General features: G+C 55.9%; 97 protein-coding genes, 1 tRNA gene and 1 pseudogene (2 of these 99 cut by a window edge). 41 read left to right on the forward strand and 58 right to left on the reverse strand.

Annotated elements, in window-relative coordinates; genetic code table 11:
- The 6 genes from EU557_RS02320 to EU557_RS02345 all read left to right on the forward strand — a co-directional run.
- Positions 1 to 1,282, forward strand: the 3' portion of a protein-coding gene (locus EU557_RS02320) for a fumarate reductase/succinate dehydrogenase flavoprotein subunit (RefSeq protein WP_135528801.1). 653 nt of this gene lie to the left of the window's left edge; only the last 1,282 of its 1,935 coding nucleotides appear in the window; its start codon lies beyond the left edge, outside the window; its stop codon occupies positions 1,280 to 1,282.
- Between the two features lie 197 nt (positions 1,283 to 1,479).
- Positions 1,480 to 2,235 carry a succinate dehydrogenase/fumarate reductase iron-sulfur subunit gene (locus EU557_RS02325; protein ID WP_135528802.1) on the forward strand — a complete coding sequence of 252 codons (756 nt, stop codon included), beginning with the start codon at positions 1,480 to 1,482 and terminating at the stop codon, positions 2,233 to 2,235.
- 144 nt (positions 2,236 to 2,379) lie between these two features.
- On the forward strand, positions 2,380 to 2,907 hold the full coding sequence (locus EU557_RS02330) for an NADPH-dependent FMN reductase (RefSeq protein ID WP_135528803.1): 528 nt from the start codon (positions 2,380 to 2,382) through the stop codon (positions 2,905 to 2,907).
- A 159-nt stretch (positions 2,908 to 3,066) separates the two neighbouring features.
- Positions 3,067 to 3,843, forward strand: a complete 777-nt coding sequence (locus EU557_RS02335) for an MbnP family protein (RefSeq protein ID WP_135528804.1) — start codon at positions 3,067 to 3,069, stop codon at positions 3,841 to 3,843.
- Between the two features lie 9 nt (positions 3,844 to 3,852).
- Positions 3,853 to 4,983, forward strand: a complete 1,131-nt coding sequence (locus tag EU557_RS02340; protein WP_135528805.1) for a cytochrome-c peroxidase — start codon at positions 3,853 to 3,855, stop codon at positions 4,981 to 4,983.
- A gap of 19 nt (positions 4,984 to 5,002) precedes the next feature.
- On the forward strand, positions 5,003 to 6,127 hold the full coding sequence (locus EU557_RS02345) for a cytochrome-c peroxidase (protein ID WP_135528806.1): 1,125 nt from the start codon (positions 5,003 to 5,005) through the stop codon (positions 6,125 to 6,127).
- Positions 6,128 to 6,532: 405 nt separating this feature from the next.
- On the opposite strand, the gene ftsZ is transcribed toward EU557_RS02345, so the two are convergent.
- The 13 genes from ftsZ to mraZ form a co-directional block, all read right to left on the reverse strand.
- A complete protein-coding gene (ftsZ, locus tag EU557_RS02350) occupies positions 6,533 to 8,050 on the reverse strand; it encodes a cell division protein FtsZ (protein WP_135528807.1) in 1,518 nt (505 codons plus the stop codon).
- Between the two features lie 119 nt (positions 8,051 to 8,169).
- On the reverse strand, positions 8,170 to 9,564 hold the full coding sequence (ftsA, locus tag EU557_RS02355) for a cell division protein FtsA (protein WP_135528808.1): 1,395 nt from the start codon (positions 9,562 to 9,564) through the stop codon (positions 8,170 to 8,172).
- An 84-nt stretch (positions 9,565 to 9,648) separates the two neighbouring features.
- Positions 9,649 to 10,413 (reverse strand): cell division protein FtsQ/DivIB, encoded by a 765-nt coding sequence (locus tag EU557_RS02360; protein ID WP_245326144.1) that lies wholly within the window; start codon positions 10,411 to 10,413, stop codon positions 9,649 to 9,651.
- On the reverse strand, positions 10,397 to 11,866 hold the full coding sequence (gene murC, locus EU557_RS02365; protein ID WP_135528809.1) for a UDP-N-acetylmuramate--L-alanine ligase: 1,470 nt from the start codon (positions 11,864 to 11,866) through the stop codon (positions 10,397 to 10,399). Before murC ends, EU557_RS02360 begins: the two co-directional genes overlap by 17 nt.
- Positions 11,866 to 12,990 carry an undecaprenyldiphospho-muramoylpentapeptide beta-N-acetylglucosaminyltransferase gene (gene murG / locus EU557_RS02370; RefSeq protein ID WP_135528810.1) on the reverse strand — a complete coding sequence of 375 codons (1,125 nt, stop codon included), beginning with the start codon at positions 12,988 to 12,990 and terminating at the stop codon, positions 11,866 to 11,868. Before murG ends, murC begins: the two co-directional genes overlap by 1 nt.
- Positions 12,991 to 13,052: 62 nt before the next feature.
- Positions 13,053 to 14,231, reverse strand: coding sequence for an FtsW/RodA/SpoVE family cell cycle protein (locus EU557_RS02375; protein ID WP_135528811.1), 1,179 nt, complete (start codon positions 14,229 to 14,231; stop codon positions 13,053 to 13,055).
- A 94-nt stretch (positions 14,232 to 14,325) separates the two neighbouring features.
- Entirely contained in the window at positions 14,326 to 15,690 is a 1,365-nt protein-coding gene (gene murD, locus EU557_RS02380) for a UDP-N-acetylmuramoyl-L-alanine--D-glutamate ligase (protein WP_135528812.1), read from the reverse strand.
- A gap of 99 nt (positions 15,691 to 15,789) precedes the next feature.
- On the reverse strand, positions 15,790 to 17,010 hold the full coding sequence (gene mraY / locus EU557_RS02385) for a phospho-N-acetylmuramoyl-pentapeptide-transferase (RefSeq protein WP_135434046.1): 1,221 nt from the start codon (positions 17,008 to 17,010) through the stop codon (positions 15,790 to 15,792).
- A gap of 125 nt (positions 17,011 to 17,135) precedes the next feature.
- Positions 17,136 to 18,611, reverse strand: coding sequence for a UDP-N-acetylmuramoyl-L-alanyl-D-glutamate--2,6-diaminopimelate ligase (locus EU557_RS02390; RefSeq protein WP_281062593.1), 1,476 nt, complete (start codon positions 18,609 to 18,611; stop codon positions 17,136 to 17,138).
- Between the two features lie 64 nt (positions 18,612 to 18,675).
- Complete coding sequence (locus tag EU557_RS02395) at positions 18,676 to 21,012, reverse strand: penicillin-binding protein (RefSeq protein WP_135528813.1); 2,337 nt, start codon at positions 21,010 to 21,012, stop codon at positions 18,676 to 18,678.
- Positions 20,996 to 21,739, reverse strand: a complete 744-nt coding sequence (locus EU557_RS25665) for an FtsL-like putative cell division protein (protein WP_210115966.1) — start codon at positions 21,737 to 21,739, stop codon at positions 20,996 to 20,998. Before EU557_RS25665 ends, EU557_RS02395 begins: the two co-directional genes overlap by 17 nt.
- 60 nt (positions 21,740 to 21,799) lie before the next feature.
- Complete coding sequence (rsmH, locus tag EU557_RS02405; protein ID WP_167855061.1) at positions 21,800 to 22,732, reverse strand: 16S rRNA (cytosine(1402)-N(4))-methyltransferase RsmH; 933 nt, start codon at positions 22,730 to 22,732, stop codon at positions 21,800 to 21,802.
- Positions 22,729 to 23,202, reverse strand: coding sequence for a division/cell wall cluster transcriptional repressor MraZ (gene mraZ / locus EU557_RS02410; RefSeq protein WP_135528814.1), 474 nt, complete (start codon positions 23,200 to 23,202; stop codon positions 22,729 to 22,731). The genes rsmH and mraZ overlap by 4 nt, the downstream gene beginning before the upstream one ends.
- A gap of 572 nt (positions 23,203 to 23,774) precedes the next feature.
- Between mraZ and EU557_RS02415 the strand changes: the two genes are divergently transcribed.
- The 3 genes from EU557_RS02415 to EU557_RS02425 all read left to right on the forward strand — a co-directional run bounded on the left by EU557_RS02415 (position 23,775) and on the right by EU557_RS02425 (position 27,122).
- Positions 23,775 to 24,224 carry a hypothetical protein gene (locus EU557_RS02415; RefSeq protein WP_135528815.1) on the forward strand — a complete coding sequence of 150 codons (450 nt, stop codon included), beginning with the start codon at positions 23,775 to 23,777 and terminating at the stop codon, positions 24,222 to 24,224.
- A 102-nt stretch (positions 24,225 to 24,326) separates the two neighbouring features.
- Positions 24,327 to 26,618 carry a TonB-dependent receptor gene (locus EU557_RS02420; protein ID WP_135528816.1) on the forward strand — a complete coding sequence of 764 codons (2,292 nt, stop codon included), beginning with the start codon at positions 24,327 to 24,329 and terminating at the stop codon, positions 26,616 to 26,618.
- 114 nt (positions 26,619 to 26,732) lie between these two features.
- Positions 26,733 to 27,122: a heavy-metal-associated domain-containing protein gene (locus tag EU557_RS02425; protein ID WP_135528817.1), complete on the forward strand. Its 390-nt coding sequence runs from the start codon at positions 26,733 to 26,735 to the stop codon at positions 27,120 to 27,122.
- A gap of 74 nt (positions 27,123 to 27,196) precedes the next feature.
- On the opposite strand, the gene EU557_RS02430 is transcribed toward EU557_RS02425, so the two are convergent.
- On the reverse strand, positions 27,197 to 27,766 hold the full coding sequence (locus EU557_RS02430; RefSeq protein WP_135528818.1) for a hypothetical protein: 570 nt from the start codon (positions 27,764 to 27,766) through the stop codon (positions 27,197 to 27,199).
- Positions 27,767 to 28,043: 277 nt separating this feature from the next.
- Between EU557_RS02430 and EU557_RS02435 the strand changes: the two genes are divergently transcribed.
- The gene (locus EU557_RS02435) at positions 28,044 to 28,778 is read left to right on the forward strand and encodes a LytR/AlgR family response regulator transcription factor (RefSeq protein WP_135528819.1); all 735 of its coding nucleotides are present in this window, start codon (positions 28,044 to 28,046) and stop codon (positions 28,776 to 28,778) included.
- Here the strand turns inward: EU557_RS02435 and EU557_RS02440 are convergent.
- The 14 genes from EU557_RS02440 to EU557_RS02505 form a co-directional block, all read right to left on the reverse strand.
- A complete protein-coding gene (locus tag EU557_RS02440; RefSeq protein ID WP_135528820.1) occupies positions 28,762 to 30,843 on the reverse strand; it encodes a tetratricopeptide repeat-containing sensor histidine kinase in 2,082 nt (693 codons plus the stop codon). The two genes, EU557_RS02435 and EU557_RS02440, sit on opposite strands and share 17 nt — an antisense overlap.
- 132 nt (positions 30,844 to 30,975) lie before the next feature.
- Entirely contained in the window at positions 30,976 to 31,731 is a 756-nt protein-coding gene (locus tag EU557_RS02445) for a fatty acid desaturase (protein ID WP_135528821.1), read from the reverse strand.
- Between the two features lie 49 nt (positions 31,732 to 31,780).
- The gene (locus EU557_RS02450) at positions 31,781 to 32,629 is read right to left on the reverse strand and encodes a 4-hydroxy-3-methylbut-2-enyl diphosphate reductase (RefSeq protein WP_135528822.1); all 849 of its coding nucleotides are present in this window, start codon (positions 32,627 to 32,629) and stop codon (positions 31,781 to 31,783) included.
- Between the two features lie 170 nt (positions 32,630 to 32,799).
- Entirely contained in the window at positions 32,800 to 33,993 is a 1,194-nt protein-coding gene (locus tag EU557_RS02455) for a carboxypeptidase-like regulatory domain-containing protein (RefSeq protein ID WP_135528823.1), read from the reverse strand.
- Between the two features lie 214 nt (positions 33,994 to 34,207).
- Positions 34,208 to 34,681, reverse strand: coding sequence for a hypothetical protein (locus tag EU557_RS02460; protein ID WP_135528824.1), 474 nt, complete (start codon positions 34,679 to 34,681; stop codon positions 34,208 to 34,210).
- 72 nt (positions 34,682 to 34,753) lie between these two features.
- Complete coding sequence (locus EU557_RS02465; protein WP_135528825.1) at positions 34,754 to 35,596, reverse strand: phytoene/squalene synthase family protein; 843 nt, start codon at positions 35,594 to 35,596, stop codon at positions 34,754 to 34,756.
- Between the two features lie 118 nt (positions 35,597 to 35,714).
- The gene (locus tag EU557_RS02470) at positions 35,715 to 37,187 is read right to left on the reverse strand and encodes a phytoene desaturase family protein (RefSeq protein ID WP_135528826.1); all 1,473 of its coding nucleotides are present in this window, start codon (positions 37,185 to 37,187) and stop codon (positions 35,715 to 35,717) included.
- A gap of 354 nt (positions 37,188 to 37,541) precedes the next feature.
- Positions 37,542 to 38,057 (reverse strand): sigma-70 family RNA polymerase sigma factor, encoded by a 516-nt coding sequence (locus EU557_RS02475; protein WP_088843003.1) that lies wholly within the window; start codon positions 38,055 to 38,057, stop codon positions 37,542 to 37,544.
- Positions 38,058 to 38,336: 279 nt separating this feature from the next.
- The gene (locus tag EU557_RS02480) at positions 38,337 to 39,260 is read right to left on the reverse strand and encodes a MerR family transcriptional regulator (RefSeq protein WP_135528827.1); all 924 of its coding nucleotides are present in this window, start codon (positions 39,258 to 39,260) and stop codon (positions 38,337 to 38,339) included.
- Between the two features lie 19 nt (positions 39,261 to 39,279).
- Positions 39,280 to 39,786 carry a sterol desaturase family protein gene (locus EU557_RS02485; protein WP_135528828.1) on the reverse strand — a complete coding sequence of 169 codons (507 nt, stop codon included), beginning with the start codon at positions 39,784 to 39,786 and terminating at the stop codon, positions 39,280 to 39,282.
- A gap of 199 nt (positions 39,787 to 39,985) precedes the next feature.
- A complete protein-coding gene (locus EU557_RS02490; protein ID WP_425351916.1) occupies positions 39,986 to 40,789 on the reverse strand; it encodes an enoyl-CoA hydratase/isomerase family protein in 804 nt (267 codons plus the stop codon).
- A 190-nt stretch (positions 40,790 to 40,979) separates the two neighbouring features.
- Positions 40,980 to 43,211 carry a ComEC/Rec2 family competence protein gene (locus EU557_RS02495; protein ID WP_135528829.1) on the reverse strand — a complete coding sequence of 744 codons (2,232 nt, stop codon included), beginning with the start codon at positions 43,209 to 43,211 and terminating at the stop codon, positions 40,980 to 40,982.
- Between the two features lie 522 nt (positions 43,212 to 43,733).
- Positions 43,734 to 44,171, reverse strand: coding sequence for a GNAT family N-acetyltransferase (locus tag EU557_RS02500; RefSeq protein WP_135528830.1), 438 nt, complete (start codon positions 44,169 to 44,171; stop codon positions 43,734 to 43,736).
- A 150-nt stretch (positions 44,172 to 44,321) separates the two neighbouring features.
- Positions 44,322 to 45,431 (reverse strand): PhoH family protein, encoded by a 1,110-nt coding sequence (locus tag EU557_RS02505; protein ID WP_135528831.1) that lies wholly within the window; start codon positions 45,429 to 45,431, stop codon positions 44,322 to 44,324.
- Positions 45,432 to 45,627: 196 nt separating this feature from the next.
- Here EU557_RS02505 and EU557_RS02510 point away from each other — a divergent pair, with 196 nt between their 5' ends.
- From EU557_RS02510 to EU557_RS02525, 4 genes are all read left to right on the forward strand, one after another.
- Positions 45,628 to 46,404 carry an SAM hydrolase/SAM-dependent halogenase family protein gene (locus tag EU557_RS02510; RefSeq protein ID WP_135528832.1) on the forward strand — a complete coding sequence of 259 codons (777 nt, stop codon included), beginning with the start codon at positions 45,628 to 45,630 and terminating at the stop codon, positions 46,402 to 46,404.
- Between the two features lie 134 nt (positions 46,405 to 46,538).
- The gene (locus EU557_RS02515) at positions 46,539 to 46,853 is read left to right on the forward strand and encodes a putative quinol monooxygenase (protein ID WP_135528833.1); all 315 of its coding nucleotides are present in this window, start codon (positions 46,539 to 46,541) and stop codon (positions 46,851 to 46,853) included.
- Between the two features lie 443 nt (positions 46,854 to 47,296).
- Entirely contained in the window at positions 47,297 to 47,833 is a 537-nt protein-coding gene (gene hscB / locus EU557_RS02520; protein ID WP_135528834.1) for a Fe-S protein assembly co-chaperone HscB, read from the forward strand.
- Between the two features lie 16 nt (positions 47,834 to 47,849).
- A tRNA-Leu gene (locus EU557_RS02525) sits at positions 47,850 to 47,931 on the forward strand.
- Between the two features lie 109 nt (positions 47,932 to 48,040).
- On the opposite strand, the gene EU557_RS02530 is transcribed toward EU557_RS02525, so the two are convergent.
- Both EU557_RS02530 and EU557_RS02535 read right to left on the reverse strand, forming a co-directional pair.
- Positions 48,041 to 48,391: a nuclear transport factor 2 family protein gene (locus EU557_RS02530; RefSeq protein WP_135528835.1), complete on the reverse strand. Its 351-nt coding sequence runs from the start codon at positions 48,389 to 48,391 to the stop codon at positions 48,041 to 48,043.
- Positions 48,392 to 48,583: 192 nt separating this feature from the next.
- On the reverse strand, positions 48,584 to 49,228 hold the full coding sequence (locus tag EU557_RS02535; RefSeq protein WP_167855062.1) for a porin family protein: 645 nt from the start codon (positions 49,226 to 49,228) through the stop codon (positions 48,584 to 48,586).
- A 415-nt stretch (positions 49,229 to 49,643) separates the two neighbouring features.
- Here EU557_RS02535 and EU557_RS02540 point away from each other — a divergent pair, with 415 nt between their 5' ends.
- Complete coding sequence (locus EU557_RS02540) at positions 49,644 to 50,261, forward strand: hypothetical protein (RefSeq protein WP_135528837.1); 618 nt, start codon at positions 49,644 to 49,646, stop codon at positions 50,259 to 50,261.
- A 132-nt stretch (positions 50,262 to 50,393) separates the two neighbouring features.
- Here the strand turns inward: EU557_RS02540 and EU557_RS02545 are convergent, their stop codons facing one another.
- Entirely contained in the window at positions 50,394 to 50,819 is a 426-nt protein-coding gene (locus tag EU557_RS02545; RefSeq protein ID WP_167855063.1) for a BLUF domain-containing protein, read from the reverse strand.
- A gap of 162 nt (positions 50,820 to 50,981) precedes the next feature.
- On the opposite strand from EU557_RS02545, the gene EU557_RS02550 reads away from it, so the two are divergent.
- On the forward strand, positions 50,982 to 51,707 hold the full coding sequence (locus EU557_RS02550; RefSeq protein ID WP_135528839.1) for a M48 family metallopeptidase: 726 nt from the start codon (positions 50,982 to 50,984) through the stop codon (positions 51,705 to 51,707).
- A 249-nt stretch (positions 51,708 to 51,956) separates the two neighbouring features.
- Here EU557_RS02550 and EU557_RS02555 read toward each other — a convergent pair whose 3' ends face one another.
- From EU557_RS02555 to EU557_RS02585, 7 genes are all read right to left on the reverse strand, one after another.
- The gene (locus EU557_RS02555) at positions 51,957 to 52,241 is read right to left on the reverse strand and encodes a hypothetical protein (protein WP_135528840.1); all 285 of its coding nucleotides are present in this window, start codon (positions 52,239 to 52,241) and stop codon (positions 51,957 to 51,959) included.
- Positions 52,242 to 52,455: 214 nt separating this feature from the next.
- Positions 52,456 to 53,373, reverse strand: coding sequence for a DUF6929 family protein (locus tag EU557_RS02560; protein ID WP_135528841.1), 918 nt, complete (start codon positions 53,371 to 53,373; stop codon positions 52,456 to 52,458).
- 241 nt (positions 53,374 to 53,614) lie between these two features.
- Positions 53,615 to 55,684, reverse strand: coding sequence for an OmpA family protein (locus tag EU557_RS02565; protein WP_135528842.1), 2,070 nt, complete (start codon positions 55,682 to 55,684; stop codon positions 53,615 to 53,617).
- 125 nt (positions 55,685 to 55,809) lie between these two features.
- On the reverse strand, positions 55,810 to 56,007 hold the full coding sequence (locus EU557_RS02570; RefSeq protein ID WP_135528843.1) for a hypothetical protein: 198 nt from the start codon (positions 56,005 to 56,007) through the stop codon (positions 55,810 to 55,812).
- Positions 56,008 to 56,576: 569 nt separating this feature from the next.
- On the reverse strand, positions 56,577 to 57,242 hold the full coding sequence (locus EU557_RS02575) for a response regulator (protein WP_135528844.1): 666 nt from the start codon (positions 57,240 to 57,242) through the stop codon (positions 56,577 to 56,579).
- Between the two features lie 297 nt (positions 57,243 to 57,539).
- Entirely contained in the window at positions 57,540 to 58,850 is a 1,311-nt protein-coding gene (locus EU557_RS02580) for an amidohydrolase family protein (protein WP_135528845.1), read from the reverse strand.
- Between the two features lie 81 nt (positions 58,851 to 58,931).
- A complete protein-coding gene (locus tag EU557_RS02585; protein WP_135528846.1) occupies positions 58,932 to 61,991 on the reverse strand; it encodes an amidohydrolase family protein in 3,060 nt (1,019 codons plus the stop codon).
- Between the two features lie 185 nt (positions 61,992 to 62,176).
- Here EU557_RS02585 and EU557_RS02590 point away from each other — a divergent pair, with 185 nt between their 5' ends.
- A complete protein-coding gene (locus tag EU557_RS02590; RefSeq protein ID WP_135528847.1) occupies positions 62,177 to 62,386 on the forward strand; it encodes a hypervirulence associated TUDOR domain-containing protein in 210 nt (69 codons plus the stop codon).
- 93 nt (positions 62,387 to 62,479) lie between these two features.
- On the opposite strand, the gene EU557_RS02595 is transcribed toward EU557_RS02590, so the two are convergent.
- The gene (locus tag EU557_RS02595) at positions 62,480 to 64,033 is read right to left on the reverse strand and encodes an amino acid permease (protein WP_135528848.1); all 1,554 of its coding nucleotides are present in this window, start codon (positions 64,031 to 64,033) and stop codon (positions 62,480 to 62,482) included.
- Between the two features lie 212 nt (positions 64,034 to 64,245).
- Between EU557_RS02595 and EU557_RS02600 the strand changes: the two genes are divergently transcribed.
- The 3 genes from EU557_RS02600 (at position 64,246) to EU557_RS02610 (ending at position 67,346) form a co-directional block, all read left to right on the forward strand.
- Entirely contained in the window at positions 64,246 to 64,695 is a 450-nt protein-coding gene (locus tag EU557_RS02600) for a hypothetical protein (RefSeq protein WP_135528849.1), read from the forward strand.
- A 292-nt stretch (positions 64,696 to 64,987) separates the two neighbouring features.
- On the forward strand, positions 64,988 to 66,364 hold the full coding sequence (locus EU557_RS02605; protein ID WP_135528850.1) for an MBL fold metallo-hydrolase: 1,377 nt from the start codon (positions 64,988 to 64,990) through the stop codon (positions 66,362 to 66,364).
- A gap of 127 nt (positions 66,365 to 66,491) precedes the next feature.
- Entirely contained in the window at positions 66,492 to 67,346 is an 855-nt protein-coding gene (locus EU557_RS02610) for a polysaccharide deacetylase family protein (RefSeq protein WP_135528851.1), read from the forward strand.
- A gap of 12 nt (positions 67,347 to 67,358) precedes the next feature.
- Here EU557_RS02610 and EU557_RS02615 read toward each other — a convergent pair whose 3' ends face one another.
- Positions 67,359 to 68,180 carry a glycosyltransferase gene (locus EU557_RS02615; protein WP_135528852.1) on the reverse strand — a complete coding sequence of 274 codons (822 nt, stop codon included), beginning with the start codon at positions 68,178 to 68,180 and terminating at the stop codon, positions 67,359 to 67,361.
- A gap of 343 nt (positions 68,181 to 68,523) precedes the next feature.
- Between EU557_RS02615 and sbcD the strand changes: the two genes are divergently transcribed.
- On the forward strand, positions 68,524 to 69,750 hold the full coding sequence (gene sbcD / locus EU557_RS02620; protein ID WP_135528853.1) for an exonuclease subunit SbcD: 1,227 nt from the start codon (positions 68,524 to 68,526) through the stop codon (positions 69,748 to 69,750).
- A 147-nt stretch (positions 69,751 to 69,897) separates the two neighbouring features.
- Here sbcD and EU557_RS02625 read toward each other — a convergent pair whose 3' ends face one another.
- Both EU557_RS02625 and EU557_RS02630 read right to left on the reverse strand, forming a co-directional pair.
- Positions 69,898 to 70,401, reverse strand: a complete 504-nt coding sequence (locus EU557_RS02625; RefSeq protein ID WP_135528854.1) for a GNAT family N-acetyltransferase — start codon at positions 70,399 to 70,401, stop codon at positions 69,898 to 69,900.
- Positions 70,402 to 70,415: 14 nt separating this feature from the next.
- Entirely contained in the window at positions 70,416 to 71,693 is a 1,278-nt protein-coding gene (locus tag EU557_RS02630; RefSeq protein ID WP_135528855.1) for a glycoside hydrolase family 2 TIM barrel-domain containing protein, read from the reverse strand.
- A gap of 257 nt (positions 71,694 to 71,950) precedes the next feature.
- Between EU557_RS02630 and EU557_RS02635 the strand changes: the two genes are divergently transcribed.
- The gene (locus EU557_RS02635; protein ID WP_135528856.1) at positions 71,951 to 72,190 is read left to right on the forward strand and encodes a hypothetical protein; all 240 of its coding nucleotides are present in this window, start codon (positions 71,951 to 71,953) and stop codon (positions 72,188 to 72,190) included.
- A 147-nt stretch (positions 72,191 to 72,337) separates the two neighbouring features.
- Here the strand turns inward: EU557_RS02635 and EU557_RS02640 are convergent, their stop codons facing one another.
- The gene (locus EU557_RS02640) at positions 72,338 to 73,099 is read right to left on the reverse strand and encodes a hypothetical protein (RefSeq protein ID WP_135528857.1); all 762 of its coding nucleotides are present in this window, start codon (positions 73,097 to 73,099) and stop codon (positions 72,338 to 72,340) included.
- Between the two features lie 356 nt (positions 73,100 to 73,455).
- On the opposite strand from EU557_RS02640, the gene EU557_RS02645 reads away from it, so the two are divergent.
- Positions 73,456 to 75,927 (forward strand): TonB-dependent receptor domain-containing protein, encoded by a 2,472-nt coding sequence (locus EU557_RS02645; protein WP_135528858.1) that lies wholly within the window; start codon positions 73,456 to 73,458, stop codon positions 75,925 to 75,927.
- Between the two features lie 251 nt (positions 75,928 to 76,178).
- Here the strand turns inward: EU557_RS02645 and EU557_RS02650 are convergent, their stop codons facing one another.
- On the reverse strand, positions 76,179 to 76,472 hold the full coding sequence (locus EU557_RS02650) for a RodZ family helix-turn-helix domain-containing protein (protein WP_135528859.1): 294 nt from the start codon (positions 76,470 to 76,472) through the stop codon (positions 76,179 to 76,181).
- A gap of 100 nt (positions 76,473 to 76,572) precedes the next feature.
- Positions 76,573 to 77,079, reverse strand: a complete 507-nt coding sequence (locus EU557_RS02655) for a nuclear transport factor 2 family protein (protein ID WP_135528860.1) — start codon at positions 77,077 to 77,079, stop codon at positions 76,573 to 76,575.
- A 272-nt stretch (positions 77,080 to 77,351) separates the two neighbouring features.
- Between EU557_RS02655 and EU557_RS02660 the strand changes: the two genes are divergently transcribed.
- On the forward strand, positions 77,352 to 78,197 hold the full coding sequence (locus EU557_RS02660; protein WP_210115967.1) for a phytanoyl-CoA dioxygenase family protein: 846 nt from the start codon (positions 77,352 to 77,354) through the stop codon (positions 78,195 to 78,197).
- 155 nt (positions 78,198 to 78,352) lie between these two features.
- Positions 78,353 to 79,354: a glycoside hydrolase family 43 protein gene (locus EU557_RS02665; protein WP_135528861.1), complete on the forward strand. Its 1,002-nt coding sequence runs from the start codon at positions 78,353 to 78,355 to the stop codon at positions 79,352 to 79,354.
- 45 nt (positions 79,355 to 79,399) lie between these two features.
- Here the strand turns inward: EU557_RS02665 and EU557_RS02670 are convergent, their stop codons facing one another.
- Positions 79,400 to 79,699 (reverse strand): hypothetical protein, encoded by a 300-nt coding sequence (locus tag EU557_RS02670; protein ID WP_135528862.1) that lies wholly within the window; start codon positions 79,697 to 79,699, stop codon positions 79,400 to 79,402.
- A 225-nt stretch (positions 79,700 to 79,924) separates the two neighbouring features.
- Between EU557_RS02670 and EU557_RS02675 the strand changes: the two genes are divergently transcribed.
- Entirely contained in the window at positions 79,925 to 83,365 is a 3,441-nt protein-coding gene (locus tag EU557_RS02675) for an AAA family ATPase (RefSeq protein ID WP_135528863.1), read from the forward strand.
- A 124-nt stretch (positions 83,366 to 83,489) separates the two neighbouring features.
- Here EU557_RS02675 and EU557_RS02680 read toward each other — a convergent pair whose 3' ends face one another.
- The gene (locus EU557_RS02680; RefSeq protein ID WP_135528864.1) at positions 83,490 to 84,557 is read right to left on the reverse strand and encodes a DUF6687 family protein; all 1,068 of its coding nucleotides are present in this window, start codon (positions 84,555 to 84,557) and stop codon (positions 83,490 to 83,492) included.
- Between the two features lie 143 nt (positions 84,558 to 84,700).
- Positions 84,701 to 85,900: a tetratricopeptide repeat protein gene (locus EU557_RS02685; protein ID WP_167855064.1), complete on the reverse strand. Its 1,200-nt coding sequence runs from the start codon at positions 85,898 to 85,900 to the stop codon at positions 84,701 to 84,703.
- A 903-nt stretch (positions 85,901 to 86,803) separates the two neighbouring features.
- On the opposite strand from EU557_RS02685, the gene EU557_RS02695 reads away from it, so the two are divergent.
- The 5 genes from EU557_RS02695 to EU557_RS02715 all read left to right on the forward strand — a co-directional run bounded on the left by EU557_RS02695 (position 86,804) and on the right by EU557_RS02715 (position 91,745).
- On the forward strand, positions 86,804 to 87,241 hold the full coding sequence (locus EU557_RS02695; protein ID WP_135528867.1) for a hypothetical protein: 438 nt from the start codon (positions 86,804 to 86,806) through the stop codon (positions 87,239 to 87,241).
- A 169-nt stretch (positions 87,242 to 87,410) separates the two neighbouring features.
- Positions 87,411 to 87,743 (forward strand): thioredoxin, encoded by a 333-nt coding sequence (gene trxA, locus EU557_RS02700; protein ID WP_281062594.1) that lies wholly within the window; start codon positions 87,411 to 87,413, stop codon positions 87,741 to 87,743.
- A 254-nt stretch (positions 87,744 to 87,997) separates the two neighbouring features.
- Positions 87,998 to 90,340 carry a TonB-dependent receptor gene (locus EU557_RS02705; protein ID WP_135528869.1) on the forward strand — a complete coding sequence of 781 codons (2,343 nt, stop codon included), beginning with the start codon at positions 87,998 to 88,000 and terminating at the stop codon, positions 90,338 to 90,340.
- 51 nt (positions 90,341 to 90,391) lie between these two features.
- Positions 90,392 to 91,210: a DUF4249 domain-containing protein gene (locus tag EU557_RS02710; RefSeq protein WP_167855065.1), complete on the forward strand. Its 819-nt coding sequence runs from the start codon at positions 90,392 to 90,394 to the stop codon at positions 91,208 to 91,210.
- Between the two features lie 82 nt (positions 91,211 to 91,292).
- A complete protein-coding gene (locus tag EU557_RS02715) occupies positions 91,293 to 91,745 on the forward strand; it encodes a hypothetical protein (RefSeq protein WP_135528871.1) in 453 nt (150 codons plus the stop codon).
- A gap of 101 nt (positions 91,746 to 91,846) precedes the next feature.
- Here EU557_RS02715 and EU557_RS02720 read toward each other — a convergent pair whose 3' ends face one another.
- The 3 genes from EU557_RS02720 to EU557_RS02730 form a co-directional block, all read right to left on the reverse strand.
- Positions 91,847 to 92,665: a purine-nucleoside phosphorylase gene (locus EU557_RS02720; protein WP_135528872.1), complete on the reverse strand. Its 819-nt coding sequence runs from the start codon at positions 92,663 to 92,665 to the stop codon at positions 91,847 to 91,849.
- Between the two features lie 216 nt (positions 92,666 to 92,881).
- Positions 92,882 to 94,639 (reverse strand): signal peptide peptidase SppA, encoded by a 1,758-nt coding sequence (gene sppA, locus EU557_RS02725; RefSeq protein ID WP_135528873.1) that lies wholly within the window; start codon positions 94,637 to 94,639, stop codon positions 92,882 to 92,884.
- 305 nt (positions 94,640 to 94,944) lie between these two features.
- Positions 94,945 to 96,192, reverse strand: a complete 1,248-nt coding sequence (locus tag EU557_RS02730; RefSeq protein WP_245326175.1) for a replication-associated recombination protein A — start codon at positions 96,190 to 96,192, stop codon at positions 94,945 to 94,947.
- Positions 96,193 to 96,395: 203 nt separating this feature from the next.
- On the opposite strand from EU557_RS02730, the gene EU557_RS02735 reads away from it, so the two are divergent.
- The gene (locus EU557_RS02735) at positions 96,396 to 97,334 is read left to right on the forward strand and encodes a DMT family transporter (RefSeq protein WP_135528875.1); all 939 of its coding nucleotides are present in this window, start codon (positions 96,396 to 96,398) and stop codon (positions 97,332 to 97,334) included.
- A gap of 202 nt (positions 97,335 to 97,536) precedes the next feature.
- Positions 97,537 to 99,708: a S9 family peptidase gene (locus EU557_RS02740; RefSeq protein ID WP_245326145.1), complete on the forward strand. Its 2,172-nt coding sequence runs from the start codon at positions 97,537 to 97,539 to the stop codon at positions 99,706 to 99,708.
- A gap of 307 nt (positions 99,709 to 100,015) precedes the next feature.
- Here the strand turns inward: EU557_RS02740 and EU557_RS02745 are convergent, their stop codons facing one another.
- From EU557_RS02745 to lpdA, 4 genes are all read right to left on the reverse strand, one after another.
- Positions 100,016 to 100,825 carry an SDR family NAD(P)-dependent oxidoreductase gene (locus EU557_RS02745; RefSeq protein ID WP_135528876.1) on the reverse strand — a complete coding sequence of 270 codons (810 nt, stop codon included), beginning with the start codon at positions 100,823 to 100,825 and terminating at the stop codon, positions 100,016 to 100,018.
- Positions 100,822 to 102,309 (reverse strand): flavin-containing monooxygenase, encoded by a 1,488-nt coding sequence (locus tag EU557_RS02750; protein WP_135528877.1) that lies wholly within the window; start codon positions 102,307 to 102,309, stop codon positions 100,822 to 100,824. Before EU557_RS02750 ends, EU557_RS02745 begins: the two co-directional genes overlap by 4 nt.
- Before the next feature lie 181 nt (positions 102,310 to 102,490).
- The gene (locus tag EU557_RS02755) at positions 102,491 to 102,685 is read right to left on the reverse strand and encodes a hypothetical protein (protein WP_135528878.1); all 195 of its coding nucleotides are present in this window, start codon (positions 102,683 to 102,685) and stop codon (positions 102,491 to 102,493) included.
- 138 nt (positions 102,686 to 102,823) lie between these two features.
- Positions 102,824 to 104,218 (reverse strand): dihydrolipoyl dehydrogenase, encoded by a 1,395-nt coding sequence (gene lpdA / locus EU557_RS02760; RefSeq protein ID WP_135528879.1) that lies wholly within the window; start codon positions 104,216 to 104,218, stop codon positions 102,824 to 102,826.
- Positions 104,219 to 104,496: 278 nt separating this feature from the next.
- On the opposite strand from lpdA, the gene EU557_RS02765 reads away from it, so the two are divergent.
- Complete coding sequence (locus tag EU557_RS02765; RefSeq protein ID WP_167855066.1) at positions 104,497 to 105,186, forward strand: tetratricopeptide repeat protein; 690 nt, start codon at positions 104,497 to 104,499, stop codon at positions 105,184 to 105,186.
- Between the two features lie 177 nt (positions 105,187 to 105,363).
- On the opposite strand, the gene EU557_RS02770 is transcribed toward EU557_RS02765, so the two are convergent.
- On the reverse strand, positions 105,364 to 106,605 hold the full coding sequence (locus EU557_RS02770) for an NAD(P)/FAD-dependent oxidoreductase (RefSeq protein WP_135528881.1): 1,242 nt from the start codon (positions 106,603 to 106,605) through the stop codon (positions 105,364 to 105,366).
- A gap of 290 nt (positions 106,606 to 106,895) precedes the next feature.
- Between EU557_RS02770 and EU557_RS02775 the strand changes: the two genes are divergently transcribed.
- Together EU557_RS02775 and fabG are read left to right on the forward strand one after the other, a co-directional pair.
- Positions 106,896 to 107,291 (forward strand): hypothetical protein, encoded by a 396-nt coding sequence (locus EU557_RS02775; RefSeq protein WP_135528882.1) that lies wholly within the window; start codon positions 106,896 to 106,898, stop codon positions 107,289 to 107,291.
- A gap of 87 nt (positions 107,292 to 107,378) precedes the next feature.
- Complete coding sequence (fabG, locus tag EU557_RS02780) at positions 107,379 to 108,128, forward strand: 3-oxoacyl-[acyl-carrier-protein] reductase (protein ID WP_135528883.1); 750 nt, start codon at positions 107,379 to 107,381, stop codon at positions 108,126 to 108,128.
- A 79-nt stretch (positions 108,129 to 108,207) separates the two neighbouring features.
- Here fabG and EU557_RS02785 read toward each other — a convergent pair whose 3' ends face one another.
- Positions 108,208 to 108,588 carry a hypothetical protein gene (locus EU557_RS02785; RefSeq protein WP_135528884.1) on the reverse strand — a complete coding sequence of 127 codons (381 nt, stop codon included), beginning with the start codon at positions 108,586 to 108,588 and terminating at the stop codon, positions 108,208 to 108,210.
- A 289-nt stretch (positions 108,589 to 108,877) separates the two neighbouring features.
- Between EU557_RS02785 and EU557_RS25775 the strand changes: the two are divergent.
- Positions 108,878 to 109,435: pseudogene (locus EU557_RS25775) on the forward strand (YiiX family permuted papain-like enzyme).
- Positions 109,436 to 109,457: 22 nt separating this feature from the next.
- Here the strand turns inward: EU557_RS25775 and EU557_RS02795 are convergent.
- Positions 109,458 to 110,732: an energy transducer TonB gene (locus EU557_RS02795; protein WP_135528885.1), complete on the reverse strand. Its 1,275-nt coding sequence runs from the start codon at positions 110,730 to 110,732 to the stop codon at positions 109,458 to 109,460.
- 216 nt (positions 110,733 to 110,948) lie between these two features.
- On the opposite strand from EU557_RS02795, the gene EU557_RS02800 reads away from it, so the two are divergent.
- The 4 genes from EU557_RS02800 to EU557_RS02815 form a co-directional block, all read left to right on the forward strand.
- A complete protein-coding gene (locus tag EU557_RS02800) occupies positions 110,949 to 112,985 on the forward strand; it encodes a VWA domain-containing protein (RefSeq protein ID WP_135528886.1) in 2,037 nt (678 codons plus the stop codon).
- A gap of 97 nt (positions 112,986 to 113,082) precedes the next feature.
- Positions 113,083 to 113,514, forward strand: coding sequence for a hypothetical protein (locus tag EU557_RS02805; protein ID WP_135528887.1), 432 nt, complete (start codon positions 113,083 to 113,085; stop codon positions 113,512 to 113,514).
- A 102-nt stretch (positions 113,515 to 113,616) separates the two neighbouring features.
- Entirely contained in the window at positions 113,617 to 114,534 is a 918-nt protein-coding gene (locus EU557_RS02810) for a pseudouridine synthase (protein WP_135528888.1), read from the forward strand.
- Between the two features lie 87 nt (positions 114,535 to 114,621).
- Positions 114,622 to 115,343 carry the 5' portion of an alpha/beta hydrolase gene (locus EU557_RS02815; RefSeq protein ID WP_135528889.1) on the forward strand. 277 nt of this gene lie beyond the right edge of the window, so 722 of the gene's 999 nt are visible here — the first part of the coding sequence; its start codon is at positions 114,622 to 114,624; its stop codon lies beyond the right edge, outside the window.

Consider the following 115,343-nt stretch of genomic DNA (forward strand, 5'->3'; position numbering starts at 1 on the left):
TGCCCACGCCGTAGTACTAGCAACCGGTGGTTACGGCAACGTGTTCTACCTGAGCACCAATGCCAAGTACTGCAACGCCACCGCCGCATGGCGGGCACACAAGAAGGGAGCCTTCTTCGCCAACCCTTGCTTCACACAGATTCACCCCACCTGTATCCCCGTATCGGGCGACTACCAGTCGAAACTGACGCTGATGTCGGAATCGTTGCGTAATGACGGCCGTGTGTGGGTACCAGCTTCCAAAGAGACTGCCGAGCGTTTGCGCAAAGGTGAGATTCGCGTGAGCGATATCAAGGAAGAGGATCGTGACTACTTCCTGGAGCGTAAGTACCCTGCTTTCGGTAACCTGGTTCCGCGGGACGTAGCTTCGCGTAACGCTAAGCAGATGTGCGATGAGGGTCGCGGTGTAGGCGGATCTGGCCTAGCCGTATTCCTCGACTTTGCCGACGTCATCAAGCGTAATGGTGCCGAGTGGGTAAGCCAGAAGTATGGCAACCTATTCGACATGTACGCTAAGATCACCGGCGAGAACCCCTACGAGCAGCCCATGCGCATTTACCCAGCCGTGCACTACACCATGGGCGGCCTCTGGGTAGATTACAACCTGCAGACCACCATCCCCGGCCTGTACGCAACTGGCGAGTGCAACTTCTCCGACCACGGTGCCAACCGCTTGGGTGCTTCGGCCCTGATGCAGGGTCTTGCCGATGGGTATTTCGTGATTCCTTACACCATTGGAGACTACTTAGCTCAAACGGCTCCCAAACCCGTTACCACCGAGCACCCCGCCTTTAAGGAAGCTGAAGCTGAAGTGCACGCCCGCGTGCAGAAGCTGATGAGCATTAACGGTACGCGCACCCCTGCTGACTTCCACAAGGCTCTAGGCCACATCATGTGGGAGTACTGTGGCATGGCCCGAAACGCCGAAGGCTTGCAGCATGCAAAAGCAGAGATCCAGAAGCTCCGCCGCGAATTCTGGAGCGACCTGAAGCTGACTGGCACCGATCAGGAGATGAACCAGATGCTGGAAAGCGCCGGCCGCGTTGCCGACTTCCTGGAGCTTGGTGAACTCATGATTGACGACGCCTACAACCGTAACGAGAGCTGCGGTGGCCACTTCCGCGAGGAATACCAGACGCCAGAAGGTGAGGCACTGCGCGACGACGAGAACTTCACCTACGTGGCTGCTTGGCAGTTCAACGGCGAAAACCAGCCTGAAATCCTGAATAAGGAGGAGTTGCGCTTCGAAAATGTGAAGCTCACTCAGCGTAGCTACAAATAGAGACAATTACATTTTGGAAGATCGAGACACGCTAGCCGTTCTCAATATTTCAAAATGTAATTGTGCTCAGCTCAGAAGTTTAACTATTTGACAAATCGGGGCCGGATAACGGATGTGGTCAGCGACTAGCCGCCGAAGATTCTAAGCTCCAACACTCCCATAAAGCAATGGCTGGAAGTAACCCCAATGCCAAACCAATGAATCTCACCCTGAAAGTGTGGCGGCAGCGTAACCGCAACACAGCAGGCAGCATTGTGGATTACCAGGTGAAGGACATTTCTCCGGATATGTCGTTCCTGGAAATGCTCGATGTGTTAAACGAAGACTTGCTGCGCCAAGGCGAGGAGCCGGTAGCATTTGACCACGACTGCCGTGAGGGCATCTGTGGTTCTTGCAACCTCTTTATCAATGGCCGTGCGCACGGCCCCGAAGCTGGCACTACTACCTGCCAGTTGCATATGCGCAAATTCTCGGATGGCGATACCATCACCATCGAGCCCTGGCGCTCGGCGGCTTTCCCGGTAAACAAGGACCTGAGCGTAGACCGTTCGGCTTTCGACCGGATTATCCAGGCGGGCGGCTATATCTCCATTAACACCGGCGGTACTCCAGATGCCAACGAGATTCCGATTCCGAAGGATATTGCTGACCGTGCGTTCGAAGCTGCTACCTGCATTGCCTGCGGTGCCTGCGTCGCATCCTGCAAAAACTCTTCAGCCATGCTGTTTGTGTCGGCTAAGGTGAGCCAGCTGGCACTGCTGCCACAAGGCCATGTAGAGCGCAAAACCCGCGTGGAGAACATGGTAGCTCAGATGGATAAAGAAGGTTTTGGCGCCTGCTCTAACATTGGCTCCTGCGCTGCAGAATGCCCGGTAGGCATCTCTCTAGAGAATATTGCCATCATGAACCGTGAATACATCAACGCCAAGGCTACTTCCAATAACCTTGCGTAGGGTTTTCAGTTACTAGCGTAACAAAAGCGAATCGGGTAACCGGTTCGCTTTTTTATTGCACCTTTCATTAGAGTATCAAGTCGCATTATCATATGCTGGCACTAGCGTTTGATAACACGGGATACTCTTTTACTTTTTACTTACATGATAACCATTATTGCTGGTACCAACCGGCCTAACTCCCGCGCCCGTCGCATTGCCGAAGTGTATGGCTCTCTCTTAACTGAGCACAAGGCCGAATTTCAGATCCTTGATTTGACAGAGTTACCAGTTGATTTCACCACTACCGCGCTCTATCATAATACGGGTACCCACGACCACTTCAATAGCATGGTGGCTATGGCAGAAGCGGCAGATAAATTGGTGTTTATTGTTCCGGAGTACAACGCCTCTTTTCCGGGTGTACTGAAAGCATTCATTGATGGTCTCCCCTATCCCGGAGGTATTCGGGGTAAGAAAGCCGCTTTAGTAGGCCTGTCATCAGGTGGGCAAGGCGGGCTGCTTCCCATAAACCACCTGACGGACGTGCTTATGTATCTTGGCACCGCCGTACTTCCTCAGCGGGTCCGGCTACCTTTTATCGACAAGCACCTAACTACTGAAGGTTTGCTGACAGAGCCACTTTATCAGCAGTTACTACAAGAGCAAATTGTTGCACTACTTGCCTTTTGAACAATTGGTCAATACCAAACAGTTATCTTAAAGAGGACTAATGAGCAGATTGAATCATTTTGATGAGCCAGACCTATCATGCTATTCTTTATAATTAGGCGGCATAAGCGGCTTACACTGATTTGAAATGGTTGACACTCCGCTGTAACTATTTGCCTTATGACACTTCTAAAGCTCCCAATGCTTTTGCTGCTCTTGGTCGCCGCCTTAGCGTTTACTAGTTGCAGTGATACGAATAAAGAGGCTGAGCCTAGCAGCAATGCCCTTAACATCGAAGTAAGTCATGTAGTCGGCAGCGCAGCGCTCGTACTCAATTCAGCCACGCCGTACACAACACCGGCTGGAGACAATATTACGGTATCTACCTTCAAGTATTATCTCTCCAACTTCAAGCTGAGAAAACTAGACGGCACTGAGTACGTAGTTCCGGAAAGCTATTTTTTAGTAGATGAAGCGAAGGCAGCTTCTAAAACCATAACGCTAACGGGCATTCCAGCGGGTGATTACTCTGCTTTGACCTTTATGATTGGCGTGGATAGCACCCATAATGTATCGGGAGCTAAAGCTGGCGTTCTAGACCCTATTAACAATATGTTTTGGGACTGGAATACCGGATACATTTTTACAAAGCTGGAAGGCAACTCACCCCAAGCGCCCGGCAATCACGGGCTGCTGCTTCACGTGGGTGGCTTCAAAACTCCTAACAATGCTATCCGGACCGTATCGCCCTCACTCGGAGGTACAACTATTCAGATCCGGAAAGACCGCCTGCCTACTGTTCATATGCAAGCTGATGTACTACGTTTGCTCTCGGGTGCGAATACAATCCGTTTTGCGGAGGTATATAATATCATGGGCGCGGGTGCTAATGCTATGAAATTGGCCGACAATTATGCGGCGGGCATGTTTACGGTACAGCACGTGCAGGAGCGATAACGCTAGGCCATGTGGTACTTCAGCCGCCGAGTGGGCTATTGGCTTCTAGCATTATGTAGTGGCCTAGTGGTAGCCTGTACCGTCAAGAATGCCGGAAGCTATTGGCTAGCCCAGCAGATTCCCGGAACCGAGATACCGGGCAACTTCCCAGTTCCAGTTTATGCAGCCAACCAGAATCCACCTTCTGCGGAAGCATTTACATTGGGCCGCACCTTATTTTACGATGCTCGCCTGTCACGTACGGGTGAAGTGTCTTGCGGCAGCTGCCACCACCAAGCCAATGCTTTTTCAGATGCTGGTCAGCGTTACAGCCAGGGCGTACTAGGCCACATCGGTACGCGAAACACTCCCGCCCTGCAGAACTTGCGCTGGAGACGGGAGCTATTGTGGGATGGAGGCGCCAACCACATCGAAACGATGCCCCTAGCCCCCTTAGCGAACCATCTAGAAATGGGCGAAACACTGGCCAATGTAGTCCGCAAGCTCAATGCTGACCCGGTTTATAAGCAGCTCTTTGCGGACCTTTACGGCCGCCAGCCTATTGATTCATACCAGTTTCTCAGGGCACTAGCGCAGTTCACTGCTGCGCTTACCTCCGCTAATTCCCGATATGACCACTATGTGCGATGTGAAGCGGGAGGCGAGTTGACCAAAAGCGAGCTACATGGCTTGTTAGTGCTACGCAAGAGCTGTTCACCATGTCACTCAGGGGATATGTTCACGGATGAGTCGTACCGCAATAATGGCCTCAACCACACGTTCCCCCTGGACTCGGGCCGAGCGCACATTACGGGTCGAAAGTCAGATGTAGGTCGGTTCAAAGTTCCCAGCCTCCGCAACGTTACCCTCACAGCACCCTACATGCACGATGGCCGTTTTCAAACGCTGGAGGAAGTGCTGAACCATTACGATCAGGGAGTTGTCGTCTCCCCTACTCTCGATCCACTATTTCTGCAACCGACAGGTCGTCCACGGATTAGGCTTTCTGCCCAAGAAAAGACAGACCTGCTAGCATTCCTCAGCGCGCTGACGGACGAATCCTTTTTGCAAGATGAGCGTCTGGCGGACCCAAGCACTACTCACCTTGAAGCTCGGCCATTGGCGGCTGGCATTTCCTCCCACAAATCAGTACCTTACTAATGTTCTAGGCCTTCTCCCTATGCCTTTTTACTTACACCTTCGTTTAACTGCTTTCTGGTGCTTCTGCCTATTACTGGCTAGCTGTGGAGGGAAAGGCGAAACTGAAGAAACTGGTGAGAACCCCTATGTCACTACCCCCTATCAGCTAGTGCTGCCTAGTAATCTGCCTCAAAACGTAGGTATACCGGCTAATAACCCACTTACAGTGGAGGGAGTGGGCTTGGGCCGCATGCTATTTTATGAGCCTCGGTTGTCACGCACGGGTACACAGTCATGCGGTAGTTGTCATCAACAGAGCAAAGCCTTTACCGATGGTTTGACAAAATCCATTGGGGTTGATGGCCTAGCCCACTCGCGCAATACTATGTCGCTGGCCAACGTGCTTTGGGAGACGACACTTAATTGGGATGGGGCAGCCACCAGCTTAGAGCAGCAGGCGCGCATTCCTATTGAAAATCCCGTAGAAATGCATCAGCTCCTTACTGACGGAGTTAGAAAGTTACAGCAGAGCGAGCTGTATCCGCCTCTTTTTCAGAAGGCATTTGGCACAAGCACTATCACTGAGGATAACGTTTTGAAGGCATTAGCGCAGTTTGAGCGCACCCTTATTTCTGCTAATTCTCGCTACGACCTGTATCTGCGCAAGACCGGTTCTCTCACCCCAACAGAGCGACAAGGCGCAGCCTTGTTCAACAACCATCCCGGTGAAGTTGGTGGGGTGTTTATCCGGGGAGGAGCTTGTCACCATTGTCATTTCAGCGAGACTGGACTATTCTCATCGCCTGATTTCTTCAACAATGGCCTCGACGTTAGCTTTCAGGATGCCGGCCGTGGAGGAGTAACCGGCCTAGCCTCCGACCGAGGGAAGTTTAAGGCTCCTACCCTACGTAATATTGCCCTCACAGCACCCTACATGCACGATGGTCGTTTCAAGACGTTGGAAGAAGTGCTGGATCATTACAACGAGCACGTCCAGACTACTAGTGCTTTCGTTGATCCCAACGTGTTGTTATCAAACACTACCAACGGCACCCGTCTCGACCTTACAGTCACTGAAAAGAACCAGCTTCTAGCTTTCCTACGAACCTTGACAGATTCCTCATTCGTCACAGATAAGAGGTTTTCAGATCCCTTCAAACCATAACTGGCAAGGTAGCTTTAGTATAGTTGGTAACTAGTCGGCTATTGTTCGGCTAGCTTGCCCTTAACGGCGTATATTTATCAACTTATGTATAAACGCCAGCTTTTCATTGTTGCTCTTATCTGCCTAGTAATGGCTAGTTGCAATACGGTAGCGCCACACACAGAGTCGCGCGGCCGTACCCTCAGCCCCGACCGCGAATTTGGAGAGCCCGCTCGGTTATCTACCGATTCTACGGAGAGTGTTGTACCTGACTCTTTGCGGGCTCAGCCGTGAAGAAAGTCAGCTGTGTGGGATTGTAAAGCCTCCACCTGATTTAATATAATGTGCTGTAATTCAGCCACAGCTTATAAATAGAAAAGCCCCTGTATTGACTACAGGGGCTTTTTGACTAAGATATCGACTTTTTTAGTCGACGTTGTCGTGGAGGAAGCGGTTGTCGCCTAGTAGCTCGTTATCGTCCGATAGGTTAAATCGGCTGATGTTCTGCTCTGAAGAAGGAACAACGTTTTCAAGTTTTACCTGGCGGCGCAAGTAGGCCGGAGTATCGAGTTGGTCCTTGATGGCATCGTTAGTGAGGCCATTGCTGAGTTCCTGCAGACGACGACGACGCTCTTCAGCCCGTGCATCTAGCGATGGACGGCTCAGAGAGTGCTGTACCGTTGTAGGGGCTGCCGCCTGAGGCGCTGGCTGCTGATACAGTACCGGGTCAGGCGCTGGCGCTGAAGGTGCCGAGACTACGGGTGGAACATAGCCAACTGGAGCTGGCGAAGTTTCTAAATCAAACTTTACCGGCTGAGGCTCAGGCGCAGCTGGTACAGGAGGCATACCGAACGTGGGAATGGCAGGGGCTGTTGGAGCCTCCTGACGATCCTTATCGAACAGGTTGATTTGCGGATCTGGCGCAGAAGGAGCAGCCGACTCTGACCCACGTGGCACTACAGATGTGATATTATGCGCCTCCCGTGCAAAGCCGGTAGCAATAACTGTCACCCGAATGCTCTGACCCAGGGTAGGATCGATACCATGCCCGAAGATTACTTCTGCGTTCTGACCGGCCTTGTCCTGGATGTACTCCGTTATCTCCGTGAGTTCATCCATCTCAAGCTCGGCCTGGTCACCCGACATGATGCTAAGCAGAATTTTCTGTGCACCATGGATGTCCGTATTGTTCAGCAGCGGAGAAGCCAATGCCTCCTCAGCGGCACGCTGAGCGCGGTTCTCACCTTCCGTGATGCTGCTTCCCATTACGGCAGCACCAGAGTCCTTCATAACCGTTTTCACGTCTTCAAAGTCGACGTTTACATCGGCCGTTACAGTAATGATTTCGGCAATGGACTTGGCCGCCGTGCTCAGCACGTTATCCGCCTTGGCGAAGGCTGATCGGATGGGCAGGTTGCCGTAAATCTCGCGCAGCTTGTCGTTGAGGATTACCAGTACCGTGTCGCAGTTGTCGCTCAGCTCCTTGATGCCATGCTCCGCCTGCTGGCGCTTCTTCTTTCCCTCGAACATGAAGGGCGCCGTTACGATGCCCACCGTGAGGATGCCCAATTCCTTAGCCACTTTAGCAATGACCGGAGCAGCACCTGTACCGGTGCCTCCGCCCATGCCGGCCGTGATGAACACCATTTTGGTGCCGTTGCTGAGCAACTCCCGGATTTGCTCGCGGCTTTCAATGGCCGCCTGCTTACCGCGCTCAGGGTTGGCCCCCGCTCCTAGCCCTTCGGTTAGGTCGGCGCCGATCTGGAGGCGATTGGGGACAGTAGAAGAAGCCAGGGCCTGCTTGTCCGTATTACAAATCACGAACTCCACGTCCTTGATGCCTTGGCTGAACATATGGTTGACGGCGTTAGAGCCGCCTCCCCCTACGCCAATCACCTTTATGATGGACCTGGACTGGGCCGGAATATCAAATGTAAAATTCATGAGTTAAGATCTTAGGGTCTTGGGGACTTGAGGTCTTGGCTAATGGGTACTTGCAGCTTGGTCAACTTCATCATTCCAACGAAACAGCCAAGACCCCAAGTCCCTAAGACCCCCATCACCTAATATTGCTTGTCGTCGAAATCATCAATCAGCAAGCCTTTTGTGCGGCTGATGATATCTTGGAAGAATTTGCCAGCTCCCGACGACTTTTTAGGAGCTTCAGGCTGTGCAGGAGTTTGGGCCGGCTGCTGAGCTACTGGCTGAGGCGCTGGCACTGCTGCGGGACGAGGCTCCGGCGCGGCCGGACGGTGGTACACCTGCTGCTCCGGCTCCTCAAAGCCACGCTGAGCCAACCGGTCGTCGAGCGAACGATAGCCTGCCAGCACAAGACCCACCGTAGTAGCGTACATTGGAGACTTCACGGCCTCAATTCGGCTCTTACCCAAGTGCTCATTGGGGTAACCGATACGGGTATCCATGCCGGTTACATATTCGGTAAGCTGCACTAGATTTTGCAGTTGGGAACCGCCACCCGTCAGCACAATGCCAGCGGCTAGCTTATCCTGGAAGCCAAGGCGCTGAATTTCGGCGTATACCAACTCCACAATCTCCTCCATGCGAGCCTCAATGATGTAGGCCAGGTTCTTGAGAGAAATTTCCTTGGGAGCCCGGTCGCGTAGGCCAGGGATGCTTACGATTTCATATTCGCTAGCTTCTTCAGCAATAGCTTTACCAAACTTCACCTTTAACTGCTCAGCTTGGTTTTGCATCACCAAGCAGCCCTGCTTGATATCAGAAGTTACGATGTTGCCACCGAAAGGCAGCACAGCCGCATGACGGATAATACCGTCTTTGAAGATGGCCAGGTCAGTAGTGCCACCGCCAATATCAATGAGGGCTACGCCAGCTTCTTTCTCCTCGTCGCTCAGCACCGACATAGAAGAAGCCAAAGGCTCCAGAATCAGGTTATCGATTTCTAGGCCAGCCTTGGTAACGCACTTATTGATGTTATTGATAGCAGTGCTCTGGGCCGTGATGATGTGGAAGTTGCCCTCCAGGCGTACTCCCGACATCCCCACTGGGTCCATAATACCTTCTTCGTAATCCACCTTGTAGTCCTGGGGCATTACGTGAATGATCTCGGAGCCGGGCGGCGTCACCAAGCGATACATATCGTTGGTCAAGCGGTTCACGTCATCGAGGGTAATCTCGTTGTCGGAAGAGGCACGCGTGATGCTGCCGTTGTGCTGCAGGCTGCGAATATGCTGGCCGGCAATGCCCACGTTCACGACGCCAATGTTGATACCGGACTGCTCTTCTGCCTGGCGGATAGCTTTCTTGATGGCATCAACCGTCTTGTCAATGTTCGACACGATACCGCGCACCACGCCCTCCGACACAGCTTTCCCCATGCCAAGAATTTCTAGCTTGCCAAATTCGTTTTTGCGCCCTACTAGAGCGCAGATTTTGGTGGTGCCGATGTCAAGGCCGACTACAATTTTATCGTTTTGCATGAGAAGGGAGGGCGAGAGTTGGGGTTGCGTGCAGGTAGGTTGTGGCCAAAAAAGTGCGTTTTTCGGCTATTTATGCAGATATAGTTATTCACAAATGATCTGGTCCTTGTACTCCACGTTGACGCGGTGGTACGTGTCCCAGCCAAGAACAGGAGGAATTTGACGGTAAAATACCATCAGTTTCGCAAATTTTTCCGAAATATTCTCAGGAAAGCCAAATTCTACTCGCTGATCTCCCACCTGCTGAGTGAAAGAGAGCTTGCCATTAGGACTAATGAACACTTCGGCTACTTGAGCTCGCCAGAAAGGCTTCTCGTCAATATAGCGTAGAAACTCGAGGTATTGTGCGCCGGTTGAATCCTGGAAAAAAGCCGCGGTGAGAGGCTGCCCCCCTAAGCGCGCAATTGGGACAACGCGAGCAGTAAACAGAGGCGAAAGCGGTAGTTTTTCACCAGCGGCATCCAGATAGAAATCCAGACGTGAGTCGGCGTGTACCAAGCGAGCAATGGGCCGGTTCTGACGAACATCGGCGTGCAGGTTGCCGGACAAGTCGCGGTACACCTGCGCATCTTTCACGAAGCTGTGAGCTTTCAGACGTGCTTCCAGCGCCTTCAAATTCAGCTCCGCCGGATCAGTACCTTCTAGCCGGTCGCGGCCCTGGCGAGTGAGCAGGCTAGTTACCTCCCGCTCACTGATAAAGAAGTTGTTGAACTCATTGCTGATGCGCACAATGACACCTCCTACCGGCCGATGGGCCTGCCGAACGCCAGCAAATACCCCAAGCCCGCCTAGTAGAACCAGGCAAGCAGTGGCAAATAGCAGATGGTTGGCTTTACGCTTCAGCTCCATTCCAGCGAATATTCAAAATATTCCTTAAACGAGGAACAAGTTGATCAATATCTCCTGCTCCTACGGTAGCTAATACGTCAAAATTCGTATCAGTTTCGGCATTTGTCAAAATTTCTTCCCGCGTCTGTATCGATTTTACAGGTGCAGTTATTTGGGACAAAATCAATTCTGAAGTTACCCCAGGCATTGGAAGCTCCCGAGCGGGATAGATATCCATCAGCACTACTTCATCAGCAAGACTCAGACTTTCAGCGAATCCGGGCGCAAAGTCGCGGGTTCGGGAAAACAAGTGAGGCTGAAAAATCACGCGCAATTTCCGGCCCGGATACAGCGCCCGCATGGAACGAAGGAAAGCCTCAATTTCGCGTGGATGATGTGCATAATCATCCACATAAACGCGGTCGGGATGGGTAGCGCCGGCAGTTAGAATAAATTCAAAGCGTCGCTTTACACCCCGATAAGCGGCTACTGCCGCTTGCAGTTGCTCGGGGTTCAGCCCATATAACTGGCCTACGCAGGCGGCCGCCAACATGTTTTCCACATTGTGGTAACCAGGCACGGCCAACTCCAGGCTACTCACGGTACCTTGTGGGCCGTGCATGCTAAATTGAAACTGATGGCCCTGGGCCGTGATGTTGTCAGCGTACAGTTCTGGCCCCTGCTCTGGAGAGAGCCCGTAACGAATGACGCGTACGCCGGCTGGTACCGCCTGTGCTACGCTGGGGTCAGCGGTGTGGTTGAGGATAAGCGTACCCCCGGGCTTGATCTGGCCTACAAACTGGCGGAACGATTCTACCAGCGCTTCCTTATCCCCATAGATATCGAGGTGGTCGGCATCGGTGCTGGTTACAATGGCTACGTCGGGGTAAAGTGTTAGGAAGCTACGGTCGTACTCATCGGCCTCTACTACTACCGGCACCAACTCAGAGGTTAGCGGTGGGTTGCTAGATGCCAGCTCCTGCGCTGTAGGCGGCAGGAGTAAATTGGAGCCTAGGTTCAAGGAAATTCCGCCCAGGAAAGCGGCGCTGGGCACTCCGGCATGATGAAGCAAGTGCGCCACCATGCTGCTGGTAGTAGTTTTACCGTGCGTGCCAGCTACAGCAATAGTGGGTCGGCCTTGGGTAAGCAGGCCTAGCACCTGACTGCGCTTCCGAATATCATAGCCTTGCTCCCGCAGCCACGCCCATTCCTGATGGTCTTTGGGGATAGCGGGTGTGAGTACCACAAGCGTTTGCGCACGGTTTTCCCGCACCTGAGCCGGAATATTGGCTACAGCATCTTGGTAGTGCACAACGATACCTTCGGCGGCCAAGGCCTCGGTTAGCGGCGTGGGTGTTTTGTCGTATCCGCTCACGGCATGGCCGTTGGCTTTGAACCAGCGCGCCAGTGCCGACATGCCGATGCCGCCAATGCCCAAAAAGTAGACGTAGGGAGTTGCTGCGACTGGGTTCATTAGTGTTCCATGAGGGCAAGAAGTTCATCCACGATGGTTGCCGTGGCATCGGGGCGGGCCAGAGCCCGGATATTAGTTGCGAGGCGCTGCTGCTGGGCGGTATCCTGCAAGAGGCCTAGCGCTTCGTTATATAAGCGGGCTCCAGCCTCGGCATCAGGCACGAGCAGCGCTGCTTGCCGCGAGGATAGCGCTAGTGCGTTCTTGGTCTGGTGATCTTCAGCCACATTAGGTGAGGGTACCAGGATGCTGGGCTTGCCCGTGAGGCATAGTTCCGACACCGACAGAGCACCGGCCCGGCTCACTACCACGTCGGCGGCGGCGTAGGCCAGATCCATTCGCCGCACAAACTCCAGTGCGTGTAAGTTATTAGGAGCGTAGGGAGCAGCTTGTTTTTCCGCTTCCGGGAAGTAGAGCTTGCCGGTTTGCCAGAGCAGTTGCACCCCTGCCTCGCGCAAACGCGGTAGCGCGGCGGCGGTGGCCTGATTGAGCGTACGAGCGCCCAAGCTGCCCCCGATTACCAGCAGCACCGGCTTATCTGGCTTTAGACCAAAGAATTGTAAGGCTTCTTCCCGCTGACCGCTGGCAATTTCGCTGCGCACGGGGTTGCCAGTTAGCACCAGCTTATCGGCGGGGAAAAAGCTTTGCATGCCTTCGTAGGCCACACAAATACGCTGTACCCGGCGGGCTAGCAGTTTATTTACTAACCCAGCGTAAGAGTTTTGCTCCTGAATAAGGGCCGGAATACCGCGCGAGGTGGCGGCTAAGAGCACTGGCGCAGAAGCATACCCTCCCACTCCTACCACGGCATCGGGCCGAAATTTCTCAATTAACTTACCTGCTTTCCGCACGGCGCGCATCACCTTAATTGGGAAAAGCAGGTTCTCTGGTGTGAGGCGGCGCTGTAGGCCACTGATATCCAGCCCAACAATTTCGTAGCCCGCTTCGGGTACGCGCGTCATCTCCATGCGGCCATTAGCCCCCACGAACAGAATTTCAGCGTTGGGCTGACGGCGTCGCAGTTCGTTGGCAATGGCTACGGCGGGGAAAATATGTCCGCCGGTGCCGCCACCACTAATGATGATGCGGTAAGGGGCTGGAGCGGATGTAGACTTGGATGTGGGCATTCAGTAGAAAGGACAGTAGTGCGCTACACGCGAGGCGTAGCGCCTTTCGGAAGCAGGTGTAGTTAGGCGTATGACGATACGCGGGGAATCCGGGCGGTATCATCCGGCTCGCCCACCATAGGACGGATTTCCCGCTCCCCACGGCTCACGGCCAGAATAATGCCGATGCTGATACCCGTAAAAATCAGGGAAGTGCCACCCATACTGAGCAATGGCAGCGGTAGGCCAGTAATGGGCCCTAGGCCTACGGCTACTCCCATGTTGACCATCGCCTGTAAGACCAGACTAAAACTCAGCCCCGCCGACAGTAGTCCTCCAAAGGCACCGTAACTGTTCATTACCGTTTTGAGCCCTCGGTACAGGAAGGCCAGGTATAGAAACAGCACGACTACCCCCCCAAACAGGCCGTATTCCTCAATGATGATGGCATAGATAAAGTCGGAGTATGGGTGAGGCATGATGTTGCGCTCTGTGCTCTTGCCTGGCCCTTTGCCAAAAATGCCCCCCGTAGCCTCAGCAATGTAGGCGTGCTCCAGCTGGAACGGCACTGGCTTGCTCTTATCCGTGAAGCTTTCCAAGCGCGAGAGTACTGTTTTATAGCGCTGACCGGCCGTTAGGCCTATTCCGCCAACCAATACCCCAATGGCAACCATTACGGCCATCTGCTTCAGGGGCACGCGGCCAATGAACATAAGCAGCAGGCAAGTAGCAAACAGCAGCAGCGCCGTGGAAGCGTTCGACAGAATAATCAGACCACAGATAATCCCAACCCACAGCATTACCGGCAGCAGCGTCGTTTTGAAGTCATCCACGTGCTGTTGGCGCCGACTTAGCATAGAGGCCAGGTGCGAAATCAGGGCGAGCTTGGCTAAGTCGGATGGCTGAAAAGTTTGGTTGATAACTGGAATCGTTAGCCAGCGCGACGCTCCATTTACCGAAGGGCCCAGCATATAGGTAAACAACAGCAGCGGCACCGATAGCAGCAGAGCATACAATGAAAGCCGCGAGTAGTAACGATAATCGATGCGGTGCGCCAACCACATGAAGGCTAGGCCAAAGAAAATCAGGCCGGTATGTTTCAGGAGGTAGTATTCTGTATTACCTCCTTGCTGTTTGTAGGCCAGGGTACCCGTAGAAGAGTACACTACTGCAATACTGATAAAGGAGAACAGCAATACAATTCCCCACAGAATGGGGTCGCCCTTCAGATTTTGCCGTAGCCAGTTGGTTATCGGTTCCATATCGTCGTACAGAGTAAAAAAGAGGGTGAGTACTGAAACGATTTACTATGCGTGTGAAAGCTAGGGTGCGCGGGAAGTAAGCTAGCGCACTGGCCTAGGCCTCCATTAATTTCTCTACCTGTTCAATGAATTGCTGACCGCGGTCTTCGTAGTTGCGAAACAAATCGAAGCTGGCGCAGGCCGGCGACAACAGCACCACATCACCTTCCGAGGCTAGCTCGGCGGCCCGGCGCACGGCGGCTTCCATGCTCCGGGTTTCTTCCAGATGCGGTACTACGGAACCGAAGGAAGCTTTCAGCTTTTCATTGTCTACCCCCAGGCAAATCAAGGCCTTCACGCGGGCTTGTACCAACGGAACCAAGGTGCCATAGTCATTGCCTTTGTCGGTGCCACCGGCTATCCACACGATAGGCTGCCGAATACCATCCAATGCAAACCAGGCGGCCTCCACGTTAGTGGCTTTGCTATCATTGATGAAACGGGCACCATGCACCTCGCCCACGGGCTGCAAGCGGTGCTCGGCGTTTCGGAAGGTAGCCAAGGCGGCCTCAATCTGTGGCTTGGTGATACCCGCCACCCGGGCAGCCAGCACGGCCGCCATAGTGTTCTGCCGATTGTGCTGCCCAATAAGCGGAGACGCCGAAGTGCTTATCTTTTCTGTCTTGCTATAGTAACCCGGCTCTAGATCTACGCATATTTCCTCTTCAGAGGAATAATAGGCTGCCAACTGGTAATCGGGGCGCTCATGGAGGCTGAACGGCATCTGTTTTACCGTTCGGAATGCGGCCTGGAAATGCCGTTGAATCATTTCATCATCGGCATTATAGATGAAATACCCCGAGCTGTCTTGGTTGCGCATGATGCGGAGCTTGGCCAGGGCATATTGCTCCATAGAGTACCCGTACCGGTCGAGATGATCGGGGGTGATGTTGAGCAGCACCGAAATCCAGGGCCGGAACTCATAAGTATCGTCCAGCTGAAAGCTGCTCAGCTCCACTACGTAGTAGTCGTGCTTGTCTTCAATAACCTGCTCGGCTAGGCTAAACCCTACGTTACCGGCTAGGCCTACTTTGAACCCGGCTTCTTTCAGCAGGTGGTAAGTAAGCAGCGTGGTAGTGGTTTTGCCGTTGGTGCCCGTAATGCAGATACACTTGGCTTTGGTATAGCGGCCCGCTAGCTCTATCTCAGAGATAATGGGAATGTTTCGCTCCCGAAGGGCCTGAATAACGGCTACTTTCTCCGGGATGCCGGGGCTTTTCACTACCTCATCCGCCAGCAGCAATTCGTCCATGCTGTGCTGGTTTTCCTCAAAGCGAATTCCCGCGTCCGTCAGCTTATCCTTGTAGATCTGCTGGATGGGTCCCCGGTCCGAGACGAACACGCTATGCCCTTTAGCCTGGGCCAGTAGCGCAGCCCCTACCCCACTTTCAGCAGCTCCTAGAATTACAATTTTAGCCATAGGAAGAAAACGCTTAGAACTTAGAGGATGATAGGTGCCATGAAGTGCGGAGAGAAGTTGCGTCTAAGTTCTAAGCACTACCTTCTCCAGTTTAGTTGACTAGCGAAGTTTCAAGGTCACCAGGGTAAGTACTGCTAGCATGATGCCCACAATCCAGAAGCGCGACACGATTTTGGACTCGTGGTATCCGAGCTTCTGATAGTGGTGGTGCAGGGGCGACATACGTAGGAGGCGGCGGCCTTCGCCGTACTTGCGCTTGGTGTATTTGAAATAGCTGACCTGTACCATTACCGAGAGATTTTCCACTAGGAACACCCCGCACAGCACCGGAATCAGCAGCTCTTTACGTACAATAATGGCCAGCACGGCAATAATGCCACCGATGGCCAGGGAGCCCGTATCGCCCATGAAAACCTGCGCCGGATACGAGTTGTACCACAGAAAGCCCACGCAAGCCCCCACGAAAGCGGTACAGAAAATTACCAGCTCGCCGGAGTTCGGGATAAACATCACGTCCAAGTAGTCGGCCAGCAGCGCGTTACCACTCACGAAGCAAAAGATAGCCAGCGTGATACCGATGATAGCCGAGGTACCAGCGGCTAGGCCATCTAGCCCATCGGTAATGTTGGCGCCATTGCTAACGGCGGTAATGATGAGGATGACAATGGGAATGTAGAAGAAGGCGTAGTACTCGTTGAAGAAGTCGCCGGCGGTAGCGAACAGGTCACCATAGTTGAGCTCGTTGTTCTTCAGGAAGGGCACTGTGGTAATCATCAGCTTCACATCCTGATACACGCCGCTAGCATCTACCGCCGAGAAGGACCCATTGGCCAATGCGTACTGGCGTACGGTTACGTCGTTGGAGAAGAAAAGCACCCAACCTACCGTGATACCTAGGCCTACCTGGCCTAGCACCTTGAAGCGGCCAGCTAAGCCTTCTTTGTCCTTCTTAACTACTTTGATGTAGTCATCAACGAAGCCGATAATACCGAGCCACACGGTGCTCAACAGCATCAGCACGATGTAGATATTGTCGAGCTTGGCAAACAGCAGCACCGGCACCAGAATCGCCAGCAGAATAATCAGGCCGCCCATGGTGGGAGTGCCCTTTTTCTCCATCTGGCCCTGCAGGCCTAGGTCGCGTACGGTTTCCCCGATTTGCAGCATTTGGAGCTTCCGAATTAGGGGCTTACCAAAGAACTGCGCAATAATGAGGGAGGTAACCACGGCTAGCGCCGCTCGAAACGAAATGTATTGGAATACACCCGCGCCCGGCAGGTGATGAACTTTGTAGAGATAGTTGAAGAGGTAATAGAGCATGGGCGCGAGGGTCAGCAGGTAGGAGTCAGGAGTATTCCAAGCTGCAAAGGTTCGGGTTTTTAGCTTGAGGTCAAATGTTGTGTTTTCGCAGATTTTGGACTATTCAGCGCCAACTAGTATTTCTATCACTTACCCAGCAAGTTGAACATCTCAACCAGTACCCGTTTGTCGTCGAAATCGGAGCGGACGCCCTTGATTTCCTGGTAGGCCTCGTGGCCTTTGCCGGCTACCAGCACAATGTCGCCGGGCTGGGCCAGCGCTACGGCCGTTTTAATGGCTTCGCGGCGGTCTGGAATAGTTAGCACCTTCCCCTGGTCAGTGGCAGGCACCCCGGCCTGCATCTGCTGCAGAATATCGTTGGGGTCCTCAAAGCGGGGATTGTCGGAGGTCAGCACTGCCCGGTTGGAGAGTTGGCTGGCTAGCCGCGCCATGATGGGCCGCTTGGCACCGTCGCGGTTGCCGCCGCAACCTACCACCGTAATTACCTGCTGGCTGGGCTGGCGAATTTCGGCAATGGTTTGCAGGACATTTTCCAGCGCGTCGGGCGTGTGGGCGTAGTCTACGATACCGGTAATGCGGGTCTTCTCGGCCAATACTGGCTCAAAGCGGCCGGGTGCAGAAGTAAGGCCCGAGAGTACCGTCAGTACTTCCGTGGGCTCCTCCCCTAGCAGCACCGCCGCACCATAAATGGCTAGCAGGTTGTAGGCATTAAATACGCCGATCAAACGGAACTGCGCTTCCCGGCCATCTACCTCAAGGTGTAGGCCATGCACGGCGTTTTCGATCAGCTTGCCCCGGAAAGTAGCCGACCCACGCATAGAGTACGACTCCCGGCGGCCCACTACGTTTTGTAGCATCACGGGGCCACGCTTATCGTCGGCGTTGGTTAGGGCAAAAGCCGACTTCGGCAACATATCAAAGAAGCCTTTCTTGGCTTTCAGGTACGCATCGAAAGTGCCGTGGTAGTCGAGGTGGTCGTGGGTGAGGTTGGTAAATACCCCGCCCGCGAACTGTAGGCCAGTCACGCGGTGCTGCACCACGGCATGAGAGCTTACCTCCATAAACACGTGCGTACAGCTAGCCTGCACCATGCGCGCCAGCAGCTCATTCAGCCGAATGGCATCGGGTGTGGTGTGCGTAGCCGGAATTACTTGCTCATCAACCTGATTCTGCACCGTGCTCAGCAGGCCACAGTGGTAGCCCAACTCCCGAAACAGCTTGTGCAACATGGTGGCGCAGGTAGTCTTACCATTCGTCCCCGTGATACCCACCAACTGGAGCTTCCGAGAGGGGTGCCCATAGAACTCAGCGGCCATATAGGCCATAGCTTCGGCACTATCCTTCACCTGCACGTAGGCCGTGGCGGGGTTCAGGTCAGCGGGAAGATCTTCGCAGACAATGACTGCGGCACCCATTTCCACCGCTTTCGGGATAAACTGATGACCATCGTTGGCCGTGCCGCGCAAGGCGAAAAACACCATACCCGGCCCAGCTTGGCGGGAGTCCAGCGTTAGGCCAGTTACCGGCACATCGGTAGGGCCCATTTGCGCCGTTACACTCACAGCCGTGAGAAGAGAAGCAAGAGAAGTTGACTGATTCAAGATGTAGTTCTAAGGGCTAGCGCGATACACGCGGGTATAACAAGTGGCCTACTGTGGCCTAGAGCTAGGCGCGGGGTTTCGGCTTCGTTTTGGCAACAGCCGCCGCCTTGCCAGGGGAAGAAACCTTGGGCTTCGCTGCTGGGGCTACGGGTTTAGGTACTACCGTCGGTTCCTCATCCAGGGCACTGGCATCTGACCTTACCTTACGGCCTTCAGCCAGTGTGGGCATGCCAGTAGTAGGGGGCAGCGCAGGCACTGGTACCATGGGCTGTCCACCAATCGGCTCCATTTGCAGTACTACCATGGTGCCGCGGCGCACAGGGCTCCCGGCAGCAATTGACTGCGCTTTCACCCGACCCGTACCCACTGTCCGGACGCGTAGGCCACGATTCTCGAGTAAGAAGAGAGCATCACGCAAGGTCATGCCCGCTACATTGGGCACCCGGCCGGGGCGCACAGCCATTGGCTTTAAGCTAAGCTTATCGGCGTTAGAGTCGGCTAGCGTCCGCACCCAGTCGTCGGCGTTGGTGGCCCCTTCGTGGGTGACACCCAGTTGGCTAAACACCATAGTCAACTCGTCCTGCATGCCTACCTGCACAAATGGCACCCTCGACTTGGTAGATGAAGGTGCACGAGCCAGCAGAGGCCGCAGGCTTGCGGCATCGCGGGCCATGGCTTTGTCGGCCACTTCGCGGAAAACCGGCGCCGCCACTTCAGCCCCCGACCAGCCACGTCGCTTAGGAGAGTCCACCACTACGATGCAGCTATACTTAGGCTGATCGGCGGGGAAGTAGCCGCAGAAGCTGGTAGAGTACATGCGGGTGTAGGCGCCGTTCTTGAATTTCCAGGCAGTGCCAGTTTTACCCGCAATGCCGTAGTCGTTGGTTCGGATGCCCCGAGCAGTTCCTTCATTTACTACGCCCTCCATCATGGCTCGCACCTTCTCCAGGGTTTCGTCGGAGCAGATTTTGGGATTTAGCACCACGGGCTCAAAACGCTCAACTACGTTATCAGCCTGCTTTACTTCTTTTACGATCATGGGCTGCACTTTCACGCCACCATTGGCCACGGCATTGTAGAAAGCCAAAGTTTGTAAAGGCGCCAGCTTCAGTTCGTAGCCGATGCACATGGTTGTGAGCGAAGTGCGGCTCCAGCTTCGGTCGTGAGGGTCTTTCACGTACGGCCGAGCTTCACCAGCCATCTGGAAGCCCAAGGGCTTATCGAGGCCGAAGCGCTTGAGGTAGTCGGTGTACTTATCGGGGTTTTTGCTGAACTGCCGATCTACGAGCACAGCTACTCCGATGTTGGACGACTTCTCGAATACTTGCTTAATGGTGATCCAGCCATTGGCGTGGGTGTCGGTTTTCACAGCCCCCCCGATACGCATGGCGCCGGTTTTGCCGGTATTCACGGAGTCTTCCAACGTCAGGTCGGGGTTTTCCTCCAACACGGCCATCAACGAAGCCAGCTTGAACGTCGAACCTGGCTCGGTCCGGCCCTGGTCGGCAATAGCGTAGTTATAATCCTCGCGGTACACGCCATCGGCGGCGCGGCCCAGGTTGGCAACGGCCTTGATTTCGCCGGTTTTTACTTCCATTAGAATTACGGTGCCGTACTGGGCATCGTTATCCACCAGCGCCTTATACAAGGCGTTTTCAGCCACGTCCTGGAGATTAATATCCAGGGTAGTTTTGATATCGTAGCCGGGCTGAGGCTTTACTTCGGTACCGTCGTAAATGGGCTTGTTGCCGCCGGGCAGGCGCTCAAACAGGGCTTCCCCATCTTTGCCAGCCAAATGACGGTTGAAGGTAAACTCTAGGCCTGCTCCGTTCTTGTCTTCGTTTACGAAGCCAATGGTGCGCTGCGCCAAACCGCCAAAGGGCCGGAAGCGCTTATCTACTTTCTCGAAGATTACGCCGCCTTTGTTCTTGCCTTCCCGGAAAATGGGCCACTGCGCCAACTCCTTCTTTTCCTGAAAGTTAATCTGACGGGAATTCAGGCGAATGTACCGCACGTGGGCCTTGGGATTCTTAGCGTTTTTGAGCCGACGCAAATATTCCTGCGGGCTTCGGTCGCCGAAGAACCTCGACAGCAGTAAGGCCAGCGAGTCTTTCTTCTCCTTGAAGAGCGCATCGCTCACCACTGAAGGATCCCAAGCTATCCGGTAAAACGGCAGCGAGGTAGCCATGATGCTGCGCCCATCAGAAGCGAAGATGTTGCCCCGGGTGGCGAAAACCGGCTGGTACACAATGCGGCGCTCCTGCTCCAGGGCTTTCCAGCGGGCACCTTCTTTAAACTGAATTTGCGAAACCTTCCAGACGATGGCGCACGAGAACAGGCAAACGCCTAAGAATGCCAGCCGAATGCGGGTAACAATGCTTTTTTTAACGTTTCCTTTCATTACTGCGGGGGGCTGAACGATTGGAAGATGATTCGGTAGTGGGAACGGGGTTGCCGTTTACATCTAGGCCTATTGGCATCGGCGGCGCGGCTTCCGCCACGGAGTCGTCGGCGGGCAGCGTGAGAGCCGCCGCCCGACGGATTGAATCGGCCTTGGCGCGGGCCGACATAGCCGAAACGGAGTCAGCAGTCAGCAGAGGTACTTCCTCCAGCTTGGCCTCATCGAGACGGCCAGCGGGCACAGTAATGCGGAATGGGGGCGACGAGCTTTCTACCAAGCCGTAGGCTGCTACTTTACGAGCCACCTCGCTCTGCTTGCTGGCTTCCATGTAGTCCGAGGACAGGGTGGTGTAATCGGCGCGCAGATCTTCCGTTTCGAGCTTAAGCTTTTGAATGCTGCGGTTCATGCGGGTGGCGTAGTGGGTGTTACCGATGTACACCAGCGTCAGGAACATGATAAACAGCAAGTGCGGCAGGTAGCGTACTGGTAGGCCTTCCTGAAAAAAGCCATCTACGCGGGTCAGGCGCTCTAGCAGCGTAAATACACTCCAGGTACTACGCGACCGGGGAGGCTGCGCAGCAGCAGGCCTAGGCGCCCGAGGGGTGGGCTTCGGCGCGGGGGTCGGCTCAGGCGTGTGCACCGGTTCAGGCACCACCGTTTCCACCGCCTGGCGGGGTGCGTTGGTGCGCGGCTGACTAGCGACGGGTTTGAGTGTATTGGTTGCCACTGGCTTGTTCTATTAGATGGTACCTGCGGAGGAGGCCGAAATGCGCACGCTGCATGTGAGCTATTCTTTCTTTACCGCTACCCTCAGCTTAGCGCTACGGGCTCGTGGGTTTAGGGCTACCTCTTCCGCTGAGGCTTCCACGGGTTTGCGCGTGAGTACCTCAAAGGGAGTGTTGGTGTGGCCGAACAGGTTTTTCTCGGCTTCGCCGAAGAATTTTCCCTTGGCCATAAAATTCTTGACTAGCCGGTCTTCCAGAGAGTGGTAGCTCATCACTACTAGCCGGCCGCCGGGGCGCAATACTTGTGCCGTTTGCATGAGCATTTCCTGCAACGCCGCCATTTCATCGTTGGCTTCGATGCGCAGAGCCTGAAATACCTGGGCCAAATACTTATTCTCTTTACCCCGCGGGGTGCAGCTGGCAATGGCTTTCTTGAGGGCCGCAATAGTGGTAATGCTTTGCCCGCGGCGAGCAGCCACCACTGTAGCCGCCAGCGTGCGGGCATTGGTCACCTCTCCATACATCCCGAAGATGCGGTGCAGCTCGGCCTCCGAATAGTCGGCAATGATATCGGCGGCGGTGGTGCCGTGCTCGGCGTTCATGCGCATGTCCAGCGGCCCATCGAAACGGGTGCTAAAGCCGCGCTCGGGAGTATCAAACTGGTGCGACGACACGCCCAGGTCAGCCAATAGGCCATCCACGGGCAGGGCGCCGTGGCGCTGAAGTTCGGCGTGCAGGTCTCGGAAATTGCTGCGGATAAACGTGAACTGCGGACGCGCTAGGTTTTCGGCTTCACGCTCGGCGTCGGCGTCCTGGTCGAAGCTGTAGAGGTGCCCCGTGGTCAGGTGCTCCAGAATGCGAGCGGAGTGGCCGCCCCCACCGAAGGTTACGTCAACGTAACGGCCAGCGGGCTGCAGGTCGAGAGCTTCCAGGCACTCGCGCAGCATCACGGGGCGGTGGTAGGCGGTATCGTTTTGGTAATTGTTCACGCTCATGCGGCCAGGGGGCCGCCGGGGCCAGGTTCAGTAGTGAGAAATTTCTGGGCGAGCTTAGAGAAGCTCTGTTGGTCTTTGATCAGGAACTCGTCGTAGCGCTCAGGCTCCCAGATTTCGCACCGGTTGCCTAAGCCAACGATAATGGCTTCCTTTTCAATGCCCGAGTAGCGCAGCATGGTGCGAGGCAACATGAAACGCCCGATATTGTCGAGCTCTACTTCCGTCATCCCCCGGAAGAAGTTGCGCTGAAACTGCCGGTACTCCTCGTTGAATTCGTCTAGGGCCATCACTTTCTCATGTATCACGCGCCAAGCGGCCCGAGGATATAACACGAGGCAGGGTTCAAACCCCCGCACCAACACCAGCTGGTTCCCCGAAGCCTCGGGCAGATTCGCCTTCACCTTGGCGGGTAGTACCAGCCGCCCCTTGGGGTCGAGCTTGCACTCATATTCGCCGGAGAGAAGATTCATGGCTGCGCAATAGGCGTGGGAACGGGATATAGCAAAAGTACGCAATGCCCTAGAAAAGGCAACCACGATTTACCATTTTCTACCACCGCTCTAATACGCCCTTTCCAGCAAACAGATGCGGTTTTTATGTAATCTGGTGCTTGCCCGTGGTGAGAAGTGGTAGGAACCAGCGGTGGGTTTGACAGAATGGCAGTGTCGGTTTATGGCTCCTCACATCCTCACGCTCTATCGGCCGAAACATCTGGCCCAACCCTTAAAAAGCGGCAAATATCATCGGATGGCGCGGCACGATGTTGAGACGCATATTGGGGACTCGTCGTGTGCTGGTGCTGTTCACCTAGCATCATTCAACCCCACTGTTGTAGGCCAGTTGTGCGTGCGTTATCGTTCACCGCAGGGAAGGAAGTATGCCTCTTAAGAGCCGGAAATATTCAGGAGGGCACAAAATTCGTGAGCCTCTGCCCCGATCTACCTAGGACTGGTAGCTCAACGGTTAGGGCAAGAATCACGCACCTTCTAGGCCACATCCTGCACTCCTTGTTTTGCGGCTTTCGTTGTATCTTTGTAGCAGAATGAAACGCCCACTCACTCATCGGCTCTTCAGCGCTTGGCTGGCCCTGCTCGTGCTCACCGCTTCGGTGGGCCTGACGGTGCAGCAGCATACCTGCCGGGTGAGTGGCACCCATACGGCGGCCGTAATTTTTACGCCCGCTCACCACGGCTGCCCACCTCCGTTCGCTGAGCAAGCTGGCTCGCACACGGCGCACAAAGCCCAGGTTAAGAGCAGTTGCTGTGAGTTCGGAGCTCATTTTCATAAGCTAGACTCTCCTTCATCGGAGCTAGCTTGGGTCAAGCCCCTGGTGCCGGCAGTACTATCGGCTTGGTTGCCAGCTTCGGAGTGGCCTAGCGCACCGGCTGCCCTATTGCTTAAAGGTGCTGCCCGCTGGCACGCCGGTGATGCTTCGCCCCCACTCCGGGCGGGGCGCACCCTACTTACTTTCGTTTGCACCCTTATCGTCTAGGCCACCTTTCCACCGGCTACTCTATGTGTTAGAGTGGTCCGGAGCCAGCTGGTCTTCGCAGTTGGCTCTTTTCTCTGGAAAGTCGGCTTAACTCTTGACGATATGTATCCTTTTTCCGGGCTCCGGCAGTTGGCGCTGGCCAGCTTCCTGTTATACGCCGCTGCAGCGTCAGCCCAAACTACCGACCCTTCCGTGGCCCCCGTGCGCGGACAGGTGCTCGATGCAGCTTCCAATGCTCCTATTCCGGGCGCCGTAGTGCGCTGGCTGGGCGCGGCCACCGAGGCCACTACTACCGACGACAAGGGTACTTTCTCCCTGGTGCGTCCCGCTCGCCCTACCACTCAACTTATTATCAGCTTCTTGGGCTACAGCCCCGACACCGTACAGGTGAGTGGCAACAGCTACCTGCGCCTGCCTCTTCGCCGCACGGCGGAGCTGGGCGAGGTAACCGTAGAAGGACGAGCCCTCTCCTACTCTGGTATCACGCCCACCAACACCCAGGTTATTACCAGCCGCGACCTAACGAAGTCAGCGTGCTGTAACCTGGCCGAAAGCTTTGAAACCAATGCCTCCGTGGAGGTATCGACTTCTGATGCAGTGTCGGGGGCAAAGCAGATTCAGCTGCTAGGCCTAGACGGTGCTTATTCCCTGCTGACCATTGATAACCTACCGGCGTTACGCGGGCTGGCTACCCCCTACCGCCTGGGCTACCTGGCAGGCCCCTGGATTGAAGGAATCGATATTATCAAGGGTATGGGCTCGGTGGTAAATGGCTACGAGAGTATTTCGGGGCAGGTGAACATCCGGCTGAAAGAGCCCGACACGGCTGAGCGTCTGCTATTCAACGCGTACGGCAACGACCTCGGCAAATTCGACCTCAACTTGAACCTGGCCACGCCCATCAGCAAGAAGGTGAGCACGGCGCTGCTTCTGCACACCGACCACCTGGGCAACCGTGTGGATCGGAACAAAGACGGCTTTCTAGATCTGCCGCTGGCCACGCAGTACAACGTGTTTAACAAGTGGAAGTACAAGTCGGGAACGGGCTTGGTAACCGAGATAGGCCTAGGCGCACTGCGTGAAACGCGCCAGGGCGGGCAAGTGGCCTACCGTGAGGAAAACCCCGGCCGCTACTACGGCACCACCCAAACCACTGACCGCTACAACGGGTACGCCAAAACCAGTTACACCTGGCCCGGCCGCCCGTACCAAAGCTTAGGTCTGCTGCTAACCGGCACCAATCACGACTTCAACTCCACCTACGGGCTGCGCACGTATAATGGTAACCAGCAGACTGGCCTAGCAACGCTGCTTTTCCAGAGCGTGATTGGCACTACGGCCCACACCTACCGGACCGGCCTGAGCTACCTGCACGACGACTACCGCGAAGTGTACCGCTCCGGCTTGCTGTATCCGAACGAAACGGCAGCGCAGCGCTATTCCCGTGAGCATCGTAACCGCTTGGAGCGCGTACCGGGTGCTTTTGCGGAGTACACGTACCAGAACGCGCGTAACCTCACGGTGGTAACTGGCCTACGCCTCGACCGCCACAACCTGTACGGCTGGTTTCTGACGCCGCGCCTCAACGTGAAGTACGATGTGGCCAAGAACACCGTACTGCGTGTAGCCGCCGGCCGAGGCTTCCGGACGGCTAACCCCATTGCCGAGAACAGCGGGATGCTGGTTAGCTCACGGGAGTTTGTAGTTGCGAAGAACCTGCAGCCCGAAAAGGCTTGGAACATGGGGGGTAGCTTCACGCAGTACTTCAATGCCTTTGGCCGGCCGGCCACTTTCATCGCCGACTACTACCACACCGAGTTCCAGAATCAAGTGGTAGCGGACCCGTACACGCTAGCTGACCGGCTACTTATCAGCAACCTAGAGCCGGGTGGCCGCTCCTTTTCCCGCAGTTTCCAGGCAGAGGTGCAAGTAGAACCTGTGAAAGGACTGCAGGCAAAAGCCGCTTACAAGTACCTCGATGTACGGACGACCTACAACGGCGAGTTGCTGCCCAAGCCGCTCACGCCCAAGAACCGCTTGTTCCTGAATGTGGCCTACGCCACCGCTTTCGATAAATGGCGGGCCGACTTCACGGTGCAGGGATTTGGAAAGCGCCCACTGGCCAACTCGCCTGGCAGCATGGGTAATCATGCGGGCATGGCTGATATGGACCTGCCGGAAGCCCCACGCTACGCCCTGCTCAACACGCAGCTGACGCGCGCTTTCAAGCGCTGGGACTTATATGCCGGCGTGGAGAACCTAACCAACTACCGGCAGCCCAACCCAATTGCTGGGGCCTATGCGCCCTTCGGCCCCGACTTTGACGCCGCTATGGTGTGGGGACCAACGTACGGTCGCCTCACGTACCTGGGTGTCCGCTTCAAGCTTGATTAGCCAGCACCAGTGCCCACAGGCGCAACTGGCACAGTTTTTCGATTACCGAACTAGGCCTAGGCCACTCTTGTTTTGCTTACTCCAGGGCTTCGGCCCATTCACTTCTTTTCAGATATGAAACTTCTTTCATCTTTTGTAGCCTCCCTCCTGCTGCTGGTTTCTTCACAGAGCACTTTCGCTCAAGATGCTAAGCCCAAAGCTAAAGGTGGCGCTGCCACCGAGCAGGTGCAGTTCAAGACCTCGGCCGTGTGCGATATGTGCAAAGCGCGCTTAGAAAAGAGCATGGCGTATGAGAAGGGCGTACAAGCTGCCAACCTTGATGTTCCCTCTAAGGTGCTCACCGTTACCTATCGCCCTGAGAAAACCACTCCCGCTGCTTTGCGCACCGCTGTGCAGCGCACGGGCTACGATGCCGACGAGCTATCAGCTGACGCCCGCGCCTATGACAAGCTGCCCGACTGCTGCAAGAAAACCAACTCCGTTCATACTGACAGCAAGCACTAATTGCTGCCAGTCCCAGTTAAAGCCCCATGGTAGGTTAGCTACTATGGGGCTTTCTTTTTTCTTATAATACTACACTAGGCAGAAGCCCCCGGCGCCACCTGTACCTCAAAAGACAGCACCACGCTAAAGTTGAGCGGACGGGCAAGCCGGCGGCGGTTGGTGCCAGATACTTCCAGCGTAAACGTATCGGCGCGCAGAAAATCCAGTAAGTTCAGTTGGCCTTGCTTCTCCATTTCTACATGCGTAGGATGTACCGCCCGCGGCGAGAACGAAGCAATAAGAACTTTACGGTTGTTAGCCATTAAAAAGCAACTTCCACTCTCCAGGGCTCCCAGCGTAGGCGTGCCTCGCCCTATGGGGTGATCTGGCTCCGGAGACCAGGTCAAGCGGGCATCGCGCAGCTTCACTGCCGTCACGTTTGAGCGCGTAATAGCGGCCAGGCACGGCAAGGAACTAGGAATGGTTGTCTCGCAGAGAAAGATTAAGTCCATACCCGGATCAATGCGCAGATTGATAGCTCGGGTACTAACGCCAAAGGCAGATTGCAAGGACCGCCGCAAACCCTCATGGTTGGCAATAGTCAAATCAACCCCTAGCACCACGGGTGGCCCGGCTGAAGGGGGAGGTACGTATGTTCGGTTCATAGCCAAAAGATTTGCAGGGAAGAACAGGCACGAGGGGAGCAGCACTTGAGGATCAGAAGCGTCCTTCTTTACGCAAGAAATACACATTGGACTCATCCACGATATTTCATAATATATGTAAGCATCGACTAACCAATATATTAAAGTAGAGCGAGCGAGCTTATAAGTCGACTAACAGCTCATACAGGGAGCCCAACATTGTTTTCTTCTTATAATGAATAGTATGAATCAGGTTTAAAGTTTTATATTGACTGCGCTATTTAGCTCCTCCCCTCCTATGAAGATTTCGTGTCTACTCCTTGATGATGACCCACTGGTGTTGGATCTGCTGCAGGCATACGTAGCCATGACCGATATCCTGGATGTGAAGGCTGCCTTCACCGATCCACTGGAAGCACATCGGTATTTGATGACCAATCAGGTGCAGGTACTCTTCTCTGATGTGACCATGCCCCACCTGAGTGGTATTGACTTGGTACGCTCCCTACAGCAGCCGCCCATGGTAGTGCTCATGACAGCCTACCCTCAGTACGCCATGGAGGGCTTTAATCTGGATGTGATTGACTTCCTTCTGAAGCCAATTTCTCTCGACCGGTTTCTGAAAGCCGTAAACAAAGTAGCGAGCATCCTGCGCGTAAATTCTGCTGACCAGGAGCTACAAACCGATATCATGACTGGCCTAGGATCGTTTTTCATCCGCACCGACGCGCAGTTCGTGCGGCTGCATTATCGGGAGGTGCTATACATTGAGGCTCTTAAGGATTTCACCAAAATCAACACTTCCGACGGCCGCACGCACGTAACGCTGGTTAACCTGAAAAACTTAGAAGAGCAGCTTCCTGCCGGCTTGTTCGTCCGCACTCACCGCTCCTACTTGGTTAACGCTGCCCACATTGAAACGGTTAGTGCCCTAGAGCTGAAAGTGGGTGGCCATGCCCTCCCACTAGGCCAGACCTACCGGGAGCGGATAACAGAGCGCATTGTGAACCGGTCACTTATCCGGCGACACTAGCCGAGGCTACTGTTTCGTCTGCGTCCTCTGGCGATAGCACCCGCATAGAAACCTTGGGAGCTTTAGACTCCGCAGCGGGTAAAGTAAACCGGAAGATGGATCCTTTGCCCAACGTGCTTTCGAAAGAAAGCTCGCCGCTATTCCGTTCTAAAAACTCTTTGCACAGGCGTAGCCCTAGCCCCACCCCCTTCTCATGATCGGTGCCTGGCGTGGAATAACTCTCGCGCTGCTCCTGAATCTTGTACTGCCCGGTAGGTGAAATTCCTACGCCGGTATCGTGCACAGCTATTTCCCACATCGTGGGCAGTAGCTTGGCCGACACCGTGATAGTGCCCCCAGCGGGAGTAAACTTCAGCGCGTTGCCCAGCAGGTTCCGCAAGATCAGGCGCGTCATGTTTAAGTCGGCGCGCGCCGGGCACGGCTCCTGAACCTCATTAATCAGCCGCACTTGCTTGCGTTCGGCATCGTCAGCCATCAGGTCAAGGGCTTCTGCAATCAGTACATCCAGGCGTAGCCGCTCAGGCTTAGTGCCCCCATCGCCTTGCATCTGCGACGCCGACCAATTGAGCAGGTTATCTAACAGGCGCGATGTGCTGTCGAGGGTTTGGGACAGGCGGGCCGCGTGGGCAGCCAAGCGGGCCGGTGGCAACGTGCCTAAGCTCAGCAATGAGAGCAGGGAGTACAAGGAGCTCAGTGGGCTGCGCAAATCATGCGAAATGACTGAAAAGAGCGTATTTTTCGTCTGATTCAGTCGATCCAGTACCTCCTTCTGCTGGCTAATGGCGGCGTTTTTCCGCTTGAGCATGCGGTTGATGTCTTCCTGCTGCTTGTGGGCGCGATACAAGGCTCCTACTGTCATCAACAAGAGTACCGCACCGGCGGCCAATAGATTACGCAAGAGCTTCTGGCGGCGCAAATTGGCCTGCTGCAGCTGCTGATCTTTAGTTAGCAGCTGAATTTCGCGCTCTTTCTTTTCCGACTCATAACGGAGCTGTAGCTCTGCAATTTGGTTTTCGCGCTGTTCTACTAGGGCACTGTCTTGCAGGGCCACGTACCGCTGCAATGCTTGCAGGGCGGCCGTAGGGTGCCGGTCACGCTGGTGAATGCTAGAGAGGGAGAAGTAAATATTTCGGAGTAACACACTAGAGCCGGCTTGGCGCGCCGCTACTAATGCTTGCTGCAATGAGGCCTGAGCGGGCCCATGCTGATCCAGAGAATCGTGCATGGCTGCCAACACCCACCATGTAGTTGCTCTTACTACCGGCGAAGCCGATTGCGGCAAGTTCTCCAGCGCCTGGGTATAGAAGACGGCCGCAGTTTCGAAATTGCCAAAGTCCTGGTATATCTGTCCGGTACTCCGGAGGGCTTCCCCTATCCTCACACTATCATGCAGGTGCTGGGCAATGGCCTGGCTTTGCTGTAGGTAGTATAAAGCCCGGCTGTTCTGTTGCTGCTGGTGATGGGCTCGGCCAATGTCATGAAGCGAGCCGGCAATTCTAGCCGAGTCATGGGCAGTCCGCCACACTTGCAGGGCCTGCTCATGACAGGTCTGGGCGCGGCGCCATTGATTTTCGCTGCCGTACAGCTCTCCTAGTTGCTGATACACTTCTCCGCTGCCTACGGAATTATGCTGGCGTTGAAAATTTATTAGCGCTCGTTGGTAAACCAGCCGGGCGTTTCCGGTATCGCCCTGGGCATACAGCGCTTTGCCCAACAGCGGCAACGTGGTGGCCTGTAGCTTCGCATCCTTTTGTGCAAGCCGAAGCGCCCGACGGAAGTGATATACCGCCGAAGCATAGCGGCTCAGGCACTGGCTGGCCTTCCCGGCTACCACGTGCGCCTGAATCCACTGCACGGTATCAAGGCGCTGCCGAGCCTGCAAAATTTGCTGAGTGGCCTGCCGTAACGTTTTTAACTGAAAGGTGCGCCGGTACTCTGGTAGCACCTGCGGAGTGGGCTCGTCGGCGTAGGCCACGGTACCGGCACACAGCCACAACCCTACTAGCACCGCCCACCGTGTGGGCTGGTACACCCAGCACAAGAAAGGGCTAATGTAGGCGGGCATTAGGAGGCTAGTTAGCGCTGAGTAACCGCGTCAGCTTACCACTGCCATCGTTACCCCAGTGCCCAATATACAAACATCCTATTACTGCGCTTGCTTGTACTGCCAGTAGTTAACTAACTATTTCCGCAGCATTTACCCCTCCTGCTTAGCCTGCCACAAGCGCCACCACGGCAGATACGGTTGGTCGTGGTGCTCATAGTGGTAGCCGAAAAAATAGCAGCTAATGAAGGCCCAGGCATGGTGGCGAAACTGGCTGCCCGACTTGTGGGGGTTGTCTGGCGCATGCTCGCCACGGTGAGGCAAGTACGTGCCAAAGTAGAAGAGTTGCAGCGTAGCTAACACGGCCGGAATCATCCAAAACGCGATGATATTCTCCATGGGGAATACCAGCTTCAGCAAGTTATACGTCAGGGCCATGAGCAGCACCTGCCACCAGGTCACGTAGTTCCAGGCAAAGCGGGCAAACCAGAACAAAAACCCGGGGTGCTTGCCATCGTGAAAGTCAGGATCGTCCTCAGTGGCCACGTGGCGGTGGTGGGCATGATGCTTGGGCAACATCCGCGGAAACCAGTTGAAGGCAAACAACAAGGCCGTTACTAGGCCTAGGCCATTGTTGAGGCGCTTGTGGGGGCTTACCACACCGTGCATAGCATCGTGGGCGGTAATAAATAGCCCGGTATATAAGTGCGTTTGCACTAGAGCCAGCAGGTAAGGCCACGGCGTCTGCCAGTTGGGCTCGTAATAGGCCAACAGAAACGTGAGCAACCCCGCCCAAGCCGCAATAATTAAGAGCGCCACCACCACTCCTTTGTAGGCCAGGGGCGCAGGCTTTACCCGCCGGGTGGAGTAGCTTGGCTGCGGACTTGCAATGGGATGTACAGACGACATTAGACTCAGTATTAACCTGCGAAACTGCGTGCATTAGGGTCGTAAACGGCTATAGAGCCAATAGCACATCCCGCACCTGTTCCATTAACCACATGGGCGTACTGGTGGCCCCGCAAATCCCCACTGACTGCCCCGGCTGAAACCAATCGGTGGAAATCTCATCCACTTTGGAGATGAAATGCGTAGCGGGATTGGTGTCTTTGCAGACTTGGTACAATACTTTGCCGTTGGAGCTCTTCGTTCCCGACACAAACACAATCTGGTCAAACTGCTGAGCAAACTTCCGCAAGTCTTTGTCGCGGTTACTCACCTGCCGGCAGATGGTGTCGTTGGCATTTACCTGAAAACCACGGGTTTCCAACTCGTTCTTGATGCGGTAGAAAGAGTCAGTGCTCTTGGTGGTCTGGCTGTAGAGCGTGATGTTGGCGGGCAGCTCATGGCCAAGCAACTCGTCAATGTTCTCAAACACCACTGCCTCCCCGCTGGTCTGGCCTAATAGCCCTCGCACTTCGGCGTGCCCGTGCTTGCCGTAAATAAAGATCTTGTCCTTCTTGTCGAAGCTGGTTTTGATGCGGTTTTGCAGCTTCAGTACCACGGGACACGAGGCATCAATCAGCGTTAGGCGGTTTTCTAACGCGGTTTGGTACGTGCTGGGTGGCTCGCCGTGGGCCCGAATGAGCACCGCTTCGTCGCGTAGGGCAGTAAACTGGTCATAATCGATGATGCGCAAGCCACGCTGTTCCAAGCGCTCCACCTCCTCATCGTTGTGCACAATGTCACCTAGGCAATAGAGGTAGCCTTGTTCATCGAGAATGTCTTCGGCCATTTGAATGGCATATATCACGCCGAAGCAAAAGCCGGAGTTAGGGTCAATACGGACGCTCAGGTGGTACGGCATAGCTAACGGAGTAACCACAACAATAACCGGAATGTTGCAATTGGTTAAATATACGCAGCCTTCTACTTTCTATGGATGGGAATGTATAGTGCTATGTATTTGAGCGTAGCATACTTAAACCAAAGCAGACGGCAGAGCTAGGCCACTAGGCACCTAGCTCGCCTGGGTGCTTAGAACGAGCCAAAGGCCTTGCGTTGTTCCATGTCCCGAATCACGCGTTCTTCTACCGGGCTAGCGCGTAGCACCTCCCGGTTGAGCCAGAACGATGAGTCGTAACGTTGCTTCATCACCTGCTTAAGGTCATTGTAATTTACGCCCACGCTCTTATACGCTTTTCCAGTAGGCTTGCCGGTGTACTGGTAAAAAAATAATTGCCCAGCTATCTGGGTAGTATCGGGCTTGTTCTGGTAGCTAAGCACAATAGTCTGCTCTGCGCGTACCGATTGCAGCCGGCTAAGCGAGTCGGCTACGGGCGAAAAGTCCGATACCATGTTGAACGTCTGGGCTTGTAGCGTGGTGCCAGCGCCAAATTGCAGGCTCATCAGGTCGCCGATGGGTACCCGCGTTTCCTGCCGGCGCAGCGTGGCCTTCTCCATATCTATGTAGAGGGTTCCTTCAGTACCGGGCTGGCCTAGGTCGGGACGCGGGGCGTAGTCGATGACGGCCGTCTCCTGGTCTTTGTCCTGCAGTACCTCGCGCAAACGGAAAGTAAACTGCTGGGCAGCCAACGGGCTTAGAGGCACCGCCAGCGTGCGGCGGCTGGGCTTTGGCTCATACACCGGAATAAGGCGGATGGCAGCCGAGAAGTTGGTCATGTCTACGCCAGAGTTGTCGGGCACTAGGCCATACCGAGCCTGCTCTACTTCCCAGCCTACTACCTCTTTGTTGGTGAAGCGCACGTTATAAAAGGCATCCAGAAACTCGCTGTACTTGGCATTATGCCGCTCTTTCTGCCGGTAGAAAGCTTTGCCATACTGCTCTGCTCGGGCATGGCGCTGCAGTTGCGCAAAGGCTCGCTGCACAAGTTCTGTTGCCACCTGATTGGGGTTACGGACGCGCACCTCGGGTAGCGCAACATTGCTGGTAGGCAGCACCACCGTTTGGGCCGCAATGGTGGATACCTCTATGGTGGTAGGCGTGTAGCCCATGCTTACCACGGTTAGCTTTTGCGGTAGGGAGGGCACCCGCAGGCTAAACTCACCGGCCTCGTTAGTAGCAGTACCAGGCTCATTACCCGGTAGGCCTATGTTGGCGTAGGGTACTGGCCGCTGCTGCTCGTCAACTACTTTACCTTTTACAATTACCTGCTGGGCCTGCGCCACCGTGGCGAAGGTGCATAAAACCGGAATAATCAGTTGTTTCATTAGAAGTAGTAAGTGGAGTGGCCAAGCACCGTTGCGGGGCAACAGGTGGCCTAGGTGCTACTGGCCACACCAGTAGTTTTGCTGATGTTGTAAAACGCGCCGTGGGCAACTATGCCTTATGGCGCTTGGCCGGAGAGCTGCCGGGCCTAAACCCAAAGAAGCCCCCAACATGGGAGCTTCCGTACTATATTTTAACCAACAGTCTTTCTGAAGTTTACAGCTGGGTGAGCTTCTGGGCTTCCTCGTCCGAAACGTGGCCGCGGTCTACCATGAAGCTGCGCACAATGCCAAAGGTCTCAGTGTCAAGGCCCGATTTAGGGTGTTGCAGCAGCGTTTGCACCAGGAATTGACGGTCATCCTCCACGTGCTGGCTCAGCCCCAGAAAGGAGGGCAAATTGCTTTCCACACTCAGGCGCAGAAACCGAATTTCAGGGTTTGAGCCGTCCAGCTTCACTGCCTGATCAAACAGCTTGCTAGCATTTTGCACGTAGGTAAGCTTGTTGAACATAGAAGCATCGCGGGCCCGAATAGCCTCAGCAGCGGCTTTGTAGGCCACTACCACAGCGTCTTGCTGATTGTAGGCGGCCATAAGCTTATGAAACTTCTCTCCGGCTTCCTTGCTGGCAGCAGCTTGTTGGTATTGACGGCGGAGGTTAGAAACGGAGTAAGGTGATACGTCGGCTGACACAGGGGTGGAATATGAGAAGAGCAGGGTAAGAAAAAAGGCAAACAGAAGCTTCACGAGCAGAGGTATTCGTGATCAGATGGCCCGAAGGCGATATCGAAAGTACGAACCTAGCAGCAATAAGATTTTCGTATTGTCAGGAACGCGCACCCGCTCACCCAATATTCGTGCCGCAGGCAGCTGCCGAATCTTATGAAATAGCTTCAGGTAGTACACATAAGCCAGGTACACCCCCAACCGCGCCGACCGCGGCAGCTGCACAATGCCCGCGTATCCCGCCTCAAAATCGGCCCGAATGTCGGCTTCAATCTCGCGCTTTACCTCATCGGTAAACCGTTCATACTGCACCCCTGGGAAATACACTCGGCCCCGGTCTTCGTAGTCGGAGCGGATATCGCGCAGGAAGTTCACCTTCTGAAATGCCGAACCCAGGCGCCGGGCAGGCTCGCGGAGGCGCTCAAACTGGGCTTGGTCACCCTCACAGAAAATGCGCAGACACATCAGGCCTACCACTTCTGCCGAGCCATAGATGTAGCGCTCGTACAACGACTGGTTATAGCTGCGGTCATCGAGGTCCATTTCCATGCTGTAAAGGAAGGCATCAATGAATTCCCGGTCGATGCTGTAGAGGCGTACTACGTGCTGAAAGGCATGCAGCACCGGGTTCAGGCTTAGGCCAGTGGCGAGGGCTTCATCCGTCTGCCGCCGGAAGTCCGCGAATAGGGCCGCCTTATCGTGGTCGTGGAAGGTGTCCACAATTTCGTCGGCCCAGCGCACCCAGCCATACACCGCGTACACGGGCAAGTGGAAGCGGCTGTCGAGGGTGCGGATGCCTAGCGTAAAGGAGGTGCTATACCGGGTAGTGATAAGCTTGCTACACGCTAGGCTGGTATCCGTAAAGAGGGCAACGTGGTCCACTGCGGAGAGTTGAAGGTTAAATATTAAGCGCTGAATTCAGGCAAAGAGGCCTAGAAGGCAACGTGAATAAGAGTACACTGAAAATTGCTTATTCCGCGTGCATTCGTCTGCTGCTCCCCTACCGAACTTCCTTTTCAATTTCCTGAGCTACCACCTGACCCGAGATGAGTGAAGGCGGTACCCCGGGACCAGGCACCGTAAGCTGGCCCGTAAAATACAGATTTTGGACCTTTTTGCTTTTTAGGCTGGGCTTCAGAATGGCCGTTTGGCGCAGGGTATTGGCTAGGCCATAGGCATTACCCTTGTAGCTATTATAGTCCTGCACAAAGTCTTGGTGGGCGTAACTGCGCTTGTACACCACGGCGTCGCGGATGCTGGTGCCGCAGTGGCGCTCCAGCCGCTCCATGATCAGGTTGTAGTAGTACTCTCGGGTTTCCTCGGGGTCTGGGAGGTTAGGCGCCACCGGTATGAGCAGAAACAGATTTTCACAGCCTTCGGGTGCTACAGATGGGTCGGTCTGGGAAGGGGCCGACACATAGAAAAGCGGCCGGCTAGGCCACTTCGGCTGCTCGTAGATTTCCTCTGCGTGCAGAGCAAAGTCCTCATCGAAGAACAGGTTGTGGTGGCGCAGCTTAGGCAGGCGCTTGTTTACACCCACGTAGAATAGCAGGGATGAGGGAGCCATGGTCCGTTTGTCCCAGTAGGCTTCATCGTAGTGGCGCCACTGTGGGGCAAGTAGTTTCTGCTCGGCGTGATGGTAGTCGGCGCCGGCCACCACTACATCGGCGGGGCGGAAGCCGGCGGCGGTTTGCACACCCGTGGCCCGGCCTTTTTCCACCACTATTTCCTGCACTGGCATGTTGTACTCCAGCTTCACGCCTCGCTCCTGGGCTAGCTGCACCATGCCCTCCACAATCTTGTGCATACCACCCATGGGGTACCATGTGCCCAAAGCCAGGTCGGCGTAGTTCATTAGGGAGTAGAGCGCGGGGGTGTTTTCTGAAGTGGCCCCCAGAAACAGAATGGGAAACTCCACCAGCTCCAGCAGGCGTGGGTCTTTAAAGAACTTGCGGACGTGCTTGTGCATGCTCTGCAGCAAATCAAGCCGCAGGGCATCTACTAGCAGGCGTGGGTTGGCAAACTCCAACAGGGAGCGGCCGGGCATATGCACAAACTTGCCAATGCCCACCTCATACTTGTAGGCCGCCTGGCGCAAAAATTCATCAAGCTGAGCGGCGCTGCCGGGCTCGTAGCGCTCGAATAGCTCGCGCAGCTCACTCATGCGAGCCGGGATGTCAACGGCCTCGGGGCCTTTGAAAATCACTTGGTAGGAAGGGTCCAGCCGAACGAGGTTGTAATAGTCGGTTACCTGTTTACCGAAGCGAGCAAAATACTTTTCAAAGATGTCAGGCATCCAGTACCAGCTGGGGCCCATATCGAAGGTAAAGCCCTGTGCCTTAAACAGGCGGGCGCGGCCGCCCGGACCTTCGTTTTTCTCCAGAATGGTAACGCGGTGACCCTGCTGAGCCAGGGAAGTAGCGGCGGCTAAACCGGCAAAACCGGCCCCAATCACAATGATATCTTTACTCACAAACGGTACAGCTTGGACAATGAGTGGCCGGTACGAGCGGCATTCAGAAGCACGAAGATGAAAACTATCCTGGTAGTGACAGACCCCGCCTACTTAGCAGCCACCCACTTCGGGTAGCCGCTAGGCCTCTCCTGCCGCTCAACAGCTCAATCTAATGGATGTACTTTGACGTAGACTTCTTCCTCTACTATACTGTTGAGTTGAGCAGAAGTTATGGAGCTTTCATAGATAAAAGCCAAAAACTTGTTCAGGGTTGGGCAAAAAAAGACGGGCCGCGAACCACGCAGCTAAAGCTAAGCGTCGGTCCGCGGCCCGCTATACGCCCGGGGCGGGTCTGTACTCTCTCCCTATTCCCTACACGCCGGGGGCGTATGTCTTCAGCGCCTGCTTAAGCTCTTTGCGGGCGATGTGAATACGGTTCTTGACGGTGCCAATGGGAATTTGCAGCTTCTCAGCAATTTCCAGGTACTTATAACCAATGTAGTACATCATGAACGGCGTCCGATAATCGGCCGACAGTCCGGCAATAGCTTCATTGATATCTGTTACTACGAAATCCGAGGTAGCACCGTTGTGGGTGATGTAGTTTTCGTCGGTATTAAAATATTGGAAATACTCCGTGCTATCAATATTGCTATTGCGCTTGGTAATCTTATTGTAGTTGTTAATGAAGGTATTGCGCATGATGGTGTACAACCATGCCTTCAAGTTGGTGCCCGCTTTGAACTTGTCCTTGTTGAGCAGCGCTTTGAGCAGGGTTTCCTGCACAAGATCCTTTGCATCGTCGGCGTCGCGGGTCAGGTTCATCGCCACGGGCTTTAGAGAGTAAGAAATCTTCTGTACTTGGTTGGTGAATTCCAAAGAGGTCATACTGTTTAGCTTTTCGTGGCAAAAAGTTAAACAAATATACGAGGGTTTTTTAAAGTCGTCTTTCCCCCACACATTTATTTTCCTAGCTCACCCTAAACTAGTGGTCACGCCACCAGCATTTGGTACAACATTTTGACTATCAATTGATAATGATAAAATAACACAGCTAATTTTGGGCTATAGTTCAGGTTCTTAAGCGGTATGTTTGCCCACAAAAAATGCCTGACCCAAGCCTTAGCAGCTTACGGTCAGGCACTGACTTCGTTGAACACTGGAACGTTAAGTTTTTGCCATCTCCAGAGTATAGTTAATTGGCGATGGACTCATTTCCTCGACCAACGAGATGAAATCAGTCATCAACCTCACTTTTACCGCGTTGAATGGCAACTGTATATTTTCTTGTTGTATCAGTGGTCCGTACAAGAACATAGTACGTTCAGGACAAGCCTGATGCAACTCATCAACAAACTCCTGCACTTTATCGCGCTCCGGTACAGCCGTCATCACGGTGCAAAGCGCGAAAGGCTGGTACGTATCGTTGATGGACTTTAGCTCGCTGATAGGGAGATTCTGACCCAGGTAGAGCACGTGGTGCCCCCGCACACGCAGGACATAGTTCATAAACAGCAGGGCCAGCTCGTGCATCTCCCCTTCTGGTAGGAACAACACCCAGCGCTTCACTTCCGCTGGCTGGGCCGGCGTCAGGTTATCGATTCCGGCCATAATTTTTTGCCGGAGCAGGTTGGTAACTAGGTGCTCATGGGCAGGGTTTACGCTGCCCGCTTGCCACATCACCCCAATGCGCTGCAGAAATGGGTAGGCCACGTGCAAAATGGCCGCCTCGAAGCCCATGTTGCATACGGCTCGGTTCATTAGGCAGCTCAGCTGAGGCTCATCCATGCGTAGCATGGCCGCTAGCAGTCCGTTTACTTGCTGACAACAGTTGTTGGCGTCCTCATCACAGGATATAACGGCTTTGGCTAGCTCCGGCTCTGAGAGGCGCGCAATCTGGGAAATGCGGTGCCCTCTATTGTAGAGAGTAGCCACATTCAACAGGCGACGCAAATCATCGTCGCAATAGGTGCGGATATTGGTAGCCGTGCGCACCGGCCGCAAAATGCCGTAGCGCTGCTCCCAAATTCGGATGGTATGCGCCTTGATGCCAGACAGCTGCTCCAGGTCGCTGATGGAAAAATGTCCCACGGTCGTTCTCCCTCTCTACTTAAACTTTACTCACTGAACCAGGCCGCTGGCGAAGTACCCGAGTGGGGGCAGGCTTACGCAGGGCCAGCATAAAATACTTGGGAGACACCCACAGCAGTCCAAACTCCTCGGAACCCTCGCGGCCAGTAGCCTTATGATGCACCTTGTGCGCCATGTTCAGGGCCCGCAAATACGCATTGCGCGACTTACGCCAGAACCGCATCCGACCGTGAATCAGCACATCGTGGACGAAGAAGTAGAGCGTGCCATAAGTGGCAATGCCTATTCCCATCCAGTACCGGAAGTCCTTGCTTTCAGAGCCGTAGATAATCAACAGCATCGACAGCGAACCGTAGAACAGAAAGAAGAAATCGTTGCGTTCAAATGTATGCGGGTGGCGTACGTGGTGGGAGCGGTGCAAAAACCACAGGGGCCCATGCAGCACAAAGCGGTGCATAAACCAAGCCACAAACTCCATCCCGAGAAAGGTAGCCGTCGTAACGGCCACGGCTGCCAGCGTTGTCATACAGGTCTAACTACGGAGGAACTTGAGAAGTTTGAAAAATTTTAACGAGGAAAGATAGAGAGCCTAGGCCACACCATTGCCTTGTTTGCAGCCGAAGCCGAATAAATTATGTAGTTGATCAGTAAAGCACAAGCCCCGCCCAGAGCCAGCAGACGCTGACCTCCGGCGGGGCTTGGCTTACAGAATAACCAGGCGAACCCTAGTTATCCCAGGTAATTTTTTCTTTGCTGAGGAAGCCGGCAATTCCCCGGCGGCAGTCGAGCGTGCCGCGGGCTTCGGCATTTAGCTGGGCTGTATAGCGCAGGCTATCTTCCAGAGGCATCTCCGGAATGCGCGCCAGCATTTCCTTGGTCAGCTCCATGCTTTGAGCGGAGTTTTCGACGCACAGCCGGCGGGCAAATTGGTGCACTTTAGCGGAAAGCTCCTCGCGCGGCACCAGGTAGTTGATTAGTCCAAACTCCTGAGCAGTGTGCGCCGAAATAACGTCGCCGGTTAGCAGAAGCTGCTTGGTACGGGCCTCCCCGATCTTGCGCAACAGAAACACGCTGACGATGGCCGGCAGGAAGCCGATTTTCACCTCCGTATAGCCAAACTTGGCCTCTGGTGCCGCAAAAGCGAAGTCACAGATGGTAGCCAGGCCGCAGCCACCCGCCAGCGCGTGGCCCTGAATCTCGGCCACCACCACCTTGTTGAGGGTGTAAATCTGGTGGAAGAGCTGCATCAGGTGGGTGGAGTCGGCTAGGTTATCGGTGTAGCTGAACCCCTGCAGTTCCTGAATGTAGGCCAGGTCGGCGCCGGCGCAGAAAACGTCCCCCTCGGCCCGGAGCACAATTACTTTGCAGGTCTCATCGTCCTCGGCAAACTCGAAAGCCTGCTTAAGCTCCGACACCATGTCGGCGTTGAGCGCGTTGCGCTTATCGGGGCGGTTGAGGGTTATATAGCCAATGGAATTCTGGGCCTCGTAGCGGATGTAGCGCAGGTCTTCCAGTTCCTGAGTAGGCATGTTATCCATGGTCATGGGCGTTGCAGAAGCGGTGAAAGGAGGCAGCACCGAAGCAAGCTACCCGAGCCCACTGCCAGCGCTGAGATTAAGAAGCGTACATGCCACTAATCAGCAAAATTTCTCTTACTAATAAAGTCTATAGCGTAGGGAGTGGCCTAGAAGTTTCGGCCAATGTGCATTCTACCCCCACCTACCTCGGCAGGTGCACGACGAAAGCGCCCCGTGCCGTAACATCATATGTCTGAAAACCAGCAATCTGCAAAACAGAATCCTGTAGAGCTACATACCAACTTTTACAGGAAGAATCAAACACCACCGGAGCGGCCGTACCAAAAATTTCGGCTAACTCTCCAGCCCGCACCCGGGCATTGCGGCGCAGCACTACTACATCAACGGGCGTGGGCCGATGGGCGGCGCTGAGCTGGCTACTCACAATGGCCAGCCGTACCCCGTGCCAGGTGGCCAACGTCAGGCCATGCTCCGCCACTTGTGCCGGCACCGGCGCGCCCTGCCACCCTGGATGGTAGCTCACCTGCCGGGCATCGCGCAGAATGCTGCCGGGCACAATGCGGTAGGTGCGCTCCGATTCAGTGAGGGGCAAGGAATCCAGAGGAACAATGTCGGCGGAGGCTCCGTGCCAAAAGCCCAGCACGGAACGGCGCGGAATGCTGTACACAAGCAATTGCTTATCGGGAGCAAGCTGGCGGGCGGCCCACACCCGGCTGCTGGCGAATAGGCCTAGCAGGCTACACGCCAGCCCCAGCCAGGCCAGCCGCCTGACGGCGAAGAACACCAGCAGAGTCAGAATTACGGCAAAAATCAGCCAAGCCTGTGGGGCGGTTACGTGAATGCCGGAAATGAGGGCGCCGGGTAGTTGGCGGCCAATCCAGAAGATGTACTCGTTGAAGAGCCAGATCATGTGCTCAAACACGTAGGCCACTGCGCGCGGCGCCCACTCTAGCAGCGCCGCCAAGCGGCCAGACACGAGCCCCACGCAGGCCACAATTCCCTTCAGCAGCAACAGCAAGAGGCCTACGTATACGGCGCCGCTGGAGATGGGCACGGCCACCAGGTTAGAAAACAGAAAGCCCAGCGGAAACTGATGGAAGTAATAGAGGCCTAGCGGAAACGTAGCCACCTGTGCCGCTAGAGAAAGCGCCGTGGCCTGCCAGACTTTATCGGTTACCCAGCCCGTTGCCGCCCACAGCCGCCGCACTGCCTTAGGTTGCCAGGGCCGCTGCCGATCCAGGAAATACTCCCGTGGCTCAAGCCAGCTCACAATGCGCGGCTGCAGGTACACAATGCTGAGCACCGCCAGAAACGATAGTTGGAAGCCCACATCGCAGAGCAGGTACGGGTCATAACATAGCAGGGCAAAAGCCGCCAGCGCCAGCGTATTGAACATGTTGGCTCGGCGGCCCACCGCTTGGCCTAGAATCACGAATGTAAACATCACGGCAGCCCGCAGTACCGACGCCGATAGCCCCGTCAGGAACGCGTAGCTCCAAATGACAGCCAGTCCCAGCAGAGTTGTCACCATCCGGAACCACGGCCCGCGTCGGCCCGGCACTAGGCCTATCAGCCACGTAACGGCCGCAAACAGCAGCCCCACCTGCAACCCCGATACGGCCATGATGTGGGTAGTGCCAGTATTGGCGTAGGCCTGTTTGGTGGCTTGGTCTACCTCATCCTTAATGCCTAGCACTAGCGCGGAGGCTAGGGCGTACTCGCGCTTCTCGTGCACATACTCCCGAAACACCCCATCCAGCACCCGTACTGCTCGCATGGCAATGGCTCTAAGTGCATTGGGCGGGGCCACCGCCAGAAGCCGGTATTGGTCGGGGTGGATGAAGTGCTGGTGGTACACCTGATGGTATTCCAGGTAGCGGCGGTAGTCGAACTCGCCGGGGTTGAGGGGTGGCTTGCTGGGCGAGGGTGCCCCGCGTACCAGCCATACGTCGCCGTACTGCGGGGCTGCTACGCCGGTGTCACGCGGAATAGACACGCGAATACCGCCCACGGCGGGTAGCCACTTCCCTCCTACCCGCACTGCTGAAACGCGCACGGTGGTAGCGTAGGTAGCGGGGCGCACTACAGTGTAGTCGTCGACCACGGCGCGGTAAAACTCCACGCGGCTCCCGTAACGGACTAGATGGTTGGTGGCGCGGCTTTCCGTGGCCTGCTGCGTTAGGCTGATGCCGGCCACGTACAATGTCAGCACGGCTAGCAGACCGGCGGCATCAGTAGCTCCTGGTGCGGGTTGGCGGGCAGCCCAAATCTGCACCGCTATGTACAATGCTGCTAGGCCAGTCACGGCCCACAGCATAGGGGGCAGCTTACTGCCAAAATAGAGGTAGGTCAGAATGCCCGCCATCAGGGGTAGCACCAGCCGCACAAAGGCATACGGAGCCCACTTAATCATGTCCTACACTTATATCAGGCACCAGTATATCTGCAGAACTGGCTGTAAGTCAACCGGCCCCAAATAGCCTAGGCAAAATGCAGAAAAGCAGGTGAAATACAAACGCTTCGTGCTTCTACTGTTCTGTAGAAGCACGAAGCGTTTGTATCACATCTCAAACGACTAAAGAAGGTCGCCATATCGAGCTTGTAGAGACACCTCGCGTGCTGCTACTACTTAAACCCGCACGTCATCCTGAGCACAGCGAAGGATCCTACCACGTAAGAACGACTGGCCTAGCATATCCTGCTAAGGTGACAAGATCCTTCGCTTAACTCAGGATGACGTGCGAGTGTAGTGCCCTAGGCAAGTTTGATACTGGCATAACATCAGTAAACGAGATGTCTAAACCAGTTTGATATGGCGTTTCTGTAAACAACGAGTAGTCACCCCCCAACCCCACGCCGCTTGATGCGCGAAATCATCTGAGGAGGGGAGTGTTGTTCTTTCCTCAGTGAGTTTACAACTGACTGGCCTAGGCCACTAGGCTGGGCGTTTCCAGACCATTTTGTAGTGCTCGATGTCGGCCTCGGTGAAACGGTCGCCGGCTTTCTCGAAGCCGTGGCGCTCGTAGAAGCGCACGGCGGGGAGTTGGGCGTGTAGGTACACTGTGGCGTTGGGGTAGGCGGCGTGCACGTCTTGGAGGACATTGGCGAGCAGGGCGGCACCGGCCTCCTGGTTGCGAAATTGCTTTAGCACGGCGAAGCGCTCCAGCTTCACGCCGTTATCGGTGCGGCGCCAGCGGGCAGTGCCGCAGGGGGTGCCATCGGGGGTGCGAGCCAGGTAGTGGATAGCATCGGTACGGTCGTGGGCGTCGTTCTCCAGATCGGCAGGCACGTTTTGGCCCTGCACGAATACGGTATGCCGAATAGCCAGTGCGGCGTCGAGGTCCTGAGGGGAAGTGATGCGCTGGACGTTCATGAGCAGGATGAGTGTAGGATGGTAACAGCCCAGCCGCCTAGTGGGGGCGGGCTGGGTGAGCGTGCGAAAGTAGGACGGAAAAGAAAAAAGCTGCTTCCCAAGGGAGCAGCTTTTTTCAGGTATAGTGGCCTAGACTGGCCTAGCGGGATGCTAGAGCTGCTCGTGGTTTACGGGCAGATCCTGCATGCCGTCGTCTTCGCGGCGGGCGTCGGGGTGGCGGCCTGGGTCAGCGGCGGCCATCCCGGGGCCGTTGGGGCGCCGGTAGGGCTGGTACTCGCGGGGCGGACGGTTGGCCTGGTCCTTCTGCATTTGCACATCAAACTTGTCGTAGGCCTGCACAATCTGTTTCACGAGGCGGTGCCGCACTACGTCGTCGGCGGTCATTTCTACGAAGCCGATGCCGTTCACGTCCTTCAAAATGTCCAGCGCCTGAATCAGACCCGACTTCTGCTTGGTAGGCAGGTCAATCTGGCTCCGGTCGCCGTTCACCATCACTTTGGCCGAGGGTCCCATCCGCGTCAGGAACATCTTGAGCTGCGAGGGCGTGGTGTTCTGGGCTTCATCCAAGAGCACAAAGGCATTGTTCAGCGTCCGGCCGCGCATGTAGGCCAGGGGGGCAATTTCAATGGTTTTATTCTCCAGGTAGAGCTTGAATTTCTCGGCCGGCAGCATGTCTTCGAGCGCATCGTAGATCGGGCGCAGGTAAGGGTCTACCTTCTCCTTCATGTCGCCGGGCAAGAAACCGAGGCTTTCGCCGGCTTCCACCACGGGGCGGGAGATGATAATTTTCTTAACCTCCTTGTTCTTGAGCGCTCGTACAGCCAAAGCCACCGAAATATAGGTTTTACCCGTACCGGCCGGCCCGAGCGCAAACACGAGGTCATTGCGAAGCACGGCATCCACGAGGCGCTGCTGGTTGGCAGTTTTGGCTTTGATAATACCACCTTTAGCGCCAAACAGAATTACATCGGGTGAGGCAGCCAGCAAACGATCCTGCTGATCTTCGTCGGCAGAGCTTAGGTACTGCGATACCGTTTTGTCGGTTATCTGCCCGTACTGATGATAATGCTCTAGTAGCGCCGACAGAATCTCGTTGATGCGGCTGATAACGGCCGTCTGGCCTTGAATTTTAATTTCATTGCCCCTAGAGATAATTTTACTGCCGGGGAATGCAGCCGCCAGCTGACGGATGTTTTGGTTATCGGGCCCCAGAAACTCAACCAGGGACACGTTTTCGAGCGTGATGATTTTCTCGACCAATCTGAGGGAATTTTGTGACGAAAGAAATATAAACTTGCCGGTATCTACGTGGGGAATGGCGCTCCGTCCGGCAGCGTAACAAGAGAACAACAAAAGTCCGACTGACTTTATTTCTCCCATTTCGCGGCAAAACGCCTACTTTTGCCGCCCTCACACGGCCTCTGGCAATAGTACGAATAACTGAGAATTTTAGGCAATGGGGTTGATTACGTTTCTATCTGACTTTGGCTACCGCGACCATTACGTTGCGGCTGTAAAAGCCCGGATTCTGCAGTTGGCCCCCGCCATTCCCGTGCTGGACATTTCGCACGCCATTGAACCCTTTAACATCGCGCACGCCGTTCACGTTCTATCGGCGGTATTTCGCGACTTCCCGGTGGGCACCGTGCACCTGATTGGGGTCAATGATTTGGGGGCACCGCGCGCCGCCTGGCACGCCGCTCAGCACGAGGGCCATTTCTTTGTCTCGGCCGATAACGGTATCCTGCCTCTGCTCTGCGATGGCAAGCCCGAGCAACTCGTGAGCCTGGGAGCCGGCACCAACGCTACGGCCTCCCCCACCCGCGACCTACTGGCCCCCGCCGCCGTGCACCTGGCCAAGGGTGGCGCCCTCGTAGAGCTGGGCCCCATCACCACCGAGGCCTACCAGCTCCTCAACCGCCAGCTCCGCCTCCAAGATCACCGCATCACGGGCCACGTGGTGCACGTGGATCATTACGGCAACCTCATCACCAACATCACCCGCACAGCCGTGGAAGTGCTGGGCCGCAACCGCCCCAGCACCATCCACTTCGCCCGCGAAACCGTCCGCGATATTGCCCCGCATTTTCAGGCCGCTCCTCCCGGCGAAGTGGTGTGCATCTTCAACAGCCAAGACCAGCTGTGCATTGGCATCAACCAGGGAAACGCCTCCGAGCTGCTAGGCCTCTACTTCGATTCGCAGGTAGATGTACGCTTCCCCACTGAAGCTTAAGCCACTAAAAACCTGCTTTATTTGATTCTAAAGCAGTTTTTAAATCTGTTTTTATATTATGTTAAGTACCTACTGCCATCGTGTCAGTAGGTGCCTCCTTTTTTCTCGCCCAGAAATTTAGCCGCTTACTTCCTATGCTGATTCGAATTGTGCGCATGACGTTTGCCCCGGAGCGGGTGCCTGAATTCCTAGAAATTTTCCGGCAGACGGAGCAGCAGATCCGGCAGATGCCGGGGTGCCGGTTTCTGGAGCTATGGCAAGATGCGGAGCTGCCCAACGTCTACTGCACCCACAGCCACTGGGACTCCGCCGATGCGCTGAACGCCTACCGCCGCTCCGAGCTGTTTGGGCAAGTGTGGCCCGCCACCAAAAAGCTGTTCTCTGCCGCGCCCATTGCCTTCTCCGTGCACCGCGTAGAAGCTGCCACTCTCCCTGCTGACCTGGCCTAATGTATGTGAAAGGCCGCAAAAGGAACGTCACGAGAACGTCATTCCGAGCGCAGTCGAGGAATGACGTTCTCGTGACGTTGCCATGGTAGCCCAACACAAAAGCACGTCATCCTGAGCTTGCGAAGGATCTTGTCACGTCAGCGCGAGGCGCTAGGCCAGTCGTTCATGCGTGGGTAGATCCTTCGCAAGCTCAGGATGACGTGCTAAATGGGCTGTTCTAGGCCAGTTGGTTACAATGGCAACATCAGCAGGCGAGATGTCTCGACAAGCTCGACATGACGGTCTTATAGGGGTGAGTTTCTTACTACCTAGGCCACTCTCTGCACCTCCTTGCCTTTACTCACGGCAAACAAACTGCCGGCCGCCGGCTTATACACCTCAGCCTAACCTGGCCGAACGCCGTAGGCCACTTTAGCGGTTTACCTCCTCCCTCCTGACCTATCATGACTTCCGACTACTTCGAATTTTACGAACTGCCCGAAACCTTCCGCCCCGATGAGGCTGCCCTCAAGCGCAAGTACTACGCCCTCAGTCGCGAATATCACCCCGATTTTCATGCTACGGCCACCCCAGAGCGCCAGCAGGAAATCTTGCACCTGGCCACACTCAACACCAACGCTTACCGTACCCTCTCTGACCCCGACCAGCGCATGGCTTACATCCTGGGCCGGCACGGGCTACTGGAAGAAGGCAAGCAGGAACTGCCCCCTGATTTCCTGATGGAGGTAATGGACCTCAACGAACAGCTTATGGAGCTAGAGTTTGAGCCCGACCCCGAAATCATGCAGCGCGTAGAAAACGACGTAAAAGATTTATCCGATACCCTCGATGCAGGCATTGAGCCGGTTCTGGCTGGCTATGAGGGATTACCCGTGGATACGCGCCCCCAGGCTCTTCAGCAAATCCGAACTTATTATCTCAAAAAGCGCTATTTGTTGCGCATTAAAGAAAGTCTCACTAAGTTTGCCACCCGTTCCTGAGTTGTGGGAACGAGATGCCCAGATGGCGGAATCGGTAGACGCGTCGGTCTCAAACACCGATATCGAAAGATGTGCCGGTTCGACCCCGGCTCTGGGTACTGCACAGGTGTAAAGCCTGCCAAAAGCTTGAAAGGGCCGCTTCAGCAAACTGAAGCGGCCCTTTCAAGCTTTTGGCGTTTTGCAGTGGATGTATTTTAGCATCAGTTGCTACACTTGCTCAATATCCATTTGCTGTAGCAACCCATCCCGTAGGGTGTAAAGGTGCTTTACTAGGCCTTCAAAGAGCACTTTTCCCTGCTTGTCCTTCACTAGTTGCTGCACCGCAACTTCCAGTCTTCCATCGGCCCGCTCGCGGATACTCGTGGGCTCAACGTGGGGGTCTAGTTCTTGCCACTGCCGCTGCCAATATTCTCGCACTTCGTTGTGGCCCGTGGCATAGTCGCCCTCCCAGGCCTTCGACCAGCGCACCTGCGGGTGGAGCGTGGCAAGAACCGTGGAAATATCGCGGGCGTTGAATGCGGCGTAGGCTTGTTTGATGAGGTTTTGGGGAGTGACCATGGAGGGAAAAAGAATAATGGATTAAAAGCCGGCAAAGCAGCCAGGGTATATAGCTTAATCCGGCTTGCGCGCAACTATCACCACGTGTTCTTCATAAACAGGAGCCTGCTTCCTCTTACTGACTAGGCCAGCCTCGTACCGGGAGACAGGCTAACACTATGGCAACGATTCCGAAAGGTGCTCCTGTTATTCTTACCGCCCAAACCGATAGCGCACGCCTAAAGCTCCTGAAGTTGTTATGTTTCGCGGGGCACGCATTTCTACATTAATGGTGCCCTCCCCTACTAGCTCCACTTTAGGGCTCACGCGGTAGCGCAGGCTTGGGCCCACGGTCAGCAGGTAAGTATTTCGCCTTGAGCTTAAATCGTACGTGTTGGCTCCGTTGGGCTGCGTCGTATCTGTGTAGTAGCCGGAGTTCTGGAATGTCTGGTGTTCGAGGGTGAAGCCCCCTAACGCATCTACCTGGAAGCGGTGGCTGAGTGTACGCGTGAGCGTATAGCGGCTCAACGCTGATATCGACAAAGTAGCGTTGCGGTAGACTGACCTGTAGTCGCCGATGATATTGCCGTTGAAATCATGGGAAAGGCCCGATACAGAACCCTTACCAACATTATAGGCCACCCCTGCCTGTAAGGCTAACCGCGGATGTAGCTGATACCCAAGAGTGGCCTGTACCGGTGGTAATGTGTTCCCGCCAAACTGACGGCTCCCTCTCTGATAAGCGCTGGTATAGGCCGATAGGCCTACATAGAACCGGGACGGTACCGGCTCAGCGGTTTGAGCGAGCCCAACAAGCGGGACAGTTAGTAATAGTCCACAGAAAGCAACCTGACGCACGAGCATAAGAGATAGGTGGGAGTGAAGAAATAAATACATAGCCACCCAAGAGAGCCCTAAGCGCCATGAACAGTTGTATCAAAAAGAATAAAAAGCTGCTAACCTGAGCAGGCGCAGGATTTTGATACCCAAACCCCAGCACGTCATCTTGATAAAGGAGCTTATCACACCTGATGGGCCTAGAGCCTCTCACGGCTCTCAGGATAATGTAATGGTACCGGTGTAATAGCAACGTCAACCCGTGAGGTGTCTCAACCAGCTCGACATGATGTTTTAGAATGACGGTGTGTACTGGGTGGAGTGGCCTAGCGGCAGTGCTTGCGTAGGTAACCAGCTAAAGGAATGTAGCGTGGCGTAACAGATGCATGATACCTTGGGGAGCTAATTGCTGGCTCCTTCTATCGCTCAACGCCTGATGCTTACCCTATTTATTCGCTATGCAGTGCTAGCCACCAGCTGCTGGCTGCTGGTTATTTACCCCCTCGCGGCCCAACCAACACCTAAGGTCTTCCCGTTGCACCGCTTTTTCCAGGCTCACTACGACAGCACCATTATCTACCAGCGTGGCAGTAGCTGGAACAACTCGCCCAACTACCTAATCTTGGCTAAGCTTAAAGATCAGGTGTACTTTTTCACCTACGCCAGCCCCTATCAAGAAACCAGAGGCCGGTATTTTCCGGGAGGGCTGGTACAGAAATTTTCCAGGGAGGAACTAGCCTTTAGCAGAGCTGTGCCTGATACTAACCGCTATTTTCTGCCGGGCAGAGCGTCGGCGCCGGCTCTAGGCCACTGCTGGCATGAGGTGGTTCCGGCCCAGCTATGGCAAGTGCAGGGCGACGAACATCCGCGCAGGACTTCAGGTCATTGCGTGATTGAGGACGGAGATGAAAACACGTTTTACCTGATCGACAAGCGGGCCGTTAAGGTGACATCCTTCTATGCACCTGCTTATTATGAGGAGTGTGAAGGCAAAAACCCAAACCGGCACGTGGCCCTTAAAACCATAGCTGCTCTGCAGGCGCTTAGCCAGTAGCCGACGGCAGTATGTAGAATGGCTCTTAGTTAGCTATACCAAACGAGGCGAGCAAACGACGCTGTAACAGCCGTTTGCTCGCCTCATGGCTTCTCGGATGGCCAGTGCTGCGCCAGGAAATAGCTAGGCCACTTAGTCCTTCAGCGGACTTAGCACGAACACTTTCATCATTTGCAGGAGCAGGGTGTCGGCTGAGCTGAGGCCGGGTACACGTAGGTCGAGCTCGTCGGGCTCTACGTAGCCGGCTAGTTCAGTGAAGCCTTCTGCTGACACCGGCCGGAAGCCCATTGACCACTCCGCGAAGCTGCGTTGCGCTATCTGCTTATCGGCCAGCTTCACCACATTCATGTGGCGCGGATCAGTGAGCAGCTTGGCGTATAAAGCGGCCAGCACTGACTCTTCGCCCTCAATAACTTGCATAAACTGCCCGTCGCCGTACACCAGGGCGCCAGTGATATTCTGCTTTTCGTTGGCGCTGCGCGCTTGCTGCAGAAGGGTGCGCAGCTCGTCGTCAGTCATGGACTGGGAGCCCCGACTCATATAAATGATATGATGCATGCTGGATACGTGAACAAGGATGGAAAGGAGGATGAATACCCAAGGTAGGCACTTGCTGCCACTCTCTGCCGCTGCCTGATGGCCTAGCCATTTTAACCCTAGGCTGGCCCGACGGTTCTTGCGCATTTGGCCAGCCAGAAAATAGTTAGCAGATTGCTACGTATGCCTGAGTTACAAATTGACGATCTGCGGGTGGAAATCATCCGTAAAAACATTCGCACCCTGCGCCTGACGGTGTACGCCCACGGTGGGCGCGTGCGGGTGGCGGCTCCCCTCCGCACCTCCGACGACGCCATCCGGGAGATGGTACTGGGCCGCCGCGCGTGGATTGAGAAGCATCAAACCCGTTTCGAAGCCCGTGAGAAGCCCACTGCCCTGGAATACGTTTCCGGCGAAACCCATTTCTACCAAGGCCGCGCCTACACCCTGCACGTACTCCTGACCACCGGCCGGCCCCGCGTGGAGCTGCAGGAAGAAGAGCAGAGCCTTACTCTCTGGGTGCGCGAGGCCAGCACCACCGAGCAGCGCGCCAAAGTGTTGACTGCCTGGTACCGGGAGCGGCTGAAGGAGCAGCTGCCAGCTATGGTGGCCTACTGGGAGCCCATTGTAGGCGTTACGGTCCTAGCCTGGGCCATCAAGCAAATGAAAACGCGCTGGGGCACCTGTAATATCCGTGCCCAGCGCATCTGGCTGAATCTAGAGTTAATTAAGCGCCCTACTCACTGCCTAGAGTACGTGGTAGTGCACGAGATGGTGCACCTGCATGAGCGCTACCACAATGCCCGCTTCTGGGGCCTGATGGACCGTTTCCTGCCCAACTGGCAACTGGCGCGCCAGCAGCTCAACCAAGTTTCTCTGGGCGCTACCGCCGGCCCCGACGCCTGTTAGGTTATCTAGATAGAAAGCCTGTAGCGGCGTTCGGCTGAGCGCAGCCAACAGCAGTTCTGCATCCAGCAAGCTAACTGGCGTAGGATATTCCCTGAAGCGAAAGAGTTGCTTCGGCTCAGCTTAACCAGACCAGCTTCATAGGCTTCTGCTCAACCCGCTTAGAGTGGCCTAGAAATAGGCCACGCCCTGCCGCCGCAAATTATTAATGGGCAGCAGGACCGTGGGCTGTGTTTTACTGAAGAAGCAGCGCTAGGCCACCTGTGCGGCGGGCAGCGACTTGGCTACTTCGGCTTCCAGAATCTCCACTACAAAGCCAGCATCAGCGGAGTAAGTTTTGCGGTAATAGATGACCAGCTGGCGCCCCCTCGGCGAAAGCACGCTCGTGGAGCAGATTTCCCCGTAGGCTTTCTCCTTCTCCAGGAAGGGACGGAGCGTGGCAATACTTTGTAAAAACTCAGCGGGCAAAATCCCTTCTTCCTCCTGAAGCCGAACGGCACTTACGGGATATAGAAAACGAGTCTCGAAAACAATCATGCAGGGAATAATGACGGAAAGACAATGGTTGTAGCGCGGCAATTTTAGCCGTAGAGCAACACTACTTTCTCACCATCTAATCAGCTGAGAAAAGCAGCATGCAGCGCTGCCCACTCAACAGCAAAGGCCACCTTTCCATTCCCGCTTTACTGAGCTTTTCACTGCAAAATCATGGGTACAGTTCTGAGCCGCAGTGAGGCAGCTGCAGTTCTTTTTATACCGTCAGAACAGCCGTTACAGCGGTAGAGCCGCCCAAGTCATCATCGGTAACGAGCAGGAGCTCGTAGGTGTGGCTGCTCACCCGGCGCCGCACGGCCACGCTCTCCACTTTGCCCCGGTAGGCCTGTCCGTTGGGTAGCTCCAAACGGGCCAGCGTTACGGGTACAGGCCTAGCCGATGTCTTACTTAAGTCCACAATGCCCACCAGTGAGCCCAACACTGCGCCATCTTGCACGGCATCCTGAGTATCCTCCACCGAGGCAGTCACGAAAAGCTGGTCACCAAACCAGGTAGCGCCCGAAAAGCCCGCGGGCTTACCATCAATGGTAGGCAGTTCGTAAAACTGAGTCTGGATGGGAGGCACTGCCTGCGTCTGGTGGTGGAGATAGTGCAGCGTTTGCGCCAGCGGCATCCGAAACGCCAAGTTGCCCGCTGCCGAGCCCACCGTCCGCTGGAAAATAATCAGCTCCGCAGGGGTAGCCGCCACAGCTTCCAGGTTCAGGGTTATACCCGTAGGTAAGTGCTGGCGCAAGGCCGCGTACAATCCGCTCAGCGACACCGGATACACCGTAGAGCCCACACTTCCCTCCTTAGCTAGTGTCACCCAGAAGCCCTGCTCCCGCGCCGATGTAGCGCCCGAGCCCATCAGAAGCAGCCCTGTTTCCCCGGTGTCGGTGGTGATGACCGTGAGGCACTCCAGGTCCAGCTTGAGGTCTTTCGGGATGCGGCCGGTGCTGAAGTGTACCGTTTCAAACAGCGAGGTTCTTTCACCTGCTGCCAAGGAAGCAGCATTCAGCTGGTACAGGAAAGGTGAGTCGTCGCCGATGATGTAGGCCACCTCCCCCACCACTTCAATTCCGGAAGCCGAAGGCAGGTTAGGCAAGGTGGCTTCGTGCTGAATAAGGGCGCGCATAGCGGTAGCAGAGTGTAGTTGTGGGGATAGGCCAGACAAGATCGGCTAGGCCAGTGTCTTTACTTGTGGTGAGGCATTTCCCGCGAGGCCTCACGTATGCTTCGAATACGCAGAGCCACCTTCAACCGTTTAAAACGAACTCAGCTCCTGTAGCAGGCCCCCGGAGCTGGTTAGAGCTACGCGGCAGGCCAGCGTCAGGAGCTGAGATGGGCAACAAGACTGGCTAGTGGCCTACAGAGCGCTACTTTGTGATGGTGAATTCAACCCGGCGGTTAAGCTTGCGAGTTTCCTCCTTGTCGTTGCTGGCGCGGGGGCGGCTGCCGCCGTAGCCAATAGTACTGATGCGGTTTTCACTCACGCCCCTGGTAACCAGGTAGCGTTTCACCTCGGCCACGCGGGTTTCAGAGAGTTGCTGGTTGAGCTTGGCATCACCTTGGTTATCCGTGTGTCCTTCCAGACGGATATTCACCGTGGGGTTGTCTTGGAGAGTGCGGGCCAGGCGGTTCAACTCAGTGTAGGAGGCGGGCAGTAGGCTGTATTTGCCCTGCGCGAAGATGAGCGTAGGTAGCTCCAGGCTAGAGCCAACGGCCGCTGGCACCAGCAACAGTTCCCGGCTCAAAGAGCCGGCAGTGAGGGTTATTGTATCGGTGGCAGTGAGGTAGCCGGCACGGGTAGCCAGCAGGCGGTAACTGCCGGGGGGTAGAGTCATCTGAAAGGCGCCCCCGGTGCTCTCGGTGCGGGCCGTGGCGTTAAATGCCATGTCATTGCCCAGGCGAATGGCTTTAACCTCGCTGCCCAGCCCCTGCCGAGTTTTGGCATCGAGGGTGCGGCCCGTAAAAAGAATCCGGGCTGCTACTGCGGGGTTTACGGGCTCGGTGGGCGGCGGAGCCTGCGTGGTATCGGTGGGCGCTACGCCAGCCGCTGTCCGGAACAGATCAGCGGGGCTGTTGGGTGTGGGAGCTGAGGCATAAAAGGCTTGCTTACCATCGGCGGAGAGAGCCAGATATGCATCAAACCCCGGCCCATTCAGTGGGGCGCCCACGTTGCGCGGCTCCGACCACCGCGTCCAGGAGTCGTCAAGCCGCTGACTCACGAAAATATCGGCGTTGCCGAAGCCGGCGTGGCCATACGAGCTGAAGTACAACGTTTTAGTATCCGCAGACAGCCAAGGCGCAAAGTCATAGCCTGGTGAGTTTACCACGTCGCCTAGGCTGATAGGCTCACTCCAGGCATTGTCGCCGGTAGGCCTGCAGAGGTATAGGTCGTTGCCCCCCTGCGAGTCGCCACGCTCCAGCGAGAGCAGCAGAAACTTCTCGTCGGGGGTCATGTAAAACGAAGTGGCTGGCCCGGCCGAGTAGTAGTTGGGAATAATCAGGGCGGCGGGGCGCACGTTTTTGCCTTGCAGGTTGCGCGCCACCTTACTGGCACTTTCATCGCGGTAGCTACCGTCGCGCTCATAGCGTCCGCGCACCAGCAACGATTCGCCATTGGCGCCTACTACTGCCATCACCCCATTATGTTGAGGAGTATTTAGGGCATCAAGGCGAGTGGCCGGAGCCCAGTTAGAATTGGCTGACGGAGCCGTGCTTACCCAAATATCGCCTGATTCAGCAACGCCTTCAGTGTTACCCGAGTAGCGAGTACGTACGAAATACAGCATTTTCCCATCAGGAGTAGGCACGGGCTGAAGTTCGTTGCCACCGGGCGTGTTCAGGCTCATTAGAGGCTCAGGCTTCCCGAAACCAGGCTGCCGAGGGTCTAAGTTCAACCGCAGCTTAAACAGCTTCCATTGCTGCGAAGCCCGGTTCATAATGCGCTGGCCTACAATGGGCGTCCCATTGAATTTGTCTGCCGCTGCCAGGGCCACGCATTTGTCATTACCACGGCTTACCAGCATGAAGCTCCCCATGGGGCCCGAAGGAATCAGCTTCCACTGCTGATAGAAGCTGCCGGTCCAGGGGCGCTGCATGAGCGGAGCGTTTTCATCGGTGCCTTCTAAGGTGAGACATTTACCGCTGTGGCGGGCCTCAATGCGGTAGAAGTCGCTGCCAGCTGCGGCACGGGTGAAGCGCCATTGCTGACTATTGGAGTGCGTGAACTCCCACTGCACGGCTGCTGCCCCCGACTCAGTAGAGGAGTTGGCAATATCCAGCGAGCGGCCGCTGCTGCGGGGTATCAGCCCGTACCAAGCGGTTTCATCGGGTACAAAAGCCGCTTGACCAGCAGCTGAGAAGGTAATTAACCACACTGCCAGCAAGGGCAGCAAGAAACGAGTGACGGTGTTTGTCATGCACGCAGAACGGATGGACATAGGTGCAAGTTAGCCGAAATCTGTACCGCGACCGGCTTAGCACAAGAAAGCGCCGCTTTTCCACACAAGGGAAAAGCGGCGCTTCTAATGTAATAACGTATAGTATCGTTTTATCAATAAGCAGATTAGCTAGCGTTGTTAATGTACTTGAAGCGCACAAAGCGCTCATTCTCATAGATAGCGGTAAAATGACCTCCGGCAGCCTTAGGCTCTACTTTGCGGTCGGCACTGCGACTAGACGAAGTCGAAGTTGGTACTGCAGGGTAAGAACCGGGCATAGTACCGGGAACATGACAGATGAAGGAAAGGATTTTGGAAGCCATGAGCTGTTGCAGTTAGTGGTTACAGAAGCTGGTTAAGACAGAATATGCTACGCTGTTTGAAAGGCAAAACGAATAGGATGCTACGCTTACTATGATGAAATCATCATTGAATTGAACGTTGCTAAGGTATATCCTTTCTTACTATAATGTAAATCCGTGGCACCCCGTATTTTCATCTCCGTGCCAGTACGGATACATTTTACCGATGGATTTCTGTGACTAACTCAATAATTATTTGAATAATTATTAATCTATTTCCGGTCAAAATTTTTACAATTACCTAATATCAAGCACCATATACCCTATAAGCAGATTTAAGCATTCAGTCTAACGGTCAACTAGATTAAAAAAATACAATATCCAAGCATAGTTATACTGCCACTGCCGGCTTCGTAGCCGGTTTGCTGATCTGCTAGACAAGCTGTTCAATTATCACCAAAAGCTGGTGTTCTAGCTCCCTCACTTACCAAACAACAGCAGCTTCTACTCCTATCTTTTATTGCAGCCGCTAAGTCCCGTCTTCAACTTCCTTCGCCCCGAATTCTGCCTCCCACGCTTCCCGTAGTGGCCTAGGAAATTAATCTATTACGCAGTGCATACTGAATTAGGCCCACCACTGATTTAGAATTCGTCTTGGTGAGAATGTTCTTGCGGTGCGTTTCTACCGTTCGCTCACTAATGAAGAGCGTTTCGGCGATGTGGGAATTTGAGTATTCGCGAGCAATAAGCTGTAGTACTTCTCGCTCTCGGTTGGTAAGCTCAGAGGCCCGGGCCTCTCTTATCTGCTCCCGCGAAGCCGGAATTTGAATGTTTTGCAGCACGGTAGCGGCCACCTCGCTGCTAAAGTACGTCCGGCCAGCTGCTACCTCCCGAATAGCACCCGATAGCTCCGCCTTAGAGGCCGTTTTCAGTACGTAGCCCGCGCAACCCGCTTCCAGTACTTCCGCCACGGAGGCGTGGTCATGGAACATACTCAAAATCAAAATCCTGATTTTAGGGTAAGTCTGCCGGATCGTGTAGGCCAGTTCCACGCCCGTCATGCCAGGCATGTTAAGGTCAAGCACTGCTACACGTATTTCAGGGTGCTGTGTCAGTACATCCAGGGCTTCATCGCCACTGTAGGCCTGGGCCGCCACAGGTAAGTCTACCTCCGTACGTAACAGTGCTTTCAAGCCTTCTACCACCACTGGGTGGTCATCGACTAGTAGCAACGGAATTTGATTAGAGGTGGGCATAGGTGCATCAATTAAGCAGACAAAAATCTCAACAACAGAACAACAACTATTTCTTGCTCCTTCAACTGTAAGAACAGAGTAACTAAAGACTAGCTAGCTGTTTCCATTTTGGTTAAGAAGAAAGTTACGAGTTTCCCAGAAGCATCCAAAGATATAAGATGGTCTATATTCAAAGATCCGTCACTTAACTTACTTGTATTCAACAAAGTTCTGTTTTCCCTGAATAGCCCTAAAGAACAACGGGAACCGCCAGTTGTCGCCAGCAATTCCCGTTGTTCCCAATATGGTACAGCTGGCCTAGCGCTGCCCGTACTTCGCCTTAAACTTGTCGCGTAGGTAAGTCTGCTTGGTATCGAGGCGGAAAGCGCGGCCATCAATGTAGGCCTGCGTAACGTCGTTGGTGCGCATATCCAACAGGTCGCCGCGGCTTACTACCAGCGTGGCGCTTTTGCCAGCTTCGAGTGAGCCATAGTCTTTATCGAGGCCTAGAATACGCGCCGGACTCAGGGTGATGGCCGTGAGAGCCTGCTCTTTGGTGAGCCCGTGGCCCGCTGCCGTGCCCGCTATAAAGGCTAAGTTGCGGGAGCCGGAGGTTTCCTGGCTGCCTTCATAGTCGAGGCAGAACCGCACGCCCGCTTGCTGCAGCAGGCTGGGTAGCTTGTAGGGCAGGTCGTAATCGTCGCCCTCGCGGCGGGGCAGGGCGTGAATGCGGGAGAGGATGACGGCCACATCGTTCTGCTTCAGGAAGTCCAGCATCATCCAAGCGTCGCGGGCGCCTACCAGCGTCACTTTCTGCACTCCCATGCGTTTGGCAAACCGCACCGATTCCACGATTTCCTTACCGTAGTCGGTATGAATGAACAGCGTTTTAGAGCCATCAAAAAGGCCAGCCAGCGACGTGAGGCGCAGATTTTCCTTGCGCGAAGCAGGTTGCTGGCGGTAGGCGCTGGCTTCTGACAGTAAGCTTTCCAGCTGGCGGAGCTGTTCGGTGCGGCCTTTCTCGCGGGCTTCTACCTGCTTGGGGTCTTCCGTGGGGTTAGTTTTAATCACCATCTGGGGCCAGTTCAGGTGCAGGCCATCGTCGGCTTTGATGGCGGCATCCTGCCAGTTCCAGGCATCGAGCTGCACAATGCTGCTCTGGCCCGAGAGTAGGCCACCGCGGGGCGTAATCTGCGCCAGCAGCACCCCGTTGGTACGTACGGTGGGCAGAATATCCGAGTCGGTGTTGTAGGCAATGATGCTGCGCACGTTCGGGTTCAGGATGCCCACCTCGCGCTCATCCACGGTTGCCCGGATGGCTTCTACCTCGGTGAGGCCGAGCGTGGTGTTGGGCAGAATCAGGCCGGGATAAATCTCTTGGCCTTTTACGTCTACCACTTGGTAGCCCGCTTTGTCTTGGCTGAAGCCGCTCTGGGCTCCAGCATACGTGATTTTGCCGTTGTCGAAGGCCACGGCGGCATCGGGTACCACGGTGCCGTTGCCTACGTGTAAGGTGCCGCCCACGAGCAGCATGGGCTTGCTCTGCGGTGGGGCCGGAGCCGGTACCTGCGCCAGCGCGGGCGCGGCAGCAAGCAGGCCTAGAGAAAGAAGTACTGCGGAGATACGCATGAATAGTCGGTTTAGCTTGTCAGGCCACTCTTATTGCGGCCCGAAAGTTGATTTTTAGTGTAGGTCCGGTGGCCTAGGCCACTACTGGTCCAGTTCCTTCTCTTCGCCCACGGTGTCGCAGTGGAAGTGCTGGTTGGGGCGTGCCGAGGGCATTTGCGTGGGCGCGCCGCCCTTTTTGGCCTCCAGCATTTTCTGTACAATGCGCAGGCGCTCTTTCTGCATCTCCAGGCGCATTTGCTGGTCGCTTTCCACGTCAAACAGTAGGCGGCCATCTACGAAGGTGCGCTCTGGGTGGGCATAGATGCTCAGCGGGTTGTCGCTCCAGAGCACTACGTCGGCATCCTTGCCCTCCTTAATGCTGCCCATGTTTTTATCGAGGTGCAGCATTTTGGCTGGGTTAATTGTCACCAGCTTAAAGGCTTCTTCCTCCGATAGGCCACTGTACTTCACTATTTTGGCGGCTTCCTGGTTTAGGCGGCGGCTCATTTCGGCATCGTCGGAGTTGATGGCCACGTTAAGGCCCGCGTTGTGCATAATGCCCGCATTGTAAGGAATGGCATCGCGCACCTCATTTTTGTACGCCCACCAGTCGGAGAAGGTACTGGCATTGATGCCGTGCTGCTTCATTTTATCAGCCACTTTGTAGCCCTCCAGAATGTGGGTGAAGGTGTTCACCTTGAAGTTCATCCGGTCGGCCACGTTCATCAGCATGTTAATCTCCGACTGCACGTAGCTGTGGCAGGTGATAAAGCGCTTCTCATTCAGAATTTCAACCAGCGCCTCTAGCTCTAAGTCGCGGCGCGGGGCCTCTCCTTTTTTCTGTTTGGCCTTGCCGAGCTTGTTCCAGGCCTTCCACTCCTGCTCGTACTCCTTGGCGCGCGTAAAGGCATCCACAAATACCTGCTCAGTACCCATGCGGGTTTGCGGGAAGCGCAGGATGTTGGCCTCACCCCAGTTACTTTGCTTCACGTTCTCGCCGAGGGCAAACTTGATGAAGCCGGGCGCTCCTTTGATTTGCATCTGCTCGGCGGTTTGGCCCCAGCGCAGCTTAATCAAGGCCGATTGCCCCCCGATAGGGTTGGCAGAACCGTGCAGCAGCTGGGCGGCTACTACGCCGCCAGCCAGGTCGCGGTACACGTCCACGTCCTCGGCGTCCACTACGTCGCCAATCCGCACCTCACTGGTTACTGATTGGGTGCCTTCATTCACGCCTTCGGAAATGGCAATGTGAGAGTGCTCATCGATGATACCGGGGGTAAGGTGCTTGCTGGTACCGTCCACGGTGCGGCCACCGCTGGGCACGGAGAGGTTGCGCCCAATCTTGGCAATTTTGCCGTTCTGCAGCAGTACATCGGTGTTTTCCAGCTTGCCCTGGGCTTCACTGGTCCAAACGGTGGCATTCTTGATGAGGACGGTTTGTTGCTCTGGTACCGCTGGGCGGCCGTAGGCCACAAAGGGGTACTGCAACTGGCCTAGCTGCACCGGCTCCGGGGCCTTAGCCGAGTCGCGGCGGGCGGCCCGGGTGGCTTGCTCCTGGCGCTGGGCGCTCCACTTGATACTTGTAGCGTCGGGGAGCTGTCCATCACCCTGAAATGTGCGGCCATCGGCCGTATAGTAACCGCTGAGTCGTATTGCCCCGCTGCCCTTGGTTTTCGGCGTGGGGTTGTACACCAGTGTAGCCAGCTCACCATTCACGCTGAGGTTCCCCTTCACGGTATCGGCGGCAGCTTTCACGATCTTTACCTCTGGCGCCTCCGGCTTGCCGGCCAGCAACATCTTTATCTCGGGCTGATTACCAACTTTAAGCGTGTACACGCCGCGATAGTCATTCGGAATTTCGCTGAGTTGGTACCGCTCACCCTGCACCCAGTTGTCGAGCATTACGCTCTCGGGGGCGAAGAGGCGGGTGGAGCACACCAGAAAGTTGGCCTGCATGCCGGGCTTCAGAGCCCCTACCCTATCCTGAGCTTTCACGAGCATGGCCGGCGTGGCCGTAAGCGCCTGCAACGCTTGCTCCTCCGTGAGGCCGTACTGAATGGCTTTGCGCAGATTGGGCAAGAACTTTTTCTTGTCCTTGAGGTCAGCGGCGGACAGGGCGAAGGGCACACCAGCTTTGGCCACTAGGCCAGCATTGGCGGGCGCCATTTCCCAGTGCTTCAGATCCTGCAGGGGCACCCGAATAGCGTCGTACACATCATCCACGAGGTACGGATCGGGGAAGTTCAGGCTCAGGATGAGCGGCGCTTTGGTGGCCTGTATGTCGGGCAGGCGCTGGTATTCGTCACCACGCCCCTTGATGATGTACTGCACCCCAAACTCATCCCCCACTTTGTCGGCGCGCAACAGGCTCTGCTTGTCGCGTACTTCAAAGATGGCTGGCAGGCTGCGCTGCTGATTTAAAGCGCGCAGTGAGAGGTTCTGCTCGCGGGCGGGGTTGCGCTGGTTCCAGTCGGCATCGAGGTAGCTCTGGCGCAGCAGGGCAATGCTGCCCATCAGCGACGAAGGATAATCCTGGGTGCTGGTGCCTTTATCGAAGGAGTATGCCGCGGCGGCGTGATCCTGCAGAATCAGTTCGGTTTCCTTGCGGTTAGTATTCAGGCTTACCAGAGCAGCCGTACCGCGCACGATGCCATCGGGCTGGTGAGTGAGCACGGCCCCGAAGCCCAACTTGCGGAGGGCATCGGCCTGCTCGGCGTTGGCCTTAAACAGCTCGGCGGCATTTACCTCAGGGTGCACGGCTTGGTTCCAGTCGTAGGCACCGGTTTTCTGGCTTTCAAACTGAGGGCCACCGCGGCGACCCTGGCGCTCAGGGGCCTTTACCTCCGGCACGCCGTAGCTGGCGTAGAGGTCCACGAAGCCGGGATAGATGAACTTGCCTTTCAGGTCCTGCACCACGGCCCCAGCCGGAATTTTCACGTTGGGGCCTACGGCTTCTACTTTCCCATCCCGAATAATGAGCGTGGCATCATTCAGCCGGGTTTTGTAGTCAGTATAAATGGTGGCGTGCGTGAAAGCGAACAGGCCGGGCCGGTCGTCGTAGACGCCATTGCGCGGAAACGTGCTCGACTGAGCATAGGCCACCGAAAGGCTGCCCACGAGCAGGCCACCCGCCAGCCCAAGCCGGCGCAGGTCAATGTGCATAAGGTTGCGGAAGTAGAGTTGGGAGATAGAGAAGTGCTTATGGTTGGGGAATCGGCAGAACCGACCTCACCAAATGTAGCTAAAGAAACTGCGCATAATACTATCAACACTACTAGGCCACCTCAACCTTAGGGCCACCGCTACAGTATGTTCCTGTATCCCGCAACTCATCAAGCACTTCAGTCATGCGCAAAGGCACCAAAGTCAGCTGGAAATATGGCACTGGCACGGCCACCGGCAAAATAGAAGAAACCCATAAAGAGAGCGTAACCCGCAAACTGCAGGGCGCTGAAATCACCCGCAACGGTACCCCCCAGAACCCGGCCTTCCTTATTGTGCAGGAAAACGGCGACAAGGTGCTGAAGCTGCAAAGCGAGGTAAAAGAAGCCAAGTAGCGCTGCTTGCATTACTCAGCCCCCTCGACCTTCACAAAAAAAGCCCCGTCGGATAATCCGACGGGGCTTTTGCTGCGCTAGTGGCCTAGCAGGTTATTTCTTGTCGAGGGGCTCGATGAAGAATTCTTCTTCCATCTCCTTGGGCACCACTACAATGCCTTGCTGGAGCTTAGAGTTGTTTTTGCCGTAGATGAAATAGACGATGAAGCCCAGAATCATCCAGCCAATAGCCACTTTCAGGGTGAACAGGTCGAGGGCAGCAATCATCAGCAGACAGATGGCAGCACCCAGGATTGGTACAAGCGGGAAGCTAGCCGAAGAAAGCGGCGAGCGGAATGGGCGGTGCTGGTTGGGGTCAGACTTACGCATGAGCCATACACCGATTGACACCAGCACGAAGGCCAGCAGCGTACCGAAGGAGGTAAGGTCGCCGGCCAGGGAGCCAGGCACGAAAGCAGCAAAAGCGCCCACGAATACCAGCAGCACCAAGTTCGACTTGTAAGGAGTGCGGAACTTGGGGTGCAGTTCCGAGAAAGCCTTCGGCATGAGGCCATCATTAGCCATGGAGAAGAACACGCGGCTCTGGCCCATGAGCATTACCAAGATTACCGAAGAGAAGCCGGCCAAAATAGCTACCGTAACAGCCGTAGACAGCCAGCTGTAGCCGGGCATATGCTCCCGGATGGCGTAGGCCACTGAAGCCTCGCCGCCCTTGGCGGGGTCGGCAAACTCACGCCAGTTGGCAACGCCCGTCAGCACGTGGCCGAACAGGATGTAGAGGATGGTGCAGACTGCCAGTGAGCCGAGGATACCGATGGGCATGTCGCGCTTGGGGTTCTTGGCTTCCTGGGCGGCGGTGCTCACGGCATCGAAACCAATGAAGGCGAAGAACACGATGGCGGCGCCACCAAGGATACCACCGTACCCGTGCTTGTTCCAGTTGGTGTACTCGTGTACTACTTTGCCAGCGGCATCAGTTACGGGTGCTGCATCAGCCGGAATCAGGTAGGGCGTGTGGTTAGCGGGGTCGATAAACTGCCAACCTACGGCAATGAATACCAACACGATAACCACCTTCACCACCACAATAATAGCGTTGAACGTAGCCGACTCCTGGGTGCCTTTGATGAGCAGCAAGCTCAGAGCAATGATTACCAACAGCGCGGGCAGGTTCAGCCAGCCCCCTTCGCTGGGCGCGTGGCACAGCTCAAAGGGTATTCGGGTGCCAAAGACTTCTAAGAGCTTATTGAGGTATTCGCTCCAGGCAATACTTACCGTAGCGGCCCCCAGGGCATATTCCATAATCAGAGCCCAGCCAATTACCCAGGCCACAAACTCGCCCATGGTAGTATAGGCATAGGTGTACGCTGAGCCAGCAATTGGAATCATGGCCGCAAACTCGGCGTAGCAAAGGCCTGCAAAAGCGCAGCCAATAGCGGCCACGATAAAGGCCAGCGTAACACCCGGTCCGGCTGCCTGCGCGGCAGCAGCGGCGGTGCGCACAAACAAGCCAGCCCCGATGATAGCGCCCACGCCTAGGGCCACGAGGTTAGCCGCTCCCAATGTGCGCTTTAGTGAGCCTTCCCCGGAGGAGTTGGCTTCACCCAGCAGCTGGGACAGCGGTTTTTTGGCGAAAATATTTGCCATATAGGTTGTGAGAGAGGAAAGAAAAAGGTGAGTGAGGTGAAGATTTTACAATAAAAGCCGTCTGCAAGCGGCAACGTGGCCCGAATATAGGCCTTTCTGTTGATTGCTGACGCTGGCAGGGATGTTGCAAACCAGTTTTTGGGCCCTCCTTTAAACCCTGGCCTGGCGCGGCTCTCTAACCAGCCGTAACTCTCCACACAGACTCCACAATTATGAAAAAGATGCTTGTCCTCCTCGCCGCCGTTGCACTTACTGCCGGTTCAGCTGCTGCCCAAACTGCTCCAGCCAACGCCCGGGTGTTGCGTCAGGGCCAGAAGGGCCAGGGCCGTATGAACATGACGCCCGAGCAGCGCGCTGATATGCAGGCTCAGCACCTGACTAAGCAGCTAGGCCTCTCCGCCGACCAAACCACGCAGGTGCGCAGCATTGCCCTGGCCGAGGCCCAGGAGCTGCAGTCAGCACGCGGCAATGCTTCGGCTGGCACTGACCGTCAGGCGGCTATGCAATCCATGAAAGCTACCCGCGACAAGTACGATACCCAGTTGAAGGCAGTGCTTACGCCCGAGCAACTGACCAAGTACACCCAGATGCGTGACCAGCAAATGGACAGGCATCAGGAAGGTATGCAGAAAGGTAAAATGAAGATGAAAGCCAAATCGTAGTCTTCGCTGCCCCACTGATAAAAAAAAGCTCTGGCCTACCGCCAGAGCTTTTTTTTATGTCTGTACCTGGCCTAGCTACTCATGATGTATTGAAAAAGCGCTAGTCCTTCGCGAATCACTCCTACTTTCTATCCGTTTTTAGTAGCTTCATTGTACTCAGTGGCTTACGCTATGCCTAGCCTGACATTATGAGCTCAACCAATAGCATAGCAATTATGGCTGCGTATATTTGAAAACGTGCACCCCGTCAGGGCTTGCTCCCACGGTGGCGCATTCACCACATCCTACACCCATGAGTCCTCTGCCCAGTAGTACCACGTCGGTACAAATTCAGCAGTTCTACGACAAAGGCCTGGCTCACGCGAGCTACGCCGTGCGTTGCGGCCGCCAAGTGGTCATCATCGACCCCGCCCGTGACCCCCAACCATATTACGACTTCGCCGACGAGCACGAGGCTAAGATCATCGGGGTTATTGAAACCCACCCCCACGCCGACTTTGTGAGCAGCCACCTGGAAATTGCCCAGGAAACAGGCGCTACCATTTACGTCAGCAAGCTGGTAAAAGCCGGCTACCCACACCAGTACTTCGACGAGGGCGACCGTATTTCGCTTGGTACTGTGGAGCTGCACGCCATCAATACTCCTGGCCACTCCCCTGACTCCATCAGCATTGTGCTAATGGATGAGCTTGGCCAGACCCGCGCCGTGTTTACCGGCGACACCTTATTTGTGGGCGATGTAGGCCGCCCCGACTTGCGCGAGGACGATAACGTGGGTGGCCACAGCCGCGAAGAGCTGGCGGCTCAGCTCTACCACAGCACTCGGAATAAACTCATGACCCTGCCGCCTACCACGCGCGTGTACCCGGCCCACGGCCCTGGCTCGCTCTGCGGCAAAACCACCAGCCCCGACCTAGACAGCACCATTGGCAAGGAGTTGAAATCGAACTATGCACTGCAGCCCATGTCGGAAGCGGAGTTCGTGAAGGTGCTGCTAGAAGATCAGCCTTTCATGCCCAAGTACTTTGGCCACGATGTGCTGTTGAACAAACAAGGTGCCCTGCCTTTTGAGGACAGCATACGGGCAGTACCGCGCATTTACAGCGAGAAGGAACTGGAGCCCGGCGTGCTGGTAATTGATACGCGTGCCGCCGAGCAATTCAGGGCCGGCCACTTGCCTGGTGCCATCAACCTGATGGATGGGGGCAAGTTTGAAACCTGGCTGGGCTCGATAGTAGGCCCCAAAGAGCCCTTTTATCTGCTCGCCGATTCTCAGATAGGCCTAGACACCGTTATCCGGAAAACGGCTAAAATTGGCTACGAGGGCAATGTACGAGGGGCTCTCCTGACACCCCAGCTACTACCTGTTACCAGCCCGGAAGTACATGTAGAGGAGGTGAGAGAGCAACCCGAACGGTTCACGATAGTAGACATTCGTAACCGCACGGAAGCCAAGCAGCCCATCTTTGAAAATTCCCTGCTGATTCCGCTGCCGGAGTTGCGGGAGCGGGCCCAAGAGGTGCCTACTGATAAACCTATTTTGGTGCACTGTGCTGGTGGTTACCGCTCAGCGGCTGGGGCCAGCATTCTGCAGGCGGCCCTGCCAGGCGCAGAAGTGTTCGATTTGGGTGAGGCCATTTCCACGTTTCAGCCCCAAGTGGTTCACTAACCACTTACGTTGTTACTAGCCGCATACAGTAGCGCGGAGGTTCAGGGAGGACATTCTCTTGGGGCCTCCGCGCTTTTTTAGCTATTTACCCCACTCCGGCATTCGTATACCATCCGGTCCTCTGCCCATGGAAAAGGTGGCCTACCTTACCATCGACGACGCGCCTTCGTCGGATTTTACCGCGAAGCTCACATTCCTGCAGCAGCAACGCATTCCGGCCGTGTTCTTCTGCCGCGGCGACCTGCTGGCGCAACAGCCAGAAGCTGCCGTGCGGGCCGTGCAGTTGGGCTATATCTTGGGCAATCATTCTTACGATCATCCCTCCTTCTCCACCATTTCACTAGCTGAGTGTCAGGAGCAGATTCGCAAAACCGATGCGGTGCTAGCGGCGGTGTACAACCGAGCGGGCGTGCCATGGCAGCACAAGTACTTCCGTTTTCCTTACGGCGACCGGGGCGACCTGAAGCTAGGCCACCTGCTACAGGGCGAGTCGGCGCGGTGGAAAGGCTCAGGCCCACCGAGCACGCGCCGGTGGCACCGCCTGGCCGAGCAGGTACGACGGTTTTTCCCGGAGCGCGTGCGCCAAGCTCGCACCCGCGGGTTAGCCCGCGAGGCGGCTATTCAGCACTATCTACACGCCCTAGGCTACCAGTTCCCGCCTTTCCTAGATATCACCTACTCTTACTTACAGGCCTACCAGCAAGAAAAAGATTGGCCCTGGACGTTTGATGTGCTGGAATGGAGCCTGTTACAAACACCCTCTTGGCGGGGCGGACACACGCTATCCAGTATTCTGGCTCGGCTAGAGCACCCAACCCCACCTGACCCCAGAGGCCCCGTGCCTGCCGCGGCGTATGGCTTGTCGTTTCCAGGCTCAGCAGAAATCATTCTGCTCCACGACCACGCCGAAACCAGCCACGCCTTTTACGCCGTGGTGGAGCGCCTGCTAGAGCAAGGTATTGTGTTTAAAGCGTGCGTTTAGCGCTTCCTCCGCTCACGAATGCTCACTATTCCATTTGGTGGCCCAAGTAGCCACGCATGAGCAAGTGCCTAGGTAGTAAGCATATTCCTCCGACACTTGCTCGGGGTTCACATACCAATCTACGTGTTTTAGGGTGTATGGCCGGGCCAGCCGCAGAGCAGGTTGTAGGCGGCGCAGGTCTGAGTTGCCGCGGTACATAGCAAAGGTGGTGTCGATGGCTGCTTCGTAGGCCTCTCCGTTTACTAAATGGGCCCAATAGCGGCCTTCCCACTCCTGTACTTGCCGGTGAAAAGGGTAACAGGTGGGCAGATCGGCAATTTCCAGTGAGGCGCCCGCATGGTTGTACTCGGGGTATCGGTCCAGCAAATCGGAGAGCTTAGCCAGCATATCACCCGGAGTTGTGGAGAAGGGAATTAAGTCGCTGTCGGTGACGACGTATTTGTGAAATCGGCGGAGCGACGGCACGAGCTTCAGAACCGCTTGCGGTCCGCGGTTCCTTTTCAGATAAATGACTTCAACGGCCTGGGCGGGCAAGGAGGCATAGTAGGCCAGTAGCGGCTTAAACGTAGAGTGATTATCCAGCACAATGATTTTAATATTGCTCGTGCTACTACGGAGCCATTCTATCAGCTGCTGTAAGGCTTCCAGTCGGTTGAAATTGATGACTATGATTGGAATACACTCGGGATGCAGCCGCGCGAATACGCGCCGATACCCACGTTCAGCGAAGCCATAATACCGAATAGCAACGTAATCTTTCAGGCTGCGCAGGGCCTGGTTACGGTCCCAGACCGCCGCCGGCGAATGAGGAAAGATATCGGCATATTCTGGCATGAAGAACCTGAAGGGATGGTAAGCACCAACGAGTTAGAACCGCCAAAGAACGGCCCAACATTTCCTAAACTAGAAGTATACAAGGCCATCAGAAAGCCCGAATTACCAGTTGCTCCCCCATGGCCTGCCCCGGTTACACATAGCATGAAACCAGTTGCGTTCTATAACCACTGCAATATTTCCTCTATATATTCATAAAATAACATACAATCAACCTCAACCAGAACTTATGCTCTCAACATAGCATTGGCGCGCTATTTTGCGGGGTGCTTTGACCGTCAGTTAGACACCGGGCATACTCCTGCTGTAGCAGTTCAGGCAGAAGAACTGTATTTTTGTAGCTATGCGCGTACTACACACCGCCGACTGGCATCTGGGCCAACGCTTCATCAGTGGCCACGAACGCACCGAGGAACACCGCCATTTTTTGGAGTGGCTGGTACAAACGGTGCGCGAGCAGCGCGTGGAAGTGCTCGTTATTGCTGGTGACGTCTTCGATACTGGCTCTCCTTCCAACCAGGCGTTGGAGTTGTATTACTCCTTCCTGCTGAACATGCGCAGCACTGGCTGCCGCGATATTGTGGTAGTGGGCGGCAACCACGACTCCCCGGCCACTCTCAACGCCCCGGCCCGCTTGCTGCGCCACTTGCGCGTGCACGTGGTGGGGTGCGTACCCGAGTGCTTTGAAGACCAAGTGTTAGTGCTTGACGATGCCACCGGCAAACCTGGCCTAGTAGTGTGCGCGGCCCCCTTTCTGCGCGACCGGGACGTGCGCTTGTCGGTGCCGGGCGAAACCGCCGAGGAGCGTGAAACCCGCATCAAACAAGGCATTGCCGACCACTACGCCCGCCTAGCTGCCGTGGAGCAGGTATGGCAGCTCAAAGGCCTAGGCCTGCCGGTGCTGGCCACCGGCCACCTCTACGCCGCCGGCGCCGCCCCTTCCGATTCGGAGCGCACCATTCACGTAGGCAATCTAGGCCAGATTACCGCCGATCATTTTCCTGAAGTCTTTGACTACGTGGCACTAGGCCACTTACACCGCCCACAGCGCGTGGGTGGCCGCGAACATATCCGTTACTCCGGCTCTCCTATTCCGCTGTCATTCTCTGAAATTGGCCACCCCAAAGAGGTGCTGCTTCTAGAGTTTGTAGCAGGTAAGCTGCACACCCTGGAAACGCTGGAAGTGCCCGGCACGCGCCGCCTCATCCGCTTCCACGGCACTTTGGAGGAAGTAGTTGCTGGCCTACAGGCCTACGATAACACTGGCTACCTGCTACCAGCCTGGGCCGATGTGCAGATTCACTCCGAGCTAACCCAGCTGGAAGTAGCCGATGCCCTGCTGAAAGTGATTCAGGAGCTAGACCGCAAGCAATTGGAAGTGCTGGCCCGCCGCCACTTCCGTCTTGTGAAGCTCCGCGCCCTTGGCGAAGAAGAAACGCAAGAGCCCCTCACCCGCAGCCTCCACGACTTCACGGAGCGCGAGGTATTTGAGCAACGCCTGGAAACCGAGCCCGAGGAAGGCCGCAGCGAACTACTGCGCACGTTTGATGAACTGCTGGAAAGCCTCTAGGCCACTTTTCGCCAGCTCCTAATTCACTCTGTTATGCTAAGCGGAGCCGAAGCATCCTCTACCGCTTTCATTGCAATAGGCCTAGGCCAGTAGTTAGCCATAGGAAATGCTTCGGTGAGCGGACGCCAGATCAAGCATGACCTCTGTTTATTCAGGGCGTCTAATGGCATACACCAGCTCATCTACGTATTCTCCGTTCTTAAAGAACGTCCTGTCAAAGCGAGCCTCTAGCACAAACCCAGCCTTCTCCAGCACACGCTGTGAGGCTAGGTTTGTACCGAACGGACGGGCAAAAATGCGGTTGATGTCGAAGGTTTGGAAGCCGTAGGCCACTAGCTGCTTTACTGCTTCAGTGATGATGCCCCGCCCCCAGAAGGGCTCAGCCAGCCAATACCCCATTTCGGCATTCTTGCGCTCAATATTCGTGCGCGGGTGAATGCCAATGCCACCCACGGCCTGCCCATCTACCTCAATGGCAAAAATGTGTAGCGGGTCTTCCTGACTGGCCATTGCAATGAAATTACGGCCGGTTTCCTCGGTGTAAGGATGCGGAAATTGGTCGTTCATGAAGCCCGCAATAGCTGGGTTGTTGGCGCACCGAACAAGGCTAGGCAGGTCATCGGGCGACCAGGCGCGAAGGGTGAAAGACATAGGCTTTGACTGATTTACTTCGCCTTCACATAAAACGGAATGTTAGCCGTAGCCACGTTATCGTGCCCATCATAAGCATAGATAAACAGGCGGTAAGCGCCTTCTGTAGTGGGGGCTTTAAGCTGAGTTTGCGCCTTGGCATCAGCCGGAATTAAGCCAGTAATCGGCTTGGGGCGCTCCTCCCGGTCGCCGCCGGTTTTAAGGTCGGTGCTTTCCGGCAGCAGTTCCCAGCGGTAAGTCATAGCATCCTTATCCGGGTCTGTTACGGCTACAACGGCGGGTACGCTCTGGCCGGGCAGCAGATACACGTTGTCGGTGGCCTTCTTGCCGTTCAAAAGAAACGATGCCAGGTGCGGAGCGCGGTTCGTAGGCCACTTGCCACTCCACAAGTACTGCATTACATCCACTACTTCTGACTCTTTCCCGTCTTCCGTGAAGAGGCCATACCAAGTGGGCGTACGCTCTTGTTTCTGGCCCCACAGAAACACATAGGTACCCAGGCACTGGGTTTTGTCTTTCGCCACAGAGGCCTCGTAGCGGCTCTGGTACACGGCGGCTTTCTGGCTGCTAGTTTCTTCTACGGAGGCTTTCCAGGGCGTTACGGGGCTCTCCCAGTGCCCGGTGGGGCCCCACTCCGCTACAACGTAAGGGCCTGTCCAGCCCTGGTCGCGCACCTGCTGCGGGATGGAGGCCAGCCCGGCGTAAGTGTTGATGCTCAGGATATCCACGGCCGGGCACATTACCTTGATGTAGTTCACCTCCTTCTGGTTGAGGCCAGCCAATACGGTGCTGGTGGGGTGATTGGGGTCTACTTCATGAATCATCTCGGCAATCTGCTGTACCGCCTGCCACACCTTGGGGTTGGTGTAGTCGAGGTTCAGCTCATTGCCAATGCCCCAGAACAGCAGGGCAGGGTCGTCTTTGTACTTGAGCACATCGGCGCGCAGGCGCTGCAGCTGATCGGCCACGGCTTTGGGGTCGTTGTAGTCGAAGCCATGCCGCTCGCGGGCTACATCTAGGCCCATCATCACAGTGAGGCCGTTCTTATTCGCCTCTGCTAAGGTTTTTTCGGCCCCATAGGTGCTCCAAGTCCGAATAGAGTTGCCACCATATGCTTTTACCCGCTCGGGAAACTGCCCGCCCCCGGCCCCTTTAATGAAATATGGTTGGCCACCGCGGAGTAACTCATAACGCCCTTCAGTTTTTTTTACTTCTACTTTGATGGGTTTGGTAGTCTGAGCGTAGGCTCCGAGGGAAAGCGAGAGCAGGGAAAGGCAGAGGAGGAATTTCATAGAGTAGAGGGGTTGGAAAGGCAGAGTCGGGACCGAATCTAGCACGAGTTTACCTAAACTAGGTTCTTCTGCTTCTTACTTCCCTCCTGCTATCCATTAGCCAATCACCTAGGCCTACTCTTTCCGGAGTAAAAACAGAGGGCCCCGGCCGTATAAATGGTGTCCGCTGCGCACTTCCGTATGCCTAGGCCACTACGTTAGGCTAACCCTACACGCGTTTGATGCGTTATAGACCTACACCATTTCCCTTGTCAATCATGAGCATATTTGGTTCTGACCGCAAACCAAGCGGCACAATGGGTGGCCTACTGTCGGGCCTGTTTGGAGGTAACTCTGCCCGAAACACTTCCGTTAATTCAGATACTGTCAGCAGAGGCGGCGGCTTCAACCGCAAGCTGATGGGTGGCGCGCTTCTGGCCGCCGGTGCAGCCTACTTGTACAACCGTAATAAGGGCAGAAACACCGGTACCCAGAGCTTCAATATCCCTAATCAGTAGAGCTTGCTCTTTATATAAAAGCCCCTCCTCTGGCCTAGCAATGGCTTGAGGAGGGGCTTTTGTGTTATCAGCTGGCTCTTCTGAGAACCACTAGCTCTTGCTGATAAAGATAAGAAGCGCGTCAATCCAAGTCCTGAAAACTCCCTATTATCCAGCCAGCTCTGGCCGAGTGAACAGTACTGTTGGGCCGACCCAGGGCGTACTATTGCCTGAGGCATCTAACAGGCTAAATGTTGCTGCAAAGCTTTTCCCTTTCTCCAGTTCAAATGCCCCGGCGCACATTCCGTGGCCCACCGATACGAGACCCGTCTTATCGGGCTGTAGGTAATAGACAGTTGTCTTGCCGCTACTCAGGTCCTTCACCGCGGCTTTAACTAAGTACTCCGACTGTTCATGGACAACCCCGGTGAACTGTACCGACACTTCAGGTCCGCAGCCCATTTCCACATAGTGTTTGGCTTTTTCCCGGAGTGGAGCCACCCAAGCGGGCGGTGTTTGATCTAGGCCTGCCTCAATGGTATAAAAGACCTTATCCCGGCCAAACCTTGTGGGGCTCTCCATAGCATTTCCTGTTTCGGCGCCCTTGCCACGGATAATGAGCTCGTATTGCTCACCCACTTTTACATGGGCATTGAGCTTCAGAATACCCTGCGTTAGACCATACTGGCCTACCAGTATTTCCTTCACTTGCAGGGGTAAACGCTGAGAGCCAAGCTGAAAAAATGCCTCGTACGAGGTGCCTAGCCCCTGAATTATACGCTGGCTATTGGCATAGCCTTCAATCATCAACACGGAGTTCGACTTGATGCTTTTACTAGCGGGCCAGAAGGATAGGCCGTTGGTAGAGCACTTAGCCGGTGCAAGGTGTGCGATGCATAAAGCCAGCAGGAATACCAGAGCAAACTTCATATAGCACTAGATAAGAGGAGAGATAAGGCAACGGTCGTATCGAAGATAGAAAGTACGTCTACAAGTCTGGAAGCTTACGAAAGCCAAGAACCTCTTATTGCCGAGGGCGAAAAAAATTTCTAAGATCCTGTAACGATTGAGAAATCGCGCAGTTTCCACGCCTGCATTCTAGCTGCTGCCTCAATATACCCTTGGCGTTAGGGACCTGAGTTGATTTAGCGCCACCTACCCTTCTTGGTTTGCTCTTGCCCCACCGATGCTCAAAAATGAGCGTCGTGGCTCGGTGTTGCCTTTGCTTTCCAGGGAGTGCTTTACCTGCTACCGACTTCTTTCTCACCCCCTAACGACCCACCGCCTTGGAAAGCAACCTCTACCTTATTCTTCGCACGCTAGTTTTAGGGCTTATAACTGGCCTAGCGCTGTTGTTTACGGCTGGCCCGGCCGCGGCGCAAAGCGTTGGCGCCATTGCCGGCACAGTGCAAGCGGAAACAGGTGCACCCGTTGACTATGCCACTGTAACGCTGCATCGCGCCGCCGACTCTGTGGTAGTTAAAACGGAATTCAGCGATGCTAAAGGCGCCTACCGCTTCGAGCAGGTAGCGGCCGGGCGCTACCGGGTTTCCGCTTCTCAGCTAGGCTACTCTCGCAGCTGGAGCAGCGCGGTTGAGCTTACAACCGGCAGTGCCACGGTTCCCGTTCTCGTCCTGAAAACCAGCGCCGCCACCCAACTCAAGGAGGTACAAGTGGTAGGCCAGAAGCCAATGTTTGAGCGCCTGGCCGACCGTACGGTGGTAAACGTGGAAGGCTCGACGCTGGCCGCCGGCAACTCTACCTTGGATGTGCTCAGCCGGGCCCCCGGCGTAACCGTGGATGCCAACGACAACCTGGCCCTGCGGGGCCGGCAGGGCTTGTTAGTACTCATTGATGGCAAGCGCCAGCCCATGACGGGCACCGAGCTGGCGGACTATCTGCGGACCTTGCCTGCCGATCAACTGAAGAGCATTGAGCTGATTACCAATCCGCCGGCCAAATACGATGCGCAGGGTGGCGCGGGCATCATTGCCATCAACCTCAAGAAAGACCAGCGCCAGGGCACCAACGGCAACGGCAACATCAGCTACGGCCGCGGAGAGTTTGGAAAGTTTACCACTAGCGTGTCGGGCAACCACCGCCGTAAAGGCCTGAACCTATTCGCTTCTACCACCTACACCAAACGCCAAAACTTCGGCGTTCGGAACACCTACCGCTCCTTCTACGAAACGCGCGACGGCGAATCGGTTTTGCTGGGCACCGCCGACCAGCGCAACTACCAAATCGGCTCCGACCACTTCCTGATCTGGCGGCTGGGTACCGACGTAACACTTTCTAAGAACACCACCCTGGGCGGCGTGGTAACGGGGTTCTCGGTGCCGAACCCGCGCCCCGGCGGCTCGGGCACTAATACCAGCACGTTTTATGATGCCCGCGGGCAGGTGGTAGACTACTACACGGCTCGTAGTACGGGCCAAGGCTATAACCCCAACATCACCGGCAACCTCAACCTGAAGCACACTTTCAGCGAAACTACCGCCGGAAAGCGCGAGCTGACCGCCGACCTAGATTACGCCAGCTATTACACCCACCGCCTCCAGAGCCTAACCACGTTCTATGAGCTGTCGGGTCGGCCGGAGGCGCGCCTTGATGGCGACCAAACCGGCGACCTAATCATTATGGCCGCCAAGGCAGACTACACCCAGGCCCTGAGTGCCAAAACCACCCTGGAAGCTGGCGCCAAAGCTAGCCGCGTGTATTCCGACAACGACATTCTGTTTGAAAACACGGTGGAAGGCGTAACAACCACAGACCTGGGCCGCACCAACCGCTTCCGCTACGACGAGCTTATCTCGGCGGCCTACGTGAGCATGACTCACAACGTGGGCAAGCTGAATTTGCAGGCAGGCCTACGAGGCGAGCAAACCCACGCCACCGGCAAACAGGTGGTGCTTTCGGATAACTTCCGGCGCGACTATTACCAGCTGTTCCCAAACGCCTCAGTGAAGTACACTGCCAGCGACCGGCACGAATTTACGGCGGCCCTGAGCCGGCGTATTAACCGCCCCTCCTACCGCCAGCTCAATCCCTTCCGCTTCATCATCGACCCCACTACATCGGGCAAGGGTAACCCCAACCTGCTGCCCGAAACCAGCTATAACCTAGAGCTAGGCCACACTTTCAAGCAAAAGTTCACCACCAGCCTCAGCTACAGCCTCACCAACAACCCGCTCACCGACGTAGCCCAGCCCGAGTCCAACACCTCTACCGTATCAATGTACGTGAACCTTGACCGCCAGCATTATGCGGCTCTCACCCTCACAGCCCCGCTCACGCCTACTAAATGGTGGAATATCTACAACAACGCGGTGTTTTTCTACATCCATTACCAAGGCTCACTGGCAGGCACTTCGCTCAGCCGCGGGCAAGGAGCCTTTACGCTGAGCACCAATAGCACTTTCACCTTCGGCAAAGGCTGGGGCGCCGAGCTAAATGGCAACTATAACTCCCGGCAGCGGGTGGGCTTCTTTCTCTTCGATGACTTCGGCCAGCTAGGCCTAGGCGTGCAGAAAGCCCTCTGGGATAAGAAAGCTACCCTAAAGCTGGCGGCAACTGATGTGTTCTATACCACACCGCTCCGAGCCGTGTCGCGCTACAACAACTACCAGGAGAACCTCTTCCTCCGCCGCGATTCACGCGTGGTAACGCTCTCCTTGGGCTGGCGCCTTGGCAATGACAAGCTCACGTCCGCTAACCGCCGCACCGGCGCCGAAGACGAAAAGCGCCGTGCTCAATAGGTCAGCTGTTGCTGTAGAAATCAGACAGAACGGTGTAGGGAAGCAACACTTCGCGTTTCGGCGCCAGACTGGCCTAGAGCAGCAGCAAAAACAACATCAGCGCCCGAGAGGCAGCGGAGCTAACGCCGCAACGCGAAGTGTCGCGCTTCTATGGCTCTCCGTATACTTGCTCGAAACCCTATATCGCTAGGCCACCTACACGCAACAACGCCCGGTGCAGTGCACCGGGCGTTGTTGCGTGTAGGTGGTTTTTACAGCGGCTCATCGTTGCTGGTATTGCTGGCGCTGGGGTCTGCATCAGGGCTTGAGTCTGATGGCACATTAGTGGAAGCGTCGGTAGGCGTGTCTGCGGCTGCCTCGTTTTCTGCGCTGGAGGTCTCTTCTGTATCAGAGTCGGAGGCTACTGGCGGGGCAGTTGCAGTGCTCTCGGGTGGCGGCAGGTTGGTGCCGGTATCAGCATCGGAGCGCTGCGTATCAGAGGTGCCTTTCGTGGGCAAGGTATTGGGGTCCGGGGTTGGCTGTCGGGGAATTGAATTGGGTTCCATAGGATTTGTGCTATACCAGATAAAGCGGAGGCCTGGAGCTGGCTCAGGCTCAACGGTTATACGGTACAGCTCAACCATTGGCTATTACATCACGGGTAAGTTAGTGGTCGTAGCTTACCACCCGGGTTACTTTCCACTGACCATCCTTGAGGCGCCACACCATCATATTCTTAAAGGTGCCGCAGTCGTCTTTGCCATTCTCCACGTGGCAGAAACGGTGCTGATAAGTTTCTACGGCGCCATAGTCTTTGATGGGAAATACCTCCAGCGTGCCGGGCACGAGCTGGCGCTTCAGGCCAGTAGTTTTATTCTGCTCAAACAGGTTGCGAAAGCCTTGCATGGTCTGCTCAAAATTGGCTAGGCCACCTTTATCGTGGTAAAACTCTAGGTCCTCGGCGAAGAAGGTTTGCAGCTGGGCTACGTCATGTTGGTTGAAGGCCACGAACATCGCGCTATCGAGGCGGGCAATGGTGCGGTACAGCTCCGGAGCTACCGGTGCCGGCATGGTAGGCGGTACGGCAGCAGGCCGGGTGGTTGAGCAGCTCGGCGCGGCAATCAGCAACGAAAAGCCCATGAGAGCAAAGCCAATACGATGTAGCGCGAGCATAGTAGAGTAGCAGCTAGTGAGAGGATAATACCAGGTCTGGAAATCACCCTAATATAATAGAAGGCCCTGCACGCACAGGGCGGAGCAGTTAGCTTGCTTTCACTCACCAAAGCGGCTTCTACAAGTATAAAATCCTGCTACTCCGGTGCTGGTCGCCACTAAAGGCTAGCAACTTCCGTTAGAAATTGAGTACCCAGCAAGCGGCTACCCATCGGCAAATGCGGGAGGCTGCTAGTTGGTACTTCGAAGCGACGCCCTAACCGCAGATCAGCATGGAAACAACTGAAATGAACACCCTCACCCTTCCCACCTACGACATTGCCCAGATTATGGGCGGCCTGTACGGCGACGGTATCATTGGTCTTAAAGGAGCCTTCAGCCGCGAGTGGGCCCAGACACTCGGCGAGGACGTACTGCGCCTCTACGATGAAGCCCTGCAACGCCCCGGCGGCGCCCTGGGCCGCGGCCCCAAGCGGCACTACGTGGAGATTCACCCCGAAGACATTCGCGGGTTTGTGGAGCTGGCTACGCACCCCTGGGTGACCACCGTGTGCAAGGCCGTACTGGGCCCGGAGTATAAAATCGTGGAAATTGGGTTTGACGTGCCCAACCCGGGGGCCGTGAACCAGCCCTGGCACCGCGACTTTCCGGCCCCCGATGATACCATTATCGGTCGCCGGCTCAATTCCTTGGCCTTTAACCTCACTACCGTAGATGTAACTGAGGATATGGGCCCGTTTGAAGTGGCGCCCGGCACTCAGTGGGACCTGCCCATCGACTTCGAGCATGGCATGTTCCCGCCCAAAACCAACAGTTCGCGCTACGAGCAGCGCGCCCAGCGCAAAATGCCGCAAATGGGCGACATCTCGGCCCGCTCTGCCCTCACCATCCACCGCGGCACCGCCAACCACTCCACTAAATCGAGGCCGGCGCTGGTGCTGGGCGTGGATGCTCCTACCGCCAACAACGCCGAGCGCCATGACCTGCAGATTACACGCGCCTTCTACGCAACGCTACCCGAGAGCCTGAAGCAGCACCTCACCTGCCGCCTGGTAGATAAGCTAGAACCTATTGTGCAAGGCCACACCATTGAGGGCCTGATGATGGGCGAAGCCTAAGCTGGCCGCTCATTACTTGCTAGTGTCATTCTTCTCATCCGGAGTTGAGTGCAGCGGCTTATCAGGTGAGCACTGCCTGTTCTAGGCCACTTGCTTTACTTATTAGGCTGCTACACTCAGCACTAGATGCTGTTATCTGGCCCCAAACCCTGGCTATGTACACCCCCGACGACCATATCTACCAAGAGGCGCAACTAGCGCCCATGACGGTAGCCGAGATCAATGAGCTAACGCGAAAAGCCCGGGCCCTGCCCCCCAGCGGCGACCAAACCCACGTGCTGGTGCCCGATGGGGAAGACCCGTGGGTGATTGCCCATGAGGGCCACCTGTACTACTGCACCGTGGACAGGCTGAAGCAGAAGATTCTGGTAGGGAAGTTTGACCGCCTCGCCGAAATGGCCTCTGCTGAACTCGTGGAGGTGTGGCCTGGCAGCGCGCAAAACACACCCGACTTTGTGGAAATATGGGCGCCCGAGCTACAATTGATTGACGGCCAATGGTACGTGTACTTTGCCCTGTACAACGCCAAAAACGGCGAGGAGCGCCTGTTTACCCTGCAGAGCACTACTACCAACCCTCTGGGCTCCTACGAGTTCAAAGGCCAACTCCAGATTCCGACGGATCGCTGGGCCATTGACGGCTCCGTGCTGCCGATGAGCAACGGAGAGCTGTACTTCATCTGGTCGGGGTGGGAAGGCTTCGCCAACACCAGCCAGAACATTTACATCGCACGCATGACCAACCCCTGGACCATTGCCTCCGACCGGGTGTGCATTTCCAGGCCAGAGCACGAGTGGGAAAAGCAGGGTTATCCGCACGTAAACGAGGGGCCGCAGGCACTAATTCGCAATGGGCACGTCTTCATTATTTACTCTGCCAGCGGCAGCTGGACCGACGATTACTGCCTAGGCCAGCTCACCTACCTCGGCGGCGACCCACTTTCTCCTAGCTCCTGGCGCAAGGAGCCTAGGCCAGTATTCGCCAAGACGGATACAATCTTCGGCCCCGGTCATGCCTCCTTCGTGCAGGTGGCCGGCCAAGATTACATCATTTATCACGCGGCCCGGCGCAGCCAAGCCGGCTGGGCCCGTCAGATACGCGCAAAACCCTTCACCTGGCATGAAGACGGCTCGCCAAAATTTGGCGAGCCGCTTTAAAAAAGCATGTTCTGCTTTTCAGGAGTTCTACTTACCAAGCCTGGTTTAGCTTCCTGAGCCGATCTGGTTGGCTTTCTGCTCACGCTCTGCGGCCTTAAGCTGATGCTTTTTAGCTGAAAGACGTTCCTCTTCGCTTTTCGCGCGAAGCTTGGCTTCTTTCGTAACGCGCTCCTGTTCCGAGATTTCGCTGCGGAGCGTTTCTATTTGCTGTGAATCGTAGCTGGCCATGGAGCCGGAAGTGGTGCCGCCACTTGAGCTGGAGCCCGATTGAAAGATAGAGCAACTCATGGCTGCGGGAACCAGCAGCAACAGGCTACCAGAAATCAAATGCTTAGGTAATTTCATCACAATATCAACAAGGGTACCCTACACTTTACCCTGTTAGCATCCTGATGGTTATTGACGAGTTCTGGCTTGGGAGCCGTATTTTGCTGGTTTGAAGTTGAGCCTGGGCACCATTGGCAGAGCTGACAGGAATGTATTGCGGACGTGGTAAGTTAACTTTGTAGTGGCCTAGGTGGTCGTGTCCGTTCGTGGCGCGGCATCTGTTTCCGCGACTTACTGCTCCGTATGAAAATCCTCCGCGTCCGTTTTTATAATTTGAACTCCCTACGCGGGGAGCATGAGGTCAACTTTGGCCAGGCCCCGCTTGCCGATTCGGGCTTGTTTGCCATCACCGGAGCCACGGGAGCCGGCAAAACTACCATACTCGATGCCATTACGCTGGCCCTCTATGGTCAGATGCCGCGTCACGAAGCCGGAGGGCCTGAGCAGGCCATGAGCCATGGCACGGGCGAAAGCTGGGCCGAGGTGGAGTTTGAGGTGAATGGCCGCCGCTACCGCTCTAAGTGGGGCCAGTACCGGGCCCGCAAAAAGCCCGATGGCAAGCTGCAGCCACCCACTATGGAGCTCAGCGAGCAACCCGAGCCAACCAACGGCGAAGCTTCCGATAAGTGGCCAATTCTGGAGGACTATAAATCTAAGGTGCCGCCCCGCGTAGCGGAGCTGAGTGGCCTAGAGTACAAGCAATTTCTGCGCTCGGTGCTGCTGGCGCAGGGGGAGTTTACGCGCTTTCTGAAATCTACGGCCGGAGAGCGGGCGCAGCTGCTGGAAAAGATCACCGACACTAAGAAGTACTCGGATATCTCGCGGGCGGCGTTTGAGCGCGCTAAGCATGAAACTCAGCAGGTGGAAACCTTGCGAGCCGGCTTGGCCGGGGTAGTGCTCCTTTCTCCTGAGGAGGTGGCTTTTCTAGAAGGTGAAATTAAAGAACTGGAGCAGCAGCTGGAAACGGCAACCGGCACCCAAAAGCGGCTGCTAGATGCCCAGAGCTGGCTCCGGCGCCTGCAGGAGCTGCAGAGCCAGCAGCAGCGTAGCCAACTGCGCCTGCAGCAGCTAACTGCCCAAGCCGACACCCTGGCGCCCCTGCGCCAGCGCATGGATTTACACTCCCAGGCCGCTCCCTTTGCCACGGATTGGGCGCTGCTGCGCCAGGCCGACGAGCAGATCAGAAAATTGCGACAAGAAGCCGACCAGCTCCGTGAGCGGTTGCCCCAGCTTCAGCAGCGCCGCGAACAGGCCTACGCTGCCCGCGCTGCCGCGCAAGCCGCCTATGAGCAAGCAGAAGCTACCCGCCGGGAGCAGGAACCCAAGCTACTGGAGGCCGAAAAGCTAGATTTTCAGATTCAGGAAGCCCAAAAGCAGTTGCTGCTCGGCAAGCAGGAATACGAAGAGAAAAACGAAAAGTGCAAGCGCCTTAAGCTCAGCGCAGAGCAAGCCGCCGGACAGGTGCGTGAGCTGCGTGAGCAGGTCCGGGACCTTAGCAAGTGGCTGGAGCTGAACGCTAATGTAAGCGAGCTGGCCGCTACTCTGCCCGAGCTTTCGGCCAACTTCCAGCATTGGGAGCACCTGAAGGGCGAGCTTGGCCAGTTGCGGCTTCGCCTGCACGAAGCCACCCAACGCCAGCAGCAGGCGACCCTCGAAACCTCCCGCCATAAGCAGGTAGCCGCGGAAGCGCAGCGCCAGTTGGAGGAGCTCACGGCCCATTATCAAACTGCTACCCTCACCCGCAATACTTGGCTGCACCGCCTGCGCCACCACGTGAGTGGCCTACAGCGGGAGCAGGAGAAGCAACAGCAGCACTGGGACGACCTGCGCCGCAGCTTGCAGATGCAGCAGCTCATTCTTAACCACACCGATACCCGCCATCTGCTGGAGGCCGGCCAGCCCTGCCCGGTGTGTGGGGCCACCGAGCACCCCTATATGGCGGGCGTGCTAGGCGTGAGCGAGGACTCCCTGCAGCACGACCGGCAGCGCGAGGATGAGCTAGGCCAGCACGTGCGGGCCTTGGGGGCGCGCTACAACCGCCTGAACACCTACGTAACCATGCTGGAGCAAACGGGCCCAGAGCCTGAGTCTTCCGCTACGGATACTATTCAGCTCTTGCCTGAAACCGCCGAAAAAGCCGCTGCCGAGGAGGTTAAGGCGTTAGTACAGGAGTTACGGGAACTGCGCGACCAGCGCACGGCCGCCGAACACCGCTTGGCCCAGGCCAGCAGCCAGCAAGAGGCCGTAGCTCGCCAGCAACAAGCCTACGGCCAAGATGTAGCTCAGCTGACGCTGGCGCTGGCCGATGCCGAAGACCGTGTTCCAGATGCTCGCATCATGATTCAAAGCCAGCTCCAAAACTTCGGGATGGTGTTCACGGAGGAGAATGGGCGCGCCCTGATGGACCAGGCCCGCCAGCGCATTACGGAGTTTGAGCAAAAGCACCAGCAGCGCACAAAGGCAGATCTTGAGCTGCGAGGCATCAGCGTAGAAGCTACCCGGGCCGAAGAAGAAAAGCTGGAGCTGCAGGAGTGGCTGCGCGCCAACAAGCAAGGCTTGTTAGAACAGCATCAGGCTATCCAAGCTAGGGACAAGCAGCGCCAGCAGCTGTTTGCCGGCCCCGATGTAGCCCAGGCCCGCCAGCAGCTAGACCATACGCTGCGCCAAGCCGATACCCAACTCAAGCAGGCCGATCAGCAGCTACAGCAGCAGGAAACGGCCCTGGCCTCTGCCACCACCCAGTTACGCCAGCGCGAGCAGGATACGGAACAGCAGCAGCACCTCCGCGAACAACAGCACGCTACTCTCACGGCGGCCCTCACGGCGGCAGGCCTAGCCCCCGATCCAGCGGCCCTCGCCGCCCTGCTCCTCCCCGACTCGGAGGTGCGTCGCCTGGCCGAGCAGCTGCGCCAGCACGAGCATGATGTGGCTCTGGCCCAGCAAACCCTTACCGAGCTGGCCCAGCAGCTGCAGCACGAGCAGGCCCGCTCCCTCACCCAAGAGCCTGCCGAGTCGGTTGAGCAGCAGCTTCGCAGCACCAACCAGTTACTTGCTAGTCTCAACCAGCAGCTTGGCCAGCGCCAGCAACGCCTGCTCGATCATCGGGCGGGGCTAGAACGCCACGCCTCGCTGGCCGCTCAGTTGGCCACGCAGCAGCAAGAAGCCCGGCGGTGGCGGCAGCTCACGGAGCTCATTGGTTCTGCCGATGGTAAGAAGTTCAGTGAGTTTGCACAGGGGCTAACCCTGGCCCGCCTCGTAGATTTGGCTAACCGTCACTTGCTTCGCCTCACCGACCGCTACCGCATCCTGCGTAATCCCGAGGAACACCTCGATCTGCTGGTGCTGGATGAATACCAGGCTGGCAGCACCCGCTCTATGAATTCGCTATCGGGTGGGGAGAGCTTCCTGGTGAGTTTGGCGCTGGCTCTAGGCCTATCGGAACTAGCCGGCTGCAAAACTCAAATCGACACGCTCTTCATCGACGAAGGCTTCGGCACCCTCGACCCCGACACGCTCGACATCGCCCTCTCGGCGCTGGAGATGCTGCAAGGCAGCGGCAAAACCATCGGTATCATCTCGCACGTGGAGGCCCTGAAGGAGCGCGTTACTACGCAGATTAACGTGCGCAAAGGAGCCGGCGGCATCAGCACATTACAGATCGTCGGCTTTGGCGAGGTCATATAATATAAGCAGAACCTAAGCAAGTGTATGCCTAATGATGCGGGGCCCATACGTTGGGCCGAGCCCGTACGAGTATGCTTACTTCTCCCTCTACCGGCTGGTAGTGGCCTAGAGGCCGCTATTTTACTTAGCCCGACACAGCATCGCCGGCTGCCCGAACTTCAGCCCATGTCCAGTAGCGTCGGGGCTGAATACCAGCGTACTTCTCCCTAAAGAACGCTACTACTTCCTGCTCCAGCACGTTGGGCGCTATGAAAGAGGAGTAGATGGGGCGCTGGTCGGGGTCGGCGTAGCGCTGGGCTTTATTGAGGCGCTTGCCCTCCAGGCGCAGCAAAGGCCCCGTATCCGTAACGCCATCATACGTCCAGCGGTGTGGGCTTTGCTCTAGGGCGTTGAGGCGGCTGGCTAGGCCTGTCAGTGGCAGCCGTGGCAGCGTGGGGCGGCTTTCCAGGTCAATCCAGGTTGTGTACTTGTACTCGAATTCGTACCGGTTATCATCGTACAGGCTCAGCACCATATCAAACCCAGCCGTCGGCCCAAACAGCGCGTAGTACGGTAACGGCTCCGGGGTGCGCACCACCAGCAAGCCTATCTCAGGATACGCGTGCGCAGTGGTACGGGCGCTTTGCATGATGGCTATGGCATGCCGCACTCGCTCTACTTCCGGCTCCCAAGCAGCCCGGCCGGCTTCGGGGTTTTCTAATATTTCCCGAAAGCGCGGGAGAAACCAATCAAACTTCTCTGCTGAAGCCTCATCCTCGCGGCGCCGCCGGGCTGGCGCACCAAAGGGCTCGTAGAAGCGAGCTTTTTCCTCGGCGTTTAGCCAGCACACCAGCTTCAAAGCATGTTCTGCCAATGGGTCGTGCCACTCAATCTCGCGGAAGTCGCCGAGGGTAGCAGTGAGGCGCAGCAAGTGCTCATGTTGCAGGGCTAGCTCTGGGTGCAGCAAGCTCCACACGCCCACAAACCCATCTACATCAAAGTGGTTGGCCGTAACTGCCTCTGCTTCCAGTCCCGGCGTAGTTGGGGCACGCAAGGCGCGTAGCACCGAGCCAGCGCTGGTATCGTCGCGCAGGGCTTCGGGGGTGGGGGCTCCGCGCCAGTGCGCTAGGGTAAGGGCAGCCCCTAGGCCAGTGCTATCCACGATGATAGTTGGCCGCTGGCGTAGCTGCGAGAACGGAACGAAGGTTTTCAAGCGCGGAAGACTGGATACAGCAATATGGAGAAGCACAAATGTACTCCTCTCCCAACCACTCGCTTACGGCAAATTGCTCTATCCGTATTTCCAAATTTCCGAACTCAGGTAAGCACGAACTGTCCTTCGTTGACCTGCTCAGGCTATTGAGCTCTGGAGTACGCCTGCTTGCTGCTAGAAGAAGTAGCGGCCCGCTGGGTTTGCTTAAGATAGTCTTTGGCTTCCTGGTACAGCGCAGAAGTTCGTTCAGCCTTGTCAAGTACTACCTGATAATAGCGCCGAGCAGCGGTGGTATTGTTCTCATCTACTGCCATTTTCGCCAAATTCAAATTGGCGTATAGGTAGTACCCACCCTGGGTTAGCTCCGTTAGCTCCGAGAATACAATGCACCGCTGGTAGTACTCCTTGGCTTTCGTGCGGTTCTTGTACTTGGTCTGCTGAATCCATCCCAAATAATACGTGGCGTACCGACCACTTAACTCTTCATACCCTGGATACCCCTGGTTGAGCTTGTCCAGAATATCCAGACTTATTCTTTCACACTCCCGAAATCGGCTTTGCTCAAAAGAAAGCAGGGCATACTCCCGTGCAAAGGGACCATTATCGGGGTAGCGCGTTACCAGGTCTTTAGCTACTGCCAAGGCTGCCTCCTGCTGGTTTTCTCGCTCACTACCTAAAATCCGTAGGAGAAAATACTTCGATTCGGTGCTGGTGTAAAACGCGTTGTCAGCAACATTGCGCAATTGCTGAATACCCAGTTGGCGGTTTCCTTTGGGAAAGAACAGCAGAATGGGGCGCAGGAAAGGGTGCTCTAGCGCAATCCAGGAAGCATAATAGTTAAACAGAGCCTGCCCAAAGAGAAACTCTGAGCTGAGGCCATTGGCCTCTTTGCTTAACTCCAGATAATCGAGAGCACGTTTGCTGTTCACGGTTGCTTTGCGCAACTCGTGGCGCTCTGCCTGCAGACGGGCGCTAAAGCTATAAGCGGCGGCCAGAAAGAAACAGGCCTCATAGTTCTTGTTATCGGCCTCGTATAGCTTCTCCCCCTTCGCAATGGCAGAGTCCATGTAAGTGTAGAAGACCTTATCGTACTGCTTGTTGAGCGTATTGCTCGGCAGAATCTTCCACCAAGTGCTAAGCCCGAGCAGGAAATCGGGCATGGGGTGGTGCGGGTAGCGCCGGCCCAGGGAGCGAAACTGCCGTTCGGCCTTGTCGTGCTTGGAGTTGTAGATGTTCTGTACTGCCCCGTCGAGCTCAATCTGAATATCCTGGTTCGTTAGCAGCCAACCCGAGGTTAGAGCAGCGGGTGCGATATCGACATTGTCTAGTTCTATCTTTTTCAAATTAGCAGTATCGAGAACCTGAGCTTTCAGGATCTGCGCAAACAGTACCAGTAAAGTGAATAGTAGAACTTTTTTAATGAGTAAAGATCTATGCATAAGCTCTAATCACATTAAAACCCAACAAAGTACAGCATGACTTTATATCATACAACAAAGTTACTAAATAACAGATAATCAGTAATTTCTTGCCATGCTTTTTACACAAAAACAGGCAATACTGGCACTAAAGTCACTGGCTACAAAGCCAATACCTTTTGCAGGTATGAAGAACAGGTTTTTAGGAGAAAAGCAACTACCCTCGCTCACCTATAGCCGCTGCTACAGGTAGACTCACTTCCTTCTACGATTAGAAATATGCTCCACGCGTGAGCGCCGCACCCAATGCAGATACTTCTGTAACTCTTCGGCACCCTGCAGTGCCTCCACGGTAGGATAACGACGCGCCAACTCACGGTTAGTTAGCAATAGGTGCACTGTACTGTGGCACGGCTGGCAGAGGTCAACGGTTGGGCCGTAGCGGCCTCCCTCCTCCCGCGGCACCAAATGGTGCCGCGATACATGGCGGACTTGGCGGAGACAAAGCTCACAGGTTTTCTCAGAAGATACAGCTACAGTAGTATAAGGAGGAGCGGAGCGTCGGCGTGTCATGTATTGAGCAAGTGGTACTACATCTAACTGATGATTTACGCCATCAATTAAATCTTGGCGTAATCCTATCATCAAAAAAACTGTATATAATTTTGTTGCCGCTTTTGATTTGTATTTATATTTGGTTGCGGGCCAATCATATGCTGAACTCAATTAACGGTAGTATTCCTTGAATGGCTCCGTTTTTCAGGTCACTTCTTCAGCTAGCGAGGGCCTACCCATTCTTTGATTTTTCACACCTTCTTATCATACTGTATGCACATTTCTACTCCTGCAATTTTTCAACGCATTCTTCGGGTAGCTGGCCTGCTGCTGGCCCTGATTGTTTTTGCGCCCACCACTTCTCGGGCCCAAACCTGGTTGGTATCCACAGATGCCTACGTTAAGCTAGGAGTACTAGACAAGTTTGGTCAGCTCGGAGCTTACACGGCCAAGTTTGTGGTTATCAACCAAGCTACTGGCAAAGAATACACCTTGGTGCGCCAAATTTCGGAAGGAGCAAAAGGCATTGACGTAGTATTCCCTTCCGAGGCTTCAGAGGCAGACTATTTCAAGACCGAGAAAGGTGAAGCGGCAACGGCGAAGCCCGGTCAGTACACGTGGGAATGCCAAGTGAAAGGAAAAAAAGTCGTTGGCGGCAGATTTAATTTTTCGGAAGTCGCGAATGATGTTACCTTGGTGGGGAAAAATTAACCCTCCCCACCCTTCACTCACTATTTTTGCGAAAGCCCGGCGTTGCAGCGCCGGGCTTTTTTGCGTTTTAGATGTGGCTTAGCCATGCCCCTACCTGCTAGGCCACGGCTCCATCGTAGTTCCGCAAACTCCGTACAACAGAGCCGGAGCCCGCTAGCTCCCGTTCCCTTTGTTTGTTCTAGCTTCTTATCCCATGGCCAAGAAATCTTTCTCCGAACTGATTAACAGCCCAGGCATGCCAGTGCTCGTTGATTTTTATGCCGACTGGTGCGGCCCTTGCAAAACTATGGCTCCTATTCTGGAGCAGGTGGCTGCCCAGCACCAAGGCAAGCTCAAAGTAATTAAGGTAGACGTTGACAAGAACCAGGCTGCTGCTCAGCAGTTCCGGGTGCAGAGTATTCCCACGCTAATCCTGTTTCATAAAGGGCAGCCAGTATGGCGGCAGGCTGGTGTGGTACCCGCTGCTCAGCTAAGCCAAGTACTACAGGGCGTAATGAGCTAACATCAGCCTCCACAAACTAGCCTTCTGATCGGAGCCAGAGCATGCAGTATTCTTCTGTTGAAGACTATTGCGCGCTTTGGCTTCGTTTGGTATGATTAGAGCTGGTTAGCCTTACCCTACCCGCTGAGTATAGTACTGTCTGCTAAAGCATTATATTCCGTTGCCAGCTAACACTGGGGCGGGGCAAACTTCCTACTGAACCAAAGCGTTTGGAAAGAACACTCTACCCCTGCCCTTCCTCTTACTCCGTTCTGATGCCCCAACGCTTATTCTACTTATTGCTGGGTTTACTCCTACTTGCTCTGCCCAGCACAGTAGTAGCCCAGGTAAAGCTCACACTAAGTGGCTACGTGCGTGCTACAGGTACCAACGAAGCGCTGCCTGGTGCTACCATAGCGGTGCCAGCCCTAGGCCTAGGCGCCACCACCGACGACCAGGGCTTTTATACACTGCTGCTGCCCACCGGGCCACAAGAGGTAACGGTTTCATTTATCGGGTATCAACCCCAGACCCAAACGATTGCTCTTACCCGTAACCAGCGCCTCAGCTTTTCTTTGCAGGCAGACAATAACACGCTGGGAGAAGTGGTGATTGAAGGTAGCGGTACCCTTAAGGAGAAACTGCAGACCACCCAGATGAGCGTGGAGCGCCTGACTAGCCGCGAGGCCAAGCTACTTCCGGCTCTCTTTGGCGAGGTAGACCTGCTCAAAACGCTCCAACTCAAGCCCGGTGTGCAGAACGGCGGCGAGGGTACCAGCGGCCTATTTGTGCGCGGCGGCTCAGCCGACCAAAACCTGTTTCTGGTAGATGATGCGGTAGTCTATAACCCCAGCCACCTGTTTGGGCTGTTTTCGGTGTTTAACCCCGATGCCGTACAGAGTGTGGACCTGTACAAGGGCGGCTTCCCATCTCAGTACGGTGGGAGGCTCTCATCGGTGGTAGATATAAAGATGCGGCCCGGTAACTCTGAGAAATTTACGACCAGTGGTGGCCTAGGCCTCATCTCCTCTCGACTGACGCTGGAAGGGCCCTTGCCAAACCGCAAGGGATCCTGGCTGGTGTCGGGTCGGCGCACGTATTTCGATGTATTTACGCGCCAGGTCAATAAGCTGAACGAAGATAAAGAAGACTGGAACCCCATCCCCGACTACTATTTCTACGACCTCAACGCCAAAGCCAACTACCAGCTGGGCGCTAAAGACAACGTTTTCCTAACCGGATACCTTGGCCACGACGTGTTTGGGTTTAACTCCACCAATGGCTTCAATTTCGATTTCAGCTGGGGCAATGCGGTAGCCTCGGCGCGGTGGAACCACGTGTTCAACAAACGGCTGTATGTGAATACTTCGGCGTCCTTCACACGCTACGACTACCGCATCAGTAACGCCCTCGACCAGTTCAGCTTCGACCTGTCCTCCGAGATTCGGGACTTTTCTCTCCGCACCGATTTTGACTATGCGCTCAACGACCGGCACGCCGTGAAGTTTGGAGCCGCCTTCACCGACCACCATTTTGGTACGGGCCGCCTGAAGGCAGGAGCCGAGGATAACTCCTTCAACTTTGGGTCTGATATAAACTACCGGGGCCAGGAGGCGGGCGTGTATGCCTCCGATAACTTCCGGGCCTCCGATAAGCTGCAGTTGGAGTATGGTCTCCGCGTTTCAGGTTTTCAGAGCGGCTCCGACCAGTTTGGTGGCCTAGAGCCCCGGGCGGCCGTGCGCTACTCTCTCACGCCCAAAATTTCTCTGAAGGCTAACTACGCCCTCATGTACCAGTATGTGCACTTGGTCTCGAACAGCGGCGCCTCTTTACCCACAGATATCTGGTATCCATCACGCCTTTCCGTAAAGCCCCAACGCTCCCAGCAGGTGGCCACTGGTGTGAGCTTTTTGCTGGGCGATGGCACTTACCTGCTTACCAATGAGCTGTATTACAAATGGGCGCAGCGGCAAATTGATTTCCGGGATGGGGCTCAGCTGTTCGTAAACCCCGACCTCGACTCAGAATTCTTGTTTGGCCGAGGCTGGGCTTATGGTAACGAGCTGTACCTGGAGAAAAAGACTGGCCGCACCACCGGCTGGATAGGCTATACCCTGGCCTGGACGAAGCGCCGCTTCCCACCGCAGAACGGTACCACGGGCATCAACAACGGTAATACGTTCTACCCCAACTATGACCGCCGTCATAACTTGACGGTGGTTGTGCTGCACCAGCTTACACACCGCATCAACCTCACAAGCTCATTTGTGTTTACCTCTGGGCAGGCTACTACGCTGCCACTAGGGCGCTTTGTGTTTCAAGACATATTTGGCGCTAATCCATCAGCAGTGCCCGTGTACCCGCAGCGCAACACGTACCGGCTGGCCCCATACAACCGCCTCGACCTAGGCCTGGTATATAAGCTGCGGCCTATCCGGGAAGGCGGCGAGTCGGACCTAATATTTAGCGTGTACAACGCTTACAATCGGCGCAACCCGTACTTCGTGTATTTCGACCAGATCAAGGACAAGGAAACGGCACGTGTGTTGAGCTACCGCGCCCGTCAGGTGTCGTTATTCCCCGTCATCCCCTCGGTGACCTACAACTTCAAGTTTTAAGGCCCTATGATGTCGTTTCCATATAGCGTAGGCCTCTCATCGAGTCCCTTAATGCGCCTCAGGCCCGCTGCCCTCTTAACCGGGAGCCTCTTACTGGCAAGCTGCGGGCTGCAGAAAGACATTGACGTAGCGCTGCCCAATTACCCGGCGCAGTTGGTGGTGGAGTCTTATCTGGAAAACAACCGCCTGCCTCGTGTATCGGTGACGGAGAGCGTGCCGTATTTGTCGGCTCCCGATGCGGAGTTACCCAAGGGGGTAAAGGTAATTCTGACCATGCCCAACGGCCGGCGCGATACCCTCGCGTATGCTCCCGCCGTCAACCCAAACACCAACAAGGGCTACACCCACACGGGCCGTACGCGCATCACGGCCCGCCCCGGCGATACGTTCCGCCTGGAGGTGTATGATACCCAGGGCCGCCGCGTAACCGCCAGTGCCACCATGCCCGCCACCGTGCCTCTGGATAATGTAGAGTATAAGTTTAATGACCTGAGCGGCGCCCAGCGCAAGGCTTATGTGCTAGCCAGCTTTCGTGACCCCGCCGCTACCGTCGATTTCTACCGCTACCAAGTGCACAAGCGCTCAGTAGCCACCGACCCCGAGGTGGAGTATACGGTTGAAGACCGACTGTCTAACGGGCAGCCTCTGAGCCTGGGCACCTCCTACCAGTTCTCGCCTAATGACACCATCTTCGTGACGATGTATCACTTAGACCGTCCTTACTTCCAGTTTCTGCAATCTGTTGATGATGCCCGCAATGCCAATGGCAACCCCTTTGCGCAACCCTCGGCCATCAGAAGCACTGTTGAGGGTGGTATTGGCATCTTCACCATCCTGAATTACCAGCGCCAGCGCATCATTTTAAAGTAGAAAATTACTTTCTGGGCTATACAACCTTTGGGCTGGATGCTAGCTCTTGCTAGTATCTATCCATCCCTACATACATCTGTATATGCCCCGTACGCTTACTATTCCTTTCCTAGCATTACTGCTCGCGCTAACTGGCCTAACCACCGGCTGCGACCATTTCGTTGATCCAAGCTGTGGGTGTACTCCACCGCCGCTGCCAACTTTCACGGCTACTCAGCTTACCCAAACCAGCACCTGGTGGCTACAAGAGATCAGAACAAGCACCCAAACGGTAAAGGGCAACGATATTAAAGACCGGTTCAGCTTGAGCTTTCAAACGGATGGAAGCTATACCCAAACGCTGCTATCGGATGAAACACACTACCAAGGCACTTGGATGTTGATGGGTACCCGCAACAGTACACTGCATACAGTGGATCACAAAGGCGACACTCAGGAATACACCTTGCAAGGAGCTAACCCTGAAGTGTTGTACTACAGCCGTCTAGATAAAAACGGGCAAGCCACTAATTACACGTTCACGGCTAAGCAATAGGTATTTTATTCACCTGTTGTCTAGCCTAAGTTTCAAAGGAAAGCCCCTCTGTAGAACTACAGAGGGGCTTTCCTTTGAAACTTAGGCTGGCAGAGCGCTTCTTACAGTTTCTCCAGCACGCGCCGGAACAAAGCTGTCAGGCGGGGCTCGGCAACAGCGGCCGTACGCAGGATGTCGGCAATATCTACCTTCTTGAGTTTGCCCGGCGAGGCCAGGTCGGTGATGACGGATACGGCTAGCACGGGCAGGCTCATTTGCACGGCGGCAATTACCTCCGGGGTGGTGCTCATGCCCACGGCGTCGGCCCCAATGGTGCGCAGGTAGCGGTACTCGGCGGGTGTTTCCAGCATTGGCCCCGAAAGGCTAGCGTATACCCCACGGCGCATGTACTGGCCTAGGCCAAGCTCTTGGGCAGCTTCTTCAGCCAATCGGAGCAACCCAAGGTCGTAGGGCTCCATCATGTCGGGGAAGCGGGGCCCCAGCTCATCGAAGTTTTTGCCGATAAGCGGGTTCGTGGGCTGCAGGTTAAGGTGGTCCTCAATCAGCATCAGGTCGGAGTAGTCGAAGTCGGGGTCTAGGCCACCGGCGGCGTTGCTCACGAACAGCTTCTGAATCCCGAGCAACTTCATAACGCGCACCGGAAATACCACCTGCTGCATGGTATAGCCCTCGTAGTAGTGGAAGCGGCCGTGCATCACCAGCACCCGCTTGCCCGCCAGGGTACCGGCTAGCAGCTTACCCGCGTGGCTTTCCACAGTTGAAATGGGGAAATGCGGAATGTCAGCGTAAGAGAAGCTATGCAAGACTTCCACATCCTTTACCAGCGCGCCTAGGCCAGTGCCGAGGATGATGCCTACTTCGGGCTGAAAATTTTGAAGAGTTTGGCGGAGGAAGTCGGCGGCTTCGCGGAGTTGCTGCATGCGTATGGTTCAGTTTAGGTTGCAAGGTACTACTTACGCAATAGCTGAGGCAGAGTGGTAAAGAATGGTGATCTGGAAGCGCTACTTACGTGCTTTTCTAAAGGGAGGCTACCCCCAAGTGGTAGGGAAGCTACAATTGGTGTTGCTAGGCCAGTACGGAAATAAAAAAGGACTGCTAGCATACGCTAGCAGTCCTCTTCATTATGTGCGCAGTGCTTACTGAATGTTCATCTCAAACGGCATGCGGGCTTGTACGCCTTTCATCTCGGTGAGCGTTTTGTACTGCTGGTACATGGGGTACATAGGGCCCATTTCCTGCTTTACTAGCTGCAGACGGGCTTCATCGCTGAAGCTGCTGAATAGAGACTCAGCAAAAGACTTCTGGCGGGGCAGGCGCTGAATGCTGTAGTCACCTTCCTTCAGCTTGGCACGGCGGGCAGCAATGCGCAAGGCATCATCAAACGAGCCCAGCACATCAACCAGACCGCGGGCTTTCGCCTCCGAGCCCGACCAAACCCGGCCCGAAGCCAAGCGGCGCAGGCGCTCTACTGGCATATGGCGACCAGCGGCGGCTTTCGTAGTAAAGTCGGCGTAAATGCGGTTGATTTCGGCCTGGAACTGGCTCTGCTCAAACGGCGTGAGTGCCCGCGTGATGGTAGGAAAGTCGGAGAACTTGCCGGTAGTTACGCGGTCAGTGGTGATGCCGATTTTATCACGCAGCAGGGGCTCAATGTTAGGCAGTACACCAAATACACCAATGCTGCCCGTAATGGTGGTTGGGTGTGCCACAATAGTATCGCACCCCATGGCAATGAAGTAGCCACCTGAGGCCGCCACATCTGACATGCTGGCAATAATTGGCTTCACTTTCTTGGTCAGCATTACCTCGCGGTAAATGATATCAGAGGCGAGAGACGAGCCACCAGGCGAGTTTACGCGCAGTACCACGGCCTTCACCTTATCGTCGAGGCGGGCTTTGCGGATGGCCTCGGCGAAGCGGGTACTACCGATGCTGTTGTTGCCTCCTTTACCCGTTACAATGTCGCCCTCGGCGTAAACTACGGCAATGCGGTTGCCACTTACTTCATCGTCCTGGTCGTCGGCCTTTTTATAGTCACTGAGGGTAACGAGGCTGAGCTTCTTATCCTTCTTCACACCCAGCTTGCCCTTCATGTAGTCGGTGGCCTGGTCGTAGTAGCCCAGGTCTGTCACGAGGCCTAGACGTTTGGCATCGTCGGCATTGTGCACCAGCATCGAGTCAGAAATAACCTTAGCGCGGGCCGGTGCCAGTTTACGCGCGGCCGATACGTCGGCCAGCATGGCGTTGTTGATCGAGTTCAGGAAAGAAGACGTCTGCAAGCGGGCCGAGTCAGACATGCTGGTACGGAAATACGGCTCCACGGCGCTCTTGAACGAACCCACCCGGAAGATTTGGGCCTGCACGCCCAACTTGTCGAACAGGTTTTTGTAGTACATGGTCTCGGAGCTGAGGCCATTGAACTCCAGCGTGCCCTGAGGGTTCAGGTAGAGCTTATCGGCCACGGAAGCCAAGTAGTAGCTCTTCTCCGACTGCGCATCGGTGTACGACACGATAAACTTACCCGACTTCTTAAAGTCGAGTAGCTCGTGCCGGATTTCTTCCATTGAGGCCATACCGCCCTGCACCAACTCCAGGTTCAGGAAGATGCCCTTGATATCGTCATCTGCTTTGGCGCGCCGGATGGCGGCTTTCAGCTCGTCTAGGCCTATCGAACTGCTCTGCCCGCCGGTGAGGCTAGAGAACGGGTTGTTGAACTCCCGCTCCCCAATGGGCTTGTCGAGGGTAAGCTCCAGCACCGAGTTGCTGGCCACGGTTACTTCCTTATCGGAAGAAGCCAAGCTCACAATCAGTCCAATCAGCAGCAGAAAACCCAACACGGCAAAAAGCGCTAGGCCAGTGAGAGTGGCCAGCACGTATTTAAAAAATTGTCTCATTGAAAAAGAAAGAATAGCTACTTAGGTCTCTTAACAAATGTAGAGGCTTTTGAAGTGCCCCGCCGGGTATTCAACCAACCGGCTTTTTTGTGGCCTGAACGGGCAAGAAAGAGTGAATGAGTGATGCAGGAATGAGGTAATGGGTGAAAGAGTGAAAAGCACGCCATCCTGACGCAAGAAGGATCTGTACACATCAGCAAGAGGCGCTAGGCCATCTGTTTTAACGTGGTAAGGTCCTTTGCTGCACTCAAGATGACGTGCTAGGGTATAAACACTCACTCATTTACTCAATCACTCAATCACCATTAGTACCCGTACTTCTCGCCCCAGAGGTGGCGGAGGCGCTCCTGAGCTTTGGTTTCGGCGGGATTGTGGCCGGGGTGGTAGAAGACGCGGCCGCTGAGCTGCTCAGGCATGAATTCCTGATAGGCAAAGTTGCCTTCGTAGTCGTGGGAATACATGTAGGTGTTGCCGTAGCCCAGTTCCTCCATGAGCTTAGTGGGGGCGTTGCGCAACGGAATCGGGACGGGCTGCACGCCCTGCTGACGTACCAGAGCCCGCGCCTCCCGGATAGCCTTATAACTGGCATTGCTCTTGGGCGAAGTAGCGAGGTATACCACCGTCTGCCCCAGAATAATATCTGACTCTGGCATGCCAATAACTGTGACGGCCTGGAAGCAGCTTTGCGCCAGAATGAGCGCGTTGGGGTTAGCTAGGCCTACGTCTTCGGAGGCGAGAATGAGCAGGCGGCGGGCAATGAATTTCACGTCCTCGCCCCCTTCCAGCATCACGGCCAGGTAGTAGAGCGCGGCGTTGGGGTCGGAGCCACGGATGCTCTTGATGAAGGCCGAAATAACATCATAGTGCATTTCGCCGCCTTTGTCATAGCGCGCGAGGTGCTGTTGGGCCAACTGCTGCACGCCTTCGTCGGTAATGACGATTTCACCGGTTTTGGGGTCGGGGCGGCTGGCCTCTACCACAATATCGAGTAGGTTGAGGAGCTTACGCGCGTCGCCGCCCGAAATCATCAGCAGGGCGCCGTATTCCGCTACGCGCACTTTTTTCTGCTTGAGAATCTCATCTTCGGCCAGGGCTTTATCTACCAGGCCAGTCAGCACTTCCTTGCTGAGCGACTCCAGCACGTACACCTGCGCCCGACTCAGCACGGCCGGAATCACCTCGAAAGATGGGTTCTCAGTAGTTGCCCCAATCAGCGTGACTATACCCTGCTCCACGGCCCCCAACAGCGCATCCTGCTGTGATTTGCTGAAGCGGTGAATCTCATCAATGAACAGCACCGTGCCGCGCTGGCGCTTGGCCTTCTCAATCACGTCGCGCACATCCTTCACGCCCGCATTCACGGCACTCAGGGAGGCAAAGGGCTGGCCTAGCTCATGCGCCAGCAGATTGGCCAACGTGGTTTTACCCACACCTGGTGGGCCCCACAAGATCAGGCTGGGCAAACGGCCGGCATTCAGGTAGCGCCGCAACACCCCCTCAGGCCCAATGAGGTGCTGCTGCCCGGCGTACTCTTCGAGAGTACGGGGGCGCATACGTTCCGCCAGCGGCGCACCCGGCCGGGGAGTATAAGCGGCGGGCTGCGAGGCGGGTTGAGGGTCAGAATCGAAGAGAGAGCCGGTTGACATAGCGAGGAGAGTGTTAAGCAAAGGTAGCGTAGGCCAGGGATGGGGTCATGCCAGAAATCGTTTTACGAAACGCAAAGTGGAAGCACGGCCCAGCGCTACCTTTACGGCACATGAAAAATGCTGTACGAGTTCACGCCGCTTTGTTTGTGGTAGCCCTGATTTATGCTGCCAACTACAGCATCTCCAAGGATGTGATGCCCCGGTACATGGGCCCATTTGGCTTGGTACTGCTGCGGATTGTAGGGGCCACCCTTTTCTTTGGCATCCTGAGCCGGATAGTTGCCCCACAGGACCGTATCATCGGCCGCGCCGATAATCTGCGTGCTATTGCCTGTGGCCTCTTGGGTATCGGCCTGAACCAGCTCCTGTTTTTTTCCGGCCTCAACCTTACCTCCCCCATCAATGCCTCTCTCATTCAAACAGTGGCTCCTATTGTGACGGTGTTGGCTTCGGTGGTACTGCTGGGCGAACGGCTGACGCTGCCGCGGCTGCTGGGCATAGGCCTAGCGGGCGTGGGGGCGGCCCTCATTATTTTAGGTCGGGGGCACGGGGCCACCACGCCGGGGCAAGACACCATGCTAGGCAACGTCTTCATCTTGCTTAACGCCACGGCTTTTGGCGTGTACCTCGTGATTGTGATGCCCCTGATGCGCAAGTACCACCCGTTCACGGTGCTGGCCCGCATTTTTCTGGTAGGGGCTGTACTGGCCGTGCCCGCTGGCTGGCAGCAGGTGCAACAGCCCGACTATGCCAATTTTCCCCCGAGCATCTGGCTGGCCATTGGCTACATGGTCATTTGTCTTACCATCATGGCTTACTTGCTCAATAACTGGGCTTTGAAATACGCCTCGCCCTCGTTGCTGGGGGCCTACATTTACCTGCAGCCGGCGCTGGCCGTGCTTATTGCCGTGAGCCTGGGCAAAGACACGCTCACCCCTGCCAAGGCGCTACAGGCGCTGCTGATTTTTGGTGGGGTATTCTTGGTTAGCCGCAAGCCCAAGGCCCAACCAGTAGCCTCGGCCGTGCCCTTGGAGTCGGTGCAGGATTAGTGGCCTAGGGGTGCTGGCTAGGCCTGGTCTTGGAGAAAATCAGATAACTGCTTCAGCTTTCCTGCAACGCTAGCGGCCTAGCGGTGTCTACACAACACAGTTGAGCCTTGCTGCCGGCCCCGCAACACCCTCGCTCCTTGCGGCTTATTTCAGCTTCGGCCTACAAACTGTAATTTCAGCTTTCAAACCCTTCTTTTCCCACATGCTACAACACGCAGTTCGCCGGCTCGGCATGGTTGCTTTCCTTCTGTTAACGGGAGCTTCCGCCACGCTGGCACAAGTAGGTCCGGGCACCCAATGGACCAAAGATGGCTACGGCTACATGCGGACGCAGAACGACGAAATCGTGCAGCTCGACGCCCGCGACCCCAGCAAGTCCGTCACCCTCATCAGCAAAGAGCAGCTGACGCCCGCCGGGCAGTCGGCGCCCCTGAAAGTGCGGCGCTTTGCCTTCTCCGACAATGGCCGCCAGGTGCTGCTCAACACCAACACCAAGAAAGTGTGGCGCTACGATACCCGCGGCGACTACTGGGTGTATAATCTCGATGGCAAGAAGCTGACGCAGCTGGGCAAAGGCCGCCCGGAGTCGTCGTTGATGTTTGCCAAGTTCTCGCCCGACGGCAGCAAGGTGGCCTACGTGAGCGAGCACAACCTGTATGTGGAGAACCTGGCCGATAACACCATCACCCCGCTCACCACTGATGGCACCACGGGCCTCATCAACGGCACCTTTGATTGGGTGTACGAAGAGGAGCTGGACTGCCGCGACGGTTTTCGCTGGAGCCCCGACGGGCAGAAGCTGGCCTACTGGCAGCTTGATGCTACCAAGACCCGCAACTACTTGATGCTGAACACCACCGACGCCCTCTACCCCTTTACGGTGCCCGTGGAGTACCCCGTAGTAGGCGAAGACCCTAGCCGCTGCCGCGTAGGCGTAGTGCCCGTGGCGGGTGGCGCTACCAAGTGGATGGAAGTGCCCGGCGACGCCGTGCAGCACTACATTCCGCGCATGGAGTGGGCCGGCAACGACGAGTTGATTCTGCAGCAGCTGAACCGCCGCCAGAACGAAAGCAAGCTGATGATGGCTACTGCCTCCAGCGGTGCCGTGCGCCCGCTCTACAGCGAAACCGATAAGGCCTGGATTGACGCCAAAGAAGGTGCCGTGGGCTGGAACTGGATCAACGGCGGCAAGAGCTTCGTGTGGTCGAGCGAGAAGGATGGCTGGCGCCACCTGTACAACATCGACCGCAAAGGCAAAACCACGCTGCTGACCAAGGGCGACTACGACGTTATTAGCATCGAGAACATTGATGAGAAGGCCGGCACTATTTACTTCATGGCCTCCCCCACCAATGCCACCCAAAGCTACCTGTACCAGGTACCCTTGAAGGGCGGCAAAGCCACCCGCGTGACGCCCCAAAGCCTGGCCGGCTCGCACAGCTACGACATCTCACCGAACGGTAAGATTGCCCTGCACAACTACTCCAGCAGCACCGTTTTTCCGGTAGCCGACGTAGTTTCCTTACCCGCTCACCAGCGCCTGAACGGCGGCGAAACGCCCGCCCAGGCCAAGAGCATGAAGCTGCCGAAAGTGGAGTTCTTCCAGGTGAAAACCGCTGATGGCGTGACTCTGGATGGCTGGATGGTGAAGCCCACCAACTTCGACCCAGCTAAGAAGTACCCCATCGTGTTCTACGTGTACGGAGAGCCCGCCAGCCAAACCGTGACGGACCGCTTCGGGACTGGCTTCAATCGCCTCTACCAAGGCAGCATGGCCGATGATGGCTACATCTATGCTTCGCTGGAAAACCGTGGTGCGCCGGCTCCGCGTGGGCGTGAGTTCCGCAAGGCCATCTACCACAATATCGGTAGCCTCAACATCCGCGACCAAGCCATGGGCGCCAAGGAGGTGCTCAAAAACAGCTTCGTAGATACCAGCCGCGTGGCGGTATGGGGCTGGAGCGGCGGGGGGTCTTCTACCCTCAACCTGCTGTTTCAATATCCCCAGATCTACAAAACGGGCATCTCCATTGCCGCCGTTGATAACCAGCTCAACTACGACAACATTTACCAGGAGCGCTACATGGGCCTACTGCCCGAAGACAAGCACTATTTCGTAGACAACTCGCCGCTAGCCCACGCCAAAAACCTGCGTGGCAACCTGCTGCTCATCCACGGCACCGGCGACGACAACGTGCACTACAACAATGCCGAGCAGATGATCAATGAGCTGGTAAAAAACAACAAAACTTTCCAGCTGATGACCTACCCCAACCGGACCCACGGCATCTCGGAAGGCGAAGGCACTACGCGCCACCTGGCTTCTACTTACACCAAATTCCTCAAAGAAAACTGCCCTCCCGGCGGCCGCTAGGCCTATAGTTTCTCCTTGAGCCCAAGAGGCCTAGCCGTTGCTAACGGCTAGGCTTTTTTGTGGCTAAATGTTAGGCTGCACAATGTAGAGACGCGATACTTCGCGTCTTGGTGTTGAACGATAGCGCATGAGCAACTGGCCTAGAACAATGTAGAGGCGCAATATTTTTGCATCTCATCGTTGAACCGTAGGTCGGCGGCGCTAACGACACCATGTGAACGACTGGCCTAGAACGATGCCGAGTAAACAACATCAGCAACGCCGAGACGCGAAGTGTCGCGTCTCTACAGCGTTCTAGGCCAGTTGCTCAATTCCGAAAAGCCTGCTTCAGGATACTCCAGTAGCGCACCGGCAGTAAACGCTCTAGTAGTGCCACGGCTTTGGCATCAGCCCCGACTAAAATACGGGCCTGCCGCTGCTCTAGGCCTCTTACGATGATTTCACCGGCTTTTTCGGGCGTCATACGCAGCATCTTTTCGTGGCGGCTGCGCTCCTCCTCTATTTCCTTAGCCGATACGCTGCCCGGCACTCGGGCGCTTTTGGCAATAGCAGTCGCCACTCCGCCTGGGTGCACCACACTCACACCAATAGGGGTGCCCTCCAGCTCGTGCCGTAGGGCATTGGAGAACCCACGAACGGCAAACTTGCTAGCCGAATACGCCGTTTGGCCGGGCGGCGAAATCAGCCCGTACAGGCTAGACATATTCACGATTTGGGCGTTGTCGCTCTGGTGCAGCAGAGGCAAGCAGGCCCGCGTCAGGCGCACCACCGCGTGGAAGTTAATTTCCATCAGCCAGTCGAAATCAGCTTCGCTTACCTGCTCAAACGTGCCGCCCAGCGCCACGCCGGCGTTGTTGATGAGCACATCCAGCCGCCCGTGCGCTGCGTGCACCGCAGCGGGTAACTGGCGGATAGCCTCCCGGTCGGCTACGTCTAGCGGGTGCGTGGTGACTTGCACGCCCAGCAGTTGCGCCTGCTCTGCGGTTTGCAGTAAGGCTTCCTCGTTGATATCGACTAAGGCCAGATGGCAGCCCCGCCGCGACAGCACCAATGCTATAGCCCGGCCGATACCGCCTCCACTCCCGGTGATGAGGGCTACCCGGTCTTTCAGCTTCATGGCATCACTCCTTTGGGCCCGAAGCACATGACTCCATCGGCAATGCGACCATAGCGGATAGTTAAAAGGTCTTGCAGGTAGTTCTGGTACACCTGCCAGGGCCGCCGTGAGCCTTGTTTGGGCAAAATATCCTGGGCACGCTGCACGTAGCCGGAGGTGAAGCTGAGAAAAGGCTCTGGCTCCACCTGTTCATCTTTGCGCGACACGGCAATGTCAATGTGATGGCGGTCCATGTAGCGCAGCAACCGGCAAACGTACCCCGCGGTAAGGTCGGCTTTGAGCGTCCAGGAGGCGTTGGTGTAGCCAAATGCCATGGCAAAGTTCGGCACATCACTGAGCATCATGCCCTTGTAGGCCATCGTCTGGTGCGGTTCTACCTGACGGCCATCGATGTTTAATTTCATCCCACCTAGGAGCTTAATCTTCAGGCCTGTAGCCAGTACTACTACATCAGCCGGGAGTTCCTGGCCCGACTTCAGCCGTAGGCCAGTGGCAGTAAAGCCCTCAATTTCATCGGTTACTACGGTAGCCTTTTCTTCCCGCACTGCCTGAAATAAGTCGCCATCGGGCACCACACATACGCGCTGGTCCCAGGGTTTGTAGCTCGGTGTAAAGTGCGTGCCTACATCGTAACTGGGGCCCAGTTGCCGCTGGGCCAGCTGCACAATCTGCTTCTTGGCTAGCTCTGGTTTGCTGCGCGCTATCCGGTAGAGCACGATGCTTTGCAGCACGTTTTTCCAGCGGGTAGCCCGGTAGGCCAGTCGAGCCGGCAAATACCGCCGCAGCTTGGCCGCAATAGCATCTTCTGAGGGGCGAGCCACAATGTAAGATGGGGTGCGTTGCAGCATGGTTACGTGCGCCGCCGACTGAGCCATGGCTGGTACCAGTGTTACGGCCGTAGCGCCGCTGCCTACTACCACTACGCGCTTGCCGGAGTAGTCTAACTCCTCGGGCCAGAACTGAGGCAACGCCACGGTACCTTGAAACTCCTCCTCACCCGGAAATTCGGGGCGGTGAGCCTCTTCATAGCTGTAGTAGCCGCTGCACACATACAGAAAGCGCGCCCGCAAGGTCCGAGAGCTACCCGTAGGCCGGTGCTTTGCCTCCACCGTCCAGTACGCCTCCTGGCTCGACCAGGTGGCTCCCACCACCTCATGCCCAAAGCGGATGTGCTGCAGTATGCCGCTTTCCCGCGCCGTTTCCTCAATGTAGCTTCGGATAGCTGGGCCGTCGGCAATGGCTTTGGGGTTTTTCCAGGGCTTGAAGCCGTAACCCAACGTGTACATATCAGAGTCGGAGCGGATGCCGGGGTAGCGGAATAAGTCCCACGTACCGCCCACCGCTTCGCGCGCTTCTAAAATTGCGTAACGCTTACCAGGGCACCGCTCCTGCAAGGCATAGGCAGCACCAATACCAGACAGTCCAGCGCCAACAATTAATACATCGAGCAACGGCTCTTCAGCAACAGAATGAGAAGTAGGCATATAGTAAAATAGAGCACAGGTGGGAATGACCATATGAACACTCCTCCCCCGAAAAAATATCCTACTTAGGCTTATTTCACACTTCCCTATTTCACCGGTTGGTGGCAAATAGAATACTGGAGATTACACTCAAACAATGCGCGGCAATAGCGCTATAACTAGGCCACTTCTCTTCTAAAACTTACTCCGACTTATCCAAACGGCTGGCAAACTTCCAGACCATCATAATGCCGGCCACGGCTTGAATCGCTAGGCCTAGAATAACTACTATGTCGGCGCCCGCCATGTGGTTGGATTTAAGGATCCCTGCCAGCAACACAATGCCCATACCAGCCAGCAGCACGATAAAGAGAGTACGATAGGTAATAGAAGCCATTAGAAAGAGAGGATTATAGAGGGCGGAGACTAGCAGAATTCATGGCTAAGCCAAGACTGAAAGCGTTAGCTCAATAACGCAAAAAAGCCCCGTTCGGCTGACCGAACGAGGCTTTTCTTTTGCCAAGAGTAAGGTGGCCTAGAGGTGAATTACCTCGCCATACGCCGCGGCGGCAGCTTCCATAATAGCTTCCGACATGGTGGGGTGCGGGTGCACCGACTTGATGATTTCGTGGCCGGTGGTTTCGAGCTTACGCGCAACCACTACCTCGGCAATCATTTCCGTCACGTTGGAACCAATCATGTGGGCGCCCAACCACTCGCCGTACTTCTTATCGAAGATCACCTTCACGAAGCCGTCTTTCACGCCGCCGGCAGAAGCTTTGCCCGAGGCCGAGAAGGGGAATTTGCCCACCAGAATATCGTAGCCTTGTTTCTTGGCTTCTTCTTCGGTGAGGCCTACCGAGGCAATTTCCGGCGAGGCGTAGGTGCAGCCGGGAATGTTCTGGTAGTTGAGCGGCTCGGGATGGTGGCCGGCAATTTTCTCCACGCAGATGATACCCTCGGCCGAGGCTACGTGAGCCAATGCCGGGCCGGGCACGATGTCGCCGATGGCGTACACGCCGGGCACGTTGGTCTGGTAGTAGTTGTCCACAATCACGCGGCCTTTTTCCACCTTGATGCCCAGCTCTTCCAAGCCGAGGTTCTCCAGGTTGGTTACTACGCCAGCTGCTGAAAGCACCACGTCGCAGGCAATTTGCTGGTCGCCTTTAGCGGTTTTGATGGTCACGGTGCAGCCTTCGCCGCTGGTGTCCACTTTGGTTACTTCGGCGCTGGTGAGCACGTTCACGCCAATTTTCTTGAAGGATTTCTCCATCTGGCGCGATACTTCCTCGTCCTCCACGGGCACAATGCGGGGCAGGTACTCTACCACCGTCACCTCAGAGCCCATGGTGCGGTAGAAGTAGGCAAACTCCACGCCGATGGCGCCGGAGCCTACTACTACGAGGCGCTTAGGCAGCTGGGGCAGCACCATAGCCTGGCGGTAGCCGATGATTTTCTTGCCGTCGATGGGCAGTGCAGGCAGCTCGCGCGAGCGGGCGCCGGTAGCCAGGATGATGGACTTCGCCTCTACGGTTTCTTTCGAGCCGTCTTGCTTGGTCACTTCCACCTTGCCGGGCGCCGTCAGCTTGCCGGTGCCGGATACCACGTCGATTTTGTTCTTCTTGAACAGGAAGTTGATGCCTTTGCTCATGCCGTCGGCGACGCCGCGGCTGCGCTGGATTACGGCATTAAAGTCGTAGCCCACTCCGTCCGCCTTCAGACCGTAGTCGCCGGCGTGGTTGAGATATTCGAATACCTGGGCGCTCTTGAGCAGGGCTTTGGTTGGGATACAGCCCCAGTTGAGGCAGATACCACCGAGCGACTCGCGCTCTACCACGCCTACTTTCAGACCAAGCTGCGAAGCCCGGATAGCGGCTACGTAGCCGCCGGGGCCGCTGCCGACAACGACCAGGTCGTATTGCAATGCCATGTTGTACAGGTTGAAGGTTTGGAAGGGAAAACACCCCGCCGTTCCTAAGGGTTCGGACGCGGTCGGGCAAAGATAGGCACGCTACGCAACTCCACACCTACCCGCCGCTTTCCCTGCTGGCCTAGGGCTATAAAATTATGGCCTACTGTTCAGCCTTCGCCTTGCTCTGCGCGTACAAGGGGCCGTATGCGGAGGAAAACCAATTTCCCCAGCGCCTTCTCACTCTGCCACTTCCGATGAAATTACCGATACTTCCTCTTTTATCTCTTGCCACTCTCTTGTTGACAACCGAGTGTGCCCGAACTACCGAAGCGGAACGGCCCACTACCTCTGCGGCCCGCAACATCAACCGCGAAACGGCCATTGCCCGCGCCGCCGATACGGCTGGCACTGCCTCCACTATTGTAGCCGCTTCAGTGGCGCCCGCTACTCCCACTGCGGTAGAAGCCGCTGCTCGTAAAACAACTACCGATTATAAAGCCGAAATCCGGTCAGCAGATGCCATCCTGAAAAGTACGCCCCGCAACTTTGATGCACTCCTGACTCGGGCCAAGGCCAAAAGCCACCTGAAGGACTACGCCGATGCTATTACGGATTACAACGCCGCACTGCGCCTGAAGCCTACTAATGCCGAGGCCTACTATAACCGGGGCCTCAACCGCCTCAAACTAAAGCAGTACGCGCCCTCTGTCTCCGATTTTACCAAAGCCATTAAGTATAACCCCGAAGACAAGGAGGCCTACTTTGGCCGAGGCGCGGCCAAGATGCAGATGTTCAACTTCAAGAGCGCCATCCCGGACTTCACCAAAGCCCTGGCCCTCGACTCTAACTACGCTGATGCCTATGAATACCGCGGCATCAGCTACTCCTCCATCAATAAGCCCAACGAGGCCCGCGCCGACCTGGAAAAAGCCGCCCAGCTCAACCCCGATGCCGCCAAGAGCCTGCGCCGCTACGCGGGGAAATAGGTGATTTAGCGATTGAGTATACATCCTCGCACGTCATCCTGACGAAGGAAGGATCTTATCACGCGAGAACAACTGGCCTAGACCGGTTTGTTCGACCGTGATAAGATCCTTCGCTGCACTCAGGATGACGTGCTTTTTGCTTCATACCTCAATTACCTCGTCACCACATAACCTCACCTACTTCCCCAGCAGCAATTTCACGTAGAAACTGGGCTTGCGGAGCCGCTCGCGCAGGTCTAGGTCCAGAAACATGTTGCTGATGGTTTCAGCTAGCGTGGGATTATTGGCGGCGCGGTTGGCCACAAAGTTGAACAGCCACGGATAGTTGAGCAGGCGCTGCATACCACGGCTTAGGCGCAGCTCCTGCCACAAGCGGTTATACACGGCGCCATCGTAGCCCTTCAGAAACTCCGGTGTGAAGTTTTGCGCCTCGAAAGCCCTACCGGCCCAGTCGGCGGCGTGGCGGCCGGAAACCATGGCGTGGCTGATGCCTTCGCCGGAGAATGGATCGATGAGGGAGCCCGCGTCGCCGAGCAGCAGGTAGCCGGCGCCCGAGAGTGGCCTACGCTTGGAGCCTAGCGGCAGCCCAAAGCCGCGCACGGGGCCCAGGCGCTCTGCGGTAGCAAAACGTTCTTTAAGGGCTGGGTGGGTGTGCAGCATTTCCTCTAGCCGCTCCCGCAGCTTCACTTTCTTTTTGGATACAGCTTCCGTAAGCATGCCTACGCCCACATTGGCCTCCCCATTGGGCAGCGGAAACACCCACAGGTAGCCGGGTAGAAAATCTTTGATGAAATGCAGCTCAATGAAATTATCGGGGTGTAGGCCAGTTACGCCGCGGTAGTAAGCCCGCAGGCCGGCGCAGTGGTGGGCAGGCTCTAGCTCGTGGCCGCCAACCAGCCGCGCAAAGCTAGATTGTGCCCCGTTAGCCACTAACAGTAGCTTGACCACAGCAAGCTCCTCGCCCGACTGGCCTAGCAGGCGCCAGCGTCCATCGGGCAGCTGTTCGTGCCGGGCTACGTCTACGTTTTCGCGGAAATCTATTTCGGGCCGGCGCCGCACTTCTTCAATCAGAAAGTTATCGAAGTGAATTCGCTTGCTGATGTGGCCGGCTGAGCGGTCGGTAGCGGCGTTGTACTTGGGCTTAAATGGCACGGCTAGCCGGCGACCATTAGGAGCATAGAAATCAATGCCCCAACTAGGCAGCTGAATGGGCTCGGCGGCTAGGCGGTCGGGCAACTCCTCTCCTATTCGGCGAAGCTCATTGATGACTTTTCCGCTGAGCGCATCGCCGCACACTTTGTCGCGGGGGAAGGTGGCGCGGTCGAGGAGCAGGCAGCGGTGGCCAGCATTGGCTAGGTGAAGCGCCGCCGTGGCGCCGCCAGGGCCGGCACCCAGAATACAGATTGCAGTGTCAGGCATAGACTGGCGGCGAAGATACAAGCCAGAAACCGTAGGCCAGCCTACCAGCCCAGCAGATGCCGGCGGCAAGATCAGCGTGGCCTAGCCCCATGTATTAACAGTAACCACAACCTCCTATCCGTTATATAAGTCCATAGCAACCACAGATAACGAGGCGTAACGGCAACCTACGGCGGAATTACACGTTTCTACCAGCTTCTTTACTAAGATGGTTTGTAGTTCCTTTTGCTAGCATACTGCTGCATAAGGTGCCATAACTTTGCTCTCTATTTCTTCCTTGCTCCCGTTCTATGCCCCTACGCCTACTGCACCAAGATTCTACTATTTCAATTTTCTACGACTACCATCACGATTGGCTGTACGCCGACTGGACGGGCGACCAAAGCCTCGATTCTGTGCAAGGGGGCTGCCTGCGCATGCTCGATCTGCTGCGCAATGAGCGGTGTTCTAAAGTCCTCAACGACAATACGAAAGTCACGAGCATGTGGAGCGATGCCTCGGAATGGGTGGGCGCCACGTGGTTTCCACTTATGGCGGAAGCAGGCTTGGAGTATTTCGCCTGGGTGTACTCGCCCAACGTGTATAGCCGCCTCTCCGCCGACCTCTCTCTGCAACATACCACCCGCCCCATTGTGCTGGCCTTCGATAGCCAAGAGATGGCGACGAACTGGCTAAAGCTGATGTAGGCCAGACGGCCTAGCCCTCATTGAGCACGTAATTTCCACTTTGACTACCTGAGTGGCCTATAGGCTTTCGTTGTTACCTTCGCCTCCATGACGAAACTGCTCGAAGGAAAAGTGGCCCTGATTACGGGTGCTTCTAAAGGAATCGGCCGCGCCATTGCGGTGTATTTCGCCCAACAGGGCGCTCAGGTGGCTTTCACCTACCTCTCCAGCGTAGAAAAAGGCCAACAGCTTGAACAAGAGCTGGCTGCCCACGGCACCAAAGTAAAAGGTTTCCGCTCCGATGCCTCTATCTACGCCGAGGCGGAGAAGCTGGTGGAAGATGTAGTAACCGAGTTCGGCAAGCTGGATGTGCTGGTGAACAACGCCGGTATCACCCAGGACGGCCTACTCATGCGCATGAGCGAGCAGCAGTGGGACCAGGTAATCGACGTGAACCTGAAGTCGGTGTTTAACCTGACTAAAGCCGCTACCAAGCCCATGATGCGCGCCAAAGCCGGCAGCATCATCAACATGACCTCCGTAGTAGGCATCAAAGGCAACGCTGGCCAGGCCAACTACGCAGCTTCCAAAGCTGGTATTATCGGCTTCACGAAGTCGGTAGCTCTGGAGCTAGGTTCGCGTAATATCCGCTGCAACGCCATTGCGCCGGGCTTCATTGAAACCGAAATGACGGGTGCCCTCGACCCCAAGCAGGTTGATGAGTGGCGCAAGGCTATTCCGCTGCGCCGCGGCGGCACCCCCGAAGACGTGGCCAAAGCCACTGCCTTCCTCGCCTCCGACGACAGCAGCTATATCAGCGGCCAAGTGCTGCAGGTAGACGGTGGCATGCTGACCTAGGCCACCCCCTTATAAACTTACAAACAACAATGCCGAGCCTGTGCAGGCTCGGCATTGTTGTTTGTGGTGCAGTAGCGCCTTAGTTTAGCTGCGCAACGTGGCTGCGCAGCACCTCGCGTGCAATGGCGAGGTTGGTATCCCGCGCATTCACCACCAGATAAATGAATTTGGTACCAGCATCTGTCAGCTTCAGCAAGTGCAACTGATTCGACATCGTGACCAGAATGTCGTCGATGGTTTCGCCTTGCAGCTTCAGGGCCGACATGGCCTTTTGCTTCTGCTTTACTACTTCGGTATTGTAAGCCGCTGCCGTGTCGGGGTTAATAGTGGGCGAGTTAGAGTGTGAAGCCAAGCTCATGCCCGAGTTAATATCTACGACGGCCACGGCCAGTAGGTTAGACAAGTCTTTGATGATACCATCTACTACTTTGCCTGCGGGGTTGTTTAAAGTATACGCCATTGTAAGCTGAAAGAGAAATAAGACCTGAACGCCAGACTATGATTGCGACAGCAAATGTTGGGGTTCTGGCACTCTATTTCTATGACCACAATTAGCATCAACCATTGATCTTCGTCATTGGAATTGTCATTTTCTTTGTCAATTATAACTTTACCTATTTCCTATCCTACTTATGTCCCGGCCCTTCGTTCTGCTCTCTCTGTTTCTGCTACTCACCGCATCACTAGTGGCCTACCCGCGCCTGCACCGCCGGCTGGCTCGCTATCAGCAAACGCAAGCGGCCCAGACAATGGTGATCCAACTGGCACCCAAGCTTCGCAACGGCGACTTGGTTTTCCAAACCTCCCAATCGGCCCAGAGCCAGGCTATTCAGCTCGCCACGCACTCACCCTACAGCCACTGCGGTATTCTGTTTCGGAAAGAGGGCGAGTGGCGCGTGTTTGAGGCCGTACAGCCTGTGAGCGAAACGTCCCTGGCGACCTGGGCTGCGCGCGGCAAAGATGGTAAAGTGGTAGTAAAGCGCCTGCGCGATGCCGAAACCGTGCTAACACCCGCAGCACTATAACGCTTACAAGCCGCTGGTGAACAGTACCGCGGCAAGAACTATGACCTCTATTTCGGCTGGTCTGATGATCGTATTTACTGCTCCGAGCTGCTTTGGAAGATGTACCAGCAAGCAACCGGCCGCGAAATTGGAAAGCTGCAGACGCTACGCGAGTTCGACCTAGGCCACCCCGCCGTGCAAGCCAAGCTGCAGGAGCGCTACGGCAAGCGTATTCCGCTAAATGAAAAAGTTATTTCTCCCGTGCGGATGCTGGAGAGCCAAGAGTTGATGACGGTAAACTAGGCCAGTCCTATCCTTATACTGATTACTTGCCCGAACCCGCGGTAGCTTTATCATAGGAAAACGGCAGGCTCATCCGAATCTCGTGGTCCTCACCGCTCGAGTTAGTGAAGCGAGCGGTGCGCATAACACGTTGGGCTTCTTCATCGCAGCCGCTCCCCAACCCTTTTACCACGAGCACCTTTTGTGGTACGCCTTGCGGGTCAATGACCATTTGCAGAACTACATCGCCAGTCACTTTATTCTTCCTGGCTTGCGCAGGATAGGTAAGTCGAGTGCACAATTCCTCGTAGCTTCCAATTAGCTCTACCGGTGACTTATACTCTTCCCTGGCTTGAGGCGACACGTACAGCTCTGGCGGGTTTGGGTTATGCGCAGCCGTAGGCACCTGGTACGTAATACCATGCTGTTGCAGATAGAGCTCCAGTGGTACCATTCCTACTTTAGCTCGCCGCAGATTTACGTTAGGCTCGTCCTCGATAGGATACAACTGCTTGCGACCATCAGGCCAGAAATGAGACTGAGACCCGTAGACCTGCTTCTCTCCTTTCTCTGTTTTCAGCCGGTCAACTAACAGTGCCAGCGCCGACCAAGATATATCGCCCCGGTCAGCTGCCGCGGTCAATAAGGGCAGGTACTTTTCGTCTGGAGTATGCTGAATGATAAAGAATACTACTCCTTTCTGATACTCCCCTACCTGCGCTTTGCCTGGGTAGCCGTTACGCGTAAGTAAGCTATCAGCCTGGCGAATGAGGAGCGGATCAAGCGCACCTTGCTGAGCCATAGCCTCCTGAGCAGCGCGTGAATTTACTCCATATTGGCGGTCTGCCTCCTCGGCAACTACGCGGTAATGCTGGTCTTGATAATGCATTTTCTCCAGCAGCCTTACTAGCGGCTGATTGAAGCCTGCTTCGTGCTTCCGTTGCTTCTGACGAGCGGCGGCGAGAATTTTCGTCCAGTCACGTTGTGTGGTAAGGCTCGCGAAGGCGGCAGTGCCTTGGAGTTCTTGCTCCCGAAAGAAGCCTTTGGATACTGCTTGGCCCAACAACTCAAGCGCTGCTTTGGCCTCGTGGTTTTTGGCGGCGGCTTGGGCTGCGAAGTAATAGTCGTGAGCGGCACCTGATTGCTGCTTTAGGGCTTGCTGGTACGTAGCGCTGGCGGCGGCATATTCCTGCCGTAGTAATTGCTGTTGCGCAACTATTAGCGCCTTATCTGCCGTCTGGGCAAGTGCCGAATATGTACCACAGCTACCCCATAACAGAGCACCCACAATCATAGCCTTGGAGAAAGAATAATACATCACCACCAGAAGATAGATGCCTGTTAGGGCGTTCTGATTAATATCTTCACCAAGATATTGCTTTTTACTCTTCTCGGTCACTCCCTCTGCATCTTCCCTACCTTCGCATTCCTTCCTGCCCCGGCCACGCAACTAAGCCGCAATAAACCGGGTTCTTGATTGCGTTGCTATACCGTTCTGCCTTTGCTACTATCTGCTTCTCCCTGGTTTATACTCTTGTGCTTGGCTGTAGGCGCGGGCTACGCGGCCCTGCTCTACTCGGCTAAAGCGCCCTGGAGCCGGGCCGTAAACTATGCGCTGGCCTTCGTGCGCTTTGCGGTAGTAAGCTTCCTGTGCTTCCTGCTGCTCTCACCCTTCATCCGGACGACCACCACTACCACCGAAGCGCCTACCGTGGTGCTGGCTGTTGATAACTCCCAGTCGGTAGGCCTGTTTACGCCCACGGCGGTGCTAGGCCAAACCACCCAGGGCTTAACTAAACTGGCCGAAACCTTGCGCGGCCGGGGTTTCCGGGTAGAAACGCGGGTGCTGGATGCCGCTAGGCCAGTCCGTCCCGACTCGCTGCAGTTCAAGGCTGCCTCCTCGGATATCGATGGCCTGCTCACCACCATTCGGGAAGGGTACGAGGGCCGCAACCTGGCCGGTGTGGTCCTGGCTTCTGATGGCCTCGTAAACCAGGGCCGCGCGCCTCAGTACACCGACTACAATTTCCCCATTTACAGCCTCGCCCTAGGCGATACCATTGCTAAGAAGGACTTAAGTCTGCCCCAGCTTACCTACAACCGCGTGGCCTTTAGTGGCAACCAGTTCCCCATTGAGGCGGAGGTGGCCTACGATGGGTTTGCGGGTCAGGTAGCTACTGTGATTCTGCGCGAAAACGGCCGGATATTGCAAACCAAGCGCGTAAACCTGCCTTCCGGGCAGCGGCGCACCAAAACTACCTTCCTCATTACGGCGCCCGCGCCCGGCAAACGCCGCTACGAAGTGGTGATTGAGAAGCAGGACGGCGAGTTTACTGACCTCAACAACGCCAAGTTTGCCTACGTGGAAGTGGTGAAGGGCAAGCTGCGCGTGCTGCTGGCCGGCGCTGCCCCCCACCCTGACCTCAAAGCCCTGCGCGCGGCCATCATCACCAACGACAACTTCGACCTAACCACCTACCTGCCCGGTATTGCCCCACTCAAGGCCCAGGACTATGATGTGGCCATTTTGCACCAACTGCCTTCCCAGAGTGGCCTAGGCCAAGAGGTACTGAACTTGGTGCGCACGCGGCGCCTGCCCGCACTCTACATTCTCGGGGCACAGTCAGATTTTGGGGCGTACAACTCCCTAAACGCCGGCCTCACGGTGCAGCCCCGCGGCCAGCAGACCGACGACGTGACGCCCACACTCAACTCGGCCTTTTCGCGCTTCACGTTTGAGGAAGATGCCTTAAAGCGGTTTACTGCCTACCCACCCGCGCCAGTACCCTTCGGGGAAGTGCGCCTGGGTGGCGGGGCCGAAGCTGCCCTGTGGCAGCAGGTGGGCCGCGTGAAAACGCAGAAGCCCCTGCTGGTTTTCGGGGGTACGCCGGCCCAGCGGCAGGCTACCCTGCTCACCGATGGCAGCTGGCAGTGGCGCCTGCAGGAAGCCGTGGAGCACGACGACCGGCCCGAGGCCTACGACCGCCTCATCATCCGGACGCTGCAGCTGCTCACCCAAAATGCCAACAAAAAGCGCCTCGACGTGTACCCCACGCAAGATGCTTTCACCTCTCAGGATGACATCACCTTCGGGGCTGAGACATACAACGCCATTTTTGAGCGCATCTACGGCCAGCAGATTACCCTCACACTAACCGACGAGCAGCAAAAAAACCGCACGTTTACCTTCACGAACAGCGAAGACGGTGCGCCCCTACATGTTGGTCCGCTGCCCGGTGGCCTATACCGCTATGTAGCCCGCGCTACCCTCGGGGGCCAGGCGCAGCAAGACCGCGGCGAGGTGCTGGTGCAGGATCAGCAGTTGGAAGCCCTGCAGTCGCGCGCCGACCACAACTTGCTCTACCAGCTGGCGCGCCGCAGTGGGCAGCGGCTCTACTACCCGGCGCAGTTTCAGCAGCTCAGTCAGGATATTCAGAAGGCCAACTACAAGCCCATTATTTATGAGCAGGAAGATCTGAAGGATCTTATTAACCTCAAATGGCTGTTCTTCCTGCTGCTAGGCCTCCTGACGGTGGAGTGGGCCACCCGTAAATACTCCGGCGGCGTTTAGCACTCCAAGTACTTTTCCTGCTCCGCCTTCTGGCACAGCCTCATTTGGGTCATTGCCGGAGGCGGATAGCATAGAAGCCCGATACCTTTTTCTAGTGATGAAAACCACTCTTTTCCTTTTACTTCCTGCCGTGCTGCTACTGGGTAGTTGCAAGAAGTCGACCGATAAGCAGGCCGAGTTGGCCGTGCAGGACTTCGTGCGCAACCGTGTCAGTGATGCCGCCAACTATTTCCCGGGCAAGTTCAAGCTCAAGCCCTACACCAAGCGCGACTCGTTGCTGTATCTGGCTGAGCTGGCCCAAATCAACGGAGCACCCGCGCCGCCCGCCCCTACCGCCGCCGACACTGCCCGCATCGGGATTCTGGTGCGCCACGACTACCGCGACGAGATGCGCGATGGCGAAATGATCCGGGATAGTGGCGAATATGTGGTGCGGCCCAATGGCGAAGTGCGGTTACTGATGGCTGAAAGCGTGCGGCAGAAGCGCTTGAAGCAGGTACAGCAACAATCGGTGGGCGCACTGCGCTAGTGCGGGTAGGAGCTGGTACCTTTGTGGACTTTTTTCCGTTTCGTCCGATATTCATCGGACCCATCACGGCTCCGGCGCAAGCCTAGGCCACTCCGCTAAGCCATGCGCTACATCCTCGTCAACAAGCCCTACGAAGTCCTCACCCAATTCACCGACGAAAAAGGCCGGGCGACGCTCAAAGACTTTGTTGACATCCCAAACATCTACCCCGTTGGCCGCCTCGACTACGACTCCGAGGGCTTGGTGCTACTTACCGACGATAAGCAGCTGCAGCATCGCCTCTCGGAGCCACGGTTTAAAGTGCCTAAAACGTACTGGGTGCAGGTAGAAGGCGTGCCCACCGAAGAGGCGCTGGAAAATCTGCGCCGGGGCGTTGATCTGAAAACCGGCTACACCTCGCCCGCCGAAGTAGAACTGCTTTCCGAAGAGCCAACGCTCTGGGAGCGGAGCAAGCCGGTGCGTTTCCGGGCCAACATCCCCACCAGTTGGATCCAAATTCGGATTTCGCAGGGCATGAACCGGCAGGTGCGTAAAATGACGGCCGCTGTAGGTTTCCCCACCCTGCGGCTCGTCCGGGTCAGCATTGCTGATTTGAAAGTAGCCAAGCTCCAGCCCGGCCAGTGGCGCGACTTAACTGCGGCCGAGGTGAAAGCGCTTACCGACGACATGGCCGCCCAAACGGCTGCCGCTGGCACGTTTAAAACGCCCGCTAAGTCGGAGTACTGGCCTGGTGGCGTGCGCCCGGCTTCGGCTAAACCAAGCCCAAATAGTGCGGGCGGCTTCAACCGTGGCGGTTCTAGCGGCGGAGGTGCCGATGCCAAAAAAGGCAGTGCCGCCGGTAGCCGAGGTGCTAGCCGGGGCGGCAAGACTTTTGGGGCGAAGCCTACGGGTGGTAAAGCGGCTGGCGGCAAAGCAACACCGGGTAAAACCGGCAGCAAGCCCGGCCCTAAATCGGCCGGACGTGGCGGCGCGGGCCGCAAGCCTGGGCCAGCCGGTGGAGGCCGCAACGGGCGCGGCTAATACACGCTAGTATTGTCATTCCGAGCGGAGCGAGGAATCTGGGGTAAGGGCCTAGAGGCTTGACCCAGATTCCTCGCTCCGCTCGGAATGACACGTTCTGTCATTGTCGCAATGTCTCGTCGGATTCGGATTCGCCTCGGCTGGCTGCTAGCTATCGGGTTCTTGCTTATGAACCTGGTAGCCGCTTTTCATGCTTGGCGCTTCACCCATTTCACCACAGAGAGTGGCCTACACACGGATAATCCCGAGCAGCTTTCGGGGCCGCAGAAGGTATGGGTGCTGCTGACAGGTATCAAGAATCCGAAGCCAGTTAATCACGCTAGGCCACCTTTCCCTTACCAGACAATTTACCTAACCGGCCCCAACGGCCGACTGGAAAGCTGGTACAGCGCCGTACCCCACTCCAAGGGCACTGTGGCCTTACTTCATGGCTACACCAGTTCCAAGGGTAAGTTCCTGACCGAAGCGGCCACCTTCCGCCATCTCGGTTACTCCGTGCTGCTCACCGATTTTGCGGGCAACGGCGGCTCAGAGGGCAACGTGTGCACCGTAGGCCACCATGAAGCCGAAGACGTGGCAACGGTAGTCCGGTGGCTGCAGCACCGACCAGGGCCCGTGTTCATCTATGCCAACTCCATGGGCGCGGTGGCTACGCTGCGCGCCGAGGCCGAACTAGGTGTGCGCCCCACTGCAAACCTACTAGAATGCCCCTATGGCAGCATGCTCAAAACCGCCCAGAGCCGCTTTCGGTCTATGCGTGTCCCACCCTTTCCCATGGCGAATCTGCTGGTGCTCTGGGGTGGCCTAGA

This window comes from Hymenobacter wooponensis (assembly GCF_004745865.1).
GTDB lineage: Bacteria > Bacteroidota > Bacteroidia > Cytophagales > Hymenobacteraceae > Hymenobacter > Hymenobacter wooponensis.

Excerpts from the sequence above, each read along its gene's own strand:
- EU557_RS02325 (WP_135528802.1), top strand. The coding sequence starts at position 1,480 with ATGAATCTCACCCTGAAAGTGTGGCGGCAGCGTAACCGCAACACAGCA.
- EU557_RS02330 (WP_135528803.1), top strand. The coding sequence starts at position 2,380 with ATGATAACCATTATTGCTGGTACCAACCGGCCTAACTCCCGCGCCCGT.
- EU557_RS02335 (WP_135528804.1), top strand. The coding sequence starts at position 3,067 with ATGACACTTCTAAAGCTCCCAATGCTTTTGCTGCTCTTGGTCGCCGCC.
- EU557_RS02340 (WP_135528805.1), top strand. The coding sequence starts at position 3,853 with ATGTGGTACTTCAGCCGCCGAGTGGGCTATTGGCTTCTAGCATTATGT.
- EU557_RS02345 (WP_135528806.1), top strand. The coding sequence starts at position 5,003 with ATGCCTTTTTACTTACACCTTCGTTTAACTGCTTTCTGGTGCTTCTGC.
- ftsZ (WP_135528807.1), bottom strand. The coding sequence starts at position 8,050 with ATGAATTTTACATTTGATATTCCGGCCCAGTCCAGGTCCATCATAAAG.
- ftsA (WP_135528808.1), bottom strand. The coding sequence starts at position 9,564 with ATGCAAAACGATAAAATTGTAGTCGGCCTTGACATCGGCACCACCAAA.
- EU557_RS02360 (WP_245326144.1), bottom strand. The coding sequence starts at position 10,413 with ATGGAGCTGAAGCGTAAAGCCAACCATCTGCTATTTGCCACTGCTTGC.
- murC (WP_135528809.1), bottom strand. The coding sequence starts at position 11,866 with ATGAACCCAGTCGCAGCAACTCCCTACGTCTACTTTTTGGGCATTGGC.
- murG (WP_135528810.1), bottom strand. The coding sequence starts at position 12,990 with ATGCCCACATCCAAGTCTACATCCGCTCCAGCCCCTTACCGCATCATC.
- EU557_RS02375 (WP_135528811.1), bottom strand. The coding sequence starts at position 14,231 with ATGGAACCGATAACCAACTGGCTACGGCAAAATCTGAAGGGCGACCCC.
- murD (WP_135528812.1), bottom strand. The coding sequence starts at position 15,690 with ATGGCTAAAATTGTAATTCTAGGAGCTGCTGAAAGTGGGGTAGGGGCT.
- mraY (WP_135434046.1), bottom strand. The coding sequence starts at position 17,010 with ATGCTCTATTACCTCTTCAACTATCTCTACAAAGTTCATCACCTGCCG.
- EU557_RS02395 (WP_135528813.1), bottom strand. The coding sequence starts at position 21,012 with ATGAAAGGAAACGTTAAAAAAAGCATTGTTACCCGCATTCGGCTGGCA.
- rsmH (WP_167855061.1), bottom strand. The coding sequence starts at position 22,732 with ATGAGCGTGAACAATTACCAAAACGATACCGCCTACCACCGCCCCGTG.
- mraZ (WP_135528814.1), bottom strand. The coding sequence starts at position 23,202 with ATGAATCTTCTCTCCGGCGAATATGAGTGCAAGCTCGACCCCAAGGGG.
- EU557_RS02415 (WP_135528815.1), top strand. The coding sequence starts at position 23,775 with ATGAAACGCCCACTCACTCATCGGCTCTTCAGCGCTTGGCTGGCCCTG.
- EU557_RS02420 (WP_135528816.1), top strand. The coding sequence starts at position 24,327 with ATGTATCCTTTTTCCGGGCTCCGGCAGTTGGCGCTGGCCAGCTTCCTG.
- EU557_RS02425 (WP_135528817.1), top strand. The coding sequence starts at position 26,733 with ATGAAACTTCTTTCATCTTTTGTAGCCTCCCTCCTGCTGCTGGTTTCT.
- EU557_RS02430 (WP_135528818.1), bottom strand. The coding sequence starts at position 27,766 with ATGAACCGAACATACGTACCTCCCCCTTCAGCCGGGCCACCCGTGGTG.
- EU557_RS02435 (WP_135528819.1), top strand. The coding sequence starts at position 28,044 with ATGAAGATTTCGTGTCTACTCCTTGATGATGACCCACTGGTGTTGGAT.
- EU557_RS02440 (WP_135528820.1), bottom strand. The coding sequence starts at position 30,843 with ATGCCCGCCTACATTAGCCCTTTCTTGTGCTGGGTGTACCAGCCCACA.
- EU557_RS02445 (WP_135528821.1), bottom strand. The coding sequence starts at position 31,731 with ATGTCGTCTGTACATCCCATTGCAAGTCCGCAGCCAAGCTACTCCACC.
- EU557_RS02450 (WP_135528822.1), bottom strand. The coding sequence starts at position 32,629 with ATGCCGTACCACCTGAGCGTCCGTATTGACCCTAACTCCGGCTTTTGC.
- EU557_RS02455 (WP_135528823.1), bottom strand. The coding sequence starts at position 33,993 with ATGAAACAACTGATTATTCCGGTTTTATGCACCTTCGCCACGGTGGCG.
- EU557_RS02475 (WP_088843003.1), bottom strand. The coding sequence starts at position 38,057 with ATGACCTCTTTGGAATTCACCAACCAAGTACAGAAGATTTCTTACTCT.
- EU557_RS02485 (WP_135528828.1), bottom strand. The coding sequence starts at position 39,786 with ATGACAACGCTGGCAGCCGTGGCCGTTACGACGGCTACCTTTCTCGGG.
- EU557_RS02490 (WP_425351916.1), bottom strand. The coding sequence starts at position 40,789 with ATGCCTACTCAGGAACTGGAAGACCTGCGCTACATCCGCTACGAGGCC.
- EU557_RS02495 (WP_135528829.1), bottom strand. The coding sequence starts at position 43,211 with ATGATTAAGTGGGCTCCGTATGCCTTTGTGCGGCTGGTGCTACCCCTG.
- EU557_RS02500 (WP_135528830.1), bottom strand. The coding sequence starts at position 44,171 with ATGAACGTCCAGCGCATCACTTCCCCTCAGGACCTCGACGCCGCACTG.
- EU557_RS02510 (WP_135528832.1), top strand. The coding sequence starts at position 45,628 with ATGGGGTTGATTACGTTTCTATCTGACTTTGGCTACCGCGACCATTAC.
- EU557_RS02515 (WP_135528833.1), top strand. The coding sequence starts at position 46,539 with ATGCTGATTCGAATTGTGCGCATGACGTTTGCCCCGGAGCGGGTGCCT.
- hscB (WP_135528834.1), top strand. The coding sequence starts at position 47,297 with ATGACTTCCGACTACTTCGAATTTTACGAACTGCCCGAAACCTTCCGC.
- EU557_RS02530 (WP_135528835.1), bottom strand. The coding sequence starts at position 48,391 with ATGGTCACTCCCCAAAACCTCATCAAACAAGCCTACGCCGCATTCAAC.
- EU557_RS02540 (WP_135528837.1), top strand. The coding sequence starts at position 49,644 with ATGCTTACCCTATTTATTCGCTATGCAGTGCTAGCCACCAGCTGCTGG.
- EU557_RS02545 (WP_167855063.1), bottom strand. The coding sequence starts at position 50,819 with ATGCATCATATCATTTATATGAGTCGGGGCTCCCAGTCCATGACTGAC.
- EU557_RS02550 (WP_135528839.1), top strand. The coding sequence starts at position 50,982 with ATGCCTGAGTTACAAATTGACGATCTGCGGGTGGAAATCATCCGTAAA.
- EU557_RS02555 (WP_135528840.1), bottom strand. The coding sequence starts at position 52,241 with ATGATTGTTTTCGAGACTCGTTTTCTATATCCCGTAAGTGCCGTTCGG.
- EU557_RS02560 (WP_135528841.1), bottom strand. The coding sequence starts at position 53,373 with ATGCGCGCCCTTATTCAGCACGAAGCCACCTTGCCTAACCTGCCTTCG.
- EU557_RS02565 (WP_135528842.1), bottom strand. The coding sequence starts at position 55,684 with ATGTCCATCCGTTCTGCGTGCATGACAAACACCGTCACTCGTTTCTTG.
- EU557_RS02570 (WP_135528843.1), bottom strand. The coding sequence starts at position 56,007 with ATGGCTTCCAAAATCCTTTCCTTCATCTGTCATGTTCCCGGTACTATG.
- EU557_RS02575 (WP_135528844.1), bottom strand. The coding sequence starts at position 57,242 with ATGCCCACCTCTAATCAAATTCCGTTGCTACTAGTCGATGACCACCCA.
- EU557_RS02580 (WP_135528845.1), bottom strand. The coding sequence starts at position 58,850 with ATGCGTATCTCCGCAGTACTTCTTTCTCTAGGCCTGCTTGCTGCCGCG.
- EU557_RS02585 (WP_135528846.1), bottom strand. The coding sequence starts at position 61,991 with ATGCACATTGACCTGCGCCGGCTTGGGCTGGCGGGTGGCCTGCTCGTG.
- EU557_RS02590 (WP_135528847.1), top strand. The coding sequence starts at position 62,177 with ATGCGCAAAGGCACCAAAGTCAGCTGGAAATATGGCACTGGCACGGCC.
- EU557_RS02595 (WP_135528848.1), bottom strand. The coding sequence starts at position 64,033 with ATGGCAAATATTTTCGCCAAAAAACCGCTGTCCCAGCTGCTGGGTGAA.
- EU557_RS02600 (WP_135528849.1), top strand. The coding sequence starts at position 64,246 with ATGAAAAAGATGCTTGTCCTCCTCGCCGCCGTTGCACTTACTGCCGGT.
- EU557_RS02605 (WP_135528850.1), top strand. The coding sequence starts at position 64,988 with ATGAGTCCTCTGCCCAGTAGTACCACGTCGGTACAAATTCAGCAGTTC.
- EU557_RS02610 (WP_135528851.1), top strand. The coding sequence starts at position 66,492 with ATGGAAAAGGTGGCCTACCTTACCATCGACGACGCGCCTTCGTCGGAT.
- EU557_RS02615 (WP_135528852.1), bottom strand. The coding sequence starts at position 68,180 with ATGCCAGAATATGCCGATATCTTTCCTCATTCGCCGGCGGCGGTCTGG.
- sbcD (WP_135528853.1), top strand. The coding sequence starts at position 68,524 with ATGCGCGTACTACACACCGCCGACTGGCATCTGGGCCAACGCTTCATC.
- EU557_RS02625 (WP_135528854.1), bottom strand. The coding sequence starts at position 70,401 with ATGTCTTTCACCCTTCGCGCCTGGTCGCCCGATGACCTGCCTAGCCTT.
- EU557_RS02630 (WP_135528855.1), bottom strand. The coding sequence starts at position 71,693 with ATGAAATTCCTCCTCTGCCTTTCCCTGCTCTCGCTTTCCCTCGGAGCC.
- EU557_RS02635 (WP_135528856.1), top strand. The coding sequence starts at position 71,951 with ATGAGCATATTTGGTTCTGACCGCAAACCAAGCGGCACAATGGGTGGC.
- EU557_RS02640 (WP_135528857.1), bottom strand. The coding sequence starts at position 73,099 with ATGAAGTTTGCTCTGGTATTCCTGCTGGCTTTATGCATCGCACACCTT.
- EU557_RS02650 (WP_135528859.1), bottom strand. The coding sequence starts at position 76,472 with ATGGAACCCAATTCAATTCCCCGACAGCCAACCCCGGACCCCAATACC.
- EU557_RS02655 (WP_135528860.1), bottom strand. The coding sequence starts at position 77,079 with ATGCTCGCGCTACATCGTATTGGCTTTGCTCTCATGGGCTTTTCGTTG.
- EU557_RS02660 (WP_210115967.1), top strand. The coding sequence starts at position 77,352 with ATGGAAACAACTGAAATGAACACCCTCACCCTTCCCACCTACGACATT.
- EU557_RS02665 (WP_135528861.1), top strand. The coding sequence starts at position 78,353 with ATGTACACCCCCGACGACCATATCTACCAAGAGGCGCAACTAGCGCCC.
- EU557_RS02670 (WP_135528862.1), bottom strand. The coding sequence starts at position 79,699 with ATGAAATTACCTAAGCATTTGATTTCTGGTAGCCTGTTGCTGCTGGTT.
- EU557_RS02675 (WP_135528863.1), top strand. The coding sequence starts at position 79,925 with ATGAAAATCCTCCGCGTCCGTTTTTATAATTTGAACTCCCTACGCGGG.
- EU557_RS02695 (WP_135528867.1), top strand. The coding sequence starts at position 86,804 with ATGCACATTTCTACTCCTGCAATTTTTCAACGCATTCTTCGGGTAGCT.
- EU557_RS02705 (WP_135528869.1), top strand. The coding sequence starts at position 87,998 with ATGCCCCAACGCTTATTCTACTTATTGCTGGGTTTACTCCTACTTGCT.
- EU557_RS02710 (WP_167855065.1), top strand. The coding sequence starts at position 90,392 with ATGCGCCTCAGGCCCGCTGCCCTCTTAACCGGGAGCCTCTTACTGGCA.
- EU557_RS02715 (WP_135528871.1), top strand. The coding sequence starts at position 91,293 with ATGCCCCGTACGCTTACTATTCCTTTCCTAGCATTACTGCTCGCGCTA.
- EU557_RS02720 (WP_135528872.1), bottom strand. The coding sequence starts at position 92,665 with ATGCAGCAACTCCGCGAAGCCGCCGACTTCCTCCGCCAAACTCTTCAA.
- sppA (WP_135528873.1), bottom strand. The coding sequence starts at position 94,639 with ATGAGACAATTTTTTAAATACGTGCTGGCCACTCTCACTGGCCTAGCG.
- EU557_RS02730 (WP_245326175.1), bottom strand. The coding sequence starts at position 96,192 with ATGCGCCCCCGTACTCTCGAAGAGTACGCCGGGCAGCAGCACCTCATT.
- EU557_RS02735 (WP_135528875.1), top strand. The coding sequence starts at position 96,396 with ATGAAAAATGCTGTACGAGTTCACGCCGCTTTGTTTGTGGTAGCCCTG.
- EU557_RS02740 (WP_245326145.1), top strand. The coding sequence starts at position 97,537 with ATGCTACAACACGCAGTTCGCCGGCTCGGCATGGTTGCTTTCCTTCTG.
- EU557_RS02745 (WP_135528876.1), bottom strand. The coding sequence starts at position 100,825 with ATGAAGCTGAAAGACCGGGTAGCCCTCATCACCGGGAGTGGAGGCGGT.
- EU557_RS02750 (WP_135528877.1), bottom strand. The coding sequence starts at position 102,309 with ATGCCTACTTCTCATTCTGTTGCTGAAGAGCCGTTGCTCGATGTATTA.
- EU557_RS02755 (WP_135528878.1), bottom strand. The coding sequence starts at position 102,685 with ATGGCTTCTATTACCTATCGTACTCTCTTTATCGTGCTGCTGGCTGGT.
- lpdA (WP_135528879.1), bottom strand. The coding sequence starts at position 104,218 with ATGGCATTGCAATACGACCTGGTCGTTGTCGGCAGCGGCCCCGGCGGC.
- EU557_RS02770 (WP_135528881.1), bottom strand. The coding sequence starts at position 106,605 with ATGCCTGACACTGCAATCTGTATTCTGGGTGCCGGCCCTGGCGGCGCC.
- EU557_RS02775 (WP_135528882.1), top strand. The coding sequence starts at position 106,896 with ATGCCCCTACGCCTACTGCACCAAGATTCTACTATTTCAATTTTCTAC.
- fabG (WP_135528883.1), top strand. The coding sequence starts at position 107,379 with ATGACGAAACTGCTCGAAGGAAAAGTGGCCCTGATTACGGGTGCTTCT.
- EU557_RS02785 (WP_135528884.1), bottom strand. The coding sequence starts at position 108,588 with ATGGCGTATACTTTAAACAACCCCGCAGGCAAAGTAGTAGATGGTATC.
- EU557_RS02795 (WP_135528885.1), bottom strand. The coding sequence starts at position 110,732 with ATGTATTATTCTTTCTCCAAGGCTATGATTGTGGGTGCTCTGTTATGG.
- EU557_RS02805 (WP_135528887.1), top strand. The coding sequence starts at position 113,083 with ATGAAAACCACTCTTTTCCTTTTACTTCCTGCCGTGCTGCTACTGGGT.
- EU557_RS02810 (WP_135528888.1), top strand. The coding sequence starts at position 113,617 with ATGCGCTACATCCTCGTCAACAAGCCCTACGAAGTCCTCACCCAATTC.